Below are 115343 nucleotides of genomic sequence, written 5' to 3'. Positions count from 1 at the left end.
TCGACGAGACCCGGCCGATCCAGACGATCGCGCCCGAGCCCGAGGACTTCAGCGACGAGATCGCTGGCACGACGCCGATCCCGCTGCCGCCCGGCGAGCGCGGTCCGCGCGCGACCCCGCGCCCGCGCCACAGCGCCTGAGCCGGGGCCCGACCTCGATCGAACGGATGCCGCACCCCTCGGCATCCGCCTGGTCGTCGCACGTGCAAGCCCTTCCCTCGTCCGATATCGCTAGATAAGCTAGCGATATGAACGACACCATGGATCGGCGCCGCTGGGCGGGGCTCGTCTTCATCAGCATCGCCGTCTCGCTGATCATCGTGGACTCCACGATCGTCAACGTCGCCGTGCCCTCGATCGTCGAAGAGCTCACGATCTCCTCGACCGAGGTGCAGTGGGTACAAGAGGCCTACACCCTCGTGTTCGCCTCGTTCCTGCTCGTCTTCGGCTCGCTCGCCGACCGTTTCGGCAGACGCCGGCTCATGCTGATCGGCGTGGGCATCTTCGCCCTCGCCTCGATCGCAGCGGCCCTCGCGCCCACCGGCGGACTGCTCATCGCCTCGCGCCTGGTACAGGGAATCGGCGGAGCGATGATCCTGCCGACGACCCTCTCGATCATCAACGCCACCTTCCGCGGACGCGAGCGCGGCATCGCCTTCGCCGTCTGGGGATCCACCATCGGCGGCATGGCCGCGGTCGGCCCCCTGCTCGGCGGATGGCTGACCACGGCGTTCTCGTGGCGCTGGGCCTTCGGCATCAACATCCCCCTCGGGGTGATCATCGTGATCGGCGTCGCCCTGACCGTCGCCGAATCGCGCAGCGACCGCGTCGAGGCGATCGACGGCGTCGGCGCCCTGCTGTCGGTGCTGACGATGGCCCCGCTCGTGTTCGGCCTCATCGAGGGCCGCACCTACGGATGGTGGACCGTCGACACCGCGCCCGCGATCGGCGACTGGACGTGGCCGCTCTCGCTCTCCCCCGTGCCGATCGCCTTCGCCGTGGCGCTCGTCGCGCTCATCGCCTTCATCGCGTGGGGCCTGCGGCGCCAACGCGCGGGGCGTTCGACCCTGCTGGCCTTCGGCCTGTTCCGCATCACGTCGTTCCGCAACGGCAACATCGCCGCGGCCGTCGTCTCGCTCGGCGAGTTCGGCATCATCCTGGCCCTGCCCCTGTGGCTGCAGTTCGTCGTCGGCTTCGACGCCCTGCAGACCGGCCTGTTGCTGCTCTCGCTCGCGATCGGCTCGTTCGTCGCGAGCGGCATCGCCGGGGCGCTCAGCGGCAAGGTCGCCCCCGTCTGGATCGTGCGCGGCGGCCTGCTCGCCGAGATCATCGGCGTGGCCGGGGTCGCCTTCACCATCTCTCCGGATGCCACGTGGGGACCCCTCATCCCCTTCCTCTTCGTCTACGGCGTCGGCGTCGGCCTCGCCACGGCGCAGCTGACCGGCGTGGTGCTGGCCGACGTGCCCCCGGCCGCGAGCGGGCAGGCCTCGGGCACCCAGTCGACCTCGCGTCAGCTGGGCGCGGCTCTCGGGGTGGCGGTGCTGGGCACCGTGCTGTTCTCGACCACCGCGGGGGCGCTGACCGCGCGCCTCGACGATCGCGGCGTGCCCACGGCGCAGAGCGACCAGGTCGTCTCGCAGGTGGTCGACAGTGCCGGTGCGGCGATCGGCGGCCTCGCGGCCTCGCCGCAGACCCAGGACCTCGCGATCGACGCGCGCGCCGCCTTCAGCGACGGCACGCGCGCGGCGGCGTTCACCGCGGCGGCGTTCCTCACGCTGGGCCTGGCCTCGACCCTGACGCTCGGCGCGGGCGCACGGCGGCGCGAGCCCGAGAAGGAGACGGCTGCGTAGGGGTCCATTCGCTCGAATGGAAACCACGGCGGGTGGCGACTTGTCAAGCCTCCACCCGCTTCTCCTCCACGAGGAGGGGTTTTCCTACTGTGCAGGTGACCTATCCGCTCTTGATCTCGTGGGGAGATCCATCATGCCGAAGTTCACACGCCGTTCCTCTCGCATCGCCACCGCGATCGCCCTACCCGCGGCCGTCGTCGCGGCGGGCGTTCTGGTGTCGACGAGTTCGTACGCCGCCTTCTCCGACACCACCTCGAACGAGCAGAACAGCTGGCGCGCCGGCACCGTGCAGCTCGCCGACGACGCCGCGGGACGCACGCTCTTCACCGCGCCCAACGCCAAGCCCGGCGACGGGGGCACGACGTGCATCGCGGTCACCTCGACCGGCACCCTCGCCTCGCAGGTGCGCCTCTACGCCGACGAGGTGACCGGCACCGCCGGCCTCGCCGACCACCTCGCTCTCACCATCGAGCAGGGCACCGGTGGGGGCTACGGCACCTGCACGGGCTTCACCGCGCAGAGCACGGTGTTCGACGGCAGCCTCGCGGGCTTCACCGGAGCGCACTCCTCGTTCGCCACCGGGGCCGCGACCTGGAGCCCGACGGGAGCGGAGGCGGAGTCGCGCACCTTCCGCATCTCGTGGACGCTCGCCGACGACGCGCCGAACAGTGTCCAGGGGGGCACCGCCTCGACCGCGCTCGTCTGGGAAGCCCAGAACAGCTGAGTCGGTGCCCGCGAGTCGCGTGCTGCTCGTCGCGGCGGTGGCGGCGGCCCGAGCGGTGGTGACGCTCGCCCTGGCCCTGGGGTTCTGGGCCGCGGCGCCCGTCGCGCTCGGGTGGCTGCCCACCACCGTGATGACGGCGTCGATGACGCCGGCGATCGAGGTGGGCGACGTCGTGGTGTCGCGCCCGATGCCGCCCGACGCCCTGCTGCCGGGCCGGGTCGTGCTGGCCGACGATCCCGACTGGTCCGACCGGCTGCGGCTGCACCGCATCGCCGGGATCGACGTCGACGGGGCACTGATCACCAAGGGCGACGCCAACCCGTCGGCCGACTCGTCACCCCTGCACCCCGACGCCGTCCGCGGCGTCGGGGTGCTGAGGGTGCCGTGGGTCGGGCTGCCCGTGGTGTGGGTGAAGACCGCCGACGTCGTGCCGCTCGGTGCCGTGACGGTCGGGTTCGCCCTGTGCCTCCTGCTCGCCCTGCGTCGCAGCGATGACGACGACCCCCGGCCGCCTGCCGACCCCGACGAGCCGCACCGCAGCCTTCCGGTGACGCGTCGGAGCCTGCGCGCACAGCGACGACGGGCCCCCGCCCGCGTGCGGATCGGCCGAGCGTTCGGTCTGGCCTCTTCCCTCGCGGTGACCGCGGCTCTCGGCGCGACCCCCGCGTGGGCGGCGCTGGCCGACGTCACCGCGGCGCCCGGGAGCATCGTCGCCGCCACCGTCTCGCCGCCCACGCGACTGGGGTGCGTCAACGACGGCGGCGCCGTCGTCACCTGGGCGTACGACGGCTGGGAGCCGCGCGGCTTCGACCTGCTCGTGAACGGCCGCGTCGTCGCGTCGGGCATCCCGCCGTGGGCGCGGGCCGCCCGCGTCCCCAACGACGGCTCGTACTCGCTGTTCCGCACCGATCGAGTCACCGTGCGCACGACCGCCGGGCAAGCCTGGTCGGCCGAGTCGTCGGCATCCGTCCCCGTCGGCGGGGTGTTCCTCGGCTTCGGCCGCCCCTTCTGCCGCTGACCGCCGGGGCTCCGCCTCAGAGCGTGCGCGCGAACGGGTCGAAGTCGGCCGGCAGCACGGGCACCGGAGCGCCCAGCGTGCTCTCGACCGTCACGAAGCCCGCACCGGCGGCCGATTCCTCGGCCGACAGGAGCACGTCGAGCACGTGATGCCCGAGCTCGCCCGAGGCCACGTGCGGACGCCCTTCGGCGATCGCGCGCACCATGTCGAGCAGACCGAGTCCGCGGCCGACCTCCGCGCCCTGCAGCGGCACCTCGAGGCGCTCCTGCTCGGGACGGAAGTCGTCGAGGAGCACGCCGAGGGGCTCCACGCGCGAGATCTCGCCGACGAAGTGGTTCGGATCGGGAAGGAACATCGACCCCTCGGTTCCGTGCACCTCGAGCACGCCGGCTCGTTCGAGCGCGGAGTCGAAGCTGAACAGGCCCTGCGCCTGTTCTCCCCCCTCGAACGAGGCGATCAGCTGAACAGTGGTGGGAACATCGACGTCGAAGACCTCGCCCGCCGCCGGCCCCGTGCGGATGCTCCGCTGCACGCGCGGCCGCGTGCCGACGGCGGCGACCCGGTCGACCGGGCCGAAGAGGCTGACCAGCGCCGAGACGTAGTACGGCCCCATGTCCAGCAGCGGACCGGCGCCCCGGGCGAAGAGGAACTGCGGTCCCGGATGCCAGAGGTCGGGCCCCTGCGTCTGGAACGACGCCTGCGCGAACAGGGGCCGGCCGATCGCGCCGTCGAGGATCGCGCGCTTGGCCGACTGGAAGCCGGGGCCCAGCAGCGTGTCGGGCGCCGAGCCGATGCGCAGGCCCGCGGCATCCGCCTGCCGGAGGAGCTCCGCGGTGCCCTCGCGATCGAGGCCGAGGGGCTTCTCGGTCCATACGTGCTTGCCGGCGGCGATCGCCTTCGACGACACCTCGACGTGCACGGCGGGGATCGTGAGGTTGACGACGACCTGCACGTCGGGGTGGGCGAGAACGTCGTCGGCCGTGCCCCACGCGGGCACGCGGTACTGCGCGGCCTGGGCCCGCGCACGCTCGGCGATGAGGTCGCCGACGATGAGGACGTCGACGTCGGGGAACGAGGTGAGGTTCTCGAGGTAGGTGTCGCTGATGACACCCGCGCCGATGATGCCGACGCCGACGGGGGCGCTCACGCGGCGAGGCCGTTCTCGAGCAGGAAGGCGTAGCTGGCGGCGACATCGTCGAACACGTCGCCGGGGGCGCGGTCGTACTCGATGACGGCCCAGCGCACCGATTCGGCAACCCGCATGGCCTCGACGAGGGGCACCTGGCCGTCGCCGGGGTGGCGCTGGTCGAGGGTGCGCGTGACGCCGAGGTCGGCGCCGGGGGCGAAGGGGTTCTCGGCCGGCACGATGCCGTCCTTCACGTGCACGGCCAGCAGGCGCGAGCCCAGGCGGCTCACGAGAGCGGGCACGTCCTGGCCGCCGGTGAGCGCCCAGAACAGGTCGAGCTCGATGGCGACGCGCTCGTCGGTCTGGGCTATGAAGTGCTCGAACGCGCTGCGACCGTCGACGTCGGCGAGGAACTCCTGCGCGTGGTTGTGGTAGCCGACCTGCAGTCCGTAGGTGGCGGCGAGGTCTGCTGCGGCGTTCATGCGCTCGGCGATGTCGGCCACGCCGTCGGCGGTCAGCCAGCGATCGGCGGCGACGAAGGGATCGATCACCGTGCTGATGCCGATCTCGGCCGCGGCCGCGAAGACCGCCTCGGGGGCGGGGGTGGGGATCGACCCGTCGGGCGTCCACAGCTCATCGGACAGCAGGGGTGCGTGCCCGGTGGGCGAGGCCAGGCCGCTCGCGTCGAGCGCGGCGCGGATCTCGGCGGGGCGGCGCACGAAGTCGAACGCCTCGACGTTGCGCAGGCCGATGGCCGCGAGGCGGTCGAGCGACCCCTGCGGGTCGGCGCTGAACTGATCGGCCAGCGTGTACAGCTGAACGGAGGGGGTGGGGAGCAACATCGGACCTTCCTTGCTCGTCGTCGAGATCGCCGCGCGAGCGGCTCGGTGGGAACGCTACCAGAAAACCGACCAGTGGATGCTTTCTCTCTCACCCGGCGCTTAGACTGACCCGGTGACCCTCGGCGACGACTCCCCCGGCGACGACGCCCTCGACGACGATCGCCTCGGCCGCTCCGGGGCGTACTCGAAAGGCGTCGCACGCCGGCAGGAGATCCTCAACCGCGCGATCGACGTCTTCGCCGAGCGCGGCGCCGACGGCGCATCGCTGCGCAGCATCGCGCGGGCGCTGGGCGTCTCGCACGCGGCGCTCCTGCACTACTTCGACTCGCGCGAGCAGCTGCTCGTGGCCGTGTACGACCACGCCAACCGGCAACGCCCGCCCGCGCCCGACGCCACGGCGCTGTCGTCGTTGACGGATGCCGCGGAGCACAACACCGCGGTACCGGGGCTGGTCGAGCTCTACACGACCCTCGTCGCGACGTCGTTGAAAGAAGACAGCGCCACCGCGCGCGAGTACTTCACGGCCCGCTTCGCACGCCTGCGCGAAGACCTCGCCGCGCGACTGCGCCAGGAGCAGGCCGACGGCCTCGTGCGCGCCGACTGCGACCCCGACCAGGTCGCCGCCCTCCTCATCGCCGCCTCCGACGGCCTGCAGGTGCAGTGGCTGCTCGACCCGTCGCTGCCGCTCGCCCGATCGCTGGGCGCGCTCGGCGGGCTGCTGGCTCCGCCGCGCTGACCTGACTCGAGGTGGCGCGCCGCGCACGCTCCGCGATTCGCGCGGCGGCGCGCTCGGGGCGACGCGGGCTGACGGGCTCCGCGACAGTCGAACCCCGGCCATCCCCGCACACCTTCCGCGATCTGCACAACCTCACCCGCACGCGCCCCCACCGGGCGGAGGATGCGCGGATCGCTGAGGTTCTGCCGCCGCCGCCCGGCGCTTGCGCCGGCACGCCGGCTCCGCGATCCGCTCAACCTCAGCCGCACGCGCCCCCATCGAGCCGAGGATGCGCGGATCGCCGAGGTTCCGCACCCGCCGTCACACCCGCGCGTCGACCGCCTGGTCGGCCACGGGCACCAGTCGCGTCAGCTGCGTCACGTGGCGGGGCTCGAGCTCATCGAGCGACGAGACGCCCAGCAGGGTCATCGTGCGCTCGATCTCGCTGCGCAGGATCGCGATCGTGCGGTCGACGCCCTGACGCCCACCGGCCATGAGGCCGTACAGGTAGGCGCGGCCGATCAGGGTGAACTTCGCGCCGAGGGCGATGGATGCCACGATGTCGGCGCCGTTCATGATGCCGGTGTCGACCATGACCGTGGCGTCCTTGCCGACCTCGCGCACGACCTTCGGCAGCAGGTGGAAGGGGATGGGCGCGCGGTCGAGCTGGCGGCCGCCGTGGTTGGACAGCACGATGCCGTCGACGCCGAGGTCGACCAGGCGCGCGGCATCCGTCACGTTCTGTACGCCCTTGACGACGATCTTGCCGGGCCACATTCCGCGGATCACGTCGAGGTCGTCGTAGCTGATCGTGGGGTCCATCGCGGCGTTCAGCAGCTCGCCGACCGTGCCGCCGGTGGTGCTGAGCGAGGCGAACTCGAGCTTGGGGGTGGTGAGGAAGTCGATCCACCACCAGGGGCGCGGGATCGCGTTGACGATGGTGCCGACCGTCAGCTGCGGCGGGATCGAGAAGCCGTTGCGCTTGTCACGCAGGCGGGCGCCGGCGATGGGGGTGTCGACGGTGAACTGCAGGGTGTCGAAGCCCGCCTTCGCCGCGCGCTCGACGAGGCCGTACGAGATCGAGCGGTCTTTCATCACATAGAGCTGGAACCAGTTGCGACCGACGGGGTTGGCGGCCTTCACCCCCTCGATCGAGGTGGTGCCGAGGGTCGAGAGCGTGAAGGGGATGCCGGCGGCGGCGGCGGCGGAGGCTCCGGCCGTCTCGCCCTCGGTCTGCATGAGACGCGTGAAGCCGGTGGGCGCGATGCCGAAGGGGAGGGCGGAGGGACCGCCGAGGATCTGGCACGAGGTGTCGACGTCGGCGGCGGGGCGCAGGATGTCGGGGTGGAACTCGACGTCCTCGAAGGCGCGGCGGGCCCGGTCGAGCGACAGCTCGCCCTCGGCGGCGCCGTCGGTGTAATCGAACGCGGCCTTGGGCGTGCGGCGCTTGGCGATCGTGCGGAGGTCCGCGATCGTGAGCGCGGCGTCGAGGCGGCGCTTGCGCGCGTCGAGCTCGGGCTTCTTGAACTGCATGAGCTCGAGGAGCTCGCCGACCTTCGGCAGCTGACGCTGAACCATGGGGGATCTCTCTTTCATGTGGTCTGACCACATCGTACGCCCGCTCCGACAGGGCGGGAAGGGGTTTCAGAAACGCGGTTCGTAGCGCCGCGGAGGAAAGGCCGCGGCCACGCGCGCCCGCAGGTCGGCGAGCGAGGCATCCGCATCGAAAGCGCCGAGCGCCCGCGCCTGCACGAGCACGTTGCCCAGCGCCGTCGCCTCGACGGGACCCGCCAGCACGGGAACCCCCGAGCGGTCGGCCGTCGCCTGGCACAGCAGGGTGTTGAGCGCTCCGCCGCCGACAAGGTGAACGACGTCGATCTCGCGGTCCGCGAGGGCCGCCGCCGCGCGGAGGGTGGTGGCGAACGCCTGCGCGATGCTCTCGACGATGATGCGCGCGAACATCGGGCGTTCCGAGCGACCGGGGGCGTCGCGACCGAGCAGCGCCGCGATGCGCGTCGGCATGTCGCCGGGAGCCGCGAGCGAGGGGTCGTCGGCGTCGAACAGCCGCGCCGGCACCCAGACCGAGCCCGCCGCCGCCAGCAGCCGACCGAGGTCGACGGGGGCGCCGTCGGCCTCCGACCACGCCCGCACCGTCTCGCTCAGCAGCCAGAGACCGGTGACGTTGTGGAGGAAGCGGATGCGTCCGTCGACGCCGCCCTCGTTGGTGAAGTTGGCCGCGCGGGCGGCATCCGTCACGATCGGCGCCTCGAGCTCCAGACCCACCAGACCCCACGTCCCGCACGAGATGTAGGCCGCGTTGGCCGACGACATCGGCACCGCGACCACGGCCGAGGCGGTGTCGTGCGAGCCGACGGCGACGACAGGCACTCCGCCGAGGTCGGTGGCGCGGCCCACGGTCTCGCCGGGGTCGACGAGCGGGGGCAGCACGGATGCCGGGATGCCCAACGTCGCGGCGAGCTCGGTGTCCCACTCCCCCGTGTGCACGTCGAGCAGGCCCGTCGTCGAGGCGTTGGTGCGCTCGGCGACGCGGCGACCGGTGAGGCGCTCGGCGAAGAGGTCGGGGATCAGCAGGCTCGCCTCGGCCGCGGCGAGCTGCGCGTCGGCGGCGTACTGGTACACCGTGTTGAAGGGCAGGAACTGCAGGCCGTTGCGGCGGTACAGCTCCTCGAACGGAACAATCGCGTGCACGGCATCCACCCCGCGCGCGGTGCGCTCGTCGCGGTAGTGGAACGGCTCCGCCATGAGCTCGCCGTCGCGCAGCAGACCGTAGTCGACCGCCCACGAATCGATGCCGACACTCTCGATCGCCGGTTCGCGGCGCAGCGCCTCGGCCAGGCCCGCGCGCACGTGAGTCCACAGGGCCTCGACGTCCCAGTGCCAGCCGTCCGCGCGCTCGACGGGTCCGTTCGCGAAGCGCGCGACCTGCTCGAGCTCGAGCACTCCCTCGCCGACGCGGCCGATCATCACGCGGCCGCTGGTCGCGCCGAGGTCGACGGCCGCGACGGCGCGGACCGGCCGCGAAGCGCCGACCCCGGCCGCGGGCGACGGCTGCAACCCCGCAGCACCCGACCCGGCGTCGCTCATCGCAGGAACGCCGCAGCGACGCCCGAGTCGACGGGGATGTGCAGGCCCGTCGTGCGCGAGAGCTCGGGACCGGTGAGCACGTACACCGCATCGGCGACGTTCTCGGGCACGACCTCGCGCTTGAGGATCGTGCGGTTGGCGTAGAACTGCCCGAGGTCCTTCTCGTCGACGCCGTAGGTGGCGGCGCGGTTGGCACCCCAGCCCGCGGCGAAGATGCCCGAGCCGCGCACGACGCCGTCGGGGTTGATGCCGTTCACGCGCACGCCGTGCTCGCCCAGCTCGACCGCCAGTAGGCGCACCTGGTGGGCCTGGTCGGCCTTGGTCGCCGAGTAGGCGATGTTGTTGGGGCCGGCGAACACCGAGTTCTTCGACGAGATGTAGATGACGTCGCCACCCATCTTCTGCGCGATCAGAGCCTTCGCCGCCGCCTTCGCGACGAGGAACGAGCCCTTCGCCATGACGTCGTGCTGCAGGTCCCAGTCCTTCTCGGTGGTCTCCAGCAGCGGCTTCGACAGCGACAGCCCCGCGTTGTTCACGACGAGGTCGATGCCGCCGAACGCCAGCACTGTCGCATCGATCGCGGCCTGCACGGCCTCGGCATCCGCGACGTTCGCCGCCACCCCGATCGCGACGTCGGTGCCGCCCAGTTCGGCCGCGGCGGCCTGCGCCTTCTCGAGGTCGAGGTCGGCGACGACGACGCACGCGCCCTCCGCGGTGAGGCGGGTCGCGATGGCCTTGCCGATCCCGGATGCCGCGCCCGTGACGAACGCGATGCGGGCCTGGTGGGTCTTGGGCCGGGGCATCCGCTGCAGCTTGGCCTCTTCGAGCGCCCAGTACTCGATGCGGAACTTCTCGGCATCCGAGATCGGAGAGTATGTCGAGAGGGCCTCGGCTCCGCGCATCACATTGATGGCGTTGACGTAGAACTCGCCCGCCACGCGCGCCGTCTGCTTGTTGGCGCCGTACGAGAACATGCCCACGCCCGGGATCAACACGATGAGCGGGTCTGCGCCGCGGATCGCGGGGCTCGCTTCCTCGGTTGCTGAGCCTGTCGAAGCATGCGCGTCGTAGTACGCCTGGTAGTCCTCGCGATAGGCGAGGTGCAACTCCTGCAGGCGCGCGATCGCGTCGTCGATCGAGGCGTCGGCGGGCAGGTCGAGGATCAGCGGCTTGACCTTGGTGCGCAGGAAGTGGTCGGGGCAGCTGGTGCCGAGGGCGGCGAGGGCGGGGGCCTTCTCGGATGCCAAGAAGTCGAGCACCGCGGCGGAGTCGGTGTAGTGACCGACCATCGGCTTGTCGGTCGAGGCGAGCCCGCGGATGGTGGGGGCCAGCGCCGCCGCCTTCGCGTGACGCTCGGCCTCGGGCAGGGCCGCGAAGCCCGCGCGCACGCCGCCGAAGGGCTCGGCCGCGCCGTGCTCGTCGATGTAGGCCTGCGCGGTGTCGATGATCCAGAGGCTGTTGCGTTCCGCCTCCTCCGAGGTGTCGCCCCAGGCGGTGATGCCGTGACCGCCGAGGATCGTGCCGATCGCCTGCGGGTTCCGCTCTTTGATCGCGGCGATGTCGAGGCCCAGCTGGAAGCCGGGGCGGCGCCACGGCACCCACACCACCTTGTCACCGAAGATCTCTGTCGTGAGCTTCTCGCCGTCGGCGGCGGTGGCGATCGCGATGCCGGCGTCGGGGTGCAGGTGGTCGACGTGCGCGGCGTCGACGAGACCGTGCATCGCGGTGTCGATCGAGGGGGCGGCCCCGCCCTTGCCGTGCAGGCAGTAGTCGAAGGCCGCGACCATCTCGTCTTCGCGCTCGATGCCGGGGTACACGTCGACCAGCGCCCGCATACGGTCGAGGCGCAGCACCGCCAGGCCCTTCTCGGTGAGGGTGCCCAGGTCGCCACCCGAGCCCTTGACCCACAGCAACTCGACCGGCTGACCGGTGACGGGGTCGATGTCAGTGCCCTTGGCGGAGGTATTGCCGCCGGCGTAGTTGGTGACCTTCGGGTCGGAGCCGAGGCGGTTGCTGCGCGCGACGAGGTCGGCGGCGGTGGAGCTGGTCATGACGTTCCTCACGGGTGAGAGCGACGGTAAAGGGAACCGGGGCGACGGTGATTCAGGGTCCGCCGCCCCGGCGATCGGGTCGTCGCGCGCATCCGTGCGACGAAAGGGTGAGGGCTCAGGCGCCCCAGCCGGCCTGGGTGCCGCCGACGCGCTCGTCGGCGATGCGGGGCAGGTATCCGGATGCCGCGAACGCGGCCATCGGGTCGGCGGGAAGGCCCCGCGACTCGCGCCACTCCGCGAGGGCCGGACGCACGTCGGTGTAGAAGGCGTCCATCATCACGGCGTTCGCACCGAGCACGTCGTTCGCGTCCTGCGCCGCGGTGAGGGCGTCGCGATCGAGCAGCAGGGCACGCGCGGTCATCTCCTGCACGTTCAGCACCGAGCGGATCTGGCCCGGAATCTTGTCCTCGATGTTGTGGCACTGGTCGAGCATGAACGCCACGTCGGGGTTGTTCAGGCCCCCGCCGCGGATGACCTCGACGAGGATGCGGAACAGCTGGAACGGGTCGGCCGCGCCCACGATGAGGTCGTCGTCGGCGTAGAAGCGCGAGTTGAAGTCGAACGAGCCGAGCTTCCCGAGGCGCAGCAGCTGCATGACGATGAACTCGATGTTGGTGCCGGGCGCGTGGTGGCCGGTGTCGAGGCACACCATCGCCTTCTCTCCCAGCGAGGCCACCTGCGCGTACGAGGTCCCCCAGTCGGGAACATCGGTGTGGTAGAACGACGGCTCGAAGAACTTGTACTCCAGCACGAGGCGCTGGTCGTCGCCGAGGCGTGCGTAGATCTGCTGCAGCGAGTCCTGCAGGCGGTCCTGGCGGCCGCGCATGTCGTTCTGGCCGGGGTAGTTCGAGCCCTCGGCGAGCCAGATCTTCAGGTCGCGCGAGCCCGTGGCATCCATCACGTCGATGCACTCGAGGTGGTGGTCGATCGCCTTGCGCCGGATGCGCTCGTCGTGGTGGGTGAGGGCGCCGAACTTGTAGTCCTCGTCCTGGAAGGTGTTCGAGTTGACGGTGCCCAGCTTCACGCCCAGGTCTTCGGCGTGACGGCGCAGTGCCGAGTAGTCGTCGACGAGGTCCCACGGGATGTGCAGGGCGACGGTGGGGGCGAGCGCGGTCAGGCGGTTGACCTCCGCGGCATCCGCGATCTTCTCGAAGGGGTCGCGCGGGGTGCCCGCGGTGGGGAAGACGCGGAAGCGGGTGCCGGAGTTTCCGAACGCCCACGAGGGCAGTTCGATGGCCTGCGCCGCGAGGGCGTCGAGGATCTGGGGGCTCAGGGTGGTCATGACAGGGTCCTTCCCGCGTCTGCGAGCTGGTCGGCGAGGTGGAAGACCTCGGTGAGCGGTGTGGCTGCCTGGTCGGGACGACCGGCGAGGCCGACGAAGTAGGGGGCCATCTCCGCCTCCCACGCGGCGGCGATGGGCGAGGCGGCGAGATAGGCCTGGGCGGCGGCGTCGTCGTCGGTCTCGTAGTAGCCGATCAGGCGCCCCTCCTCGCCGAGGAACAGCGAGTAGTTGCGGCGACCGGCGGCGGCGATCTCGGCGAGCATCTCGGCGCGCACCGGGGTGTGGCGGGCGACGTAGTCGTCGACGAGCTCGGGCCGCACGCGCAGCTCGAAGCAGACGCGGGTGGGGTTGGCGGTCATCGGGTGGAGCTTCTCTTCCTCGACAAATGAATCGTTTCATCGCAGCATAGAACGACCGCGCCCGCGACGCAACACCGGGTCGCGCCGCGCCCCTCCCCGAAGGCCCGCCGGGCGCCTGCGATATCGTCGGTCAGAACTCCCGGGAAAGGCACGGTCGTCGATGGCGGTCAAGATCAAAGACGTCGCAGCCCACGCCGGCGTCTCGGTGGGCACCGTCTCGAACGTGCTCAACGGCCGCGAGACGGTCTCTCCCGCCGCCGCCGAACGAGTGCGCGCCGCGATCGACGCGCTCGGCTACGTGCGCAACGACGCCGCACGCCAGCTGCGCGCCGGACGCAGCCGCAGCATCGCCCTCATCGTGCTCGACGTCGGCAACCCGTTCTTCGCCGCCGTCGCCCGCGGCGCCGAGGCCCGCGCCGCCGAAGACGGCTACGTCGTGCTGCTCGGCTCCAGCGGTGCCGACGCCGACCACGAGCGCCTCTACCTCGACCAGTTCCGCGAGCAACGCGTCGCCGGCGTCCTGCTCACCCCGGCCGTTCCCGAGGGAGACGTCGTGCAGCACCTCGCGAGCGCTGGCGTTCCGCTCGTGCTGGTGGATGAGCAGACCGAGTCGGATGCCGCGTGCACGGTGTCGGTCGACGACGTCGAGGGCGGCCACCTGGCCGTCGCCCACCTGCTGGCGCAGGGGCGCAGCCGCATCGCCGTGGTCGCCGGTCCCTTGACCACCCGCCAGGTGGCCGATCGCCTCGAGGGTGCACGCCGCGCCGTCGCCGAGGTCGACGGGGCCAGCCTCGAGGTCATCGAGACCGATGCCATGACGGTGCTGGCCGGCCGCGCCGCCGGCGAAGCGCTGCGCGAGCGCGACGACCGCCCCGACGCGGTCTTCGCCGCCAACGACCTGCTCGCCGTCGGCCTGTTGCAGGCGCTGACGATGCTCGGCGGCATCCGCGTTCCCGACGACATCGCGCTCGTCGGCTACGACGACATCGACTTCGCCGCGGCCACGGTCGTGCCCCTGACCTCGGTCCGCCAGCCGGCCGAAGAGCTCGGCGCCACGGCCGTCGACCTGCTGCTGCGCCAGCTCGACGGCGAACTCGACCCGGCCGAGCGGCAGGTGCGCTTCCGCCCCGAGCTCGTGGTGCGGGCCTCGAGCGGCTGACGCGACCGTCGCGGGGTCGCCCTCCGGTACGCGCGACGCGACCGGGGCAGGATCGGCCTGCGTGCGGCGCAACCGGTGACGCGCAGAGGCCCCGACCGTCTCGATGACGGCCGGGGCCCCTGCGTGGCGATCGATCAGAAGTCGAAGTCGCCGATGTTCTCCTTGGTGAAGACGAACGGGTCGCCGAGCAGCACGGTGGCGTCCGCCCCGACCGTGAAGGTGCCGAGCTTGCCGGCCTCGAACGAGTCGCCTTCCTTGCCGGTGATGGTGCCGTCGATGAGGGCCTTGGTGGCGTAGGCGCTCAGGTAGCCGAGGTCGGCCGGGTTCCACAGCGCGAACGAGGTGATCGTGCCGTCCTGAACGTACTCCCGCAGCTGGTTCGGCGTGCCGAGGCCCGTGAGGGCGACCTTGCCCTTGAACTCCGAGGTCGACAGGTAGCGACCGGCGGCGGCGATGCCGACCGTGGTCGGCGACACGATGCCCTTGAGGTTCGGGTAGGTCTGCAGCAGCGCCGCGGTGCGGTCGAACGACGTCTGGTCGTCGTCATCGCCGTACACGACGTCGACGAGCTCGATGTTCGGGTGGTTCGCGGCGAGGTCGCTCTTCATGAGCTCGATCCAGGCGTTCTGGTTCGTGGCGTTGGCCGCGGCGGAGAGGATCGCGACCTGACCGGAGTCGCCGATCTGCTCCGAGATCAGGTCGACCTGCGCCTTGGCGATGCCCTCGGCGGTGGCCTGGTTGATGAAGAGGTCGCGGCACTTGGCGTCGGTGTCGGAGTCGAAGGTGACGACCTTGACGCCGGCGCTGCGCGCCTCGTCGAGCGCGTCGCAGATGGCCGACGGGTCGTTGGCCGAGATGACCAGGCCGCCCACGCCCTGCTGGGCCGCGGTCTGGATGTACTGCACCTGCGACGTCGGGGTCGCCTCGCTCGGGCCGACCTGCTCGAAGGTGCCGCCGAACTCGGTGATGGCCTCTTCGCCGCCCTTGTTCGAGGTCTCGAAGTAGGGGTTGCCCAGGTTCTTGGGCAGGAAGGTGATGGCGAGGTTGCCGCCGTCGCCACCGCCGTCACCGCCGGCGCTTCCTCCGGCGCTGCCGCCGGAGCAGCCGGTGGCGACGAGCGTGACCGCCAGGGCCAGGGCGGCGGCTGCGGTGCCGACGCGGGTCTTGCGTGTGAATGCGAACATCGTTGTTTCCTTTCAGGGGACAGATGGTGGTGCGAGTGGGGTGCGGGTCAGTCGGTCGACGTCGGGGTGGCGGAGCGCGCGCCCCTCCTGCGGCCGATCGCGGCGACCCGTCGGGCCTGCAACGCGGCGAGGAGGCTGGCGGACACCACCGAGAGCACGAGCAGCAGTCCGGTGATGACGTTGATGATGTCGCTCGTCACGCCGGCGAGGCGGAGCGCGCTGCCCAGGGTGCCGATGAGCAGCACACCGGCGATGACGCCGTGCAGGGCGCCGCGGCCACCGAAGATCGACACTCCGCCCAGCAGCACGGCGGCGATCACCTGCAGTTCCATGCCCATCGCGTTCTCACCGCGGGCGTTGCTGTAGAGCAGGGTGAAGTACACGCCGGCGAAGCCCGATACGGCTCCGCTCATCACGAAGAGCACGAACTTGGTGCGGCCGACGTCGATGCCCGAGAACTGCGCCGCCTCTTTGTTCAGGCCGATCGCGTACAGCGAGCGACCGAAGGGCGTGAGGTGCAGCAGCACCGCGAACACGATCGCCAGCCCCGCGAACGGGATCATGATGAGCGGCAGCGGCGTGCCGGGGATGTTGGCCTTGGCCAGGTCGGTCCACGTTTCGGGGAACTCCGTGACGGCCTCGGTCCCGAGCAGCCCCACCGCGATTCCGCGGAACAGTGCGAGCGTGCCGATGGTGACGGCGAGCGAGGGCAGGCCGACGACGGTGACGAGGAATCCGTTGACGGCCCCTGCGACGACGCCGACGACGATCGCCGCGAGGCCCGCGAGCTCGAACGGCCACCCCGCCTGGGTGAGAACGCCGACGGTGACGCTCGACAGGCCGACGATGCTCGCGACCGAGAGGTCGATCTCCTCGGTGATGATGATGAGGGTCATCGGCAGCGCGATCAACAGAATCGGTGCGATGTCGCGCAGCAGATAGGTGACCGTCAGGGGGCTGTCGAAGTTGCGGACGGTCGCCAGCGACACGACGATCACCAGCAGCAGGATGCCGATGATCGCGGCCTCGCGCGTGAGTACGGCACGGCGCCAGAACGGTCGGGCGTGCGCGCGGTAGGTCCGGGCGCGTTCGTCGACGGTGGTGGAGGTCATCGACCCGTCTCCCTCTCTGCGGTGAGCTTGCGCGACTGGCGGACGGCCAGCACGCGGTCGAGCACGATGGCGCCGAGGATCAGCGCGCCGACCACCGCCCGCTGCCAGAAGTCATCGATGCCGAGGATCGGCAGGGCGCGGTTGATGGTCAGCAGCAGGTAAGCGCCGATGGCCGCGCCCCAGACCGTGCCCACGCCGCCCGAGATGGCGACGCCGCCGATGACGGCCGCGCCGATCGCCTGCAGTTCCCAGCCGAACCCGGCGTTCGAGGCGACGGTGCCATAGCGCGCGGCGTAGAGCACACCGGCCAGGCCCGCCAGGGCCCCGCTGGTGACGAAGGCTCCGATGATGCGGCGGTTGACCTTGAGGCCGTAGAGGTGGGCGGCGGCCGGGTCGGAACCGATCGCATACAGCTCGCGTCCGCTGCGGAGGTTGCGCAGATACCAGGCGGCGGCGATGAGCACGACGACGGCGAGGATCGTCAGCAGCGGGATGCCGAGCACCTGGCCCGTGCCGAGGTCGCGGAAGCTGCCGGGCAGGTCGGAGGCGTTGACGCGGTTGCTGCCGGCCCACGCGACGTTGATCCCGCGGTAGATGTACATCGTGCCCAGCGTGATGACGAGGGCGGGCACCTTGGCGTAGGCGACGAGGGCACCGTTGACGAAGCCCAGGATGCCGCCGACCACGATGCCGGCGATGAAGACGACGACGAGGGGAATACCCGGCACGTCGATGAACAGCCGACCGGTCAGGTAGGCCGTCAGCCCGACGACCGAACCGACCGAGAGGTCGACGTTGCGCGTGATGATGACGATCGCCTGTCCCACGGCGACCAGCAGCAGCAGCGACGGGGTGAGCAGCAGGTCGCGGAAGCCGTCGGACGAGAACAGGAACGTCGGGTTGTTGAGCGTCGCGACGACGATGATCAGCACCAGAGCGAGCACGATGCCGCTCTCGCGCGCCGTGGCGACGTGCGAGACGAGCTTCGCGGCGGGACTGGTGCCCGGGCGGACAGGGGTGGCGGTGCTCATCGGAGGCCCTCCGCTTCAGGGGTGGACGGGGTGAGCAGCTGACGCGACGCGATCACAGGGAGGCCCCCGCTTCGGCGGTCGCGGCGTACATGACGGCCTCGGGAGTGGCATCCGCTCGCGCGAATTCACCGGTGAGGCGTCCTTCGCGCATGACGAGCACCCGGTCGGCCATGCCGAGCACCTCGGGCAGCTCGCTCGAGATCATGAGGATCGCGAGGCCCTGCTGCGCGAGTTCGGAGAGAAGGCGGTGCACCTCGGACTTGGTCCCCACGTCGATCCCGCGGGTGGGCTCGTCGACGATCAGCACCTTGGGCTCGGTGGCGAGCCACTTGCCGATGACGACCTTCTGCTGATTGCCGCCGCTGAGGGTGCCGGTCGTGGCGTCGAGCGCCGCGGTCTTGACCTCGAGGCGACTCGCCCATTCGCGGGCGGCGCGGTTCTCGTCGGCCGCGCGCAGAAGGCCCCAGCGCGACAGCTTGGCCCGGATGGCGAGGGTGATGTTGCGCGAGACGCCCTCGTCGAGCACGAGTCCCTGCTTGCGTCGGTCCTCCGGGACCAGAGCGAGGCCGCGCGCGGTGGCGCGACGCACGTCGCCCTTCGGCAGCACGGCCCCGTTCAGCCGGACGGTGCCCGTTTCGTACGAGTCGACGCCGAAGATCGCTCGGGCGACCTCGCTGCGTCCCGCCCCGACGAGGCCGGCGAGGCCGACAATCTCGCCCGCGCGGAGCGAGAACGACACGTCGCGGAACACGCCCTTGCGCGTGAGCCCGTCGACTTCGAGCACCGCGTCTCCGGGAGTGGAGGGGAGCTTGGGGAAGAGCTCGGTGACATCACGGCCGACCATCTGGCGCACGAGGTCGTCGACGGTCGTGTCCGCCAGCGGCGTGGTGTGGACGTACGCCCCGTCGCGCATGACGGTGACGGTGTCGCACAGGGCGAAGACCTCGTCGAAGCGGTGCGAGATGAACAGCAGCGCGCGGCCCTCGTCGCGCAGGCTGCGCGCCACCGCGAACAGCCGCTCGACCTCGACGCCACTGAGGGCCGCCGTCGGCTCGTCCATGATCAACACGCGCGCGTCGAGCGAGATGGCCTTGGCGATCTCGATGATCTGCTGGTCGGCGATCGACAGGCCCTCGGTCACCCGGTCGGGGTCGAGCGCGACGCCGAGACGCTGGAAGATCTGCGTCGCCTCTTCACGCATGGCCGCACGGTCGATGCGTCCGAGGCGACCGGTGGGCTGGCGCCCCATGAAGATGTTCTCGGTCACCGACAGGTCGGGGAAGAGCGTGGGCTCCTGGTAGATGACGGCGATGCCGGCGGCCTTGGACTGCGCCGTGCTGGCGAAGTCGACGCTCTCGCCGTCGAGAAAGAAGTCGCCGTCGTCGCGGCGGTACAGGCCCGCGATGATCTTGACGAGCGTGGACTTGCCCGCGCCGTTCTCGCCGATCAGGGCGTGGATCGAACCGCGATCGAGCACGAGGCTCCCCGACCGGAGGGCGACCACCGGGCCGAACGACTTCATCACGCGCCGGAGTTCGAGGGCGTGATCGGGCGTGGCGGGTGTCGCGGCCATCGCGTCAGCCATGCTGCCTCCTCGTTGAGGGTGGAGCCGGTTGCCCGGCGCAATCTGAATCGTTTCAGATCGGATGCCAGTCACTGTAGGGTGATGCCGACGACGCGGTCAAGTCAGGATCGTGTCGAGACCGGATCGTGACGGGAGGAGCCGCTGTGACGGTGAGCATCCGCGACGTCGCGACCCTCGCCGGAGTCTCGGTGGGCACGGTGTCGAACGTGCTGAACAGACCGGATGCCGTGTCGGCGGCATCCGTGGAGCGTGTGAACTCCGCCATCGAAACCCTCGGATACGTGCGCAACGACGCCGCCCGCCAGTTGCGCGCCGGCATCAGCACGACGGTCGGTTTCGTCGCCCTCGACGGACGCAATCCGTTCTTCGCCGACGTCGTCGCCGGGGCCGAGAACGAGGCCACCAGCCGTGGACTCGCGCTCCTGCACGGCAACAGCGATGAGGACGCCGCGCGTGAGTCGCTGTACATCGACCTGTTCGAGCAGCAGATGGTGCGCGGTCTGCTGATCGCCCCGTTCGGCGACGTCACCGCGAGATTGAAGCGCCTTCGGGCCCGCGGCATCCCCTCGGTGCTGATCGACAGGTTCTCGGGCGACGGGTCGGTCTCATCGGTGTCGGTCGACAGCGTCGCCGGCGGACGTCTCGCCGCCGAGCACCTGCTCGAGCGCGGGCGCCGGCGCATCGCCTTCGTCGGCGGAGGGTTCGACATCCGCCAGGTGACCGACCGCCTCGCCGGTGCGCGCAGCGCGGTCGACAACAGCGAGCACACCGCCACGCTCGAAGTGGTGCCCACCCACGCGATGACGGTGGAGGAGGGCGTGTCGGCGGGGCGTCGGCTGCTCGCCCGAGAGCGTCGCGATCGCCCCGACGCGGTGTTCGCCGCGAACGACCTTCTCGCCCTCGGCCTGCTGCAGAGCCTGGTCGTCGACGGCCGCATGCTCGTGCCGCACGAGATCGCGGTGGTGGGTTTCGACGACATCTCGTTCGCCGCGGCGGCCGCCGTGCCCCTGACGTCCGTCCGTCAGCCGAGCGCCCTCATCGGCGGTACCGCCATGAGGATCCTGCTCGACGAGGCTCTCGACCCCGACCGCCCGACGCGCCAGACGGTCTTCTCTCCGCAGCTCATCGCGCGGGCGTCGACGAGCGGCGGAATGCCGTGATCCGGGTCGATTCCTGAATCGATTCAAGCCCTTCTGCCCCACGACCACCCGGCGGGCACCGCATCGCGGCACCCACCGGCGGGCGTCAGTGCGCCGGCATCCCCTCGACGCCGTCGACCTGCTTCGGGGTCCGCACGAACGCCGCGAGCACGATCACCGCGAGCGAGAGGCACGCCGCGACGAAGAAGGCGGTGTGGATGCCGGAGGCCGTGGCATCCACCATCGACACTCCCTCGTTCGCCACCGCTCCCGCGGCACCGACCGTCATCAACGTCACGAACACCGCGGTGCCGATGGCCCCCGCGAGCTGCTGCACGGTCGACACGATCGCGGATCCGTGCGGGTACAGCGCCGGCGGCAACGAACCGAGGGCCGAGGTCATGAGGGGTGTGAACATGAACGCCAGACCCAGGCTCAACACGCAGTGTACGGCGATGACGAACCCGATCGGCGTGGTCGATGACAGCGTGGCGAAGCCCCACAGGGCGACGCTGGCGACGACGGCGCCCGGGAGCACCAACGGGCGCGCCCCGAAGCGGTCGAAGAGGTTGCCGACGAGGGGCGCCATGAGACCCATGAGCAGACCACCCGGCAGCAGCATGAGCCCGGTGGGCAGGGTGCCGAGACCGAGCACGTTCTGCAGGTAGAGCGGCAGCAGGATGAGCACGCCGAAGAGCGTCGTCATCGCCACGACCACGAGGATCACCGCGACGGTGAAGCTCGAGTGCCGGAACACCCCGAGGTTCAGCAGCACGCGATCGGTCGAGCCGAGGCGCAGCTGCCGCACGACGAAGGCGGCGAGGGCCACGGCTCCGACGACGAGGGGGATCCACACGGGGACGAGCGCGTGACCGCCGGCGGCCTCGCCGATGCTCGAGAGCCCGAAGATCAGGCCGCCGAAGGCGAGGGCCGACAGCACGACCGACACGACGTCGAGGGTCACGCGACGCGTCTCGGTGAGGTTCTGCACCCAGCGCGCGCCGAGGGCGATCGCGATCAGGGCGATCGGGATCATCACGATGAACATCGCGCGCCACGGGAAGACCGACAGGATCAAGCCCGACACGGTCGGGCCGACGGCAGGCGCCACCGAGATGACGATCGAGATGAGTCCCATCATGCGTCCGCGGCGGTTCGCCGGCACGACGTTGAGCACGGTGGTGAACAGCAGCGGGATCATGATCGCGGTGCCCGAGGCCTGCACGATGCGCCCGAGCAGCAGCACCCCGAAGCCCGGGGCGACCGCGGCGATGAGCGTGCCGAGGGTGAACAGCCCCATCGCGGCGAAGAACAATCCGCGCAGCGGGAAGCGCTGGATGAGGAAGCCCGTGGTGGGGATGACGACGGCCATCGTGAGCAGGAACGCGGTGGTGAGCCACTGAGCGGTGGCGGCGGCGATGTCGAGCTCGCGCATGAGCTCGGGCAGAGCGACGCCCATGATCGTCTCGTTGAGGATGACGACGAACGCGGCGACGACGAGCAGGGCGATGACCGCCCCGGGGCGCGCGGCGGGGCGCGACGACGGGGCGGCGGTGGGGAGTGTTCCGGTGGAGACCATGGGCGACCAATCTAAGCAGGCGGGGCCATATTGGCAGTCACTGCCAACACGACATCGACTACTGTAGCCGATATGACCGTCCCGGATGCACCCGTCGAGGCACTTCGCGACCGACGACGCCGAGAGACGTCGATCGAGATCTGCGCCGCGGCCCTCGACCTCTTCGAAGCCAAAGGGGTGCACGGCACCACGGTCGATGAGATCGCCGCGCGCGCCGGGGTCTCGCCGCGCACCTTCTTCCGCCTCGCGGGCACGAAGGAAGACGCGGTGTTCATCGACGACGGGCGCTTCGCCGACGCCCTGGCCGGAGTCGCCGACGTCGGCGACGACATCCGCGCGCTCCTCTCAGCGCTCCGCGAGGTCTTCGCCCGCGAGCTGGAGCTGCTCGACGCCGACGCACAGGCGCGCGAGCGCTACCTGCGGGTGCGCCGACTCATCGCCCACGAGCCGTCTCTCCTCGGCGCCGCGGTGCGTCGCGAGGTCACCTCGGCCGACCGCTTCGTTCCCGAGCTCGCCGAGCGGATCGGGCTCGTCGAGCTCGACGTGCGCACGGCGCTGGGCATCGCGGGGCTCGAGATGCGCACCACCCTCGACGAGTGGGCGCGCCTGCACGACCAGGGGCAGACGCGAACGCTCGTCGACCTGCACCGCGACGTGCAGAGCAGGCTCACCCGCGCCGCCGGGGCCTAGAGCTCTGGTCTCGGATCGAGCCTCGAGGGCACGGGCCGCGTCTTCCACGGCGGCAGCAACGACAGCCGCAGCCTCGTGCGGGGCGACCGTGACGACGCACTGATGCCCCAGCGACCGTTCCCACTCCGTGGGTGTCGGGAACTCGACGAAGCTGATGCTCGACGCACTGCATCGACACCGAAAACCGCTTGTACCGCGAGCCGCTCCGCTTCGTCCAGGATGCCCGGGGTCGACTCCATCCCCGCGGGCGCCGAGCGCCGCTCAGCCATGCACGTGCCGCAAGCGTTCCAGGGCGGCACGTGCGGCCGTACTCGGCCGCACGGCACGCGCCAACACGTCTGCGTAGTCCTCGACTTCCACCACGACCATGAGGTTCTCTATCGCCTGTCCGATCTCCTTCGCGAGCCCGTCGACGGGCCTGCGCGAGACGAGATCGAACAAGGTCTGCGCCTTCGTCGCCACCAGCCCTTGCCCGAGGCTCATGCGCTCGAGAACGAGATCGAGCAGATCGAGAGGACGCGGAACGAGTTGGACCGCTCCCCCCTGATCCAGCTCGACGACAGCGCGCTTCCCCCGGTCCACGGCGACCGTCGCCACGCCGATCGCTCGAGGCAGGACGCCCCAGTGGCGTGCCGCGCTGACGCCCATGAGAGCCGCGGATCGTTCACCGGCGCGGGCCGAGGCGATGGCGAGCGCGGTCGACTCGAGCGACGGCCGCCAGAGACGCCCGTCTTCACCGTCGGGCGGCGCCGTGTAGATGCCGTGTCCCAGGCGCAGCAATGCGCCACGATCGGTGAGACTTTCGACCGCCCGCCACATGTTCTGCACGAACGGGGGAACGTCCTTCAACCGGACCGTTCGCAGCGGAGAAGCGGCGACAGACCGGACGATGTCCACATCTGAGCCCATGAGCACCCCCAACACCCTCATGTATACGTCTGGCGTATATTTCAGGGGCCTGGAGCTCAGGTCTCGCGCGTGATCGTGACCCTCACCTTGAGGTTGCTCTTGCCGGGGCCGGCATAGACGCCGCGCAGCGGCGGCACGTCGTTGTAGTCGCGCCCGCGACCGACGAGCACGTGGCGGTCGCCGATCTCGATGTTGTTCGTGGGGTCGAAGCCCTGCCAGTCGCCCGCGAACCACTCCACCCAGGCGTGCGACTCACCCGTGACGGCTTCGCCCACCTCGGCGGAGGGCTTCGGGTGCAGGTAACCCGAGACGTAGCGCGCCGGGATGCCGACCTCGCGCAGAGCGCCGATCGCGATGTGCGCGATGTCCTGGCACACGCCCTTGCGGGCCTCCCACGCGTCGATGGCCGTGGAGGTCACGCCGGTGACGCCCTGCATGTAGTCGATCGCGTCGCCGATCGCCTCGGCGATCGCGTGGGCCGCGGGACCCGGGCGATCGTGCTGCGCCGCGATCGAGCGGGCGAGCTCGGCCACCTCGGGGTGGGGCGCCGTGCGCCTCGTCTGCGTCAACTGCTCGACGGTCGAGATCGACCGCCCCGCCTCGGCGGCCAGTTGCTCCCAGGTGATGTCGGCGTGCTCGATCGGCCGCGGGCGCACCTCGATGAGCGAGCGCGCGGTGATCGTCAGCGACGAATGCGGCGACAGCACGTCGAACGCCGCGACGCGCGTGCCGAAGTAGTCGACGTACTGGTTCACCGAGGTCGAGGGCTCGATGTCGAGCGACGAGCTCAGCACGAACTGACTGTCGGTGGAGTGCGGCAGCATGCGCGCCTCGTTGTACGACGCGACGACGTCGCCGGGGTAGACGAACCCGGTCTGGTGCTCGATGCGCAGGCGTTTCACGAGATTTCTCCGATCCACGACGGTTCAGCCTGCGTCGGGAAGAAGCGCGAACGGATCGCCTCCGACGCCTCGCGCGTGACCGTCTGCACGCGCTGCATGTGCTCGGGGAGCTCGGCGAGGATGTCGCTGATCGGGCGGTACTCCAGATCGTTGCGGATCTGCCCGAGGGCGCGCAGCACCGTGTTGGAGTGACCGACGCGGTCGGCGCGCGGGTCGATCGCGCTCATGCAGTCTTCGGCCCGCTGGATCGAGTAGATGATCGAGCGCGGGAAGAGGCGGTCGAGCAGCAGGAACTCCGCGGCGTTGCGGGCACTCGGCATGCCGCGGTAGGTGCGGAGGTACGCCTCGTACGCCCCGCACGAGCGGAGGATCGTGGTCCACGACGGCCCCGATACCTCGGTCAGCGAGCGTGTCGCGAGCAGACGCGCGGTCATGTCGGTGCGCTCGATGCTGCGACCGAGCGTGAAGAACTGCCAGGCCTCGTCGCGGTTGGTCGAGGAGTCGACGATGCCGATCGCGAGCGCCGCGCGCTCACGGGTCCACTGGAAGAACTCGTGCACCTTGTCGGTCTGCAGGCGTCGCGGCATCCGCGCGTTCGTGGTGTTGAGGATCTCCCACAACTCCGTCGACACGATCTCGCGCGCGCGGCGGGCGTTCTCACGCGCGGCGGTGAGCGAGTAGGCGATGCTCGAGGGGTTCATGCGGTCGACGGCGAGACGGGCGAGCACGTCGTCGCGGCGCACGGCTTCGACGTTCTCGGGCAGGGCAGAGCCCATCACGCTGAGAAGCGATCGGCACGCGGTGTCCTCGTCGATCCACGGGTCCTCCAGCAGAAGCTGCAGGTGCACGTCGAGGATGCGGGCGGTTCCGTCGCTGCGCTCGATGTAGCGCCCGATCCAGAACAGGCTCTCTGCGATACGGCTCAGCATCCCGGAACCTCCTCGCCCTGCTCGCGCGCCTGCTGCTGCTGCTCGGCCTGCGGACCGTGCTGCACGCCGGCATCCGCCTGCTGCTGCTGCTCCTGCTGGTCGCGGTCGGGGTGCAGGTCGCGCGGTGCCGTGGCGGGCGTCGGCTGCCCGTCGTAGATGATCGGGATCGCCTCGGTGACCGCGGCCTGGTCGGCGACGAGTCCCGAGACGCCGTTGCCCTGGCCGTACTCGACGTGCGAGGGGGCCGAGCCGCCGACGATCCACGTGTCCTTCGAGCCGCCGCCCTGGCTGGAGTTGACCACGAGCTGACCCTCCGGAAGCGCCACGCGGGTCAGACCGCCGGGCAGCACCCAGATGTCGTCGCCGTCGTTGACCGCGAAGGGACGCAGGTCGGCGTGACGCGGGCGCATCCCGTCTTCGACGAGCGTCGGGATGGTCGAGAGCATGACCACGGGCTGAGCGATCCAGCCGCGGGGGTCGGCCTTGAGCCGCTTGCGCAGGGCGTCGAGCTCGGCGGGAGAGGCGTCGGGACCCACCACGAGCCCCTTGCCGCCCGAGCCGTCGACCGGCTTCACGACGAGTTCGGGCAGGCGGTCGAGCACCTCTTCGAGGGCGCCCGGATCTTCGAGCCGCCAGGTGTCGACGTTCTTCAGGATCGGCTCCTCGGCGAGGTAGTACCGGATCAGATCGGGCACGTACGTGTAGAGCAGCTTGTCGTCGGCGACGCCGTTGCCCACCGCGTTGGCGATGGTGACGTTGCCCAGGCGCGCGGCGAGCATGAGGCCGGGAGCCCCCAGCATCGAGTCGGCGCGGAACTGCAGCGGGTCGAGGAAGTCGTCGTCGACGCGGCGGTAGATCACGTCGACGCGCTGCGGGCCGCGGGTGGTGCGCATGAACACCTTGCCGCCGACGCAGAGCAGGTCGCGTCCCTCGACGAGCTCGACGCCCATCAGGCGCGCGAGCAACGTGTGCTCGAAGTACGCGGAGTTGTAGACACCCGGCGTGAGCACGACGATGTTCGGGTCGTCGATCCCGGGCGGGGCCGAGGCGCGCAGGGCGGCGAGCAACTTGTTGGGGTAGTCGCCGACGGGGCGCACGCGCATCGAGACGAACAGCTCGGGCAGCGTCTGCGCCATGACGCGGCGGTTCGAGATGACGTACGAGACGCCCGAGGGCACGCGCACGTTGTCTTCGAGCACGCGCATCTCGCCGTGCTCGTCGCGGATGAGGTCGATGCCCGACACCTGGATGCGCACGCCGTTGGCGCTGCGGATGCCGGCGGCCTGGCGGTAGAAGTACTGCGACGACGAGATGAGGCCCGCGGGCAGGATGCCGTCGCGCACGCAGTGCTGGTTGCCGTAGGCGTCGTCGAGGAACGCCTCGAGCGCGCGCACGCGCTGCTTGACACCGGCCTCGATGCGCGACCACTCGTCGTACGCGATGACCCGGGGCACGGCATCCAACGGGAACGGTCGTTCCTCGCCCGCGAAGTCGAACGTCACGCCCTGCGCGAGGTACGAACTCGCGAGCGACTCGGTGCGCCCGCGCAGTTCTTCCTGCGTCATCTGTGCGAGCGCTTGGTACAGCTCCCGGTACGCCTCGCGCGAGGGGGCGGCTTCTCCGGGACTCGCCGGAACGCCGAACATCTCGTCGAACGCCGGGATGCCGGATGCGGTCTTGCGCGGCGCCAGCGTGGAGCCGTAACCGTCGAACAGGTCACCCATGCGTCGACCTTACCCAGCGACGTGTTGCGGATACGTTTCCCACCCGCGCTCTCGCGCGCCCGTCGCGCAAGCGGAGCCGGGAACTCGCGCCCCAGGCTCCGTCGTGCGGACGCCGCGGCCGACACACCGGAGCCGGCCGCCCGACCCCCGACGTGTCGCCGCTGGACTCCGCACGACGGCGCCGCCCGCCGGGGCGCGGCCGGACGGCCACGCGGCGGCGCGCGCCCGCCGGGGCGGCACCCGTCAGGCGCCGGGGCGCAGCACGACCTTGATGCAGCCGTCTTCCTTCTTCTGGAACGTCTCGTAGAGGCCGGGCGCATCTTCCAGCGGAGCGTGGTGCGTGACCAGGTCCATGACCCCGAGCGGATCGGCGGGGTCTTCGACGAGGGGCAGCAGGTCGTCGATCCAGCGCTTGACGTTGCACTGGCCCATGCGCAGGTTCAGCTGCTTGTCGAACATCGTCTTCATGGGCAGCACGTCGGCTTCACCCGCGTAGACGCCGCTCAGCGAGACGGTGCCGCCGCGGCGCACGAGGTCGATCGAGGCGTAGACGGCGGCGAGGCGGTCGAGTCCGGCCTTGTCCATGAGCTTCTGCGCGATCGGGTCGGGCAGCAGGCCCACGGCGCTCTGCGCCAACTTGATCCCGCCGTTTCCGTGCGCCTCCATGCCGACGGCGTCGACCACGGCATCCGCCCCACGACCCTCCGTGAGGTCGAGGAGCTCGTCGACCACCGTGTCGGTGAGGTCGTACGTGAGCACGCCGTGCCGCTCGGCCATGGCGCGACGCTCGGCTTCGGGCTCGATCGCGAGCACGCGGTAGCCGAGGTGCACGCCGATGCGCGCCGCGAACTGACCGACCGGGCCGAGGCCCATCACGGCGAGCGTTCCGCCCTCGGGCACGTTGGCGTACTGCACGCCCTGCCAGGCGGTGGGCACGATGTCGCTGAGGAAGAGGTAGCGGTCGTCGGGCAGGTCGTCGCCGACGCGGATGTGGTTGTAGTCGGCGAGCGGCACGCGCAGGTACTCGGCCTGACCGCCCGGCACCTGGCCGTAGAGCTTGGTGTAGCCGAACAGGGCGGCGCCGCTGCCGTACTCGCGCACCTGCGTCGTCTCGCACTGCGACTGCAGGCCGCGGCGGCACATGAAGCAGTGCCCGCACGAGATGTTGAAGGGCACGACGATGCGGTCGCCGACGGCGAGGTTCGTTACGGCCGAGCCGACCTCGACCACGACGCCCATCGGCTCGTGTCCGAGAACGTCGCCCTTATCGATGAAGGGCCCGAACAGTTCGTACAGGTGCAGGTCGGAGCCGCAGATCGCCGTCGAGGTGATCTTCACGATCGCGTCCGTCGGTTCGAGGATCTGCGGGTCGGGGACCTCCTCGACGCTCACGTTGCGCTTGCCCTGCCAGGTCAGTGCCTTCATGGTCGTGCCTCTCGTTGCGGGGGAACAGCCAGTCTGCGCGTGCGGCGCCGACGGGCGTGAGGTGGTTGACGAGCCCGGCGCGCAGCCCTAGGCGCCCTCGGCGGCGAGCGGGGGCGCGTCGATCCACGCGTGCACGCGGCGCAGGAACGCGGCATATCCGGCGGGCGTGCGTCCGGCGAAGCGCCCCGAGGTCTCGACCTCGTGCTCGTCGCTCGCCCGCACCCGCGCGCCGGTCGCCCGTGCGGCGTCGACGAGGGCGACGTCTTCGTGCAGGGCGAGATCCCGGATGCCGCCGACCTCGAGGTACGTGCGGGCCCGGATGCCGAGGTTCGCGCCGTGGACGTTCCCCGCCGGGCGACCGCGCGGGTGGGTGGCACGCCAGTACGCCGCGTGGCGATCGCTGAGGTCGGCGAAGTCGGGGCGCACCGTACCCAGCACGACGTCGATACCGGCGTCCATGAGGTCGAGCTGATGGGTGAGCCACTCGCGGGGCACCGTGGAGTCGGCATCCGTCATCGCGATCCACGTGCGTTCGGGATCCGCGTCGAGCGCGGCGAGACCGTGGGCCACTCCGACGCGGCGGGCCGTACCGACCACTCGCGACGAGATCTCGACCGCCTCGACCGGCCACCGGCGCACCTGCATCGCGGTGGTGTCGGTGCACGCGTCGAGCACGACGACGATCCGCGCGTCGAGATCGGGCTCACGCTCGCGGGCATGGGCGACGGCGCGGGTGACCGTCGCGAGACACCGCCCGATCAGCGCCTCCTCGTCGTGCGCGGGGATCGCGACCACCACGGCCCTCACGGCACGAGTCCCGCCTCGACGGCCACCGACCGGGCCCCGGAGCGGCCGTAGACCTCGAGCACGAAGTCGTCTTCCTCGTGTCGCACGAGGCGCACGAGGGTCGGCACCGCGGCGAGCGCGGCGTGCACGCTGTCACCGGAGCGCGGGTACTCGGCGACCGGATGCCGCCAGTGGCAGGCGACCAGATGGCCCTGGGGCTCGAGCGCCGACGCCGCCGCGGTCAGTCCGGCCGCGAGGTCGGCGTCGTTCCAGTAGTAGGCCACCTCCGACAGGACGACGAGGTCGAACACCCCGTCGGGCCAGTCGGCGGGGAGCGAGGCGACGCGCAGCTCGACGTTCGCCCGCCCCTCGAGTCGGCGCGCTGCCCGCTCCAGAGCCGCCGGCGACAGGTCGACGGCCAGCACCCGGTCACCGCGGTCGGCGAGCTCCCCCGTCAGCGCGCCGGTCGAGCACCCCGCCTCGAACACCGCGCGGTACCGCCGCCGGGGCAGGGCCGCGAGCAGCACCGCCCGCTTGCGCTGCTCGTACCAGCGCGAGTCGAAGCCCCAGGGGTCGTCGTGGCGGGCGTACATGCCGTCGAAGTACTCGGGGCCGACGCTCGCGGCGGCGGGTTCCGGGGCGAAGAAGACCTCTTCGTCGCGGGTGAAGTGGGCGTGCATGCGCGCGTGGATCATCGGTTCGTCGCCGGGCGCGGCCGACAGGGCCGACAGCTGGCTCTCGTGCGCGCGCAGGGCGCGGGCCTTGGCATCCCGGGCCGCGTCGTCGAGGGCCAGGCGCTCCGCGCGGGCCCAGAGCACGTCGTCGGGACTCCCCCAGTGCCACAGCCAGATCGGGAACGCGCGCGAACGCACGCCCCGCTGCGCGCAGACCTCTTCGACGATCTCGCCCACGACCCGGTGGTCGCGGTGGCCGTCTCCGCGCCAGGGCGACAGCACCAGCACGCGGTCGTCGCCGGCGCGGTCGAGCACCTCGTGCAGCGCCGCGGCGATGTCGTCGCGGTGCGCGTCGGTGCCCCCGTCGGGCAGGCCGAGGAACCGCGGCACGCCCGCGACCCCCACCGCCTCGACCGCCACGGCGACCTCGCGCCTGCGCACGAGAGCGAGGGTGGCGGGGCTGTGGGTCGGCGAGTCGGGGTGCGAGCCCTCGCCGTCGGTCACGATCACGATCTCGACGCGGATGCCGCGGGCCGTCGCGCTCGCGAGCAGACCGGCGGCTCCGAGGCTCTCGTCGTCGGGGTGCGCGGCCACGACGATCACCCGGTCGACGTCGAGGTCGAGCGTCACCAGGTCGCGGGCGGCGAGCGCGGCCGCCCAGATCGACTCGTCGGTGCCCGGGTCGCGGTGGTCGAAGCTCACCATGCGCCGTTTCCCGCCGCGACGTCGGCCCCGATGCGGGCGAGGTCGCGCTCCGCGTGATGCTGCCGCACGTACACCTGCAGGTCGGCCACGCGCCGCGCGTGGGACTCGTCGGCGGTCAGCGGCAGCGGGCCCAGGGCGTGCGCGGAGCTCGCGATGACCGTCTCGACCGCGTCGGCCACGACGGTGCGCGCGCGGGCTGCGCGCAGGCCCTGGCCGGCCGCGTCTCCCGCCGCGAAGACGTCCGCCGTCTCGACGAGGGCGGCCCGCGCCGCCCACAGCGCGACGTGGGCGCGGCCGAGGTGCATCGCCGCCACCTGATCCGCCCTCTCCGACCGCGCGGCGTCGCGCAGCGCCGTGCGCAGCGGAACGGCCCCGCCCCACCAGCACGCGGCGACGCCGACGCCGCCGTGCGCGAAGCCGGGGCGCCGCAGGTACCACCCGGGGTCGCCGACGGGCAGCGCGACGGCGCCGTCGACGTCGATCGGCGCACTGACGACCTGCGCGAGCCCGCGGGCATGCCAGGGCCCGGGCCGCGCGGTGACCGCGGGGTCGCGCAGGTCGACGGCGAAGAGCTGTCGGCGGTCGTCGTCGACCCAGGCCGTGACGAGGGCGTGCGAGAGGTGGGCGGCCAGCGAGCACCACGGCTTCGTGCCGTGGAACGTCCACGTGCCGCCGTCGTTCCGGGCCTCGAGGCGCATGCCCGCGCCTTCCGCGGCGAAGACCCCCCACGTGGCATCCGGATCCACGGCGATCTCGAGACCGGCGGATGCCGCTTCGTCGAGGATCGACAGCGCGTCGAGGTGCGGCTCGAGCACGCGGGCGGCCGCCACATCGCGCGCCGCGACCGAGGCGAGCAGCTCCCACCGGGCGGCGAGCGTCGACGGCAGGCGGACTCCGCTCGCCCATTCCATCGTCGCCGTGATGTCGCGGCCGAGCGCGTGCGTGGCATCCGCCGCGCGCAGCACCTCGCGGACGCCGTCGAGCGCGGCGTCGTCGAGAGAGTCGGAGGAGAAGAGCAGGGGGAACGGGAGGGGGGAACCGTCGGTCACCTCCCGAGCATCCGCCGAGCCACGGTGCGGCACCTAGATGCTTGACACGTGCCGCGTTCGTCCGGTGTGTTCGCGCCCGGCCCGCGGGGACGTGAAACGGCGAGGGCGCCGAGGCTGCATCTCGCTGACGAAACGGTGTCGAGCTGCAGCCGACTCGTCAGCGGGATGCCGTCTCAGCGCCCCACCGCGCCCGAGCCGCCCCTCACGCCGGCACCGACGGCCCGAGCACCGCCAGCAGCCGCAGCTTCTCGGCGCTCTCGGTGCCCGGGGCCGCGGTGTAGACGAGCAGCGAATGCGCCGTCTCGGGGTCGACGAGGGTCTGGCAGTGCACCTCGATCGTGCCCACGCTCGGGTGCACGAAACGCTTGGTCTCGGCGGGGCGCAGGCCCACCTCGTGCCGGCCCCAGAGGTCGCGGAACTCGGCACTGCGCCCGCGCAGGTCGTCGGCGAGGTCGGCCGCGTGCGACTGCGGCCCGCGGCGCCCGACGAGCTCGCGGAGCCCCGCGGCGAACAGCCGGCTGAGAAACGCGTGGTCGCGCGGGTCGTACACCGCGCGCGAGGCCGGGTCGGCGAACCATCGGTAGCCGAGGCTGCGGTGCGCGCCGCGGCGCAAAGAGGCGTCGCCGGTCAGCGCCACGCCCAGGCGGGACTGCCGGAGCGTCTCGCCGAGTTCGGTGACGACCTCTGCCGGGGTGTCGTCGAGGCGGTCGAGCACGCGCAGCAGCCCGGGACTGATGTGCTCACCTCCGGTGCCGCGATCGGCGGGCACGTGCCCCGCGAGGCGGAACAGGTGGTCGCGTTCGGCGCGCGAGAGGTGCAGGCCCTGAGCGATGGAGGCCAGCATCTGCTCCGACGGCTGTGGTCCGCGCTCGCGCTCGAGCCGGGCGTAGTAGTCGACCGACATGTGGCTGAGCGCGGCCGCCTCCTCGCGGCGAAGGCCCCGGGTGCGCCGACGCACTCCGCGCGGCAGCCCCACGTCTTCGGGCTGCAGCGCCTCACGGCGGGTGCGCAGGAAATGCGCCAGTGCGACTCGATCGATCACGGTGTCCCCCTCGGCCTCCTGTCTACCCGGCGCTCCCGGGCGGTGCCAGGACGCGTCGATCCCCCTTTGAGCGGATGCCGTGCCCCGGGCAGCCTCGGATCGCCAGGCCCTGTCTCTGCGGCGTCGATCGCGCGACGCTGGGACACACCGACCAAGGAGACCGACATGGCCCGCAGCGACATCGACATCACCCTCCCCGACCTCACCGGCCGTCGCGTCGTGCTCACCGGCGGAAGCGACGGCATGGGCGTGGTGATGGCGGAGCGCCTCGTCGACGCCGGCGCCGAGCTCGTGCTGCCCGTGCGCAACCGCGCCAAAGGCGAGGGCGTCGTCGCGCGGCTGCGCGAGAAGACCCCCTCCGCGCGGGTCGCGGTGCACGATCTCGACCTGTCGTCACTGGCATCCGTCTCCGCCTTCGGTGAGGCCCTTCGGGCAGAGGGGGCGCCGGTGCACCTGCTGATCAACAACGCCGGGGTGATGACCCCGCCCTCGCGCCAGGTCACGGCCGACGGCCACGAGCTGCAGTTCGGCACGAACCACCTCGCTCACGTCGCTCTCGTCGGGCACCTCTGGCCGTTGCTGCGGGCCGGGAACGCGCGCATCGTGTCGCAGGTGAGCGTCGCGGCGCGCACGGGTCGCCTCTCCTTCGACGACCTCGACAGCGAGCGCTCGTACGACGGTGCGCGCGCCTACGGCCGCTCGAAGATCGCGCTCGGACTGTTCGCCCGCGCGCTCGACGAGCGGTCGAGGCGCGAGGGATGGGGCGTGCGCAGCGTGGTCTCGCACCCCGGCGTCGCCCCGACCAACCTGCTCGCCGCCCGCCCTGAGCTCGGACGCGACGAAGACACCGTCGGGGTGCGCGTGGTGCGCTGGCTCTCGGCGCGTGGACTGCTGCTCGGCACGGTCGAGACCGCCGCGCTCCCCGCCCTGGCCGCGGCGACGACCGCCTCACCGCGCAGCGACGTGCTCTATGGCCCCACCGGCCTCGGCAACCTGGGCGGCGCCCCGGGGACCCACCCCCTGTACCGGCCGCTGCGCGATCTCGCCGAGGCCGATCGCGTCTGGGACGCCTCCCTCCCCCTCGCGGGCGTCGCCGACGCCTGGACCTGACGCGCGCGCAAGAGCCGACTCCGGATGCCGCGGCGCTCCGGAGTCGGCTCTGACGGTGACCCTCAGCCGAGGCGGCGCCGTCTGACGCGGTGCCCGGCGAAGACCCCGACCCCGAGCAGGGCCGCAGCGACGGCCAGGCCACCGAGCGGGCTCTCCGCCCCCGTCGAAGCGAGGGCCGCGGGCGCTGCCGTCCCCACCGCTGCCGCGGAGGTCGTGACGGTGCTCGCCCGGACGGCGGTCGGCGTGGTCGTTTCGGCGGCCGTCGTCGTGCCCGAGCCGCCCGTCGCCGAGAGGGCGTTCAACAGACGCACGCGGTCGATCGACACGGGACCGGTGGATGCCGTGCCCGCGACCTCGACCTGGTACCCCGTCACCGCCGTCAGACCGAGACCGTCGTCGGCCGCCCCCTCGGGTTGCTCGCCCGCACGGGAGAAGCCGGCGAAGGGCAGCTCGACCCAGCGCCACCCCGCCTGGTCGTCGACGAACGTCGTCTCGAAACGCTCAGCGGCATCGGGAGCCTGGTACACGCGGATGTAGTCCACCGCGAGCTCCTGCGGGAAGGTGAGGTCGCTCGACAGTGCCCCGCCGAAGTTGCCCCCGACCGCCATGTTCATGAGGAGGAAGAACGGGTGCTCGTACACCCACTCGTTCGGGGCGACGTCCTGGGGCGTCGCGGTGTGGAAGAGGATCCGCTCGCCGCCGTCGCGCTGCACGTACCAGCGGATCTGCCCTTGTTCCCACTCGACCGAGAACGTCAGCCACTGGTTGCTGAGGTCGGTGCCGAAGTCGTGGGTACCGCCGAACGACTGACCACCGGAGTAGCCCGGGCCGTGGATGGTGCCGAAGATCTCGGTGGGGAGCTTGCCGACGTACTCCATGATGTCGATCTCGCCGGTCTGGGGCCACCCGACCTCGCGGAAGTCGTCGCCGAGCGACCAGATCGCGGGCCAGATCCCCGCCTCGCCGTCGGGCATCTTGGCGCGCACCTCGACGCGGCCGTGCTGGAAGGTGTACTTGTCCTCGGTGATCAGTCGCGCCGACGTGTACTTGCACGGTCCGTACCAGCACGACAGGCCCGATGCGGCCGGGTCGTCGACGGCCCTGGTCGTGATGACCATGTTGCCGTTCCCGTCGTGGGCGGCGTTCTCGGTCGAGTCGGTGTAGTACTGCAGCTCGTCGTTGCCCCAGCCCCATCCGCCGGTCTCATAGGTCCAGTAACGGGGGTCGGCGGGAGTCCCGGCCGCGCCGTCGAACTCGTCCGACCACTGCAGCACCCAGTCCTCGGGGGAGCCCTGCGCGGCGGCGCCCGCTCCGGCACCGTCGTCGAGGCCCACCGTCACCCGGCTGCCGTCACCGCGACCGTCGTACCAGAAGCCCAGTCCGTTCTTCGCGCTCCAGTCCTGGGGCTGGGCGAACCGGTGGGCGTAGCCGCCCGCGCCGGTCACGTCGAGGACGTTCTCGAAGGAGTCCTGACCCGGGTAGGCGTCGGGGGCGGATGCCGCGATCTCGCGCGTCGCGAGTCCCGCTTCGCCGAGACCGTCCAGGCCGGTGGTGCCGTTCTCGAAGTCGTCGATCAACCCGTCGACGGGGGCGTCGTTGTCGGTGATGCTGACGCGGGCCACCGGAACCGTGCCGAGCTGCGCGTTCACGGCATCCGAGAAGCGCACGAGGAAGGTCTCGTCGACCTCGTCCTTGCCGTCGTCGATCGTGGGGACCGTGATCGTCGCCTCCCGCGAGCCCGCGGGGATGGTCACGGTGCCCGACCCCGACACGTAGTCGCGGTCGGGGGCGGCGGGCAGGTCCTCGGTCGAGGTGCGCTCGGTCGCGGCCTCGGTGCGCCAGCTCACCGTCACATCGGTGTCGCTCGTGCGCGAGAGTCGCACGCCGACCTGCGCGTCGGCGCCCTCCTCGACCGTGAAGACGGCGCGCGCCGGGTTCACCGCGATCGGTCGGTTCGGGTCGGCCGTGCCGAAGAGAGTGACGTCGTCGAAACGGAGGTCGGGGGCGACGACCGGCGACGACTGCTCGACGCCGATGCCGAAGCCGTGCACGTCGGTCAGGGTGAGCCCGTCGTCGGGGGCGCCGTTGCCGATGTTCTTGCGGGTGAAGTCAGCGAACGGCAGTTCGATGAACCGCCAGCCCGCCACGTCGTCGACGAACCGGGTCGAGAAACGCTCGGCGTCGTCGACGGTCGAGTCGGGGTTGCGGTTGTCGATCAGGTCGAAGAACAGGGGCGCCCCCGAACCGGTGCCTTTCATCCAGAACCCGACGCCGGTGAAGGCGCTCCAGTCCTGCGGCACCCACGTCTGTCCGTCGGGGGTGAAGGCGTCGACGAGAACCGCCCACGACCGGGTGTCGAAGCCCACGTCGAGCACGTCGTTGTCGGCGGCGGCGGAGGGGCGCTCGGCGTCCGCCACCCGGTCGAAGGTGGGGACGTTGCCCGCACCCTGCGCCGTGAACCATCCGAGGGCGGGCACGGCCGAGGGGTCGCCGCGGCGCAGGTCGGACTCGAAGTCCTCGATCACCCGTCCGGTCGGCGCGGTGCCGCCCTCGTCGGGGTCGGTCGGGTCGGTCGGGTCGGTCGGGTCGGAAGCGCCGGTGTAGAGACCGATCTCGTCGAGCTTGACCGTGGCCGCTCCGCTGTTCGCGGGGAACAGCAGACCGCGCACGAACGAGAGGTCGAGGGTGCCGTCGTTCGGCGCTCCGGCGTCCTGGTGGTCGGTCGCATACGAGAACTGCGAGAACGGGATGCGCACCAGGTGCCATCCCGCGCTGCCGAGCGGGACGACGGTGTCCCAACGGTCGCCGACGGTGGCTGTCGCCGAGGTCGCGTCGACGATCTCGACCTGGATCGACGAGCCGCTGCCGTCGCTGTGCAACCAGAACTGCATGCCGTCGGAGGCGCTCCAGTTCTGCGCGGGGCGGGAGCCGGTGTACTCGAAGCCGATCCCGCCGTAGTGCGGGTCGAGCCCGAGATCGAAGCCGTACGACAGCACAGCGGCGTTCGGTGCGCTCGAGAACGAGGCGAGGCCGGAGTCGGCCAGGCGCTCCACTCCCGCACCGGCGGCGCCCCACTGGACGTGGTCGGAGGTGCCGTCCTCGAAGGAGTACAGCGTGTCGACGGTGTCGTCGTCGGCCTGCGCCGCGGTGGGCGCGAGCCCTGTCGCGACGAAGCCCGTCAGGGCGGCCACGGCGAATCCGCGGCTCCATAGGGGTCTGGGTGTAACGGTCATCCTCGTCCTCATCGATCGGGGGTGGCGGTCCGCGAGTCGGGCTCGCGGGGCGCCCGTGAGAGCGCTCCCAAGACGGTAAGAACCCGCTGTGGGGCGAGTCAACGAACGGCAGGCCTATTCACCCGCGAGACCCAGCCCCCTCACCCGGGGTGATTCCGGTTGGCTGTGAATCCCGCGCGCCCGGAGCCATCGCGTCCGGCGCTCCATAGGCTCCGTGCGTGACCCCCGCATCTTCCCGCCGCCGCGACCTGCCCGCGATCGTCGCGTCGATCGCGGCCACCGTGCTCGGCGCCGGCCTCGGAGAGCTCGCCGCGGCGATCGTCGCGCCCACCGCGAGCCCGTTCGCCGTCATCGGCGGCGGCATGATCGACCTCGCCCCCGCGTGGGCGAAAGACCTGGCCATCGACCTCTTCGGCACGGGCGACAAGGCCGCCCTGCTGGTGGGCATCGCGGTGCTGCTGCTCGTCGTCGCCGGCGCCGCGGGCGTCCTCGAGCGGCGCAAGGCTCCGTGGGGTCGGGTCGCGCTCGTCGCCGTCGGCGTCGTCGGGGCGATCGTGTCGTTCACGCGGGCGGATGCCGGCACCCTCTCCCCCGTGCCGTCGCTGATCGCCGGGGCGGCCGCCGCCCTGGTGGCCGGTGTGCTGATCGCCCGGCTGCGTCGCGGGCGCGCGTCTGCGGCATCCGGTGACGACGACGGCGTCACCCGCCGCGGCGTTCTCGCCCTCTCCGGCGTAGCGGTGCTGGCCGGAGTGATGGCCACCGCCGGGTCGTTCGCGTTGAGCGGGGGCGCCCGGGCCGTCAGCGCGGTGCGGGCCGCGTTGCGCCTGCCGTCGCCCGCCACGACGACGACCGTCCCCGCCGCGGCCGACCTCGGGATCGACGGGCTCGCACCCGTCGTCACGCCCTCAGCCGACTTCTACCGCATCGACACCGCGCTGATCGTGCCCCAGGTCGACCCCGCCACCTGGACCCTGCGCGTGCACGGCCTCGTCGAACAGGAGGTCGTGCTGCGGTGGGACGACCTGATCGCCCTCCCGCAGAAGGAGACCGTCGCGACCCTCGTGTGCGTCTCCAACGAGGTGGGCGGGTCACTCATCGGCACCGCGCGCTGGCTCGGCGTTCCGATCCGCGACATCCTCGCGCGAGCGAAGCCGACGGCCGAGGCCGACATGGTGCTCTCGCGATCGGTCGACGGGTTCACGGCATCCAGCCCCCTCGAAGCCCTCACCGACGACCGCGACGCGTTGCTCGCGATCGGCATGAACGGCGAACCGCTGCCGATCGAGCACGGCTTCCCGGTGCGCCTCGTGGTGCCGGGCCTGTACGGCTACGTGTCGGCGACGAAATGGGTGAGCGAGCTCGAGGTCACCCGCTTCGACCGCGCCGAGGGGTATTGGACCTCGCGCGGCTGGTCGGAGCGGGGACCCGTGAAGCTGCAGTCGCGCATCGACGTGCCGCGCTCGGGCGCGCAGGTCGCGGCGGGCGAGACCGTCATCGCCGGTGTCGCCTGGCAGACCCACGTCGGCGTCTCGGGCGTCGAGGTGCAGGTCGACGACGGCCCCTGGCAGAAGGCGACGCTGGCGACCGCGATCTCGGCCGACACGTGGGTGCAGTGGAGCCTGCCGTGGAACGCCGCGAGCGGCTCGCACGTCATCCGGTGCCGCGCGGTGTCGGCCACCGGCGAAACCCAGACCTCCGACACGGCCGCGCCCGCTCCCGACGGCGCGACCGGCTGGGACCAGCGCACGGTGTCGGTGGCCTGACCCGGCCCCCGGTCGCGTGAGGGGTCATCTTCGGTCGCGTGCGGCGTCCGGAGGCGACAGGAAACGACCCCTCACGCGGGGAAAGCGCGCTCAGGCCGCGAGCACGTGCCGGATCTGCTCGACAGCCCAGTCGAGCTCGGTCGCACGGATCGTCAGCGGCGGAGCGATGCGGATCGTCTGACCGTGCGTGTCTTTCACGAGCACGCCGCGGGCCAGCAGCTTCTCGGCGACCTCGCGCCCGGTGCCGTACGACGGGTCGATGTCGACCCCGGCCCACAGGCCTGCGATGCGCACAGCGGTGACACCGTGGCCGATGAGCGTCTGCAGAGACGCCTCGAGATGGGCGCCCAGCGCCTTCGCGCGGGTCTGGAACTCTCCGGATGCCAGCATCTCGACGACCCGCAGACCCACGGCCGCTGCCAGCGGGTTTCCGCCGAAGGTCGAGCCGTGCTCGCCCGCGTGGATGACGCCGAGCACGTCGTCGTTCGCGACGACGGCCGACACGGGCAGGATGCCGCCGCCGAGCGCCTTGCCGAGCAGGTACACGTCGGGCACGACGCCCTCGCGGTCGCACGCGAAGGTCTCGCCCACGCGTCCGAGACCCGACTGGATCTCGTCGGCGATGAACAGCACGTTGTTCTCGGTGCAGATCTCACGCACGCGCTGCAGGAACCCCTCGGGCGGGATCACGACGCCCGCTTCGCCCTGGATGGGCTCGATCAGCACCGCGGCGGTGTTCTCGTCGATCGCCGCGGCGATGGCATCCGCGTCTCCGTATGGCACGTGCACGAAGCCCGGCGCGTACGGACCGAAGTCGTCGTGCGCCGTGGGGTCGTCGCTGAAGCCGACGATCGTGGTGGTGCGGCCGTGGAAGTTGCCGTTCGCGACGATGATCGTCGCGGCATCGGGGGTGATGCCCTTGGTGCGGTAGCCCCAGGCGCGCGCGACCTTGATGCCGGTCTCGACGGCCTCGGCACCGGTGTTCATCGGCAGCACGGTGTCTTTGCCGCAGAGCTGCGCGAGCGCCGTGGCGAAGGGACCGAGACGGTCGTTGTGGTACGCGCGGCTGGTGAGCGTGAGGCGTTCGAGCTGCTCGCGCGCGGCGGCCAGGATCGCGGGGTGACCGTGTCCGAAGTTCAGCGCGGAGTAGGCCGAGAGCAGGTCGAGGTAGCGCTTGCCCTCGACGTCGGTGACCCACACGCCCTCGGCGCGCGAGACGACGACCGGCAGCGGGTGGTAGTTGTGGGCGAGGTGCGCGCCCTCTTCGGCGATGAGACGTGCGCCGAGGTCGTCGACGGTGGTGCTCATCGCGATCCGCCTCGCAGTTCGAGCGTGCAGCACTTGATGCCGCCGCCGCCGAGCAGCAGCTCGGAGAGGTCGACCATGACGGGGGTGTAGCCGCGCTCGCGCAGCTGCGCCTCGAAGCCGACGGCGCGCGGCGAGATGATGACGTTCTTGCCGTCGCTGGCCGAGTTGAGGCCGAAGACCGCGCCATCGGCATCCGACACCCGGATGGCATCGGGGTAGCGCTCGCGCAAGATCGCCTGGCTCTTCTCGTCGAACGCGGTGGGGAGGTACGCGATGTTGGCCTTCTCCACTCCACCGGGGCCTTCGACGGGGTCGAGCACCGAGATCGCGGTGTCGAGGTGGTAGAACCGCGGGTCGGTCAGCGTCAGCGACACGACCTCGCGCGAGAACACCTCGCCGACCTCGCGGTGGCTGTCTCCGGTCGAGCGGAAGCCCGTGCCGGCGAGGATCGTGTCGCCCACGAGCAGGAAGTCGCCCTCGCCCTCGTTGACCTCGACGGGCTCGGCGACCTCGAAGCCGTTCGCCGCGAACCAGTCGATGAACGCGGGCGCCTCGGCGGCGCGCTCGCGGAAGCGGAACTTCGGGCCGTACGCGATGCCGTCGATCACGAAGCCGCCGTTGGCCGTGTAGACCATGTCGGGCAGGCCCTCGAGCGGGTCGATGAGCTCGATCTCGTGGCCGAGCGCGACGTAGGTGTCGTAGAGCGCCTGCCACTGCTTCACCGCGAGGTCGGTGTCGGTGGGCCGCGAGGGCTCCATCCACGGGTTGATGCTGTAGCTCACCGTGAAGTGCGAGGGGCGGCACATGAGGTACCGGCGGTGCTGCTGCACCCGCTCGGTCGCCGTCGCGGAGGCCACGTTCGATGTGGGCGTGGCGGTGGGGGTAGCGGACATCTCTGCTCCTCGGAGGAAAGGTGCGGCGGACGCTGTCCTGGGGCTCGGTGGCCCTTCGAACCCGGCGGCGCTCACCAGCTTCATGAGGCGCCGTGCGGGGAAAGGTCGGTCCGAGCACGCCGGTGTCATTCTCGCACGCGCGCGCGGAGGGGCGCGAGCGACGCGGCGGCTCGGCCCGGCGGCCGTCGCACGGCGTCATGCACCGCATGCGCCGCACCGCCCCGTGGGAGGATGGCGGCGATGTCTGCCACCCTCGAACATTCCGTCGTCCTCGACGAGGCCGCGGGGGTCGTCCGCATCCTCGATCGGCGCGTCTTCCCCTCCCGGGTGGAGTGGGTGGATGCCGCGACGCCCGACGAGGTCGCCACTGCGATCCGCGACATGGTGACCCAGAGCTCGGGTCCGCTGTACGCCGCGACCGCGGGCATGGCCCTGGCCGCCCTGCAGGCGCGCGAGCTGCCGGTGGGCGAGGCCCGCACCGCTCTCGGCCGCGCGGGTCGGGCGCTCGCGACGGCCCGACCGACCAACGCCCACCCGCGCGACGCCGTGGCCCGCATCCTCGCCGCGGGGCGCGATACCGACGACACCGCCGCCCTGGTCGCCGCCACCGTCGACACCGCCGCCGCCGTCGACCGCGACTACCGCGAGGCGAGCCTGCGCCTGGGCCGCGCGACGCTGTCGCTGCTGCCGGAGTCGCCGCGCATCCTCACCCACTGCTGGGCCGACGCCTACCTGTTCGGACTCGTCGCCGCCGCCCGTGAGGCGGGACGCGAGATCGAGTGGATCGCCACCGAGACCCGTCCCTACCTCCAGGGCGCCCGATTGACGGCGCACTCGCTGCGCGAGCTGGACCAGAAGGTGACGCTCATCACCGACGGCATGGCCGCGGCCGCCCTCGCCTCTCCGCGGGGTGTCGGCTCGGGTCCGATCGACGCGGTCGTCACCGCCGCCGACCGCGTCGCCCTCGACGGCTCGGTGGTCAACAAGGTCGGCACCCTCGCCCACGCCGCCGCGGCGGCGGCGTTCGGCGTCCCCTACTTCGCGATGGTCGAGGCACCCGATCCCGGTGCTCCGACCGGCGCCGACATCGTCATCGAAGACCGCGATCCGCGCGAGGTGCTCGAGGTGCTCGGTCAGCGCACGGCGAGCCCCCTCGTGACCGATGCCTGGTACCCCGCGTTCGACGTCACTCCCCCGCGCCTCGTGACCCGCATCGCCACCAGCCGCGGCACCTTCGAGCCGGCTCGCGTCGGCGACCACTTCAGCGTCGACGCCGACGCGCCCGCGCCGACTCCGGCGGTCGTGCGCCGCCGCGCCCTCGACGAGCCCGCACCCGTCGCCGCGACCGTGCAGCCCGACACGATCGCCTTCCACCCCGTTCCGATCACCCCCACCGAAGAGGCCCCCGAATGACCCGCATCTCCGCCGACGTCGTCGTGCTCGACATCGAGGGCACCACCAGTGCTGCCGGCTTCATCCTCGGCGACCTCTACGACTACGCGCGCCCCCGCCTCGACGAGGTGCTGGGCCGCGACGACGATACCGTGCGCGCGGCGCGGGCCGACGCGATCGTCGAGACGGGGCTGGATGCCGACGCCACCGACGCCGAGATCGCAGAAGCGCTGCGCGGATTCATGGCATCCGACGTCAAATCCACCCCGCTCAAGACGCTGCAGGGCATCATCTGGGCCGAGGGCTTCGCCGCCGGCGAGATCCACTCGCAGTTCTTCGACGACGTGCCCCCGCGCCTGCGCGCCTGGCACGAAGAAGGTGTGCGCCTGGCCGTGTACTCGTCGGGCTCGATCGCCTCGCAGGTGCCGTGGTTCCGCCACGCGCCCCAGGGCGATCTGACGGTGCTGGTCGAGGACTTCTTCGACACCGTCAGCGCCGGACCCAAGAAGGAAGCGGCCTCGTACGAGCGCATCTCCGCTGCCCTGGGCGTCGCCCCCGAGCGGGCGCTCTTCCTCACCGACCACCCCGACGAGGTCACCGCCGCGCGCGCCGCCGGGTGGCAGGTCGTCGCCCTCGACCGCGCCGGCGAGCCCTGGGCCGGATCCGCCTTCGGCACCGAGACGGTCGCCTCGTTCGACGAGCTCGAGGTCGCGCGATGACGCTCCCCCACCCCGACCGGGTGCGCGCGGCCGGAGCCGCCCTCGCGGCCGAGGCCTCGCGCTTCTCGGGGTACGGCTGGATGCGCGGCACCTCGGGCAACCTCTCGGTCGTCATCGAGCGCGACCCGCTCGTACTCGCCGTCACCGCCTCGGGGCTCGACAAGTCGGAGCTCACCGATCGCGACGTCGTGCTCATCGACGAGGCCGGCAACGCGCTCGACCCGGACGACACCCGGCCGCCGTCGGCGGAAGCGGGCCTGCACGCCCACATCGCCGCGCGCACGGGTGCGGGCGCGGTCTTCCACGTGCACGCGTTCGACGCCGTGGTCGCCGGTCACCGCTGGCCCGAGGGCGTCGAGATCCGCGACATGGAGATGCTCAAGGGCATCGGCCACCTCGCGCACGGCGAGGCCGTCACGGTCCCGGTGATCGCGAACGACCAGGACATGCGGGTCGAGGCCGCCCGCTTCGACGAGGTCTACGTGCCCGCGACGGCCGAGGTGCCCGAGGTGCCCGCGCTCATCGTCGCGAGCCACGGCATGTACGCCTGGGGCGTCGACGTCGCCGCGGCCCGCCGCCACCTCGAGATCGCGGAGTGGCTGCTGCGCTTCGCCGTCGCCACGCGCTGAGCCCGCCTCAGCCCAGCAGCTCGACCGTCAGCGCGGTGAGGGTGCGCGGGTCGCTGTCGTCCAACCGCGCGGTGCCGAGTCGGCGCGCGGCGCGCAGCGCGAGGCGGGCGGCCTCCGCCTGCTCGGGCGCGGGCAGGGTGAGGATGTCGGCGACCTTCGAGAATCCCACGATGCGGCGCACGGCCTTCGCGGCGCCGTACACCGCGGCATCCGACCGCACCTGCGCGAGCGTGTGCTCGAGCACCTCGTCGCCGTACACGCGCGGGTCCACCCGGTCGGGCCAGCGGCGGCGGAACTCCGCCTCGAACGCCTCGATCAGCGGCACGGGCAGACGCAGCAGGGTCTCGGCGTCGGCGGTGCGGCCGAGCACGTGCGCGCGGGCGGCGGCGATCACGAGGTTCGCCCACACCGCGCCCAGGTCGAAGCCGGTCGGGCCGTAGGTGCCGAACTCGGAGTCGAACGCGCGCACCGACTCTCCCCCGGCCCGCACGAACACCGACCCGGTGTGCAGGTCGCCGTGCATGAGGCTCTGCGTGCTCTCCTGGAAGCGCTGCTTGGCCAGGCCCATCTCGCGCACGAACGCGCGATCGGCGCGCAGCTCGCGCACGTCGTCGGCGTTCGCGTCGAGCCAGCCGTTGTGCTCGTGGTCGACGTAGGGCTCGGTGAAGACGAGGTCTTCGGTGATCTCGCTGAGCTCGGGGTTGGTCGCCTCGGCGATGCGACGACGTCGCTCGGGCCCCGGCGTGCCGAAGACGCTGGTGGCGAAGCCGACGGCGCCCACGTACTCGCCGAGGTGCGCCGCGGCATAGGGGTGCAGGCGACCGGCATTGAGCTCTCCGCGCCACACGGAGTGGTCGCTGAGGTCTTCGATCGAGAGGGCGAGGTTCTCGGCGTCGAAGCCGTAGAACCCGGGCACGTGCGCGGGGTCGATGCGCTCGTGCGCGCCGAGCACGACGGCTTCGCGGGCCGCGCGCTCGCGGGTGAGCGGCCAGGTCGGGTCGACGCGCACGTGCGGTAGCGACTGCTTGACGACCACGCCGTTGCCGGCGGCATCCTTCACGATGAAGACGAGGTTCAGGTTGCCGTCGCCGACCTCGTCGACCGAGACGATCGATGCCGGATCGACCGGCCCCGCGAGGTGCGGGCGGGCGGCGAGGTAGGCGGCGACGGTGCCGCTGGTCAGCTGATCGGTGACGAGGGTCATGATGCGGTGGTGCTCCCGGCGACGATGGTGGTCTTGCGACGGCGGAACGTGAAGCTGAACAGCAGGGCGACCAGCAGCACGACTCCCTTGCCGAAGTCTTGGATGTAGTACGGCAGCCCCATCATCGAGAACCCCGTGACCATCACGGCGATCAGCACCGCGCCGAGGGCCGTGCCCCACGCGTTCGGGCGACCGATGCCGAGCACCGAGACCCCCACAAGTGAGACGGCCACGGCGTCGAGCAGCAGGCTATTGCCGGCCGAGACGTCGCCCTGACCGATGCGGGCGGCCAGCACGAGACCGGCGATCGAGGCGAGGATGCCGCAGCCGATGTAGGCCGCGGCGCGATAGGCGCGGACCCGGATGCCGGCGAGCCGGGCGGCCTCGGGGTTCGAGCCCACCGCGGCGAGCGCGCGGCCCCACCGCGTGCGGTCGAGCACGAACCACAGCACGATCGTGAGGCCGAGGAACAGCAGCACGGGCACCGAGACCGGGCCGATCGCGCCGCGGTCGAACCACAGGAAATCGGGCGTGAATCTGCCCGGAGCGGTGGTGCCGTCGTCGAGGGTCATCTGCGACGAGATCGATTTGCCGTCGACAATGATGAGCTTGAGCCCCACGACGGTGAACATCGTGGCGAGGGTCGCGAGCAGGTCGGGGATGCGCGCGAACACGATGAGCGCGGCGTTGACCGCCCCGATGAGCGCACCCGAGACGAGCACGACGCCCACGGCGATCCCGCCGACCTGACCGGCGATGACGAGGGTCCACGCGGCGATCGACACGGCGAACCCGGCGTTGGCGCCGACCGAGAGGTCGAGGCCGCCCACGGTCATCGCGAGGGTCACCCCGAGACCGGCGATGCCGATCGGGGCGATGTACTTCAGCATCCCGAACACGTTCTCGGGGGTCGCGAACGCCGGCTCGGTCAGGGCGAAGAACACGATGAGAAGCACCGTGACGGCGACGAAGCCCCACTTCGCGACGGCGTCGATCGCGCGGGAGCCGAGGCCCGCGCGCACGGGGGCGGCGGTGGACACGCTGGTCATGCGATTTCCTTCCGGTGGCCGGGGTCGTCGAGCAGGGCGGCGACGATGCGCGCGCGGTCGAGGGTTCCGGCGGGGGTGTCGAGCACGATGCGTCCCGAGACGAGCACGACGATGCGGTCGGCGACGTCGAGCACTTCGTCGACGTCGCTCGAGAGCACGACGACGGCGGCGCCCTCGGCGGCCCGCGCGCGGGCGGCGTCGCCGATGCGGCGGCGGGCGCCGATGTCGACGCCGCGGAACGGCTCGTCGAGCACGGCGACCCGCGGACCGGTGCGCAGCCAGCGGCCGACGACGACCTTCTGCTGGTTGCCGCCCGAGAGGTCGTCGACCCGCGCGTCGGCCGAGGGCGCGACCACTCCGTAGGCGTCGATCACCTCGTCGGCGGCGGCGTGCTCGCGGCGCGTGGCCATGACGCCCGCGCGCGACAGGGCGCGCAGCACGGGCAGGCCGACCGTGTGCGCGATCGACCAGCCGGGCTGGATGCCCTGGCGCTGACGGTCCTCGGGCACGAGCACCACGCCGGCGGTGATCGCGGCCGCGGGCGAGGTCGGCCGGTAGGTCTCCCCGTCGAGCACGAGGCGCGCGCCGCTCGCGGGACGCACCCCCGCGATGACCTCGGCGAGTTCGGTCTTGCCGGCGCCGAGCAGGCCCAGGATGCCGGTGACCTGTCCTCCCGCGACCGACAGACTGAGCGGGTCGCTGCCGGGGAGCAGCGCGGCCCCCTCGACCGCGAGCACCTCGTCGGTCGCGGGGAGCGGCTCGGTGATGTGCTGCTGCAGTTCGGTGGGGACGCCGAGCATGGCCTCCAGCGCCGCGTGCCAGTCGAAGGGTCGCGCGGCGTCGAGTTCGAGCCGGCCGTCGCGCAGCACCACGATGCGGTCGGCGAGGCGCTCGATCTCGCCGAAGCGGTGACTGACGAACAGGATCGACAGGCCCTCGTCGCGCAGCGTGCGCAGCACCGCGAACAGGCGGTCGGCCTCGGCGGCGGTGAGCGCCGACGTGGGCTCGTCGAGGATGAGCAGTCGAGGAGTCGAACGCAGAGCCCGGGCCAGCACGAGCAGCTGGGCGTCGGAGGTGCCCAAGCGGGCGGCATCCGCCCTCAAGACCTCATCCGACCACGACAGCCCCAGGCGTTCGAGGGCCGCCCGCGCGATCCGCTCCGCCTCGGCCCGGCGCACGAGACGGTGACCGCCGGTGGCGAGGTCGGTCAGAGCGAGGTTGTCGGCGACGCTCAGCCCCGGCACGATGCCGTCGGCGATGCGCTGGTGCACCGTCTCGATCCCGGCGCGGCGGGCACGCGCGGGAGACGAGAGCCGCAGCACCTCTCCCCCGACGGCGATGTCGCCCGTGTACCCCGCGTTGGCTCCCGAGACGGCGCCGATGAGGGTGGATTTGCCCGCGCCGTTCGTGCCGAGCAGCGCGGTGATGCTGCCGGGCTCGAGGGCGAGCGAGACGCCGCGCAGCACCTGGTTGGTGCCGAAGCGCACGCCGACGCCGCTCAGGCGCACGACCGAGGTGTCGTGCGTCCGAGCGGCGTCGTGGAGGGGTTCGGTCATCCCGAGACCACGGGCAGCCAGTCGGCCACCACGGTGTCGCCCAGCAGCAGCGACGGCTCGGCCTCGCGCAGCTGCGCGACGTTGGTGATGCCCTTCTCGAGCAGGAAGTCGCGGGTGATCGTGACGGCGGGGAACTGCACGCTCGTCTCGTCGAGCTGACCGGCGAGCTTCAGCGCCAGGGCGCGCACGACGGCGGCACCCACGGCGGAGGGGTCGGTCGCGCTCGTGGCCACCCAGGGGCTGCCGTCGGCGGTCATGACCTCGATGTCGGCGTTCGAGATGTCGATGCCGTAGACCTTGACCTTGTCCTGCAGGTTGTTCTGCTGCACGGCCTGCACGACGCCCTTGGTGATCTCGTCGTAGGGGGCGAAGATCGCCTGCACGCCGGGGTTCGACTTCAGCGCCGCGTCGATGAGCGGGATGTTGTCGGTCGCGGTCGACTCGGTGACCTTGCCGGTGAAGAAGAGCTGGTCGAGACCGTGCTCCGAGACGACCTCGTCCCACACCTTCTTGCGGCGCTCGAGCGGGGCGAAGCCGTCGGTGCTGGCCAGGCCCACCTTCGCGCCGTCGCCCACGTCGGCGATCATCTGGTCGAGCACGCCCTGCGCCATCGACGCGTCGGACTGCGAGGTCACGATGACGCCGTCGGTGTCCTTGAGGGCGAGGTCGTAGATGATGACCGGGATGCCGGCATCCACCGCTTCGTGCACTCCCGGCTCGATCGTGTCGGTCTGACCGTGGTCGACGATGATCGCGTCGGGCTTCGAGGCGATCGCCTGCTCGAGGTCGGAGGCCTGCTTGGCGTTGTCGTTGCGCGCGTCGAAGACGGTCAGATCGATGTTGGCGGCGGTCGCCTGCGCCTTGACGCCGGCCGTCCACGCGGTGAAGTAGTCGCCGGCTCCCGACTGCTGCACGAGCGCGACCTTCAGCGGCGCCCCGTCGAAGGGCGCGGGCAGGTCGGCGAGCTTCTGCACGGGAGCAGCGGATGCCGCCGGGGTCGAAGTGTTCTGCTGCGCGCAGCCGGTCAGGGCGAGGGCGGCGATGCCGGCGGTCGCGACGAGCGTCGCCCAGCGGTGGGATCGAATGGACACGGGGTCCCCTTCGTCGAGGGAGCGGAGTGGGGGCGCGTCGCGGGCGGGTCCGGGCGGCCGTCGAGCAGTCAAGCAGCAGGCGCGATCGGCCGGTTAGTCGAGGTTGCACTTTGTTACACCCGCGAGGCGGATGAGGCCTCGGGAGTGGGCATTCGGTGCGGATCGGAGACACAATCGAGTCATTCCGCTCATATCGCGTCGAGAGGAGGAGCCGTGACGCTCCTGACCGTCTGGAAAGAGACCGACCCGAGCACGCCCGTGCTCGAGACCACCGACGAAGCCGAGATCCGCGAGGCGCTCGCCGGCCTCGGCGCGCGCTTCTCGCGCTGGGAGGTCAAAGACGTCGCCCCCGGCGCCTCGCAAGACGAGGTGCTCGCGCTGTACCAGGGCGAGATCGACGAGGTGAAGCAGCGAGAGGGCTACACCCTCGTCGACGTCGTCGCCCTCGACCCCGCGCAGGCGGACTACGACGAGGTGAAGACGCCGTTCCGCGAGAAGTTCCTGTCGGAGCACAAGCACGACGACGACGAAGACCGCTACTTCGCCAAGGGCGCGGGCGTGTTCTACCTGCACGCGAACGAGAAGGTGCACGCCGTGTACTGCGAGGCGGGCGACCTCATCTCGGTGCCGGCCAACACCACGCACTGGTTCGACATGGGCACCTCGCCCCACTACGTCAGCGTGCGCTTCTTCCACGACGACGACGGCTGGGTGGGCCATTTCACCGGCAGCCCCATCGCGGAGTCGTTCGCGAGCTTCGACCAGCTCTCCGCGCGTCGCGCGCAGCTGGTCTGACGCACGCACGAACGCCCGCTCCGCGCGGCTCCCCTCGGGGACTGCGCGGAGCGGGCGTTTCCACGTGCGGGATGTCGCGACCATCCTGGCCCTGCGGCCCCGGTTCGGGGCGGGATTCGCCGTTCGGGGCGTGAATTCTCCGCCCCGAACGACAGAATCCGCCCCGAACCGCTGATGGCGGCGTCGTCAGCCGACGCGGCGCAGCGCCAGTGCCGCCCACGAGATGGGCGGGAGCGTGACGTGCAGGATGCCGTCGGCGAGGCGCGTCTCGAGCGTCGACGGTCCCACCCGCTCGGGGTCGTCGAGCGTGTTGCGGGCGTAGGGGTCGTCGTCGTGCAGCACATGGGCCTCCGTGACCTCGACATCGCCCAGGCCGCTGACGTCGATCGCGAGCTCGACCGCCTCACCGCGACCGCGATGCACGAGGAAGATCGCGCTCGCGCCCGTCTCGGCGTCATGCGTGGCCACGGCATCCACCGCCGACACCGTGCCGTGCTTCGCCGTGTCGATCGTGGGCGCCTCGACCCGCAGACGCACCGCGTCGCCTTGCGCGAGGCGCGACGTGATCGCGAAGGGGAAGAACGTCGTCTGCCGCCACGCGGGCCCGCCCGGTTCGGTCATGATCGGCGCGATCACGTTGACCAGCTGGGCGAGAGAGGCGGATGCCACGCGGTCGGCGTGCGTGAGCAGCGAGATCATGAGGCTGCCGAACACGACGGCGTCCACCGCCGAGTACACGTCTTCGAGCAGACGCGGGGCGACCGGCCAGTTGTCGATCCCGGAGAGCTGATCGACGTCGTGGAATCGGGTCTGGTACCAGATGTTCCACTCGTCGAACGAGATGTCGATCTTCTTGTCGCTCCCGCGCACGGCTCCGACGTGGTCGGCCGTTGCGACCACCGCCTCGATGAAGCGGTCCATGTCGACGGCCGAGGCGAGGAACGAGTCGATGTCGCCGTCGTGCTCCTGGTAGTACGCGTGGCACGAGATCATGTCGACGTCGTCGTAGGTGTGGGTGAGCACCTCGCGCTCCCACTCGCCGAACGTGGGCATCGCGGCGCCCGACGACCCGCACACGACGAGTTCGATCGAGGGGTCCATCTGCCGCATGCCCTTGGCGGTCTGAGCCGCGAGCTTGCCGTAATCGTCCGCGGAGCGGTGGCCGAGCTGCCACGGTCCGTCCATCTCATTGCCGAGGCACCAGACACGCACGGCGAACGGCTCGGTGCGGCCGTTGTCGATGCGCTGCTGCGACAACGCGGTGCCGCCGGGAACGTTGCTGTACTCGAGCAGGTCGAGCGCCTCGAGAACGCCGCGGGTGCCGAGGTTGACGGCCAGCATGAGCTCACTGCCCGCCTTGTCGAGCCAGTCGGCGAACTCGTGCAGGCCCACCTCGTTCGTCTCCGTCGAGTGCCACGCGAGGTCGAGACGGCGGGGGCGCTGCTCGCGCGGACCGACGCTGTCCTCCCAGCGGAAGCCCGAGACGAAGTTGCCGCCGGGGTAGCGGATCATCGAGACGCCGAGCTCGCGCACCAGCTCGAGCACGTCGCGGCGGAAGCCCTGCTCGTCGGCCTCGGCATGACCGGGTTCGTAGATGCCGTCGTAGACGTGGCGGCCGAGGTGCTCGACGAACCCGCCGAACAGACGGCGGCGCACGGCCCCGATCGGGAAGCGGGGGTCGACGGTGAGTCGGGCGGTGGTCATCGTGCTCCTCGGGATGCGTGTGCGGCGAATCGGTCGGCGACGGGGTTACGGCGGCGCGCGAGCCCGTCAGGGGTCTCCACGAGGTCGTGCAGACCCATGGTGAGAAGGTGGGCGGATCGCGGCAGGTCGCTGTGCCGGTAGGTCCACTCGTACATGTCGAACAGGGGCCACCACGTATACCCGACGACGTCGACGCCGTCGGAGCGAAGGCCCTCCACGGCCGCGACCGAGGCATCGAGCCAGTCCAGCCGCGTCCCGACATCGTCAGTCACGCAGGTTTCGGCGAGCATCACCGGAGCCCCGTAGCGCGCGGCGTACGTGCGCAGCATCTCGGTGAGGCCGCCCACACCGTCGTCGCGCGTCGGTCGTGGATCGGCGAAGCCGCCCACGTGGTGCACGCCGGCCTCGAACAGCTCCGTGGAGTGCCGTGGGTAGTAGTTCACCCCCATGACGTCGGGCTGCACGGCGTTCTCGGCGAACCAGGCGAGGGTCTCATCGGCCATGCCGTTGTCGCGGAGGACGGGCAGCAGCGGGTGGTCCTGGCCGACGCGACCGGTGACCAGGTCTTCGACGAGGAAGGCCTGGTGCGCGTACCGGTGAGCGGTGTCGCGGTGCTCGGGCGCATCGATGTCTCCCGCGTACCGCATCGATGCATCGACGTGCACGAAGGTCGCAGCCTCGCCGAGCACCCCCGCGACGGCCTCCTGGGTGAGCACGAAGCCGCGTGCGATCGCCGTAGAGACCTCGACCAGACCCTCTATGCCGGCGCGGTACGGCGGCCAGTAGGCGTATTCGCCGCTGAACAGGGCGTGCAGCATCGGCTCGTTGACCGGGGTGTAGTCGGTGGCGAGATCGCGGTAACGCTCAGCCGCGCGGTGGGCGTACTCGGCGACGAACCGCGGGTAGTCGGGGTGGGTGAACTCTCCCTCGACCCAGGTCGGAGTCCCGTAGTGCAGCAGGTCGACGATGGGGCGGAGTCCCCGTTCGGCGAAGCCGTCGAGCACCCGATCGGTCCACGACCAGTCCCACCGGCCAGGCTCGGGGGAGACCACGTGCCAGGGGATCCCCCAGCGGAGGAACTCGGCGTCCACCGAGACCGCCAGATCGAGGTCGTCGCTCCACCGGTCGTAGTGCTCGGTGAGGGCGTACTCGTCGATCGCGCGCTCCCCGGGCCGCTCCTGCGGCACGAAGGTGTTCTCGATCCCCGCCCCGAAGTGCAGGCGTCCATCGCGGTACCAGGGGGTGCTCGGCATCCGTCGCTCTCTCATTTCAGTCCCGACGTTCCGACGCTCTCGACGAAACGCCTCTGGATCATCAGGAACAGGATGGCCAGTGGCAGCAGCGCGATGAGCGAGCCGGCCATCATCACGCCCTGGGGGATGATGCCGCCCGGGCCCGTCAGCAGTGTCAACCCCGAGGTGACCGTCCCCATCTCGGCGTCGGTGGTGAACACCAGCGGCCAGAGCAGGTCGTTCCAGTTGTTGACGAAGGTGAAGATGCCCAGGGTCAGCAACGCCGGAACGGCGTTGGGCAACACGATGCTGCCGAAGATGCGCAGTTCGCCGGCGCCGTCGATGCGTGCGGCGTTGTCGAGATCGCGCGGCAGCGACAGGAAGAACTGACGCAGGAAGAAGATGCCGAAGGCGTCGGCTGCGCGCGGCGCGATGAGTCCCGCGTAGGAGTTGACCCACCCGAGATCGGACACGAGCTGGTAGATCGGGATGAGCGTCGCCTGGAACGGGATCATGAGGCTCGCGATGATCGCGATGAGCAAGATCTTGTTGCCGCGGAAGTCGAGCCGCGCCAGCGCATAGGCGGCGAGCGAATCGAACACCAGCGCGAAGGCGGTGACCCCGCCGGCGAAGACGAAGCTGTTCGCGATGAGCCGCGCGAACGGCAGCTCGGTGAAGATGCGCGTGAAGTTGTCGAGCGTCCAGGCTCCCGGCACCAACGTCGGCGGGTAGGCGTTCACCTCCGCCACGGGCTTGAAGGCCGTGAACACGATGATCAGGATTGGCAGCATCAAGGCCAGCGTCGACGCGGCCACCACCACCAGCAGCAGCGCGGAGACCAGGCGGCGGCGACGTCGCTGCGGCGAGACGCGGGGGGAGGGGGCTTCGGATGCCGTGACGGCGGGCGAGGCGGCGAGGGCGGTCATGCGGCGTCCTTCTCTCGACGCGAGAAGAAGAGGAACTGGGTGAGGCTCAGCACCAGGGTGATGAGCAGGAGCACGTACGACAGTGCGGAGGCGAAACCGAGCTCGAGCTTGCGGAAGCCCGACTGGTAGATCTCCATGACGATCGTCTGCGTGCTGCCGTAGGGGCCGCCGCCGGTCATCACGTAGATCTGGTCGAAGGCCTGCAAAGCAGCGATGAGCGCGACGATGACGACGAAGCCCATGGTGTTGCCGAGCATCGGGAAGGTGATGCTGCGGAAGCGCTGCCCCGCGCTCGCTCCGTCGACGCGGGCGGCCTCGTAGAGGCTCGTCGGGATGTCTTGCAGACCGGCGAGGAAGATCACCATGTAGAAGCCGAAGCTCTTCCACACCGCCACCAGCACGACGGCCGGCATGGCGAGGGTCGAGTCTTGCAGCACATTGCCGAGTTGGATGCCGAGACCTCGGAGCCAGTAGTTCAGCAGTCCGATCTGGGGGTCGAGCAGGTACGACCACGCGAAGGCGGCCACCGCGAGAGAGACGATGAACGGGGTGAAGAGCGCAGTACGGAAGACGCCCCGCAGCGGCAGCAGAGGGTTGTTCAGCAGGAGCGCGAAGCCCAGGGCGAGGGCGATCGCGATCGGGGTGAACAGCAGCGCGTACAGCGCGGTGTTGCCCATCGCTCGCAGGATGTCCTCGTCGGTGAACACGCGAACGTAGTTCTCGAAACCGACGAACTTCTCGCGGCCGAAGCCGCTGGCATCCGTGAACGACAGTCGCAGCGCCGAGATCATGGGCCACGCGACGAAGACCGTGAGGATGACGATCGCGGGGGTCAGGAAGGCGACGACGGTGAGACGCCGGCGGGGGCTGTGCCGGAGGGGTCCGCGACCGCCGATCGGGGCTGGCGGCCGGTAGGCCCCGCGCCGACGGGGCGGCGCGCTCGGGGCGTGAGTGGTCATGGTCGTCCTGTTCGAGAAGCGGAGGTGAGGACACGGAAGGGGCGACGCGGGCACCCCTCCCGTGCGTTGATCACTCGATGGCCTGCTGGATCTTCGTCTGCGCCGTCGAGAGAAGCTCGTCCACGTTCCCGCCGGCGATGGCCTTCTGGGTGAGCTCGTCGATGTCGGAGATGACGTCGGTGCTGTTGACCACGCCCGGCAGCAGCGCGCGACCCGTCGGCGCGATCTCGCTGAGGGCGGCCACGACGGGGTTGGACGAGACGTCGCTGAGCGGGATGTCGGTGCGCAGCGGGGGCCACCCCGACGCCAGCGACCACTTCGTCGCCACGTCCTTCTGGAAGAAGTAGGAGAAGAACGCCTCGGCTCCCGCGCGTTGAGCGTCGTCGGCCGACTCGGTGACACCCATCGCGACACCGATCGCCGAGGCAGCCTGCTCGGCGGGACCGGCCGGGATCGCGGCGATGCCGTAGTCGATGTTGTTGTCCTTGGCGATCGAGGCCATCCAGGGACCGCCCACGTGCATGGCGGCCTTGCCCGAGCTGAACAACTGGTCGGCGGCGATTCCATCGAGGCCGGTGGGAGAGATTTTGTCCTTCGTGATCGCGTCGGTCCAGTACTGGATGGTCTTGGCGTTCTCGGGCGAGTCGATCACGGCCTTGTCACCGTCGACGATCTGCCCCCCACCGCTGAGCAGAAGGCTCGGCCACAGGCCGTTCGCCACGGTCGCGTGGTCGGGGATCGCGACGCCGTACTGCTCGGGCGTGCCGTCGCCGTTCTCGTCGACCGTGAGCTTCTTCGCGTCGGCGACCCAGGCGTCCCACGTCGTGGGGGCCTCCGTGATCCCGGCGGCGGAGAAGAGCGATTTGTTGTAGAACATGGCCAGCGGAACGAAACCGGTGGGAACGCCATACGGGGTCCCACCGACCTTCACCATGTCGACCGCCTGCGGAACGAGGTCGGCGGTGTTGCTATCGGACGAGGCGTAGAAGTCGCTCAGGTCGGCGAATGCGCCGCGGTCGGCGTAGACGGGCATGCGCTCGGCGGGCATGGCGACGATCTGCGGGCCTTCCTTGGAGCTCAGCGCGGGCAGCAGGGTGTCGTCGATGACCGCCCAGGTCTTGGTCTCGGTGGTGATCTTGTACTTCTGCTGCGAGGCGTTGAAGTCGGCGACGATCTGGTCGAGGACCTTGCCGTCGGCTTCGGTGTAGCCGTGCCAGAACGTGATTTCAGCGGGGCCGTCGGAGGCGGGGGCGGACGAGCCTGAGCAACCTGCCAGCAGGAGTGCGACGGCCCCCGCCGTCGCAAGGGCGGGGAGTGCGCGCTTCATCATCTTCGATGCCTTTCATGTGACTGCGTCGTCGTTTCGGCTCGGGTGCCGAGGCTGGTGCGAAACAAATTTACAACGATGGAGGTAAACGTTGTAAATGGATGATCGCCCGACCGTCGGGCGATGTCAAGCGCGAGTTCTCAGCGCGACGTCGATTCCCTCTCGATCAGCCGGAACTCAGCCCGGATCTCCCGCGGCGCATCACCGTCGTCGCCGACGATGCGGTCCACGAGCAGATCGACCGCGACCCGCGCGATCTCGGAACGGCCGGGATCGATCGTCGTCAGAGCCGGCAGCGAGTACCGCGTCTCGTCCAGATCGTCGAAGCCGATCAGGGCGACGTCGTCGGGGATCGTCACTCCGCGCTCGAGCATCACGCGCATCGCCCCCAAGGCGATCGAGTCGTTGAAAGCCACGACCCCGTCGAAGGCGAGCCCGGCGTCGAGCACGGCGCGCATGGCCTCGGCGCCGTCGATGCGGTGCCACCGGTCCACGGGTACGACGAGTGCGGGGTCGACGGTCAATCCCGCGGCCTCGATCGCCGCCTCGTATCCGCGCAGACGTAGGCCGGCCGAGCCGACGACCTCGCCCGGGTGCGAGCCCAGGGCCACGATGCGGCTCCGGCCGCCCCGCAGCAGGTGCGCGGTCGCCGCCTGCGCCGCCTCGGTGTTGCGCATCGTCACGTGATCGTGGGCGGAGTGGAAGATGCGCTCCCCCAGCAACACCATGGGCATGCCGACCTCATCGAGCAGCTCCGCGTCGTCTTCACCGAGCGACAGCACCGAGTACAGCACGCCATCGAGTCCCCGGCGGCGCGCGCCCCGCAGTGCGGCGAGCTCGCTCTCGCGATCGGCGTCGAATTGCTCGATGAGCACCGAGAAACCGCGCGCTCGCGCCGCCCGCATCACGTCGTCGGCCAGCTCGGCGAAGTAGGGATTGCGCAGGTCGGGGACGATGAGCCCGATCATGTCGGCACGACCCGAGCGCAGACTACGCGCCGCCTGATTGGGGCGGTATTGCAGCTGATCGATGGCCGCTTCCACCCGCTCGCGTGTGGTCACGCGCACGTGCGGATAGTTGTTGATCACGTTCGACACCGTCTTGATCGACACACCGGCCGCGCGGGCCACGTCGTGCAGCGTCGCAGTCATGGCATCCCCCTTGCTCTGGTCGAGACTCTACAACGTTGCACAAGCGAGCCTCGACGGCGAAGCTCTCCGCCATTTACGGTCGTGCCGTCTCTACAACGTTGTAGTAGCGCGGTCGAGACTCCATCCGCACCGAGCGGGTCGCTGCGCCGACGCGGGCGCGCACCGGCAGCCGCTTCCACCCAGAGGAGCACGAAACATGCCACATCCTTCTTCCCCCGCGCGACGACGATCGCGTCTTCTCGCCGCAGCGCTGACCGCCGCGGTCCTCGCCGTCGGCGGGATCGCCGCCGCAGGCCCGGCCGCGGCGGTGACGACCGGCAACGGCTCGGTCGTTTACTCACCCCCTGCGGGTTCGTCCTTCAACCCGGAGGGCGGCACCCCCGCCGGCACGACCTACGCGAAAATCGTCGTCCTGAAAAACAACGGGGCGAACAACGGCACGCAACTCGTCACCTTCGACAAGCTCGTCCTTCAGAACGGGCGACAGGTCTATCCGATCTATCGCAGCACCGACGACGGATCGTCGTGGACGAAGATCGCCGATGTCGACCCGAGCAGCACCTTTCCCGGATACACGCGCACCGCGCAACCGTTCCTCTACGAGCTCCCCCAGGCATCCGGCCCGCTCCCCGCGGGAACGCTCCTTCTGACCGGCATGATCATGCCAGAGGACCGCTCGAGCAGCCGACTGGTCGTCTACAAGAGCGCGGATCGAGGCGCCACCTGGTCGTTCCTGAGCACGATCGACTCCGGCGGCCCCGCCGTGTACGACCCCAGCCCTTCCTCGACGACGACCACCGTTTGGGAGCCCTCCTTCGCGATCGACGGCGGCGGTGGTCTCGTCGCGTACTACTCCGACGAGCGACAGAAGGCGTCCGGTGTCCTCCAGGCTGTGTCCTATCGTCGTTCCACTGACGGCGGCCAGACGTGGGGTGCACTGTCCAACGTGTCGGCACCGCCGAACCACAGCGACCGCCCCGGAATGATCACCGTCACCAAGCTCCCCGACGGGCGCTACCTCGCCACTTTCGAGGTCGTGAACCGCCCGAGCCAGTCGCAGAACACTGCACCGGTCTACTTCAAGACCTCCGCAGATGGGCTCAACTGGGGCGACACGACCAGCATCGGTGCGCCGATCCGGCTCGCCGACGGCCGCGGCATCGGCTCGTCGCCATATGTGAAGTGGGTGCCGGGCGGAGGCCCGAAGGGCATGGTCATCGTGGCCTCCAAGTGGTCGCTGACCTCGTCGGGCGCCATCGACGGCGGTCAGAACCTTTACGTCAATTACAACCTCGGCGCTGGAGCCTGGGAGCGCCTCCCCATGCCCGTCACGTACGACGCGAGCGACACGCAGGGGGGTAATTTCAGCGGCTTCGCCCAGGGCCTCGACGTCGGCACCGACGGACGCACGCTCTACCAGGCGACCAACGTCGAGAACACCGCAACCGGGCTCAATGACATCCGCGTCGGATCGATCCCGGTCGATGCCCAGCAGTACGAGGCCGAGAAGGCGACGATCACGGACGCGACGATCGTGACGCACGTGCAGGCGTCGAATGGTCGCAAGGTCGGCAACATCAACAACGCGGGGAGCTCGGTGCAGTTCACCGTCCGCGTCCCCGCTGCGGGTTCGTACACGCTGAACGTCCGGTACGACAACGGCAGCGGCAGCACGTCCACCCATGGCGTCAGCGTCAACGGCGGGACCAGTTCGTCGATCTCGTACCCTGCGACCGTCGACTGGGGCCGCTACGCGTGGGCGCAGAAGACCGTGACCCTCAATGCGGGGGTCAACACCGTCCGGTTCGCCAAGGGCACGGGCTTCGCCGAGATCGACACGCTGCACGTGTGGCGCTCGAGCGCGCTCGACCCGCAGTTCCAGGTCGTGAACCGCAACAGCGGGAAGCTCCTCGAGGTGGCGTCGGCTTCCCTCGCCGATGGCGCGGCCGTGGGCCAGTGGGGTCCGACCGAGAACGCTACGCAACGATGGACACTGCGTCCCACCGGAGTCGCCACGCAGCTCGTGAACGTGAACAGCGGCAAACTGCTCGAGATCCCGGGAGCGGCGACCGGCGACGGCGTCGACGCCGCGCAATGGGGCCCCACCGGCAACGCGACGCAGAACTGGAACGCCTCGACCAGCAACGGCTGGTGGACCTTCGCGAATGCGAACAGCGGAAAGATGCTCGAGATCGATGGCTGTTCCACGGCCGATGGTGCCATCGCCCAGCAATGGACGGCCAACGGTCTCACGTGCCAGCAGTGGCGTCTGGTGCGTGAGGGCATTCAGTAACGGCCCGGGCCCGCTCGGTCTGCGCTGTCGCGCGCCGGGCGGGCCCGAACCCGTCAGATCGAGTGCCCCGGACACCCGGGAAAGACTCGCGCGAAGCCCACGAGAACGAGCGCACCGCAGCACGGCGGGATGCGGGGGAGGAAGTCGTCGGCCGCTCGAACCGTCGGGTTCGGGAGACACCGCCTCAGATGGCCTCGGCGCTCCACGGGTCGGGCCGACCGAAGCGGAACGCCCCGATCGACACGGCCTGCTCGCGCAGGAAAGGCAGCAGCTCCAGGCGGCCCGCGGTGGTCACCTCGTCGGTGTACAGGGTCAGCGAGACGTCGGGACCCACCGCCTCGGCGACGGCGGAGCGCACGGCCGCCACCGTCGACGCCGGGCCGACCAGCCGCACGCGTGTCGGGCGCGGCGCGGCCTGGAAGGTCTCGAGAGCCTCGCCCTCCGCGGCATCCGGAACCACACCCGACAGCCGCTGCAGCCATTCCTCGTCGCTCTCGACCGACACGGGTACGCCGCTGTCGCCGAGCAGGTGCCGCACCGCGGCGGGCAGCCCCACCGGGGTGCTGAGGCTGTAGGTCGAGCCCGAGCGCACCGCGGCCACGAGCACGCGCAGCACGGCCTGCCACGCGGCGTCGGCCGTGGCGCGGATCGCGACGTCGGTCGGGCGGTAGCGGCGCAGGTTGCGCTCGACGCCGAGGCGCGAGACGTCGCGCACGCGTCCGTACTCGCGGTCCCAGGCGACGGCGTCGCTCAGCGCTCCGCGGCGCAGCCAGTCGAACGCCTCGTACGACAGCGAGGGCTGCGCGGCTTCGATCAGGCCCGTGATGCGGCTGTCGAGCCCGCGCAGGTGCAGGGTCGACGACGCCGCCCCGCCCGACGAGGGCCGCCACGAGCCGAGGGTCATGAGCCGGTTGGGTCCGCCCGACATCGCGCCGCCGCCGACGGTCGACGCGCCCCAGCCGCCGATCGGCTCGCGCTGCACGACGGCACCGGTCGACGGGCGGTTCACGCGCAGCACGGCCGCCTCGACGGTGCCGAGCCACAGTTCGAGGTCGGCGGTGTCGCGGGTGTGCAGTCCGGCGACGAAGCCCGACCCGATCGCGTTCTGCAGCTCGATCGCGCGGGTGACGGTGGGCGCGTGCAGCACGCCGAGCACCGGGGCGGCCACGGCGGCGCGGGTGAGGTGCGATCCGGCGGTCACGCCCGTGCGCACGCCGGGCGACCAGAAGCGTCCGGCGGTCTCGGGGCCGAGGTCGAGTTCGCGCGGCTCGACGAGCCAGTGCTCGCCGTCGCCGAGCACCGTGAGCGCGCGGCGCACCTCGCCACTCGGCTCCTCGACGAGCGGACCGACGTCCGACAGCGGGTCGTCGGCGGGCCCCACCCGCAGCGACAGCACGGCGTCGCGCAGCTGGTCGGCGAAACGCGTCGAGCGTGCGACGGCTCCGACGAGGATCACCAGCGAGGTCGCGGTCGCCGCCTGCCCCGCACGGGTGAAGGCGCCCGCGACGATGTCGGCGACGGCCTGGTCGATGTCGGCCGAGGGCGCGACGATCGTGGCGTTGCGGCCGGCGGTCAGCGCCTGCATCGGCAGGTCGGGCCGCCACGTCGCGAAGCGCTCGGCGGTCGTGCGGGCTCCCGCGAGCAGCACCCGGTCGATGCCCGGGTGCACGACGAGCGCCCGGCCCGAGGCGTCTTCGTTCAGGTCGACGAAGGCGAGCAGGTCGCGGGGAACCCCGGCGGCCCACAGGGCTTCGGCCACGACCGCGCCGGCGCGGCGGGCGCGGGGCGACGGCGTCAGCAGCACTCCGGAGCCTGCGACGAGGGCGGCGAGGGTCTCGGCGGCGCAGAGGCCGACCGAGGAGTTCCAGCGCGGAGCCACGACGGTGACGCGGTCGGGCACGAAGACGGCGCCGGGCACCCGGTCGAGTTCTTTCGCCGTCGCCGCGGCGTAGGCGGCGGCGTCGACCGCCTGGCTCACCTCGGCGTCGGCCTCGCCCACGAGGGCACCGCTCTCTGCGGCGAGCACCTCGATCAGTTCTGCTCGGCGCTGTGCCAGCGTGCGCGCGGCCCCGCCGATGACGACGGCGCGCTCCGCGGCGGCGAGCGCACCCCACTGTTCGGCGGCCTCGGCGACCCGGGCGATCACGGCGTCGAGTCCGGCTTCGTCGTCGATGCGGCCGGCGGCGGCGGTGGCGTCTCCGGCGGTGGAGCCGGCGACGCGATCGAGCACCGCGAGCGCCCAGTCGCGATCGGCGGCGACGCCCGGATCGGTGTCGGCGACGTTGCGGAACCCGGGGGCTCCCCCGGCGAGCTCCGCGCTCTCGCGCGCCGAGAACACCGCGGTGTCGACGAAGGCCTGCCCGCCGAAGAGCATCTGCTGCACGTCGGGGCCCAGGGCGGAGGTGTCCCCGGATGCCGCGGCCTCACGGGCGATGCCGAGCACCGCCTGCGTCAGCCCGGCCTCTTCCGCGTCGTCGGCAGCGCGTTCGCGCAGGATCGCCTGCTCCTCCGCGAGGTCGCGCTGCGGCGCTCGGGCGGGCGGGGCCGGATCGGCGGCCGCGGCGAGCGCGCGGAGGGCGCGCGCAGCGACACCCCGCGTCTCGGGCGGGTCGATCTCGTCGACGCCGTCCGCGGCGAGGGAGGCCGCGGGCACCGCCGAGGGAAGGGCGGGCGCGGCGGTGACGGCCTCGACGTGCGCGCGGGCCAGGCGAGCGGCGACGTCGTCGAGGTCGTCGGGGTGGGCCGCGGCGACGGCGACCACGTGCGGGGCGTCGGGAGCCCACGATGCCGCTGCGGGCAGTACCAGAAGGGCGTCCGCTCCGGCCTCGTCGACGTGGGCGAGCGCCAGCGCGGCGCGCTCGGGGTCGACGGTGGCGATCTCGAGCGAGAGCCCCTCGCGGCCTCGGTCGGTCAGGGCTTCCCGCAGGGCGCGCACCAGCTGGGCGTCGACGGCGTCGCGGGCGGTGACGGCCGGGGCGAGCCACCCGTGGCGGGCGGCGTCCACGGCATCCGTCGTCTCGATCACCGCGTCGCTCAGCCGCACGGTGAGCGGCGCTCCCCCGGCGCTGACGCGCACGCGCGCCCAGGCGGCGAGTTCGCCGACGGCCGCGAGGCTCTCGGGCACGGCGATCGGCAGGCGGATGCCCGCGCGCAGTCCGCTCAGGCGCGGCTCCTCGAGCACGCGGGTCAGCACGGCGACGGCGAGGTCGAGGTCGCTCCGCCCCTCGACCACGAGCGTGACGTGCGTGTCGGCGGCGGCGGCATCGAGGAACAAGGGCAGCAGTCGTTCGGCCGCGTGCTCGACGTCGGCGTCGAACGCCCACGGCGACGGGTTCGCCACGGCGTCGGCGACCGACAGCGACACCCGGCTCACGTCGTCGCGCTGCACGAGCGAACGGATGCCGTCGAGCCGGCGCCGCGCGGACTGTTCACCGAGCACGGCGGGCCCGACCAGGCGCACCTCGACCGAGGTTCCGTCGGCGGCGAGACCCGCCAGGCCGACACCCAGACGCTCGGGGCGCGCGTCGAGGGCGAGGCCGGCGAGCAGGTCGCGTAGCGCACGGCGCGCGAGGGGAACGGCCGGGGCGGGGAGCACGGGGGCCACGGCTCCGCCGAGGTGCACGGCTCCGCGCACGAACCACGGCAGCTCGGCGGGGATGTCGGCGGCGAGCCGGTGCAGAGCGGAGGCGGCGGCCGTCGTGCTCTCGGGACGCAGCACGCCGTCGACCGCAGAGGCGACGAAACGCGCCGTCGCGGGGTCGGTGGCCCCGGCGCGGGGCACGAGGGCGGCTGCGCGTGTCGCGGCCCGCGAGGCGAGGTCGGACGAGAGCGCGGGACCGGTGGCGGGCGGGTCGACGGGGCTCATGATCGACAGCCTAAGCACGCCGCGCGCGCTGGCCCGGCGGCCCGCCGAGCGGCGGCGGAACGACCGTGCAGACGGCATCCGCGTGACGCTCCGCGACCCCGGGCCGCCCGCGATCGGCACGGCTTCGCTACTGTCGTCCCGTCCCCGCACCGACGAAGGATCCGCCATGGCTCACACCCTCACCGACATGCCCCTCGAGCTCCTGCGCGCCTACCGCCCCGAGCTCACCGCGCCCGACGACCTCGACGCGTTCTGGGACGAGACCCTCGCCGAGGCCCGCGCCGCCGCCCGACCGAGCACGCTGGTCGACGTCGACGGCCCGCTGCGCGCGCTGCGGGTGCAGGACCTGACGTTCACGGGCTATGCGGGCAACGAGATCCGCGGCTGGGTCGTGCGCCCGCACGGCGACGAGGTTCTCCCCGCGGTCGTGGAGTTCATCGGCTACGGCGGGGGCCGCGGCCTGCCCGGCGAGAAGACCGCCTGGGCCGCCGCCGGCTACGTGCACGTGATCATGGACACCCGCGGGCAGGGCTCGACGTGGAGCGTGGGCGAGACCCCCGACCCGCACGGATCGGCCGCCGCCTTCCCGGGCGTCATGACCCGCGGCATCCGCGACCCGCACGACTACTACTACCGCCGGCTGTACACCGACGCGGTGCGCCTGGTCGACGAGGTGCGCACGTTCGCCGGGGTCGATCCCACGCGCATCGCCGTCACCGGCGGCAGCCAGGGCGGCGGGCTCGCGATCGCCGCCGCAGCGCTGGCCGGCGACGCGGTGGCGGCCGTCATGCCCGACGTGCCGTTCCTGTCGGACTTCCCGAGCGCCATCCAGCGCACGCCGTCGGCACCGTTCACCGAGATCACGCGCTACCTGTCCGTGCACCGCGACGCCGCGGCCGACGTGCTGCGCACGCTGTCGTACGTCGACGGCGCGATCCTCGCCCGGCGCATCACCGCGCCCGCGCTGTTCTCGGTCGCCCTCATGGACGACATCGTGCTGCCGTCGGGCGTCTTCGCGGCCTTCCACGCCCTGGCATCCGACGATGCCGCCCTCGAGGAGTACGCCTACAACGGGCACGAGGGTGGCGGCTACCGCCACTGGATGAAGCAGGTGGCCTGGCTCGACGCCCGCTTCGGGCGCTGAGCCGCGGGCTCACTCCCAGACGCTGGGCGCCGGACGCTTCGTCGACGGCAGGGCGGAGCCCGCGGCCCAGTCGTGCACCCACGACTCGATGTCAGGAAGACCCTCGGGCCGACCCACGGCGGCGAAGAGCTCGTCGTGCGGCACGGTGCCACCGGTTCGGCGCAGGATCCGCGCCCGGATGATCGCGCGGGCGTAGATCTCGCCGCGCACGAGGGCGCGGTGCTCGAGGTACACCGCGCGGTCGTCGTGGCCGATCATGCGCGTCTCGAGGTCGAAGCGCTGACCGAGCTCGAGCGAGCGACGGAAGGTGATCGTCTCAGCGGCGACCACGGCGTACCAGCCCTGCTTCGTCATCGCCTCGACGAGTCCCGACCGCGTCAGCAGGTCCCACCGCCCGAGGTCGAACAGCGACAGGTAGCGCCCGTTGTTCATGTGGCGCAGCAGGTCGACGTCGGTGGGCAGCACGCGGATGCGCATGCGCGTCACCGTGCTGGGGTCGATGGGGCCTTCGCGACGGAGGCGACGGCGAGCACGAGCGAGCACCAGCAGGGTGCGCCAGAGGACGTTCACGAGGGGCGAGCGTAGCGATCCGACCACGGATCGACGATTGCCTTGTGCTCAGTCGACAAGTGCCCGGTCCACGCCCCGTACAGATCTCTGCGGTTCCCGCGGCGGGTAGACCCAGGTCACGAGCACGACCGACACGATCATGAGCAGGAACCACGACGAGAGCTTCGACACGTCGACCGGATGCCACTCCCCGACCTGCGACGGGTACAGCCAGGCTCCGGCGTAAGTCGCGATGTTCTCGGCCAGCCAGATGAACACCGCCACCCCCGCGAAGGCCAGGAGGATCGGCATCCGGAACCGCCCGCGGAAGAAGCGGAGATGCATCATCGTGCGACCCCACAACACGACGACGGCGAGGATCAGCACCCAGCGCAGATCGACGATCCAGTGGTGGGTGAAGAAGTTGGCGTAGATCGCCACGGCGACGACCGCCGTGATCCACCTGCGCGGGTAACGCGTGAAGCGGAGGTCGAACAGGCGGTACACGCGCACCATATAGCTGCCGACCGCCGCATACATGAACCCGCTGTACAGCGGCACCCCGCCGAGGCGCAGCACGCCGTCGGCCGCGTACATCCACGACCCGACGTCGGTCTTGAAGAGTTCCATCAGCGTCCCGACGACGTGGAACGTGACGATCACGCGCAGCTCGCGCAGGGTCTCGAGACGTCCGAGCACCATGACGACCTGGATCAGGACGGCCGCGATCGTGAGGGCGTCGTTGCGCGCCAGCGGCGCGTCATCCGGGTACCAGAGCTTCGCCGCGAGCACCACGGCCAGGAACGCGGCGCCGAACACGCACGCCCACGCCTGCTTGAGCACGAAGACGGCGAACTCGACCAGACGCGCTCGGGCACCCAGGTCCGGAGCGGTCGCGAGCAGACGGTTCGCGAGGGCGTCGAGACGCGCCTCGACGGAGGTCAACCGGGGGCGTTCCGACACGGCGGTCATGCTGGCACGCACGTCTGACAAAGTGCCGCTTGTACCGCACGAGACGGGCTCCGGCGGTCGATTTCACCCTGGACGGATGCCGCGCGTAGAGTCGCGCCATGACTGCGGAAATCCGAGCCGACATCGTCGTCCGTCCGGTGCGCGACGTGGATGCCGAGGCCCTGGGCCGCGTGCACGCCACCTGCTGGCACGAGACCTACGACCACCTCATCAGCACCGCCGCCCTCGAGGCCGTGTCGCCTCGTCGCATGGCCGAGCTCTGGACCCACTGGGCCGCTCAGGGCGAGGACTACCGCATGTACGCCGCCCTCGTGAACGGCGAGATCGTCGGGTTCGTCGGCTCCGGCCCCGCGCGCGACGACGACGCCCCGCGCGAGCGCGAGCTGTACTTCATCTACCTGCTCGACGCCTACCACGGCACCGGGATCGGCCAGCGCCTGTTCGACGCCGCCGTCGGAGAGGGCGAAGGACTGTACCTCTGGGTCGCCGACGACAACCCGCGCGCGCACCGGTTCTACCAGCGCAACGGATTCACGCTCGACGGCGCCTCGCACACCGAGCCGTTCCTCGGTGAGGAGCTCACCGAGGTGCGCTTCGTCCGCTGACGTGCTGCAGATCTGGGCCCTCGACGGCATCCCCGAGATCACCCCGGGCGATGACCTCGTCCAGGCGATCCTCGATGCCGTGGGCGACCCCCTGCGCGACGGCGACATCGTCGTGGTCACCAGCAAGGTCGTGTCGAAGGCCGAGGGGCGCATCATCCGCGCCGACGACCGCGAAGACGCCATCACGCGCGAGACCGTGCGCCTCGTCGCATCCCGCACCTCCCCCACCGGGCACGTGACGCGCATCGTCGAGAATCCGCTCGGCATCGTCTCGGCCGCGGCCGGCGTCGATGCGAGCAACACCCCCGAGGGCACCGTGCTGCTGCTGCCGGTCGACCCCGACGCCTCGGCCCGCGCCCTTGCGACCGGACTGCGCGCCGCGACCGGGGCGCACGTGGGCGTGATCATCACCGACACGCTCGGGCGCGCGTGGCGCGAGGGCCAGACCGATCACGCGATCGGGGCCGGCGGCGTCCACGTGTTCGAAGACCTCCGTGGGACGACGGATGCCGAGGGCCGCCCCCTCGTGGTGACCCTGCCGTGCGTCGCCGACGAGATCGCCGCCGCCACCGACCTGGTCAAGGGCAAGGCCGCGCGGCGCCCCGTCGCGATCGTGCGCGGGCGCGCCGACCTCGTGGGCGACCTCGACCTGCCGGGTGCGCGCTCGATCGTGCGGGATCCGGTGCGCGACATGTTCCGCCAGGGCGCCGACGAAGCGTACGCCGAGGGGTTTGCCGCGGGGCGAGACGCCGCGGGCTGAGCACGACGGGCTGGCGTCGCGGGCTGACGTTTGCGCGTTGGGCTGACGTTTGCGCGTCGGGCTGGCGTCGCGCGTCGGGCTGCCGGACGCCTCGCCACCGCGGGCGGGGCGGACGGGACCATGTCCCGATATGCGCAGACCGTGTCCCCGTTATGGCTGGATGGAGCCCTCCGAAGCAGCCAGAAGTGGGACATGCTCCCGCGTCGGACGGCCAGGGCGCGGAAGCTCAGCGGATGCCGCGGGCGCCTCTCCACCGCGGGCGGGGCCGACGGGACCATGTCCCGATATGCGCAGACCGTGTCCCAGTTATGGCTGGCTGGAGCCCTCCGAAGCAGCCAGAAGTGGGACATGCTCCCGCGTCGGGCAGCCAGGGCGCGGAAGCTCAGCGGATGCCGCGAGCGGCGAGGCCCTCGCCGAGGTCATCGGCGTGACGCAGAGCCGACACCAGCAGCGGCAGCGCACCGCGCCGCGGTGAGGGACGCAGCCCCCGCGCCCGCTGGGCATCGCTCACCTCGGCGGCGAGCCGCGCGATCACGGGATCGTGGTGATCGTCAGGGTCAGCAGCAGCGCGGCGCGGCCGGGATCGACACCGCACCGCGCGAGAGGAGCGAGTCCCCGCTCGAGGGCGTCGAGCAGCGCCGGGACCGGCGTGCTCACCGGCACGAGATTCACGACCAGCAGCGCTGCCACGACGCGACCGGTGTTCGCAACCGCGGGTTCGAGGCCGAGGAAGATCAGCTGACCGGCGGCGGTGACGACGATGACCCACCGCAGCCCCGACAGCGACTCCGCCAAAGCGCGCAGGCCCCGCCCGACCCCCATGCCGCTCCCGGCATACAGGACGAGCGGCAGCAACAGCACCATCGCCGTGACCCACGTCGACGGCAGCGCCGCGACCGCCATGGCGACCAGCGCGAGCATCGCGAGCTTCGGACCCGCCGGCATCCGGTGCAGCCATCCCGTCGCGGGGACGTACAGGCTCAGCACGCGAGCGCTTCCTCGTAGGCGTCGACGACGTCGAAGGAGGCACCGGATGCCGCGACCCGGCCGTCCGCGATGAGCACCGCGCTCTCGCAGCGTCGGGCCAGGGCGAGGTCGTGCGTGACCAGTACGAGCGCGTGTCCGGCGTCGGCGAGCAGGTGATCGGCGACGCGGCGCGCGTTGCGCCCGTCGAGCACGGCCGTCGGCTCGTCGGCGATCACCAGCGCGGGCTCGCGCACGAAGGCACCGCAGAGGGCGAGCAACTGCTTCTGTCCACCCGACAGATCCTGAGCGGGGCGGTCGCCCAGTCCGTCGAGTCCGAACCGCGCGAGGGCCGCCTCGACGCGGGCGTCACGTTCGCGCCGCGGCAGACGTGCCGCGCGCAACGACAGCGCGACGTCTTCGGCGACGGTGGGCATCATGATCTGGGCGTCGGGATTGCTGAGCACCAGCGCGACCTTCGCGCGGAGCGCGGCGGGATCGCGGTCGGGGTCGCACCCGAGCACGCGCAGGTCTCCCTCCGTGCGCCGCACGAGACCCGCGAGCACCCGGGCGAGCGTCGACTTGCCCGAGCCGTTGTCGCCGATCAGGGCGATCGTGCGCGCCGACAGGTCGAGCGACACCTCGCGCAGCACCTCGCGCCCGCCGAGGCGGACGCCCAGCCCCGCGCAGCGGATCACGCTCACGCCGCGACGCCGACCCGACCCCGATCGGGCGCCGCGACCCGCCACGTGCGGCGGAATCCGCGCGGGTAGGCGCGCACGAGTGTCGTCACGACAAGGGTGGCGACGGCGGCCTTGAGCAGGTCGCCCGGCACGAACACGAGGCTCGACAGCGCCGTCTCACCGAGCGGCAGGCGCGTGACGAGACTCTGCACCGGGATGCCGATCGCGTAGATCGCCAGCACGCCCCCGACGATCATGGCCAGCGCCGTGCGCCAGACGACCGGGCGACGAGCGCCCGCGTGCACGACGAGACCGATGACCGCGGCACCCAGGATCCACCCCAGCGCGTAGCCGGCGGTCGGCCCGACGAAGACGCCGAACCCGCCGCGGCCGCCGGCGAGCAACGGCAACCCCACGGCGACGAGCGCCAGCAGCACGGTCACCGAGAGCGCGCCGAGCCACGGCCCGAGCACGGCCCCGGCGAGCATCACGCCCAGGGTCTGCGCCGTGATCGGCACGCCGCCGAACACCGGGAAGCTGCCGGGCAACCCCAGCACGGCGATGAGAGCGGAGAAGACGGCGACGCGGGCGAGGTCGGTGGCGTCGAGGGTGCGAGTCATGAGGAGCCTTCCTGAACAGTGTTCACCTGAACGGCGTTCACTATACTCACACCATGGCTCCCCGAGGACACTCCGCCGACGACGTCGCCCTCACCGCGCTGCGGATCCTCGACGAGCACGGGCTCCCCGACCTGACGATGCGGCGCCTCGCCGCCGCCCTCGAGGTGCAGCCGAGCGCGCTGTACTGGCACTTCCCGAACAAGCAGACACTGCTCGCCGGTCTCTCCGATCGGATCGTCGGGCGCATGGCATCCGGCCCCTCCGTCGACCTCGTGGCGGAAGCCCGCGCCCTGCGCGAGGCCCTCCTGGCGTACCGCGACGGCGCCGAAGTGGTCTCGAGCACCCTGGCGATGGGTCTCGGTTCGACGGTGGCGCACGACCGACTCGCGGCGGCCGTGGTCGCCGACGGGTTCGACGACGAGACCGCCCGCCGGGTCGCCACCACCGTGCTGCACTACGTGCTCGGTTTCGTGTGGCACGAGCAGCAGCGCCTGCAGTACGACAGCGCAGGAGCTCGCGAGGGCGCCGCGGGCGGACTGGCCGACGACGACTTCGCCTCGGGGCTCGAGCTCATCGCCGCGGGGTTGCGGGCGCGCGGACGCGTCTGACGTGCCTTCGCTGCGTCGGAGCGGCGGTCTCGACCCGCGCCGGCCTCAGCGCTGCTTGACGTCGCCGAACAACCGCGCGATGGGCACCAGCACCGCCGGCCGCGCCGCCACCCACGCCGCGGCCATCACCACGAGCGAGGCCGCGAAGATCAGCAGACCGGTCGGGTCGCTCGTGTACGCGGCGGGGTCTTCCGAGCCGCGTGCGGCGTACATGTGATTGAGGTTTCGCAGCGCCCCGGTGGCCAGCACGAGGGCGACGTGCACGACGATGAACGCGACGAAGAAGAGCATCGTGGGGAAGTGGACCTTGCGCGCCCACTCGGCCGGATACAGCCTGTCGAGCTTCTCGGCGTTCTTGGGCCACACCCCCGACAGACGCACGCCGCTGATGATCGCGAGGGGCGCGGCGACGAACGTGATGGCGAAGTACGACAGCTGCTGCAGGCTGTTGTAGTTCACCCACCCGTTCTCGGTCGGCCAGTCGAGTGAGGCGTATTGCAGGGCAGCCGACAGCGCGTTGGGGAAGACCTCCCACGAGGTCGGCACGATCCGCATCCACTGTCCGGTGACGAATAGCAGCACGACGAAGATCACGCCGTTGGCGATCCATAGGACGTCGAGCGCCTGATGGAACCACAGCGCCAGGCTGATGCGCCGCTTCTTGTTGTTGCGCGGCGACCAGAACGCGGCCGGGCGCTTCTCGCGGCGCACCTGCCAGCCGGTGCGGATGATCAGCAGCAGGAAGAAGCTGTTGAGGAAGTGCGACCAGTTCAGCCAGGCCGGGAGCCCGACCGGCGCCGACTCGGGCAGGTGGTACTCGCCGGGGAACGCCGCGAGGAACTCGCGGCCCGGCCCGATCGCGAGCACGAAGCGCGCGACGAGCACGACGATGCCGACGAGTGCCAGCGCGAAGACGCCGAGCACGGCGGTCGAGCCCAGCAGCTGCACGGGTGAGAAGTCGGCGAGGCGGGTACCTGCTGCTGCCGCACGTGGCGGGGCCCCCGGGGGGCGCTTCTGCGTGAGCGCCGGCGTCGTCGCGCGGTTCCGGGCCGCGGCTCCCGGCCAGACCGTTCGCGGAACGGTGAGGGGCGGGCGCGGGGATGGCGTCGATGGTCGGGCGTCTGCGGCCGGGGCCGGGGTCGCGAACGCCGCCGTCGCGCGAGCGGTCTCGTCGGAACTCGCCGCAGGCACGGCGTCCGGGTCCGCATCGGATCCGCTCACCGTCGCGGTCGCCGGGGTCTCGGCATCCGCACCGGAATCGGATCCGCCCACCGACATCGGACGCTCGGGCTCGACCTCTCCGAGCGCGCCGCGATTCTGCGCTTCTCGGGCGGTGTCGGGGTGCTGGATCGAGGGCGGAACGGCGGATGCCGGCGGCCAGGGCTCCCCGCCGGGCTCGCGCGGGAGTCCCCGACGCATGCCGGCCGCTTCCTCGCCCGCGGGGGTCGCGGCATCCGATCCTGGGCCGGAAACGCTCACCGTCGGGGCCTCGGCGCCGGAACCGCTCGCCGTCGAGGGCGCCGGGTTCCCGGCATCCGCACCCGGGTCGGATCCACCCACCGAGACCGGGCGCGCGGGCTCGGCCGATCCGGTCCCGGGGCGGTTCCCCGGTTCTGCTGCGGCACCAGGACGTACAGTGGAGGACGGAACGGCGGATGCCGACGGCCACGGCTCCCCGCCGGGCTCGCGCGGCATTCCGCGACGCACACCGCCCGCCGCGGCCGGCGCGGGAGCGGTCGGTACCTCGGCCTCAGGCGACACGGAAGCGGGCGACGTCTCGGCCTCGGGCGAGGCAGGAGGGGTCGGCGCGGACGCGGGCGCCACAGAGCCGGACGGGTGCACCGGACGCCGATCCCCGGGCGTCTCGGATCCGGATCCGTCGCGCGGGTCCGAATCCGTTGCGGCCAGAGCAGCGTCCGCGCCGTCGGCGTCACCCGCTCCGGGCACGCTCGAGGCCGCGGGCGGCCAGGGCTCCCCGCCGGGGGTGCGCGGCAGCCCGCGTCGCGGGGTGCGGGGTGTGGACGCCATCTACTCTCGGGATTACTTCTTGTGGGCGTTCAGCGCGCTGAGGAGCTGCGGGACGACGGTGAACAGATCTCCGACGATACCGAAGTCGGCGATCTCGAAGATGGGGGCTTCCGGGTTCTTGTCGATCGCGACGATCGTGCGCGCGGTCTGCATGCCCGCGCGGTGCTGAATCGCCCCCGAGATGCCGAGCGCCACGTACAGCCGCGGCGACACCGTCACCCCGGTCTGTCCGACCTGCGCGGCGGCCGGCACGTACCCCGCGTCGACCGCGGCCCGCGAGGCGCCGACGGCCGCACCGAGGGCATCGGCGAGCTGCTCGACGAGGGCGAAGTCTTCGCGCGAGCCCACTCCGCGACCGCCGGCGACGACCGCCGCGGCCCCGCGCAGTTCGGGACGCGACGAGGCGACAGCGGTCTCGGCGAACCCTTCGACGCGGGCGTGGGGGGTTCCGGATGCCGCGACCTCGAGGCTCTCGACGACGAGCGGTCGCGCATCGAGACGCTCTTCGACGGATCCGGGGCGGAGCGTCGCCGCGAGGGGGCCGAAGGTGGGTGCCCCGTCGACGGTGAAGGCGCCGCCGAACGCCGCGTGATGGGCGACCACGCCGAGGTCGTCGCGGCCGACGCCCACGACGTCTGTCGCGAGGGGCATGCGCAGGCGTGCGGCCAGTCGCGCGAGCGCGTCGCGCGACTCGACCGCGTGCGACGCGAGCACGAGGTCGGGGCTCTCCTTCGCGACCGCCGCGGCGAGCGCGTCGACGACCGGACCGGTCAGGGCATCGGCATCGGTGACGGCCGTGAGCACGCGCGTCGCGCCGAGCTCCGCCGCCTCGGCAGACGCCCGTTCGAGCACATCGGCCGTGGAGGCGATCAGAGCGACGGGGTCTCCGACGGTCGCGGCGGCGGCGAGCAGGCCGGGGGCGGAGGCGGCCAACGCCCCGCCGGGCAGCACCTCGAGCAGCACGAGGGCCGCGGTCATCACGCCACCCCCTCGGACATGAGGAAGGCTGCGAGCTTCTCGCCCGCATCGCCCTCGTCGACGATCTTCGTGCCGCCCGCGCGCGGTGGCCTCTCGTCGACGGACAGCATGATGTACCGCGCGACGGCGGGATCCTCGACCTCGACGCCGAGTTCGGCGGCATCCACGGTCTCGTACGGCTTCTTCTTGGCCGCCATGATCCCCTTGAAGGTCGTGAACCGCCCCTCGGGCATCGCCTCGGTGATCGACACCACGGCCGGCAGCGCCGCCGAGACCCGCATGGTGCCCGCGTCGCTCACGCGGTCGCCGGAGACGGCGTCGTCCGACACCTCGAGGCGCGACAGGGCCGTGAGCTGCGGTACTGCCAGCAGCTCGGCGACCATCGCCGGCAGCACGCCCCCTCCCCCGTCGGTCGACAGGTTGCCCGCGATCACCAGGTCGAAACCGGTGCGCCGGATCGCCGCGGCCAGCACCTCGGCGGTGAGCACGAGGTCGGCCCCGCGCAGGGAGTCGTCGACCACGTGCACGGCCGAGGTCGCCCCCATCGCGAGGGCCTTGCGCACGGTCGCCGTGGCCGAGGCGGGCGCCATGGCCACGACGACGACCTCGGTGCCCGCGTGCGCGTCGGCATATGCGAGGGCAGCCTCGACGGCCCGCTCGCCGATCTCGTCGAGCACGGCCGCCGCTCCCGCGCGGTCGGTGAGCCCGGTCTCGAGGTCGAGCCGACGCTCGCCCCAGGTGTCGGGCACTTCTTTGATCAGGACCACGATCTTCATCGACGGGGCTCCTTCGGAGAGAGGGCGGATGCCGCTGCATCGCGGCAGCGTGTGAGTGCGAGGCGCGAACCCCAGGTCCCTGAGCCTGTCGAAGGGACCGGGACCAGGCGCGAGAGTCCGGACAGGCCCCGCCGCGAAAGCAAGGTCCCTGAGCCTGTCGAAGGGACCGGGACCGGGCGCGAGAGTCCGGACAGGCCCCGCCGCGAAAGCAAGGTCCCTGAGCCTGTCGAAGGGACCGGGGGCTTCGAGAGGCTCAGCCACCGCTCACGTGAGGTCCCCGACCCGCCCGAGCGGTACCGTGAAACGCGAGGAGGACCGATGACGCGACGACTGCCTGTCGACCCGATCGCCGAGGCGAAGCGCCAGTGGCTCGCGCACGGGTGGGACGACGCCGCCGATGGCATGACCGTGGTGACCTCGGTGATCCGCGCGCACCAGCTGCTGATGGCGGCGATCGACCGCGCGCTCAAGCCCTTCGACCTGTCGTTCTCGCGCTTCGAGATGCTGCGGCTGCTCGCCTTCACGCGCGAGGGGCGGATGCCGATGGCCAGCGCCATCGCGCGCCTGCAGGTGCACCCGACGAGCGTGACCAACACGGTCGAGCGCCTCGCACGCGACGGGTACGTGACGCGCGAGCCGCATCCGACCGACGGCCGCGCGGCGTTGCTCGCGCTAACCGACGCCGGCCGACGCCGAGTCGACGAAGCCACCGACGCGCTCAACGCCGTGTTCGCCGACCTCGGCCTCGACGACGACGATGCGAGGGCGCTCGTGCGGATCATCGCGCGCTTCCGCAAGGGTGCGGGCGACTTCGCCGACCCCGCCCCGGTGCCCGACCCGCTCTGAGCACTCATCGGTGCGTGAACGACGGCGCGCGCTTCTCGCGGAACGCCGCCATCCCCTCTTTCTGATCGGCCGTGTCGAACAGGGCCGCGAAGGCCTGACGCTCGAACCGCACGCCCTCGGCGAGGGTCGACTCCAGCGCGACGTCGAGGGCCGCCTTCGCCGCGTACAGGGCGGGTAGCGGCTTCTCGGCGATCGTCTGCGCGACCTTCTCGGCCTCGTCGAGCAGCTCGGCCGCGGGCACGATGCGCGAGACGAGTCCCGCGCGCTCGGCCTCGGCGGCGTCGATCATGCGGCCGGTCAGCACGAGCTCGGCCGCCTTGTAATAGCCGAGCGCCCGCACGAGACGCTGCGTGCCGCCCATTCCCGGGATGACGCCCAGCTGCACCTCGGGCTGGCCGAACTTCGCGCGATCCGAGGCCAGGATGACGTCGCACATGAGGGCGAGCTCGCATCCTCCGCCCAGGGCGTAGCCCGACACCGCCGCGATCACGGGGGTGCGCACGGCCGCGAAGCGCGCCCACGCGCCGAAGTGGTCGGTGAGCATCATGTCGAGACCCGACTTCTGCTCCATCTCTTTGATGTCGGCGCCCGCGGCGAAGGCCTTCTCGCTCCCCGTCACCACGATCGCCCCGACACCCTCGTCGACGTCGAAGGCTTCGGCAGCCGCGACGACGTCGCGCATCGACTGCGTGTTCAGCGCGTTCAGCGCCTCGGGCCGGTCGAGGAAGATCCACCCCACGCGGCCTCGCTGCTCGACGCGGATCGTCTCGTATCCGGCATCCGGTTCGGTCATGGTGACTCCCGTCGTCTCGAGTGATGGTCGCAGCGGCTTCTCCCGCCCTCGAATGCTCGCACGCCCCACCGACATCGATCGAGGGTCTTGCCGCACGGCGTCGGCGGCAGCGCTCTTCGCGGCGGCGTCGGCCCGGTTCGGGGCGGATCCTGTCGTTCGGGGCGGGGAATTCACGCCCCAAGCGACGGAATCCGCCCCAAACGGAATAAGGGCCCCCTCACGCCGCGAGGACGCTGCGGCCCACGATGAGCCGCATGATCTCGTTGGTCCCCTCGAGGATCTGGTGCACGCGCAGATCGCGCACGACCTTCTCGATGCCGTAGTCCTGCAGATAGCCGTAGCCGCCGTGCAGCTGAAGCGATTCGTTGGCGACGCGGAAGCCCACGTCGGTCGCGAACCTCTTCGCCATGGCGCACCGGGTCGCGGCATCCGGAGTCTTCGCATCGAGCGCGGTCGCCGCATCGCGCACGAGCAGGCGCGCGACTTCGAGCTCGGTCGCCATGTCGGCCACCGCGAACACGACCGACTGCTTCTCGGCGAGGGCCTCGCCGAAGGTGAAGCGCTCGTGCACGTACGAGATCGCACGGTCGAGCGCCCAGCGCGCCCCGCCGATCGAGCACGTGGCGATGTTGAGGCGGCCGCCGTTGAGGGCGTTCATCGCGATCGAGAAGCCGCGACCCTCGCCGCCGAGCAGGTTCTCGGCGGGTACGCGCACCTCGTCGAGGATCACGGCGCGAGTGGGCTGAGCGTTCCAGCCCATCTTCTTCTCGTTCGGTCCGAACGACAGCCCTTCGGAGTCGGCGGGCACGATGAAGGCGCTGATGCCGCGCGCTCCGGGCTCCCCCGTGCGGGCCATGACGACGTAGACCGACGCCTCGCCGGCGCCCGAGATGAACTGCTTGACCCCCGTCAGCACGTAGGTGTCGCCGTGCCGGATGGCCGAGGTGGTGATGGCCGCGGCGTCCGATCCGGCGCCCGGTTCGGTGAGGCAATACGCGCCGAGATCGTCCATAGCCACGAGTGACGGCAGCCACCGCTCGCGCTGGGCGGAGGTGCCGTAGGTGTCGATCATCCACGCCACCATGTTGTGGATCGTGATGTAGGCCGTCACCGTCGGATCACCGTAGGCGAGCTCCTCGAAGATCGCCACCGCGTCGGCGCGCGACAACCCGGCGCCGCCCACGTCGTCATTGACGTAGACGCCGCCGAGACCCAGCTCCCCCGCGCGGCGCAGCACGTCGCGGGGGAAGTGCTTCTCGGCATCCCATTCGAGGGTGTGCGGGGCGAACTCGGTCGCGGCGAAGTCGCGCACGGCGTCGAGGATGGCGTCGCGCTCGTCGGAACTCAGGGTGCCGGTCGACGGGGCGTCGAGCGCGGGAGCAGGGGTGGTGTCCATGCGGCTCTCCTTCGGAAGGCGACGGCGTCGTCGCTCCCCTCAGATTAGCTGGACGTCCTACTAATTGATAGAGGTACCGACTACGAGGCGGAGACCCCGAACAACGCACCGACCGCGTAGGTCGCGGCGAGTGCGAGCGCCCCGCCGATCACGGTGCGCAGCACCGCGCGTCCGCGCCGCGCACCGCCGAGCACGGCGGCGACGTACCCCGTGATCGCGAGCGCGATGAGCACCGCGACGAAGGTGAGCGGCACGCGGATCTCGACCGGCGCGAGCAGGATCGTCGCGAGCGGCAGCAGGGCACCGATCGTGAAGGCGACCGCCGAGGCGAAGGCCGCGGCCCACGGGCTCACCACGTCTTCGGCGTCGATGTTGAGCTCGACCGAGAGGTGGGCCTTGAGGGCGTCGGATGCCGTGAGCTCGTCCGCGACGCGCGTCGCGGTGTCGCGCGACAGCCCCTGGGCCTCGTACATGCCCACGAGCTCGGCGAGTTCGGCCTCGGGATCTTCGGCGAGCTCGCGCTTCTCCTTCTGGATGAGGGCGCGCTCGCTGTCGCGCTGGCTCGAGACCGAGACGTACTCGCCGAGCGCCATCGAGATGGCGCCACCGACGAGGGCGGCGAGGCCCGCGATGAGCACCGGACCGGTGTCACTCGTGGCGCCCGCGACGCCGACCACGACCGCGGCGGTCGAGACGATGCCGTCGTTGGCGCCGAGCACCCCGGCGCGGAGCCAGTTGAGTCGTTGGGAGAGTCCCTGGCGGTGCGGCTCGTCGGCGTGAGCCCCGTTCGCTGTCGTCATGCGGTCAGGGTAGACCCGCCCACCGACGGCGGGACGGGCTTGCGCCGCACCGGAGGGGGAGGCGTTCGCCCCTCGTTCACCGATGGGTCACCGAGCCCCGCGAGGATCGCAGCGTCCGCGCCTTCCGCCGCGGATCGGTGCGCTCCCGCCACACCGCGCATCGCCCTCTCCCCGTACCCGAGGACACAGCATGCCTTCGCCTTTCCTCCGCCGTGCGGTCGCGTTCACCGCGACCACGGCGGCCGTGTGCGCACTCGCGCTATCGAGTGCCTCCGCGGCATCCGCCGCCATCGTCCCCGACCCGGTCCGCGACGCTCCCGCCGACAGCGCGGTGAGCCTGCGCCCGCTCGGCAGCTACGAGACCGGGGTGTTCGACCAGTCGGCCGCCGAGATCGTGCACGCCTACAAGAACCGTCTGTTCGTCGTCAACGCGCAGGCCGGCGCCGTCGACGTGCTCGACAACGGCAACCCCGCGGCCCCGACGAAGCTGTACTCGATCACCGGCACCGGCGTCGCCAACTCCCTCGCCGTCCGCGCCGACGGCCTCGGCGTCATCGCGCTCGAAGACGTCGACAAGACCGCGCCCGGTCGCCTGGTGTTCTTCGACGCGGATGCCGCGGAGCCGACGATCCTCGGAGAGGTCACCGTGGGCGCTCTGCCCGACATGGTGACGATCTCCGACGACGGCACCTCCGCGGTCGTCGCCAACGAGGCGGAGCCCGCCGACGACTTCTCGGTGGACCCCGAGGGTTCGGTCGGCGTGGTGTCGCTCCCCACCGCCAAGGCGGCCCCGACGCAGGACGCCGTGCGCACCGCCGGATTCGCCGCGTTCGAGCAGGGCGGATCGAAGACCCTCGACCCCGCCGTCCGCGTCTTCGGCCCCGACGTCGCCGCCCCCGACCAGGGCAGCACCCCGCTCGCCGCGAACCGCGTCAGCCGCAACCTCGAGCCCGAGTTCGTGACGATCGCCGGTTCCACCGCCTACGTCGCCCTGCAGGAAGCCAATGCCATCGCGGTCGTCGACCTCGCGTCGGCCGAGGTCACCGGCATCCGCCCCCTGGGGTTCAAGGACTACGGCGTGCAGACGCTCGACGCCAGCGACCGCGACCCCGAGGACGCCCCCACCTACACCGAGAAGAGCTATCCCGGGCTGTTCGGCATGTACATGCCCGACGGCATCCAGGCCTACGAGGCGAACGGCGAGACCTACCTCGTCACCGCCAACGAGGGCGACGGCCGCGAGTGGGGCGACTTCAACGACACCGCTCGCGTGAAAGACCTCGGCGACGACGGCCTCGCCCCCGTCTGCGCCGACAGCCCACTCGCGGGTTCGCTCGACGACGCCGACCTGGGTCGCCTCAACGTCGCCACCGACATGGGCCTGAACGCCGACGGCACCTGCTACTCCGAGCTGTACACGTTCGGCGGCCGCGGCTTCTCGGTGTGGACCACCGACGGCGAGCAGGTCTTCGACTCCGGCTCCGACTTCGAGCGCATCACGCACGACGCCAACCCCGAGTTCTTCAACTCGAACCACTCCGCCTCGAACTTCGAGGGCCGCAGCGACGACAAGGGCCCCGAGCCCGAGAACCTCGCCATCGGCCAGGTCGACGGACGCACCTACGCCTTCATCGGCCTCGAGCGCGTCGGCGGCGTGATGACCTACGACATCACCGACCCCTCCGATGCGACCTACGCGGGCTACGTGAACAACCGCGACTTCTCGATCTCGGTCGAAGACCAGCTGACGGGCGACGAGACCGCCGACCGCGAGCTGCTGGCCAAGGCCGGCGACCTCGGCCCCGAGGGCGTCGAGTTCATCGCCGCCGAGAACTCGCCCACCGGTCGCCCGCTCGTGGCCGTCGGCAACGAGGTCTCGGGCACCACGACGGTCTTCTCCGTCGAGAACCCGAACGTGAAGAACATCGACATCCTCACGATCAACGACTTCCACGGCCGCCTCGAGGCGGGATCACAGGGCGAGGCCGGCGCTGCCGTCATCGCCGGCGCCGTGAAGGCGAAGGAGGCCGCGAACCCGAACACGCTGTTCGTCTCGGCCGGTGACAACATCGGCGCGTCGACGTTCACCTCGCTCATCCAGGACGACTCCCCCACGATCGACACGCTGACGGCCTTGGGCCTCGACGTCTCGGCCGTCGGCAACCACGAGTTCGACCGCGGCTTCGCCGACCTGACCGATCGCGTGCTCCCCGAGTACGGCGGCGGCGAGTTCGGCCTCGGCGCGAACGTCTACAAGAAGGGCACGAAGGAGCCCGTCCTCGACGAGTACGCGATCAAAGACGTCGACGGCGTGCGTGTGGCCTTCATCGGCACCGTGACCCCCGACACCGCGACCATGGTCGACCCGGCAGGCATCGCCGACCTCGAGTTCGGCGACCAGCTCGAGGCCGCGAACCGCGTGGCCGACGAGATCACGGCCGGCGACCTCGCCGACGTCATCGTGCTGCTCACCCACTCGGGTGCCGCCTCGTCGAACGACTGCGCCGCGCTCGAGGCCGACCAGGCCGGATTCGGCAAGCTGGCCGTGAACGCCTCGCCCGAGATCGACGCGATCGTCTCGGCGCACACGCACCAGACCTACGCCTGCGACGTGCCGGTCGCCGGCACCGACCGCACCCGACCGGTGATCCAGGCCTCGGAGTACGGCAAGGCCATGGGCCAGCTGTCGCTGAGCTGGAACACCCGCACCGACTCCCTGGCATCCGTCTCGGGCACGACGTTCCCCCTCGCGGGAGCGTTCGCTCCGGATGCCGCGATCGAGGCCAAGGTCGCCGAGTACGTCGCACAGGCCGACGTGATCGGAGCGAAGCCGGTCGGCGAGATCAGCGGCGATATCCTGCGCGGTGGCACCCCCTCGGGCTCCGACCGCGGCGTCGAGTCGTCGATGGGCAACTGGGTCGCCGACGTCTACCTGTGGGCGACCTCGCAGAACCCCGCCTACGCCGGCACCACGGCGCAGATCGCGCTGATGAACCCGGGCGGCCTCCGCGCCGACCTGCTGAAGGGCGACGACGGGGTGGTGACCTACAAGGAGGCCGCTCTCGTGCAGCCCTTCGCCAACACCCTGGTGACGGTGACCCTCACGGGTGAGCAGATCCGCGAGATCCTGAACGAGCAGTGGAAGGCCGAGGGCGACCGCCCGAAGCTGCACCTCGGCGTCTCGGACGGCTTCACCTACGAGTACGTGCAGGACGCCGCGAACCCGCGCGTCGGCTCGGTCGTCTCGATGGCCTACCAGGGCCAGCCGATCGCCGACACCGACACGTTCACGGTCGTGACGAACTCGTTCCTCGCCAACGGCGGAGACGGCTTCCCGACCTTCGCCGCCGGCACCGACCGCACCGACACGGGTCAGATCGACCTCGACGCGACCCTGGCGTACTTCGAGGCGACCCCCGTGGTCGACCCCGCTCCGCTCGGCCGCGCGATGCTGTCGACGGGTGGGACGCCCGCGCCCGGTGAGCCGGGTCAGCCCGGCGAGCAGCCCGGCGACCCCGGCACGCAGCCCGGTCAGCCCGGCGCCCAGCCCGGTCAGCCCGGCGCCCAGCCCGGTCAGCCGGCGGGCACCCCCGGCGGCGGACTCGCCAACACCGGCGTCGAGGCCCCATGGGGCATCGCCCTCGCGGGTGGCTTCCTCGTGGTCGCGGGCGGTCTCGCCTTCGCCCTGCGCAAGCGTCGCACCGTCTGACGCCCGACACCGGAACGGCCCTCACCCTCGCGGGTGGGGGCCGTTCCCGTTCGCGTGAGGGGTCGGAAAGTGTCACCTGGATGCGCGCCAGGCGACACTTCTCGACCCCTCACGCGGGCGCGGCGCTCAGGCGCGGAGCACCTGGACGTGCACCCCGGATGCCGCGGACTCGACGCGCCAGACCTGCCCGCTGCCGCGAACGGTCGGGGCCGCCTGCGCCGAGACCACCAGGGCCGTGTCCTCGTCGATCGCCACGCCCTCGGCGACGAGGCCGGCATCGACCGCCGCGACCAGACGCGAGAGGGTGCCCCACTGGGCGGCGTGCACGTCGACGGCGAAGTCGAGGAGTCCGAGACCCGGGCGCACCTCGACCTCGTCGAGCTCTTCGCTCGCGTCCTGCGACACGACCTCGACCCCGCCCACGCGGTATCCGCCGACGAGCGCCGGGGCGGCGGCGATGACCGCACCGGCCGAGAACCCGGCGTAGGGGACCCCCTCCAGGACTCGGTGGATCACGGCATCCCCGATCCGTCCGAAGGCGTTCAGGTATGCCGGGGTGAGGCCACCGCCGACGAACAGCCCGTCGGCGTCCAGCGCCGAGGCTTCGTAGACCTCGCCCTCGACGATCGACTCCACGCGGATCTCCTCCGCCGCGGCGCCGGCCGCCTCGAGCATCGCGGTGAAGCGCGCGACCGACGAGTCGTCGTCGGCCTCGAGGACGAGCAGCAGGGCGATCACGGGGGCGCGATGCGCGGCCCGCTGCCGCGCCTCGGCGACGAACGGGCGCAGCAGGTCGCCGCAGCGCGCGAGGTCGCGACCGCCGCCCAGGAGGAAAACACTCATGCGCCCAGTATCCCGGGGCGCGCGGACCGCGGTTCCACGCTCGAGGGTTGGGGGTTCCGCCTGCGCCCTTCCCGACCCGACCGTCCTGCGGACCCCACACCCGACACGCCGCCCCACGGCCCCTCCCGGCCGGCGTGTCACCGCCGGCATCCGCACGACGGCACGATCCGGCGAGGTGGGCCGATCCCCTCCCGACCCGACCGTCCTGCGGACCCCGAGCCCGACACGCCGCCCCATGGCCCCTCCCGACCGGCGTGTCACCGCCGGCATCCGCACGACGGCACGATCCGGCGAGGCGGCGCGCGGGCGCGACCCCGGTCAGTACCGCCGCAACAGCGCGGCGAGGGCCTGGCCGCCGCCGATGCACATCGTCACGACCGCGTACTCGAGGTCGCGGCGCTGCAGGTCGAGGGCCGCGCGCACGGTGAGGATCGCGCCCGTCGCCCCGACGGGGTGGCCGAGGGCGATCGCGCCGCCGTAGGGATTCACCTTCTCGGGGTCGAGACCGCCGTCTCGGATGACCGCCACAGCCTGGGCCGCGAAGGCCTCGTTCAGCTCGATCACGTCGACGTCGGCGGGGCTGAGCCCCGTCTGCTCCCACAGTCGCTGCAAGGCCAGGACGGGGGCGTAGCCCATGATCTCGGGGTCGACGCCCGCGGTGGTCACGGCCTCAAGGGTCGCGAGCCCGGTCAGCCCGCGCTCGCGCACGTCGTCCTCGCGCATCAGCACCGTCGCTGCGGCACCGTCGTTGATGCCCGAGGAGTTTCCGGCGGTGACCGACCCGTCCTTCTCGAACGCGGGCCGAAGCCCCGCCAGGGCCTCCATGGTCGTCCCCGGCCGCGGGTGCTCGTCGACCGAGACCTCGACGGGCTTCCGGCCACCGGTGGTCACGGGCACGATCTCTTCCGCGAAGGCCGCGCGCGCGGCATCCGTCGCAGCTCTCCGCTGACTCTCGACGGCGAAGGCGTCCTGCTCCTCGCGCGAGACGGAGTATCGGGATGCCACGACCTCGGCCGTCGTTCCCATGTGCCGGCCACTGAAGGGGTCGGTGAGGATCGCGAGCGTGCCGTCGAGCAGCGTCCGGTCGCCGAGGCGGGAGTTGCCGCGGGCCCCGTACTCGAGGAACGGCGTTCGCGACATGCTCTCGTCGCCACCGGCCACGGCCACGTCGATGCCGCCCCAACGCAGCTCTTGAGCCGCCGACCAGATGGCCTGCAGGCCCGAGCCGCAGAGCCGGTTCACCGTGAAAGCGGGCACGCGCGTGGGCAGTCCCGCGGCGAGCGCGACGCGACGCGCGTTGTAGGCGTCGGGGCCGTTCTGGGCGATGCAGCCCATGACGACCTCGTCGACGTCGTCTTTCGCGACTCCGGCGCGACGCAGGGCCTCCGACACCGCGACCGCACCGAGCTCGTACGCGTCGACGCCCGACAGGGCACCGCCGAACGACCCGATGGGCGTGCGCGCTCCCGAGACGAGGACGATCCTGGGCGCCGACATCAGCCCGCGGCTTCCTCGGGGCGTTCCTGGGCCTCGAGGTCGTCGGCATCCGGAACGTAGCCCTCGATGTGCCGCTCGTCGGCGCCGACGTACTCCGACAGCGGGCGGATCAGCGCGTTCGAGGCCTGCTGCTCACGGATGTGCGCGGTCCAGCCCGTCACGCGCGCCGCGACGAACAGCGGGGTGAAGGTGAGCGTGTCGAAGCCCATCAGGTCGTAGGCGGGGCCCGAGGGGTAGTCGAGGTTCGGGTAGATGCCCTTGCGCTCGACGAACTGCGACTCGAGCGCGTCGTAGAGGGCGGCGACGTCGGGGCGGTCGTAGTGCGCGACCAGGGTGTCGAGCGCGGCCTTCATCGTGGGTACGCGCGAGTCGCCGCGTTTGTAGACGCGATGTCCGAAGCCCATGATCTTGCGCTTCTCGGCGAGGGCGGTGTCGAGCCACGGCCCGACGTTCTCGGCCGAGCCGATCTCGGTGAACACGTGCAGCACCGCCTCGTTCGCACCGCCGTGCAGCGGGCCCTTGAGGGCGCCGATCGCGCCGACGACGGCGGAGTACAGGTCACTGAGGGTCGACGCGATCACGCGGGCAGTGAAGGTCGAGGCGTTGAAGGAGTGCTCGGCGTACAGGATCATCGACCGGTTGAACGCGTCGACGACGACCTCGTCCGCCTCCTCGCCGAACGTCATCCACAGGAAGTTGGCCGCGTAGTCCAGGTCGTCGCGCGGCTCGATGAGCTTTTCGCCGCGGCGGCGGCGCTGGCCGTACGCGACCACGGCGGGCAGTTGCGCCCACAGACGGATGCTGCGCTCGAGGTTCTCTGCGGGGGTGCCCACGGCATCCATCACGTTCGAGATGCCGGCCGTCTCGCGCGCGCCGATGACGCTGACGGCGGTGCGCGCCTCGTCCATCGGGTGGGCGCTGGTCGGCAGCAGGTCGATCGCGGCGCGGACGTCGTGGCCCAATGCCCGGTGCTCACGCTCGGTGCGGCGCAGGTCGGCGAGCTGCGCGGCATCCGGAAGCTCTCCGTTCCACAGCAGGTACGCCACCGCCTCGAACGACTGCGTGGCCGCGAGCTCCTGCACGGGGTAACCCCGGTAGAGCAGGCTGTTCGTCTCGGGGTTCACCTTGCTGACGGCGGTCTCGTCGACCGTGACCCCGGCGAGGCCCTTCTTGATGTCGGTCATCGTCTCTCCCTTGAGTCGTGTGCGGTGTTCGTACGGGGGCTCATGTCCCGATTTCGGCTGTCTGAGCCTTGTCCAGACGACCATTTTCGGGACATGGTTTGCGCATTTCGGGACATGGTCACCTCACTGCCCGCGCGGGGCCTCAGCGCTCGACGGTGAAGTCGAACACGTCGGCGTCGAAGCGGGTGTAGCCCTCGTAGTCGATGAGGTCGTAGAGGTCGGCGCGGTGCTGCATCTGCCCGAGCTCGTCGCGGAGGTGTCCCTCGGATGCCAGCGCGTCGAGGCCCCGACCCGCTTCGCCCATCGCGAGGCGCAGCAGCGAGACCGGCCAGATGACGAGGTTCACGCCGGCATCGCGCAGCTGCTGCGTCGAGAACAGCTCGCTCTTGCCGAACTCGGTCATGTTCGCGAGGATCGGCACCTCGAGCGCCGAGCGCATCGCTTCGAACTCGCCGAGGTCGCGCATCGCCTCGGGGAAGATCGCGTCGGCGCCCGCGTCGACCAGGGCCTTCGCGCGGTCGATCGCGGCGTCCAACCCCTCGACGGCGCGCACGTCGGTGCGGGCCATGATGAGGAAGTCGGGGTCGCGTCGGGCGTCGACCGCCGCGCGGATGCGCTTGATCGCCGTGTCGGCATCGACCACGCTCTTGCCGTCGAGGTGACCGCAGCGCTTCGGGTTGACCTGGTCTTCGATGTGGGTGCCCGCAAGCCCCGCGTCCTCGAGCGTCTGGATCGTGCGCGCGACGTTCATCGGCTCGCCGAACCCGGTGTCGGCGTCGATGATCGCCGGCAGCTCCGTCATGCGGGCGATCTGCTGTCCGCGACCGGCGACCTCGGTGAGCGTCGTGAGTCCGATGTCGGGCAGGCCCAGGTCGGCCGAGATGACAGCGCCCGAGATGTAGACGCCCTCGAAGCCCTTGCGCTCGATGAGTCGAGCCGACAGCGGATTGAAGGCTCCCGGCATCCGCACGAGTTCTCCGGATGCCAACTTCTCGCGCAACGCGCGACGCTTCTGCTGCGCGGTGGTCTGGGCGTAGAGCATCAGCGACCTCGCTTCATCTTGTGGATCTCGCGCACCGGCGGCTCGGGCTTCTCGGGGGCGCACCCGCCGCCGCGCATTAGAACAGCCCCTTCGGCGCGGGCGCCAGAGCCAGCACGCCGGGCTTGGCGACGATCGAGAGCTGCATGACCTCGGCCGGGGTCAGCTCGGGCAGGCGCTGCACGAGCTCGAGGAAGCGCTCGATCTCTTCCGGCTGCAGCACGGGCTCGGCGAGCAGACGGAACTTGCGCACGTAGTCCTCGCGGGCGAACGGCCGCGCACCGAGCGGGTGCGCATCGGCGACGGCGATCTCGTCTTCGACGGTCGACCCGTCGGTCAGCGTGATGACGACACGGCCGCCGAACGCCTTCTCCTGAGGGTCTTCGGAGTGGTAGCGGCGCGTCCACTCGGCGTCTTCGGCGGTGGTGACCTTGTGCCACAGCTCGACGGTGTCGGCGCGGCCCGCGCGCTCGGGGGTGTACGAGTCGACGTGGTGCCACGCGCCGTCCTGCAGGGCCACGGCGAAGATGTACGGGATCGAATGGTCGAGCGTCTCGCGCGACGCGGTCGGATCGTACTTCTGCGGGTCGTTCGCCCCCGAACCGATCACGTAGTGCGTGTGGTGGCTGGTGTGCAGCACGACGGATGCCACGTGGGCGGGGTCGCGTAGCTCCGGGCGCTCGGTGCCGAGGCGGCGGGCGAGGTCGATCCAGGCCTGCGCCTGATACTCGGCGGAGTGCTCCTTCGTGTACGAGTCGAGGATGCCGCGCTTGCTCTCGCCCTCGCCGGGCAGGGGCACGTCGTACGAGGCGTCGGGGCCGTCGAGCATCCAGGCGATCACGCCGTCTTCGCCTTCGTAGATCGGCGAGGGGCTCGTCTCGCCGCGCATCGCCCGGTCGACGGCCTCGATCGCCATCTTCCCGGCGAAGGCGGGGGCGTGCGCCTTCCACGTCGAGATCTCGCCCTTGCGCGACTGGCGCGTGGCGGTGGTGACGTGGAGGGCCTGACCGATGGCCTGGTAGATCGTCTCCTGGTCGAGATCGAGCAGGGTGCCGATGCCGGCCGCGGCGGCGGGGCCGAGGTGGGCGACGTGGTCGATCTTGTGCTTATGCAGCGAGATGGCGCGTACGAGATCGATCTGGATCTCGTACGCGGTGGCGAGCGCCCGCACGAGGGCGGCGCCGTCGCGACCGGTGTGCTGGGCGACGGCCAGCACGGGCGGGATGTTGTCGCCGGGGTGCGAGTAGTCCGCTGCGAGGAAGGTGTCGTGGTAGTCGAGCTCGCGCACGGCCACGCCGTTGGCCCAGGCCGCCCACTCGGGGCTCGAGTGCCGTTCGAGGGCGCAGCCGAACACCGTCGAGCCCGCTCCGCCGATCGACACGGCGTGGTCGAGCGCCTGCTGGCGCGCGGCACTCACGGGCTGACGCGTGAGCGAGGCCGCGGCGACCGCGGCGTTGTCGATGAGGCGGTTGACGATCATCTCGGTCACGTCGTCGTCGACGGCGACGGGGTCGACGGCGACGCGGGCCAGGGCCCAGGCGAGCTGACCCTCTCGGGCGAGGTTCTCGTCGCTGCGGTGCACGCGCACGTGGTGGGTGATCGTCATGAGTGCTCCTCCGTGAGGGCTTCGAGGATGGTCGACACGGCGTTGTGCAGGTGCACGTGCGTGGCGTGGGCGGCCAGGTCGGGCTCGCCGGCGGCGATCGCTCGCGCGATCAGTTCATGCTCGCTCGCCGAGGCGGTGAGACGTTGGGGGTTGTCGCGGGCCATGCGGCGCACGCGGACGAGATGGGTGCGCACGCTGCGCAGGGCGCCCGCGAGGTAGGCGTTGTCGACGGCGGTGTCGATGGCCGCGTCGAAGCGCGCGATGAGGGAGTAATAGGTGTCGGCGTCGACGGTGTCGACGTCCGCGAACTCGCGCGCGAGGGCGGCGAAGATGCGACGTTCGGCGCGCACCGCGGCCAGGCGGGCCGCCTCGGTCTCGAGGGCGCGGCGCAACTCGAAGAGTGCGCGGATGTCGTCGACGTCGATGCCGGCGACCACCGTCACGCGCGGCGACGTCTGTACGACGAGACCGTCGGATGCCAGGCGGCGCAGGGCCTCGCGCAGCGGCGTGCGGCTGACGCCCAGACGGGTCGCCTGCTCCACCTCGCCGAGCACCATTCCGGGGCTGAGGGTGCCCGATTGGATCTCGTCGAGGAGGGTCGCGTACGCGCGCTCGCCTGCTCTCATCATGACCTCCGTCGTGTATACATTACGCACCGTTCCGTCGGGCCGCCACCCTCCGGAGGGGGTCCTGCGTATACAGAGACACCCCTTGAAGGGTGACTTCACCCGGCGTATCGTCCGCGACATGAGTACCGCGATCCGCACCGCGGGCCTGCGAAAGCGCTACGGCCGCACGGTGGCTCTGGACGACCTCGACCTCGAGGTCGCCCCCGGCGAGATCCACGGCTTCCTCGGCCCCAACGGAGCGGGCAAGTCGACGACGATCCGCATCCTGCTCGGCCTCGCGCGGGCCGACGACGGCACCGCCGAGGTGCTCAGGGCCGACCCCTGGCACGACGCCGCGTCGCTGCACGCGCGTCTCGCTTACGTGCCCGGCGACGTGACGCTGTGGCCCAACCTCTCGGGCGGAGAGACCATCGACCTGCTCGCACGGCTGCGCGGCTACGGCCGGTCGTCCGCCTACCGTCGCGAGCGCGACCGCCTGCTGCACGCCTTCGCCCTCGATCCCCGCACGAAGGGCCGCGCGTACTCGAAGGGCAACCGCCAGAAGGTCGCCCTCGTCGCCGCCTTCGCGTGCCCGGCCGATCTGCTGCTGCTCGACGAGCCCACGAGCGGCCTCGACCCTCTCATGGAGGTCGTCTTCCAGCAGGAACTCCGCCGCGTGCACGAGCACGGCACCACCGTGCTGCTGTCGAGCCACATCCTCTCCGAGGTCGAACAGCTGTGCGATCGCGTGAGCCTCGTGCGGGCGGGACGCGTCGCCGAGACCGGCACCCTCGATGACCTGCGTCAGCTCACGCGCACGCAGGTGTCGTTCGCCGACACCGGGGCGGCCCTGCCGCCGCTGCCCGGAGCGCACGACGTCGAGCGCTCGAACGGACGCGTGCGCTTCACGGTCGACAGCGACGACGTGGCATCCGTGCTCCCCACCCTCGGCGCGGCGCGCGTCACGGGCCTGCGGGTCGAGCCGCCGTCGCTCGAGGAGCTGTTCCTCCGCCGCTACGGCGAGCGGGTCGACGCAGGCGTGGGCGAATGAACGTCATCGGGCCGCTGCTGCGCGCCCGTCTGCGCCGCGACGCCGTGCAGTTGACGCTGTGGATCGCCTGCACGCTGGCCCTCGCCGCCGCGGCCGTGGTGGGGGTGCGGGGGCAGTTCCCCACGGTCGAGGACCGCCAGGGCCTGCTCGCCGCCGCGATCGCCAATCCCGTCATCCTGCTCTTCCGGGGGCTCCCCTCGGGGAGCGACGAGGCGGCGTTCACGACGTTCCTCATCGCGCCGTTCCTCATGCTGCTGGCCGCGCTCATGAGCACGTTCCTCGCCGTCCGGCACACCCGCGGCGACGAGGAGACGGGCCGAGCCGAGCTGATCGCGGCGACCCCGGCCGGGCGCTCCGCGGCCTTGATCGCGACGGTGGGGCACGGCATCCTGGCCGACGTCGTTCTCGGGGCGCTCGTCGCACTCGCCTTCCTCGGGTTCGGATACCCCGCGCGCGGCAGCCTCGTGCTGGGCCTGTCGGTCACGGCGACCGGACTCGTCTTCTTCGCCGTGGCGCTGGTCGCGGCGCAGGTGGTCCGCACCTCGCGCGTCGCGAACGCCATCGGGGTGTGGGCGGTGCTGATCGGGCTGCTGGTCTGCGGTCTCGGCAACGCCCTCGGCACCCCGAGCGCCGATCTGCAGCGGATGCGGAGCGCTCCCCTGGCGTGGATCTCGCCCTACGGCTGGGCCGAGAACGTGCGGGCGTTCGACGCCGACGACGCCCGGCCGTTGCTGCTGTCGCTCGCGCTCACGGTGGTCTGCGCTCTCGTCGCGTTCGCGCTGCACCGCTCGCGCGATCTGGGGGCTTCTCTCCTGCCCGCGCCGCGCGGCGCCGCCGCGGCCGGACGCCTGCTCTCCGGCCCCCTCGGTCTGGCGTGGCGCGAGGGTCGCGGCGCCGTCGTCGGCTGGGTTGCGGGCGGTCTGATCGTCGGGCTGATGGCCACGCGCCTGTCGTCGGTCATCGCGCAGATCGGCGACACGATCCCCTCGGTCCAGGCCGTACTGCAGGCCCTCGCCGCGCAGGGCTCGCTCGCCCAGGGCGCGGTGGAGGTGTTCTTCACCCTCGCCGGGATCCTCGCCGCCTGTGCGGGCGTGCAGATGATCGCGCGCCTGCGTCAGGACGAGGCGGCCGGCCTCGCCGAACCCCTCCTGGCCGCCGCCGTGAGTCGCTCGCGCTGGCTCGGCGCGGGGCTCGCCCTCAGCGCCGCGGCGATCATCGGCGTGCTCGGTGCGGCCGTCGTGGGCGCGGCCGTGGGCCTGGCCACGACCGACGGTGGCGACACCTCGCTGCTGCGCGACGCCGTCGTGAGCGCCGGCGGCCAAGCTCTCGCGGCAGCGGCGATCGCCGTGATCGCGGCCCTCGCGTTCGTCTTCGTGCCGCGTCTCGCGGTGGTCATCGGATGGGCGGTCGTCGGCGTCGCCGCGATCGTCGGGCTCTTCGGCCCGCTCCTCGGGTTGCCGGATGCCGTGGTGCGGGCCTCACCGCTGGCATCCGTCCCCGTCGTCAACGGCGACACGGTCGATCCGCGCGGCGCCGTCGTCTGGGCGATCGTCGTGATCGTGGCGGGCGGAGCGGCCGTGCTCGGCATCCGTCGCCGCGAGGTCGTCGCCGACCGGTGACGCGCGCCGGCACGCGATCAGACGCGACCCCACGACTCCAGGGTGGTGGGGACGGATGCCAGGGTCGCCAGGGCTCCGTCACGATCGGCGCGGGCGAGGGTGAGGCCCGCGACGACGAGGGAGGCGCAGACCGCGGCCAGGGCGTCCACGGCATCCGGAGTCAGATCGGGGCGACGGTCGGCCACGGCGGCGCGGATGGCTCCGCGCATCTCGGCGGCGTAGGACGAGATCGTGGTGCGCACCTCGGCGTCGTCGGTGGCGAGCGACGACGACCCGGCATTCAGCAACAGGCAGCCGAGACGGGCGCGGGGGGTGTCGTGCTCGATGCCCTCGCGCATCTCGGCGATGTACGCCTCGAGCGCGCCGGGGTCTCCCCCGCCCAGGGGCCGCAGGCGCGTGCGCACGACATCGTCGAGGTACGCCGCGAGCACCGCGTCGAAGAGTCCGCGCTTGCTGCCGAAGGCGTTGTAGATGCTCGACCGGGTGAGCCCGGTCGCCTGCTCGAGCTCGGCGATACCGGTCTCGGCGTAGCCGCGGCGCCAGAACACGTCACGCGCGGCGTCGACGACGGCGGAGCGCTCGAAGCTCGGCATCCGTCCCATGTTCTCTCCCTCATCAAGGCGGCTGAGCCTCCCACGGGTGGCTGAGCCTCCCACGGGTGGCTAAGCCTCCCACGGGTGGCTGAGCCTGTCGAAGCCACCGGACCCTTCGACGGGCTCAGGGTCCTCACGGTTTCTCTTTGGCTCTTCCGGGTCTATATTAGACCAGTCGTTACAAAATAACCACAGGAGGCATTCCATGCGCGCAGTCATCCACCACGAGTTCGGCGAGCCCGCCGACGTCCTCGGCGTCGAAGAGGTCGAGACCCCGACCCCCGGCCCCGGCGAGGTGCGCCTGCGCGTGCTGCTGTCGCCCATCCACAACCACGACCTGTGGACCATCCGCGGCACCTACGGCTTCAAGCCCGAGCTGCCCGCCCGCGCCGGCACCGAGGCCGTCGGCGTCATCGAAGAGCTCGGTGAAGGCGTCGAGAACCTGACCGTCGGCCAGCGCGTCGCCACCGGCGGCACCTTCGGCGTCTGGGCCGAGCAGGTCGTCACCAAGGCCGCGGGCCTCATCCCCGTCGCCGAGGGCCTGTCCGACGAGGTCGCCTCGCAGCTCGTTTCGATGCCGTTCAGCGCCATCAGCCTGCTGCACTCGCTCGACCTGAAGGCCGGCGACTGGATCGTGCAGAACACCGCCAACGGCGCGGTCGGCCGCATGGTCGCGCAGATCGCGAAGGCGCGCGGCGTCAACGTCATCGGCCTCGTGCGCCGCGAGAGCGCCGTCGCCGAGCTCGCCGAGCAGGGCATCGACAACGTCGTGTCGACCGATGCCGACGACTGGCGCGACAAGGCCCTCGCCCTCGCCGACGGTGCGCGCATCGTCGCGGGCGTCGACTCGGTCGGCGGACCCGCCGCCGGTCAGGTGCTGTCGCTCCTGAGCGAGAACGGCACGCTCGTGATCTTCGGGTCGATGGGCGCCGGCAAGCTCGAGCTGGGCGCCGGAGACATCATCTTCCGCCAGGCCAACGTGAAGGGCTTCTGGGGCAGCGTCGTCAGCAAGACGATGGATGCCGAGACCCGCGGCGCCCTCTTCGGCGAGCTGTCGCGCTACCTCGCCGACGGCACCCTGACGCTCCCGGTCGCGGCCACCTTCGGTCTCGAGGACGCCCGCGAGGCCGCCCGCGCGAGCGACTCGCCCCGCGTCGGCAAGGTGCTGCTGCGCCCGTAAGGCTGGTCGCGCCGCGCGCCTCGCGGCGCCGGGGCCCCGCCGCCACCCCTGAGTGTCTAGAACACCCGGACCGTTTTTCGAAACGTCCGGGTGTTCTGGACACTCGCGCGTTGAGCGGGTGCCGCGGCGGTCCCCCGCTGGCGCGAACCCCCGGTTCAGTGTCCGAAACACGCCGCCCCACGCGACGGAATGCGGCGTGTCGTGGACACTCGACGGGACCGCGGGCATCCGCGACGCGTCACGACCCGGGCAGCTCCGCCAGCGCGGCTTCGAGCGCGTCGATCGCGGGGCGTTGGCCCTTCACGAGTGCTTCGCGCGCGGCATCCGGAGCCATCCACTCCGCACGGTCGACCTCGGGGAACGAGGCCGTGCGTCCCGACCGAGGCGGCCAGGCCATCTCGAACTCCCCGAAGGTGAAATCGTCTCCGGATGCCGTGAACCCGGCGCCGTCGCCCACGAAGACGACCACCTTCTTGCCGCTCGAGTACGCGAAGGTGCCGAGCTCGGCCCACTCGACCTCGGGCGGCTCGACGCCGAGCTCCTCGCGGAACTCGCGGCGCGCGGCGTCCAGAGCACCCTCGGATTCGGGGTCGAACTCGCCCTTCGGGATCGACCAGGCGCCGGCGTCCTTCTTGGCCCAGAACGGGCCGCCCATGTGCGCGATGAACACCTGCGGCTCCGGCGTCAGCCGGTACAGCAGCAGTCCCGCACTCCACACGACCATCAGGTGACGGTGGCCGGCACCCGGTTCGCCTCGTCGGCGATGATGTCGGCGCGCTTGCGGAACGTGCGGGCCGAGACGCGGTCGAGGGCGATCTGTCCGCGCATCTTCTCGGCCTTCTCGTACAGCGACGGTCCGCCGAATCCGGTGAGCACCTTCACGAGCACCGGCAGCAGCTCGATCATGAAGAACAGCGCCGCGATCAGGTAGTGCGCCCAGCGGAGCACCGGCTCACGGTCCGAGAGGCGTTCGAGGGCGGTGATCTGGCTCAGCAGGCCGACGGCGCCGGCGTTTCCGTCGGCGATCGACGACGCGCGCTGGTTGTACGCGGCGAGCGCCGATTCGTACTGCGCGCGGGCCGCGGGCAGCTGGTCTTCGGCCTGCTGCTTGTTGGCGTCGGCCGACGAAGCCGCGGCCTCGGCACCGGCGGAGTTCGCCGAGGCGAGGGTCGACTGCGCCTGCTGCAGCTGCGTCGACAGCGCGTCGTACGCCGACTGCGCCTGCTGCAGCTGGGCCTGGGCGGCGTCGGAACTTGCGCCGTTGCCGGCGACGCCCGTGCAGCCGGGGACGGTGCCGGCGCCCTGGCCGGTCAGCTCGCACTGGTACACCGCGCGGGCCTGGTCGATCACCGTCTGCTGCGCCGCGAGCTGCTGGGTGAGCTGGTCGACGGTCTGCTGCGCGGCGGCGGATTCGGCCGAGGTCGACGAGGTTCCGGTGACGATGCCGGTCGCGGCCTGATTCTCGAGCGCCGACACCTGTGCGCTGGCGGCGTCGAGGGCCTGCTTCTCGGGGCCGCTGGTCACGGCGTCCTGGTCGCCCAGGGCCTGGGTGATGTTGGTGGCGTTGACCTCGCGCGCGATGTCGTTCTGGAACACCTGCAACACGAGCGGCTCGGCCACCACGATGCCGATGAGCGCGGCCATGATCACGCGGGGCATGGCAAGGCCCAGCAGCCGGAAGATGTTCTTGGTCGAGCGCATCGTCGAGGTGAGGAAGCGGTCGAGGTTGAAGATGATGAGGCCCCAGATGAGGGCCAGGGGTATCGCGAGAAGGATGCTGACGCGCACCCCGGTCAGCAGCGCGAACATCATCGACAGGGCCGACACCAGCGCGGTTCCGGCGAGCACGAGGAACATCTGCACGAAACGCGGCACCTCTTCGGGCACCTCGTCGAGCACGTCGTTGTCGGCACCGCCGAGCACTGCCATGCGACGGATGAGCGACAGGCGCGGCCGCCGCGGGTCGTGCCGACGCAGGCGCGGCTGGCGCGGCTCCGAAGAGACGGGGGCGGATGCCACGGGCTCGAGCTCTCGCTCGGGCTCCTCGTCGGAGATGACCGCGGTCTCGTCGTCGGCGCGGGCGCGCTCGGCGCGGTCGATCACCACGGTGTCGTGGTCGGCGGCGGGGGCGTCGTCGCGGGGGGTCTCGGCCGGCTCGGCGTCGCGTGCGTCGTAAACGAACGGGTCGACGGGCTCGTCGTCGGCGGGCGGCGCACCCCATGGCTCGGACGTGTGGTCCTGGGCCTCGGCGGGGCGGTGGGCCGCGTTCTGCGCGGCGAGGATGTCGTCGAGATACTGCTCGCGTTCCTCGTCCGTCGTGAACTCGATGCGGCCATCGGAGCCGAAGCGGCCCGGCCGGTGAGCGGAAAAGGACATTCGCACAGGGTACGACGCCCACCCTGCTCTCTCCTGAGCGCGGCCTCAGGCGCAGCCGAGCGCCCCTCTTCGCGCCACGAGAGACGGTGAGGCGGAGCCGAAGCCCCGCCCCACCGTCTTGCGCGGGTCAGGCCACGCGCTGCTTCGGCGACACCTCGTAGGTGTTCGCGGGGTCGGAGAACACCGCATCGCCGAGGGCCGAGTCGATCGCGGCGAGGGTGTCGGCATCCAGGGTCACGCCCGAGGCCTTCACGGTGTCGGCGAGCTGCTCGGGTCGCGACGCTCCGACGAGGGCTGCGGAGATGTTGGGATTCTGCAGCACCCACGCGATCGCGAGCTGGGGCATCGAGAGCCCCGCCTCGTCGGCGATGGGCTTGAGTCGCTGCACGGCCTCGAGGGTGTCGTCGGCGAGGAACCGCTTGATGAACGTGGCCCCGCTCTTCTCGTCGGTCGCGCGCGAGCCCTCGGGCACGGGCTGACCGGGCAGGTACTTGCCGCTCAGCACGCCCTGGGCCATCGGCGACCAGACGATCTGCGAGATGCCGAGCTCTTCGCTCGTGGGCACGACCTTGCCCTCGATCACGCGCCACAGCATCGAGTACTGCGGCTGGTTCGAGATGAGCTGGATGCCGAGCTGCTTCGCGAGCGCGTGTCCGTCGCGCAGCTGTTCGGCCGTCCACTCCGAGACGCCGATGTAGAGCGCCTTGCCCTGGCGCACGATGTCGGCGAACGCCTGGAAGGTCTCTTCGAGCGTCGTCTCGTAGTCGAAGCGGTGCGCCTGGTAGAGGTCGACGTAGTCGGTGCCGAGGCGCTTGAGCGACCCGTTGATCGAGTCCATGATGTGCTTGCGGCTGAGGCCGGTGTCGTTCGGTCCCTTCGGACCGGTCGGGAAGTAGACCTTCGTGAAGATCTCGAGCGACTCGCGCCGCTGCCCCTCGAGAGCCTTGCCGAGGACGGTCTCCGCGGCCGTGTTGGCGTAGGTGTCGGCGGTGTCGAACGTCGTGATGCCCGCGTCGAGGGCGGCGTGCACCGTGGCGATCGCCGCGTCGTCACCGACCTGCGAGCCGTGGGTCACCCAGTTGCCGAGGGTGATCTCCGAGATCTTGAATCCACTGTTGCCGAGATAGCGATAAGCGACCATTCCTCCACGCTAGACCCGGCCACCGACACCGGGGCCGCGGCATCCGGATGTCGGCGTGAGGGGTCGGAGGGTGTCGCCTGTCAGAGAGCGGAGCGACCGATTCCGACCTCTCACGAGGGCGATCGCAGGATGCCGAGCTCCATCGCCCTCGTGACCGCGCGTGTGCGATCCGCGACGTCGAGTTTCGCGTAGGCCTTGAGCAGATGGGTCTTGATCGTCGCCTCGCCGAGGTGGAGACGAGCGCCGATTTCGCGGTTGCTCAGCCCCTGCGCGACGTGCGAGAGCACTTCGACCTCTCGAGGGGTCAGCGTCGGCGCGTCGGGCGCCCGCCCCGCCTGCGCCACCAGCACCCGGGCGACACTCGGCGCGAGAGCGACCTCGCCGGTTGCGACCGCGCGGATACCGGCGAGCAGCTCCGCTTCGGGGGCGGCTTTCAACAGGTATCCGCTTGCACCCGCGGCGATCGCACGCATGATGACGTCGTCGCTCTCGTAGGTCGTCAAGACGATGACACGCGTCGCGGGTGCGCTCTCGCGCAGCATCGCGGTCGCCTCGTCGCCGTCGCGGCGCGGCATCCGCATGTCCATCAGCACCACATCGGGACGTTCCTTCTCGACGAGGGCCACGACCTCCACCCCGTCGGATGCCGCTCCGACGACGTCGATGCCGTCGGCGGCGTCCAACATGCCGACGAGCCCGGCGCGCACGATCGGGTGGTCGTCCGCGACGACGACACGGATCACGAGCGCCCCGCCATCACCGAAACCCCGGCCCGCACGGTCGCCGCCCCGGGGGTGCCGTCGACCTCGAGCGACCCGCCGAGGGCGCTCAGGCGTGCTCGCAACCCCTCGATGCCGAAGCCGTGCGCGCGTGCGGCGGTGTCGAAACCGACGCCGTCGTCGCGCACGGTGACCTCCACGACGCCGCGCCGCTCGGCGAGAGTCACTTCGACGCGACGGGCACCGGAGTGCCGTCTCGCGTTCGACAGGCACTCCTGCGCGCACCGCAGGAGCGCCACCTCCGCCTCGCGATCGAGGGGCGGCACGGCGGAGGTCACGAGCTCGACGTCGAGACCCGTCTCGCGGACGGCCCGCGCGACCACCGTGCGCAATGCTTCGGTCAGTCCGCCGACCCCGACCGAGGCGGGGGCTCCCCCGGCGACCAGCTCTCGGGTCTCGGCGAGCGCTGCCCGGGCGGCCTCCTCGACGAGCTCGAGGGTCGACGGCGACAAGGCTCCCTCGACCAGCTCGCGCCGGGCGCGCTGCGCGAGCATGACCGTCCCGGCGAGGCTCTGCGCGATCGTGTCGTGCATCTCGGCGGCGAGGCGCTCGCGCTCGGCCGTCGCGCCGGCGTCGCGATGCAGAGAGGCGAGTTCGCTCTGCGCTGCCGTCAATTCGGCGACGAGGACGTCGCGTTCGGAGCCGTACCGCGAGATGCCGCTGATCCAGAGACCCAGCACGACGGCGGAAACGAAAGACGCGCCCTGCACGAGGGCCATGACCGCCCACGATCCTCCGCCCGTCCAAGGCAGCAGCGCGGCGAAGATCGACGCGGCGGAGACGAAGCACGCGCCCACTGCTATCCGGGTCGACGCGGCCAGCGTCCACAGCAGCGGGAAGACCCAGAACTGCAGCATCGCCAGCCATGGCACGAGGAAGGTCAGCAGGGCGACCGCGAGCACCGTGACCACCATGGTGACCACCTCGAGCGCGCCCATCGTCCCCGCCTCGCGTCGGAGGAGACGGGGCAGCACGAGAAGGATCAACACGGTGTACGCCCCGAGAAGCGTCAGCGCCGCGATGGCAGACGCCCACGGGATGCCGGCGACGATCGCCGACGCGACGGCGATGCCGGCGCCCAGGATTCCCGCCGCGAGGAAGGCGACGATCCACCCTCGCGTCGTGGGGAGTCCGGCATCCGCCCCCTCCGAGGCGGCGACGGGGGCGGCGGTGAGTTGCGACATCACGCGTCCTTTCGAATCCACCGGAACGTCAGCCGCACGAGCGCGAGCCCGAGCACCAGCCACAGGCCCGTCACCAGCAGGATCAGCGGGTGATCCCACGAGCCCGACGGCTCGCCCGCCGCGAACCCCTCGGGCAGGAACACCGAGCGGAAGCCCTGCGCGAGCCACTTCAGCGGGAAGACGCTCGCGACGTTCTGCAGCCACTCGGGGAGGGCGGCGAAGTTGATGTAGACGCCCGAGATGAACTGCAGCAGCAGCACGATCGGAATGACGACGCCCGTGGCGCTGCGGCCGGTGCGGGGCAGCGCCGACAGGCCGATGCCGAGGATCGCGCAGGTGGTGACGCCCAGCAGGAACACCCACGCGAAGGTCAACCAGCGCTCCGGGTCGGTCGGCAGCGGCACGCCGAAGAACACCGCGGCCACCACGATCAGCAGCGCCGACTGCAGGAAGCCGGTGACCAGCACCTGCCCGAGCTTGCCGATGAAGTACGACACCGGGCTGAGCGGGGTTCCGCCGAGGCGTTTGAGGGTGCCGTCACTGCGCTCCATCGCGATGTCGATCGACATGTTCTGCAGGCCCGACAGCAGCACGCCCGCGGCGAGCATCGCGGGGAGGTAGAACTGCGCGGCATCCACCTCGTCTCCGGGCGGACCGAAGGTCTGCGCGTCGAAGGCGACGGCGAAGATCAGCAGGATCATCACGGGGAACAGGAAGGTGAAGAACACCGAGTCGCCCTGGCGGAAGTACGAGCGCACCTCGAAAGCGATGCGCGCGGCACCCAGCCGCAGCACGCGGCTCACGCGAGGCCTCCCGCCGCGGCCGTGCGGCGCGCTTCGTCGCCGAGGAACGAGAGGTAGACGTCTTCGAGACTCGGGCGCACGACCTCGAGCCGCTCGGGTTCGCCGAGGCGGGCGTAGAGCTGGGCGACCAGGGCTCCGGGGTCCTGCGTACGTTGCTCGCGGGTCTCGCCGCCCTCGCGCCACCGCACGAGCGGCACGCGCGCGTCGGGTCCCCCGAGTTCGTCGATTCGACCGACGGATGCCATCTGCCCGCCCACGATGATCGCCGCGCGTTCCGCGAGTTCGGCTGCCTCGTCGAGGTAGTGGGTGGTCAGCAGGATCGTGGTGCCCTCGCGCTGCAGGTCGCGGATGAGATCCCAGAACTGCCGCCTGACCTCGGGGTCGAAGCCGGTCGTGGGCTCGTCGAGGAACAGCAGCTCGGGTCGGCCGACGATGCCGAGGGCGACGTCGACGCGACGCCGCTGCCCGCCCGAGAGCTTGCGCACCGAGACCTTCGCCTTCTCGGTCAGACCGACCGACGCGATGACCTCGTCGACGTCGCGCGGCCGCGGGTAGAACGAGGCGAAGTGCGCCAGCAGCTCGCGCACGCTCGCGGTGGGTGCCTCGCCGGTGTTCTGCAGCACGATGCCGAGCCGCGCCTTCCAGTCGAGGCCACCGCGGTGCGGGTCGACGCCGAGCACGCGCACGTCTCCGCTCGTGCGGTCGCGGTAGCCCTCGAGGATCTCGATGACCGTGCTCTTGCCCGCGCCGTTCGGCCCGAGCAGCGCGAACGTCTCACCGCGGCAGATGTCGAACGACACCCCGCGCAGCGCTTCGAGACCGCCCTTGTAGGTCTTGCGGAGGTTCTCGACCTCGACGACGTTCTCGCTCATGCCCTCAGTCTGACGGGGCGGGACCGCCACGGGAACGACGAGCCGGTGGAGTCGGCATCCACCGATCGGTGGACGCTCGCGCCACCGCCTCAGCCCTGCTGCTCCCCCAGCCGGGTCAGCACCTGACGGGCGGCGTCCGACATCTCCGAATCGACCCCGAGTGCACCGAGGTACTCGACGACCGACTCCATCTCGTGCGAGCGGCGAACCGCGTGCTTGCGGCTGCCGGTCTCGTACCGGTCCATCTTCGCTTCGGCATCACCCGACAGTTGCGCGGCGATCTGCGCGCGGACCCACGGCTCGCATCCTGCTGCGCGGCCGGCCTCGAGCGCCTCGACCACGATGGCCGCGAGACTCTTCATGAGGACGCTGCGCAGGAGCTTGCGCGAGGTCGCGTCGCCCGCGGGGCCGTCGATGACCTCGACGTCGGCGCCGAAGCGGCGGAGCACCTCGGCCACGTCTTCGCTGGCGGTGCCACTGACGATCGTCTCGGTGGCGGCTCCCTTGGTCGGGACGGGCCCGAGGATCGCGACGTCGGCGAATCGGGCGCCCGTGCGCTCGACGAGCTCCGCGACCTCGGCCATCACACCGGGCGAGGCCGTGGTGAAGTCGGCGTAGACGCTGCCCGCGCGCAGGTGCGGCGCGGCGTCGGCGGCGATGCGTTCGCTGAGCGCGGCGCCCGTCAACACGATGACGAGGTCGGATGCCGCGACGAGGGCTTCGAGCGAGCCCGAGCGCTCGACACCCGAGGGGGTGGGGGTGGGGGCAGGATCGAAGCCGTGCACTTCGTAGCCCGCCTCGACCGCTCCGCGAGCGTAGAGCGAGCCCGCCTCGCCGAGTCCGATGATTCCGATCACGCGCATGTCGTTCCTCTCGAGAAGCGCGAGAGGATTCCCGCGCTAGCGGCCGACGGCGGCTGCCGCCCGTCGGAGTTCTGGTGCCCAGTCGGGCAGGTGGGTGGGGTCGGTCGCTTCGACCGGTCCCGATGCGGAGAGCGAGGCGATGACCTCTCCGGTCGAAGAGAACACCGGCACGCTGATGGAGGCGACGGCGGTGTCGCGCTCGGCGACCGAGATGTGGAACCCGTTGCGGCGGATCTCCGCCAGATCGGCGTCGAGTCCTTCCGTCGAGACGGTGAGCCCTCCCGCGGTCTGCGTCTCACCGAGGGCGTCGAGGATCCGAGCGATCTCGTCGGCCGGAAGGTGCGCGAGGATCGGCTTGCCCGCGCCGAGGTGCAGAGCCAGCCGCCGCCCGAGCGGGAGTTGGTACCGCAGGGGGTGCTCCCCGTCGACGCGGACGGCGAGGATGCGTTCGTCGCCGCTTCGCACGTACAGCGACGTCGTGAGCTGGGTGGTGTCGGCGAGCTGCTGCAGGTGCGGCCGCGCGCGGTTGCTGAGCGGGTCGCTCGAGATGTAGCCGTGGGCCATGCCGAGCGTCGCGACGCCGAGGCGGTACTCCCCGCCGACGCTGGAGACGAGGTCGCGCCGCTGCAGCACTCCGAGCAGTCGCAGGACCGTGGCGGTCGACAGACCCGTGCCGCGCCCGAGGTCGACGAGACGCAACGGCCGGTCGGCGCGTTCGAGCAGCTCCAGCAGGTCGAGGGCGCGTTCGACGCTGCGTACCGTGGGCTGACCTGACGTGTCTTCACGAGCCGAACTCATCCACCTAGTGTGTCGGATCGCTCAGGACGCCAGGATCCGTCGCCGCGTCTCGGTCTCGTCCGCGTTCTTGCGACGCGCTCGTTCGAGCACGGCCTCGGCCTGGACGGCGGGAACGACGGCCAGGCCGTCGGAGTCGCCGACGATCACGTCGCCCGGGCTCACGACGACTCCGCCGAGGGCGATCGGCACCCCGATGCGGAAGGGGCCGTTCTTGTAGGGACCCGCCGGGCTCTTCGCGCGGGCGAAGACGGCGAAGCCCATCTCCTCCAGGTCGTCGACGTCGCGCACGGCACCGTCGACGACGAAGCCGGCGCAGCCGACCCTGCGCAGGCGCTCCGCGATGAGTTCGCCGATGAGCGCGCGATCGGTGACCCCGTGGCCGTTGACCACGAGGATCGCGCCCGCGGGAACCTGCGCGATCGCCTCGTGGATGCCGGCGTTGTCGCCGCCCGCCACCTCGACGGTGAAGGCGGGACCGGCGAGCGTCGCACCCGGCCACACGGCCTGGATGCCGGCATCCACGACGCCGAGGCGGTCCATGGAGTCGCCGATGTTGGCGACCGGGAGAGCGGCGAGGCCGTCGATGACGTCGCCGGGGACGGGGGAAATGGTCATGAGTATCCGTTCTCTCTCAGGGCCGACGTCAGTCGGCGGGCTTCCAGCCGTGGGCGTACGACAGCAGCAGGGTCCAGATGCCGAGGGCGCCGCCGATCCCGAACGCCCAGGGATTGAGCGCGTCGGCGACTCCGACGACGAACGCGCCGTTCGCCGTGACGAGCCCGACGACCTGCAGCAGCACGAGCACCGTTCCGACCAGGAGCATGGCGGCCAGAAGCACGACGAACACGGGGGTCATGAGGGCGATCGCCCGGCGACGGACGGGGCCGTGCGGGTTCTCGGCGGGGGTCTTCTCTTCAGACATGGTCTTCTCCGTTGAGGACGCGGGCTAGAACGACACCGGCAACCAGCCGGGTCCGATGAGGGCGGCGATCGCGAGGATGGGGAGGACGTACCAGACGATCAACGGCACGAAGGTCTTCACCGGGTTCACCTGTGCGATACCGGTGGCGATGTAGATCGCCGACGCTCCGGGAGGAGAGGCCCCCTCGGTCGAGGCGGCGACGAGGACGACGCAGGCGGCGAGGATCGGGTCGACGCCCGAGACCATCAGGACGCTGAACCCGATGCCGCCGATCGTGGCGATCGTGGCGGTCGAGCTGAGCGGCCCCGCCACCAGCACGACCATCACCGCGACGATGATCGACATGACCACGGGTGAGGCATTCAGGCCGTTGAGGACGGACGAGAGCTGGTCGGCGAGACCGAGCTCGGTGAGCACGGCGCCTCCCGCGAAGGCGAAGACGAGCGTCGCACCGATGTCGCGATAGCGGGGCGCCGTCTTCGCGAAGAAGTCGTACCAGGCACGCCCCCCACGGGGCAGGCCCTTCCAGCCCAGGAAGACCGCGAAGATCATCAGCAGCACCGGGATCCAGACGATGACGCTCACGGCATCCGTCGTCTCTTCGCCGAGTGCCGCGGTGAGGGCGTCGCCGGTGGGGCCGAGCGTGACGGCCACCGGGATCACGATGCCGAGGAAGACCAGCAGCGAGGTCCAGCCCTGACGGAACGAGCGGCCGAAGGGAAGGATGTCGGCGGCGGCGACCCGGTCGATCTTGTGACGGCGCACGAAGATGAAGATCACGATGAGGCGCCACAGCACGCACCAACCGGCGGCGGCGAACATCGCCAGGAGGAGCTTGTCGATGGTCACGTAGGGGGCGACCGTCGCGGTGCCGATGAGGATGAAGAACGACGCGCTCGGCGGGATGACCGTGCCGTTGCCGGCGTTTCCGGCGATGACGGTGGCGGCGACGTGCGGGGGCCAGTTCGAGCGCTTCATCCACGGGATCGCGACCGAACCCATGGTGGCGGCGTTGGCCGAGCCGGAGTGGGCGACCGATCCGAACAGGGCCGAGCCGACCGTGGCGACGTATCCGGCGCCACCGCGCAGGCGTCCCAGCATCGAGTTGAGGATGTCGACCTGCCGGTCGATCACGCCGGTCGATGCCAGCAGGAAGCCGATGAAGGTGAACGCGAGGGCCGCGAAGACGATCTCCTGCGTGAAGGCCGCCTCGAAGCCCACGGCGGCGAGCCGGAGGAAGTCCGCTCCACCGAACGCGCAGACGGTCACGAAGCCGACGACCATCGCTTCGCCGATGCCGCGTTTGACGACGACGCTCCACACGACGATCACGCCGATGTAGGCGATAAGCGCCCAAACTGCCAAGCCCATAGTGCTCTCCATTGAGGTGGGGGGTTCATCTAGTGAACTAAACGTTCACGTGTTGAACATATCCTGACGGCGCGGCGATCGTCAACCACACCCCAACGACGAACGCCCCCGGACCATGAGGTCCGAGGGCGTTCGAAAAGGGGGCTCAGCCGACCGGCGTGACGGCCGCGGCTGCCTCGTCTTCTTCGGTCGCCACGAGCTGGCCGCACGCTCCGTCGATCTCCTTGCCGCGGGTGTCGCGGAGGGTCGTCGGGATGCCGGCGTCGTTCAGGCGTCGCACGAACTCGTTCTGCACGGGCACCTCCGATGCCGTCCAGATCGAGCCCGGCGTCGGGTTCAGCGGGATCGGGTTGACGTGCACCCAGCCTCGGCCGCGGGCGTTGAGCTTCTCGGCCAGCAGATCGGCACGCCAGGCGTGGTCGTTCATGTCTTTGATCAGGGCGTATTCGATCGAGACGCGGCGCCCGGTCTTGTCGAAGTAGGCGCGCGCGGCATCCAGTGCCTCGTCGACCTTCCAGCGGGAGTTCACCGGGATGAGCTCGTCGCGCAGGTGGTCGTCGGGGGCGTGCAGCGAGAGGGCGAAGGTGACCGGGATGTCCTCGTCGGCGAGCTTCTTGATCGCGGGCACGAGTCCGACGGTCGACACGGTGATGCCGCGGGCGCTCATGCCGAGACCGTGGTCTTTGTCGACCATCACGCGCACGGCCTGCATCACGCGCGCGTAGTTGGCGAGAGGCTCGCCCATGCCCATGAACACGATGTTCGACACGCGATCGAGCGAGTGGTCGTCGCGCTTCTTTCCGCCCAGGCCGCCGGCGGCGATGAGGGCGTTGGCGCGCACGATCTGCTCGATGATCTCGCCCGCCGACATGTTGCGGGTCAGGCCCGCCTGACCGGTGGCGCAGAACGGGCAGTTCATGCCGCAGCCGGCCTGGCTCGACACGCACAGCGTGATGCGGCCGGGGTAGCGCATGAGCACCGACTCGACGAGGGCGCCGTCGTGCAGCTTCCAGAGGAACTTGATCGTGTCGCCGCGATCGGTCTCGAGTCGCCGCACCTCGGTGAGCAGCGGCGGCAGCATTCCGGCGACGAGTTCTTCGCGACCGGATGCCGGGAGGTCGGTCATGTCGGCGGCATCCGACGTGTAGTGCGTGAAGTAGTGCTTCTCGAGCTGCTTCGCGCGGAAGCCCGGGAGGCCGAGCTCTTTCAGCTTGGCGACGCGCTCGTCGTGCGTGAGGTCGGCGAGGTGCACGGGCGGCTTGCCGCGCTTGGGGCTGGCGAACTGCAGCAGCGGACGACCGGTCTCGTCCTTGGCCTGCTGCCAGCCTTCGGTTTTGGGGCGCACCTGGCGGATGCCGGTGTCGGCCGGGGCACCCGCGGGGCGCACCTGCCGAGGCGTCGTGGTGCGCACGGGGGGCTGTTCGGTCATGGTTTCCAGGGTACCGGGCGCATCTGCGCCGCGGCTGGGCGCGTGTTCCGCTCTCGGGGGCACGTGAGGGGCCGGGATGCCGGGCGGCGTGGGGTACACCCGGTCCGGCCCCTCACGCGATCGGGTCAGGCGGCGTCGAGGTCCTGCTCGAGCAACGCCTGGAGCTCGTCGGCGACACGGTCGGCCTCGGGCCCGTCGACCTCGAGGGCCACCTCGTCGCCCGTCTTCACGCCCAGCTGCAGCAGCGCGAGGATACTGCGGGCGTCGACGGAGGCGTCGCCGGCGGCGAGGGTGACGGTGTGCTTCGAGGCCGCGGCCGCGCGGGCGAGGGTCGCGGCGGGACGGGAGTGCAGGCCGGAGGACGAGCCGAAGACGGCGGTGCGCTGTGCCATGGGAGACCTTTCGGGGAGTTCAGCTCGACTGGGCGCGAGCGATGTGGAGGGCGAGGTAGCCCACCTCCTCGTCGGAGATGGCGACCTCGTGCTCCTTCAGGACGAACGCGCGGATGCGTTCGGCCGTCGCAACGGCCCGCGGGTGCTTGGCCGTCATGGTCGCGAAGAGCAGGTCTTCGTCGTGACCGGCGAGGCGGTCGCTGAACAACCGCTCCGCGAAGAACTGCAGGTGCGTGAGGAACCGACGGGTGTGGAGGTCGTCGGCATCCAGGGTCACTCCCCCGGCGTGCGTGACGATCGTGGTGATGTCGGACACGAGCCCGACCACCCGCATCGAGTCGACGGCAGGGCGTCCCACCTCCGAGTTGACGAGGTGGAAGGCGATGTTGGCGGCCTCTTCATCGGGAAGCGACACCCCCGTGCGCTCGCGGAGCAGCCCGAGCGCGCGCAGGCCCACCTCGTGTTCACGGGGGTAGACTGTGCGCACCTCCCACGCGAGGCGGTTGGTGACCTGCAGGCCCCGCCGCTGGCGCTCCACCGCGAAGTGCAGGTGATCGGTGAGCGTGAGGTAGATGTGGGCGTCGAGTTCGATACCCGCTTTCTCGGCATCCATCACGATCGCCCTCGTGAGTTCGACGAAGCCGCCGGGGATCTGGGCGAGCAACTCGACCAGGTTCCGCTGATCGGCGTCGTCGAGCGCGACGAACACCCGGTCCGTCGACCCGGGGGCGACGGTGTCGCCCGGACGCGCGGCGAAACCGATGCCCTTGCCCAACAGCACGCGCTCCACGCCGCGCTCGTCTTCGACGAGCACGACGCTGGAGTTCAGCACCTTCTTGATGATCTGCATGGGTGTCTCCGTCGACCCCGGCGGACGCGCAGCGAGTGCGGTCGTCACGCCAGGTCGGCCCCGTTCGAGGCGATGACCTTCTGGTACCAGAAGAACGAGTCCTTGCGACGTCGTTCGCCCGTGCCGTTGCCGAGGTCGTCCTGGTCGACGTGGATGAAACCGTACCTCTTCGAGATCTGCGACGACGAGGCGCTGATGATGTCGATCGGCGCCCAGCTCGTGTAGCCGCGCAGCTCTACGCCCTCGTCGACGGCGCGGATCATCTCCGCGAAGTGCGACCGGAAGTAGTCGATGCGGTACGGGTCGTGGATGCGGCCGTCTTCCGTGAGCTCATCGCGCATGCCGAGACCGTTCTCGACGATGAACAGCGGCTTGCCGTACCGGTCGTAGAGGTCGATGAGAGAGATGCGCAGGCCCACCGGGTCGATCTGCCACCCCCACTCGCTCGACGGCAGGAACGGGTTCTTCACGCCGAGCACCGTGTTGCCGGGGGTGCGCTCGGCATCCGGACGCACCGACTCCGTGAGCGTCATGTAGTACGAGAACGAGATGTAGTCGACCGGGTGATCGCGCAGCAGCTCGACATCGCCTTCGGCGAAGGGGATCGTGATGCCCTTGGACTCGAGGGCCTTCAGCGCCAGCCGCGGGTACGCCCCTCCGGCCTGCACGTCGGTGCACAGGTAGAGGAGACGCTCCTTGGCCTGGGTCGCCGCGACGTCGTCGGGGTGGCAGGTGTTCGGGTAGGTGGTGAGCATCGTGAGCATGCACCCCATCTCCGACGCGGGCCACATCTCGTGGAGCATCTTCGTCACCGACGCGGATGCCACGAACTGGTGGTGCAGTGCCGTGTAACAGGCCTGCTCGAGCGAGCCCTCGACGGTCTCGTCGATGATGCCGCCCGAGGTGAAGGGGTGACGGATGATCCCGTCGATCTCGTTGAACGACAGCCAGAGGTCGACGAGGTGTCCGAAGCGCTCGAAGCACGTGCGCGAGAACCGCTCGAACAGCGCGATCGTGCCACGGTCGACCCACGCGTTGCTCTTCAGCGCCAGAGCGAGCGGCGGGTCGTAGTGCGACAGGGTCACCAGCGGGCGGATGCCGAGACGGCGCATCTCGGTGAAGAGGTCGAGGTAGAACGCGATGCCCTCCTCGTTCGGCTCGAGCTCCTCGCCGGTCGGGTACAGCCGCGACCAGGCGATCGACAACCGCAGCACCGAGAAGCCCATCTCGGCGAACAGCGCCAGGTCTTCGCGGTAGCGGTGGTAGAAGTCGATCCCGCGACGCTTCGGGTAGAAGGCGATGTCGTCGTCGGCCATCGCGGCGGCGATGCTCTCCAGCGTGTGCTGGTGGTGCACCGCGTACTCACGCGGGTCGACGTTCGGGCGGTACTTCGCGACGTCCGAGACCGCGGGACCGCGGCCCCCTTCGTTCCACGCGCCCTCGGCCTGGTTGGCGGCGAGCGCGCCGCCCCAGAGGAATCCGTCAGGCAATCCCATTCGCGGTCTCCTTCGCGTCGGTCGACAGCAGAGCGGCGCCCGCGGCGACGCGTCCGGTGACGAGGGGGGCGACGTCGTACGCGTCGCCGTTGAGCACGACGACGGGCGTCGTGATGTCGAGTCCTGCGGCTTCGATGGCCGCCAGGTCGGCGGTCAGCACGTGCTGTCCGGCTTCGACGCGGTCGCCCTGGGCGACGTGCGCGGTGAAGGGTGCACCCTCGAGGCGGACGGTGTCGAGGCCCACGTGCACGAGCACTTCGAGTCCGTCGTCACCCAGGATGCCGAGCGCATGGCGCGAGGGCAGCAGGCTCGACACCGTGCCGCTGATGGGCGCGCGCACCTCGCCGTCGGTGGGGCGGATCGCGACGCCGGGCCCGAGGATGCCCCCCGAGAACACGGGGTCGTCGACCTCGGCGAGGGCGATGACCTCGCCCGTCATGGGGGCGACGATACCGCCCGCGACGGGCTCCCCGACAGGGGTCGACGTGCCCGCCTGCTGTTCGAGCAGACGCACGGTGGCCGAGTCGGAGTCCTTCCAGATGACCAGCGAGACGATGAACGAGGTGACCATGGCGACGAGCGCGCCGATCACCGCGTGCAGCAGGTTCCAGGGGTTGGCCATGTCGATGAACATCGAGATGGATGCCGCACCCGGGCTGACCAGCGCGAAGGCCGAGATGGCCGCGATGCCGAGGTACGACCCACCCACGAACGCGCCGATGACGACCGAGATGACCGCGCGACGGTTCTGCAGCGTCACGCCGTACAGGGCCGGTTCGGTGATGCCGAAGAAGACCGAGATGCCCGAGGAGATCGCGGTGCCGCGGAGGGTCTTGTTCTTCGTACGCACGGCGATCGCGAGGCTGGAGCCGGCCTCGGCGAGGTTGTGGGCGAGAGAGGCGACGAGGTAGAAGCTCTCCTTGCCCGCGGAGGCCATGGTGGCCACCGTCGGCGGGATGAACGCCTTGTGCATGCCGACCGAGACGATGAACGGAAGGGCGGCGGCCATCAGCGCGACGGCGATCCATCCGAGGGTGCCGTACAGCCACAGCATCGCGCCCGTCAGGAGGGTCCCGAGGAAGAAGCCGAGCGGGCCGAGCAGGAAGATCGTGGCGGGCGCCACCACGACGAAGCAGATCAGCGGCACGAGGAACGTGCTGATCACGCTGGGGCTGATGCGGCGAGCGCCGCGTTCGACGACCGCGAGCAGCAGCACCGCGAGGATCGGGGGGAAGACCTGCGCGCTGTAGGCGATCGCGGGCACCGTCAGGCCGAACAGCGCGACGCCGCCCTCCTGGGTGAGAAGGCCGGCGAAGGTCGGGAACACCAGCAGGCCGACGATGCCGAGCGCGAGCGGGATGTTCGTGTCGAGCTTCTTCGCCGCGGTGTAGGTCACCAGCAACGGCAGGAAGAAGAACACCGCGTCGGGGATCGCGGTGAGCACCTGATAGGTCTGATCAGTCGTCTGCAGCCATCCGAGCGCGACGGCGAGGATGAGGAACGACTTGAAGATTCCCGCACCGGCGACGGCGGGGATGATCGGGGTGAAGACGCCGACGACGAAGTCCATGAACACCGACCCGGCGCGCTTGAGCGTCAACTTCGGCTTCGCGGCATCGACTCGCGCTTCGGCGCGGGTGCCGCCACCGGTGCGCAGCTTCTCGATCTCGCGGAAGTAGTTCGCCACTCCCGATCCGACGATCACCTGGGTCTGCGTCCCCAGCACCACGCCGATGACGCCGGGCGTGGCCTTGAGGGCGGCCTCATCGGCCTGCGTGTCGTCGGCGAGCGTGAAGCGGAGGCGGGTCGAGCAGTGGTGGAGCGAGGCCACGTTGGCCGCTCCGCCGACGTGCTCGAGGATCGCGCGGGCGCTGTCCTGAGTGGTCATCGAAGTCCTTCCTTGGATCGAAGGACACGCGTCGCGACGTCGACTCCGAAGTCGCCCGGGCAACAAAAAAGGACCCGAAGGCGGCGCTCTCGCACTGCGTTCGGATCCTGCCTGCATGACCAGTCACATGTCCGTCGGCGACTCTACACGACGATTCACGGATGCCGAATCGCACGACTGCACGCTCGCGATGGGCCCCTGCATCCCGGGTGCTCTCCCGGCGCGACGGGAGGTCGCGCTCTAGGATTCATGCCATGCCCGGTGCCGGTGACGTCTCCCTCCCGCCCGGCGGCGTGCAGAAGCTGCTGAACAACAACGTCGTCGTGGCGATCGACGGCGACGGCCGCGAGCGCGTGCTGATGGGCCGCGGGATCGGGTTTCAGCTCAAGCATGAGGGGCGGGTCGATCCGACCAAGGTCGAGAAGACCTTCGTGCTCGAGCAGGGCAGCGACACCGCGCACGCGCAGAAGCTGCTCACCGACGCGCCCTACGCGCTGGTCGAGGCGGTCCTGCACGCGGTCGACCAAGCCGAGCGCGACTTGGGCCGGGATCTCGGCCGACGCCTCCCGCTCGCCGTGATCGACCACATCACCTACGTGATCGAGCGCCTCGACCAGGGCATCCGCATCCCCGGCACCTCGATGCCCGAGCTGCGGATCCTGCACCCCGACGAGTCGCGCGCGGCGGAGCGCATGGCGACCTCGATCGCGGCATCCCTCGACCGCGAGCTTCCGCCGGAGGAGGGCGTCTTCCTCACGATGCACCTGCTCAACGCCACGCGCGACGAGCCCAACGGCACCGCGGCCCTGCTGTTCCGCCGCGTGCAGCACGTCGTGCGCACCGTCGAGACCGGCCTCGGTGTCGCCCTCGACACCGAGAGCCCCGATTACGCGCGGTTCATCCTGCACGTGCGCTTCCTGCTGCAGCGGCTCGTGAATCGCGCGATGCTCTCGAGCGGCGACTCGTCGTTCTTCGAGTTCGCCAAGCACCGCTATCCCCGGGCCTTCGGCATCGCCGAGGCTGTGAAGGACTACGTCCACGCGGCCACCGGGTCGACCCTGACCGACGAAGAGGTGCTGTACCTCACCGTCCACGTCGAGCGCCTGGCGACGAGCCTGGGCCGCGCTGACGACAGTGGCGGCCCCGACGCCCCGGTGCTATAGTCACCGACGCAGGGGTCACACCCTGCCGACGATTTCCGGATTGTTACCGCGCGAGCGGGCAAGACCTGAATCCACATCGCTGACGAGCGATGAACGGATTCGGGTCTTTTTTATTGCCCGAAACACCCGGCAGCGTCGCCACAGAACATCTCGAACAGGCCGCATCGATGCGGCGAAAGGCAGGCGGTTCCGATGACGGATCACGCGAAGACGGCGGCGGGGGTCCTCGCCGGTGTCGGTGGAGAGAGCAACGTCCAATCCCTCGTGCACTGCGCGACGAGGCTCAGGTTCGTGCTGAAAGACGAGGGCAAGGCGGATGCCGCGGCGATCCGCGCGACGCCCGGTGTCATCACCACGGCCCAGGCGGGCGGTCAGTACCAGGTCGTGATCGGCAACGACGTGCCCGACGTGTACGCCGCGATCCAGTCGCAGACCAAGCTGGGCGGCGCCGGCTCCGAGGCCGCCGAGAGCGGGCCGAAGGGCAACCTCTTCAACCGCTTCATCAAGATGATCTCGGCGATCTTCACGCCCATCCTCTGGGCCCTCGCGGGTACGGGTCTGCTGAAGGCGTTCGTCGCCGCGGCCGTCACCTTCGGATGGCTGGATGCCACGAGCACGACCTACACGATCCTCAACGCGCTCTCCGATGCGCTGATCAACTTCCTGCCGCTGGCGCTGGCCATCACCGCGGCGCGCTACTTCAAGGCCTCGGAGTTCACCTCCTTCGCGATCGCCGGCGCCTTGGTCTACCCGACCATCACGGCGCTGAACGGTCAGCCCGACATCACCTTCTTCGGCATCCCGGTCACGATGGTGAGCTACGTCTCGAGCGTCATCCCCGTGATCATCATCGTGTGGCTGCAGAGCTACGCCGAGCGCTTCCTGCTCAAGGTCCTGCCCGGTGCCGTGCGCCGCTTCCTGACCCCGATGGTCGTCGTGCTCGTCGCCGTGCCGCTGGTCTTCCTCGTGATCGGCCCGCTCTCCAGCCTCGTCGGCGGCGGCCTCGCGGCCGGCATCGGCTGGGTCTTCCAGACCCTTCCGTGGCTGGGTGGCGCGATCATGGGCGGTCTGTGGCAGGTCTTCGTGATCTTCGGTCTGCACTGGGGCCTCGTGCCGCTGTTCCAGCTCGAGTATCAGACCACCGGTCAGATCCTGCTCATCGGCCCGGTGTTCGCCGCGGTCCTGGCCCAGGCGGCCGCCGTCGCCGGTGTGCTCGTGCGCACCCGCAACAAGAACCTGCGCTCGCTGGCCGCCCCGGCCACGCTCTCGGGCTTCCTCGCCGGCATCACCGAGCCCGCGATCTACGGCATCAACCTCCCCCTCAAGCGTCCCTTCGCCTTCGGCATCGTCGGTGGCGCCCTCGGCGGGGCGCTCATCGCGATGGGCGGGGTCTTCTCCAAGGCGTTCGTCGTGCCCTCCGGCCTGGCTCTTCCGGCCCTGCTCGGCAACGGCAACATGGTGATGCTCGCGATCGGTCTCGGCGTCGCGATCCTGGTGCCGTTCCTGCTGGTGGTGCTGCTCGGCTTCAAAGACCCGGTCGACGCCACCGCTCCGGCGACGCCCGCCGTCGCCACCGACACCGTGGTGCGAAACCCCGTCGACGGCACCGTCGTCGCGCTCAGCGAGGTTCCGGATGCCGCCTTCGCCGACGGCTCGCTCGGCAAGGGCGTCGCGATCCGGCCGACCTCGGGTGCGGTCTACGCCCCGTTCGACGGCACCGTCGTCGCCGCCTTCCCGACAGGTCACGCGGTGGGCCTGCGCGGAGTCGACGGAGTGGAGCTGCTCATCCACGTCGGCCTCGACACCGTCAAGCTCGGTGGCGCGCACTTCACGCTGAAGGTGCAGTCCGGCATCGAGGTCAAGGCGGGCGACCTGCTCGTCGAGTTCGACGGCGACGCGATCGAGAAGGCCGGCTACGACCTGATCACCCCCGTCATCGTCACGAACGGCGATCTCTACCCCGACATCGCCGACGCGGCATCCGGACCTCTCTCGCACGGCGAGAGCCTGTTCCGCGCCGTGTCGGTCGACTCCCTCACTTCCGCCCGCTGACCCCCTGGAGGCACAGAACATGACCACCACCCCCTTCCCCGACGGGTTCCTCTGGGGCGGCGCCACCGCCGCCAACCAGATCGAGGGCGCGTACGACGCCGACGGCAAGGGTCTGTCGGTGCAGGACGTGATGCCCCGCGGCATCTCGGGCCCGCGCTCCGAGACCCCCACGCCCGACAATCTCAAGCTCGTCGGCATCGACCACTACCACCGCTATGCGGAGGACATCGCGCTGTTCGCCGAGATGGGCTTCGGTGTCTACCGCTTCTCGATCGCGTGGAGCCGCATCTTCCCGAAGGGCGATGAGACCGAGCCCAACGAGGCCGGCCTGGCGTTCTACGAGCGCATCCTCGACGAGCTCGAGAAGCACGGCATCGAGCCACTCGTGACGATCTCGCACTACGAGACGCCGCTTCACCTGGCCGAACAGTACGGCGGCTGGACGAACCGCGAGCTCATCGGGTTCTACGAGCGCTACGCCCGCACCCTCTTCGAGCGCTTCGGCAGCCGCGTGAAGTACTGGCTGACGTTCAACGAGATCAACTCGCTCCTGCACGCTCCGTTCATGAGCGGCGGCATCCCGATCCCCGAGGGCGGCGTCCCCGAGCAGCAGCTGTACCAGGCGATGCACCACGAGCTCGTGGCATCCGCCCGCGCCACGCGCATCGCCCGCGAAGTCGCCCCCGAGGCGAAGGTCGGCTGCATGGTGCTGTCGATGCCGATCTACCCGCTGACGCCGTCTCCCGACGACGCCGTCGCGGTGATGGAGGCCGACCACGGCAACCTCGTCTACGGCGACGTGCACACCCGCGGCGCCTACCCGGGGTACTTCCTGCGGACGCTCCGCGAGAAGGGCATCGAGCTCGACATCACCGATCAGGACCGCGACGACCTGACCCACACGGTCGACTTCGTCTCGTTCAGCTACTACATGTCGATCGCCGAGACCGCCGACCCCGCGAAGAAGGTCGCCGGCGAGGGCAACATCATGGGCGGCGTTTCGAACCCGACGCTCGAGGCGAGCGAGTGGGGGTGGCAGATCGACCCCGTCGGCCTGCGCCTGGTGCTGAACCAGTTCTGGGACCGCTGGCAGCAGCCCCTGTTCATCGTCGAGAACGGCCTGGGCGCGCGCGACCAGCTCGTCGAGGTCGACGGGGAGAAGACGGTCGTCGACGACTACCGCATCGCCTACCTCAACGACCACCTCGTGCAGGTCGGCGAGGCCATCGAAGACGGCGTCGAGGTGCTCGGCTACACCTCGTGGGGCTGCATCGACATCGTCAGCGCCAGCACCGCCCAGTTGAGCAAGCGATACGGTTTCATCTACGTCGACCGCAACGACGACGGCACCGGCTCGCTCGATCGCTACCGGAAGAAGTCGTTCGGCTGGTACGCCGACGTCATCCGATCCAACGGCGCGTCCCTCACGCGCTGATCCCCCCTCACCGGATCGGCCCCGGGTCCTCGTGGCCCGGGGCCGATCCTCTTGGAGTGCACATGACCCGCATCGCCTTCCTCGACGTCGACGGCACGATCCTCGAGCACGGCTCGCTCATCGCCCCCTCGACGGTGACCGCCGTGCGCACGGCGCGCGAGAACGGACATCTCGTGTGGCTCTGCACGGGACGCTCCGCCGGTGACATCCACCCCGACGTGCTGGCCATCGGCTTCGACGGCGCGATCACGAACGGCGGTGCCTACGCGACGCGCGGCGAGGAGCCCGGCGACGACGCGCTCATCGTGGAGCACCCGATGCCCCGAGCCGATGTCGAGGCGGTCGAGCGGTACTTCGAGGCCCACGGCATCCACTACTTCCTGCAGACGCACGGGGGCGTGTACGCGAGCGCCGGCATGGGCCCCGTGATGACCGCGTACCGCCGAGAACGCCACGCGCAGCGTGCCGCCGAGCTCGAAGCGCAGGGCCTGCCCGCCGAAGAACCGCTCTGGCGCGAACCGCGACCGGTGACGGAGGTCGACCGCGACGCCGTCGCCAAGGCCGTATTCGTCAGCCCCTCGATCGACACCGTGACCCACGCGGCGGAAGAGCTCGGCGACGCATTCCACGTCATCCCGGGCTCAATCCCACTCCCCGGCGGCTCGAACGGCGAGATCGGTCAGGCCGGCGTCACCAAGGGCTCCGCGATCACCGAGGTTCTCGCCCTGCTCGGCATCGATGCGGCGGATGCCATCGGCATCGGCGACAGCTGGAACGACGTCGAGATGTTCGAGGTCGTCGGCACGCCCGTCGCGATGGGCAACGCCGTGCCCGAGCTGCAGCAGCTCGCGGGCCGCGTCACCACCGCGGTGCTGGATGACGGCGTGCACAACGCCTTCGCGGAGCTGGGCCTGCTCTGAGGCCGGTCCGCGCCCAGGTCCCTGAGCCTGTCGAAGGGACGACTCAGCCCCTCTGCACCCAGGCCCCTGAGCCTGTCGAAGGGACCGGAACCCGCGTCACGCCCCGAGGCTTCGACAAGCCCAGCCACCTGCCCCACCCAGGTCCCTGAGCCTGTCGAAGGGACCGGAACCAGCGTCACGCCCGGGAGCTTCGACAAGCCCAGCCACCTGCCCCACCCAGGTCCCTGAGCCTGTCGAAGGGACCGGAACCAGCGTCACGCCCGGG

99 protein-coding genes (1 of these 99 only partly in view) are annotated in these 115343 nt (G+C 71.1%); 28 read left to right on the top strand and 71 right to left on the bottom strand.

Annotation, left to right across the window (positions count from 1 at the left end; all coding sequences use genetic code 11):
• The 4 genes from FS769_RS14250 to FS769_RS14235 all read left to right on the top strand — a co-directional run.
• On the top strand, positions 1-140 hold the final stretch of the coding sequence (locus tag FS769_RS14250) for an MFS transporter (RefSeq protein ID WP_144834541.1). The gene continues 1234 nt to the left of window position 1, outside the view; 140 of the gene's 1374 nt are visible here — the last part of the coding sequence; the start codon falls outside the window, past its left edge; it ends in the stop codon at positions 138-140.
• A gap of 107 nt (positions 141-247) precedes the next feature.
• A complete protein-coding gene (locus tag FS769_RS14245; RefSeq protein WP_144834539.1) occupies positions 248-1849 on the top strand; it encodes a DHA2 family efflux MFS transporter permease subunit in 1602 nt (533 codons plus the stop codon).
• Positions 1850-1982: 133 nt separating this feature from the next.
• The gene (locus FS769_RS14240) at positions 1983-2573 is read left to right on the top strand and encodes a TasA family protein (RefSeq protein ID WP_144834537.1); all 591 of its coding nucleotides are present in this window, start codon (positions 1983-1985) and stop codon (positions 2571-2573) included.
• Between the two features lie 4 nt (positions 2574-2577).
• On the top strand, positions 2578-3591 hold the full coding sequence (locus FS769_RS14235; protein ID WP_144834535.1) for a S24/S26 family peptidase: 1014 nt from the start codon (positions 2578-2580) through the stop codon (positions 3589-3591).
• Positions 3592-3607: 16 nt separating this feature from the next.
• On the opposite strand, the gene FS769_RS14230 is transcribed toward FS769_RS14235, so the two are convergent.
• Both FS769_RS14230 and FS769_RS14225 read right to left on the bottom strand, forming a co-directional pair.
• Complete coding sequence (locus FS769_RS14230; RefSeq protein WP_144834533.1) at positions 3608-4738, bottom strand: Gfo/Idh/MocA family protein; 1131 nt, start codon at positions 4736-4738, stop codon at positions 3608-3610.
• On the bottom strand, positions 4735-5559 hold the full coding sequence (locus tag FS769_RS14225; RefSeq protein ID WP_144834531.1) for a sugar phosphate isomerase/epimerase: 825 nt from the start codon (positions 5557-5559) through the stop codon (positions 4735-4737). Before FS769_RS14225 ends, FS769_RS14230 begins: the two co-directional genes overlap by 4 nt.
• Positions 5560-5671: 112 nt before the next feature.
• Here FS769_RS14225 and FS769_RS14220 point away from each other — a divergent pair, with 112 nt between their 5' ends.
• On the top strand, positions 5672-6295 hold the full coding sequence (locus tag FS769_RS14220; RefSeq protein WP_144834529.1) for a TetR/AcrR family transcriptional regulator: 624 nt from the start codon (positions 5672-5674) through the stop codon (positions 6293-6295).
• Positions 6296-6595: 300 nt separating this feature from the next.
• On the opposite strand, the gene FS769_RS14215 is transcribed toward FS769_RS14220, so the two are convergent.
• From FS769_RS14215 to FS769_RS14195, 5 genes are all read right to left on the bottom strand, one after another.
• Entirely contained in the window at positions 6596-7852 is a 1257-nt protein-coding gene (locus FS769_RS14215) for an alpha-hydroxy acid oxidase (protein WP_144834527.1), read from the bottom strand.
• A 66-nt stretch (positions 7853-7918) separates the two neighbouring features.
• On the bottom strand, positions 7919-9379 hold the full coding sequence (locus FS769_RS14210; protein ID WP_144834526.1) for a rhamnulokinase family protein: 1461 nt from the start codon (positions 9377-9379) through the stop codon (positions 7919-7921).
• Positions 9376-11430 (bottom strand): bifunctional aldolase/short-chain dehydrogenase, encoded by a 2055-nt coding sequence (locus FS769_RS14205; RefSeq protein ID WP_144834524.1) that lies wholly within the window; start codon positions 11428-11430, stop codon positions 9376-9378. The genes FS769_RS14210 and FS769_RS14205 overlap by 4 nt, the downstream gene beginning before the upstream one ends.
• 115 nt (positions 11431-11545) lie before the next feature.
• Positions 11546-12712, bottom strand: a complete 1167-nt coding sequence (gene rhaI, locus FS769_RS14200; RefSeq protein WP_144834522.1) for an L-rhamnose isomerase — start codon at positions 12710-12712, stop codon at positions 11546-11548.
• Positions 12709-13071 carry an L-rhamnose mutarotase gene (locus FS769_RS14195; protein ID WP_144834520.1) on the bottom strand — a complete coding sequence of 121 codons (363 nt, stop codon included), beginning with the start codon at positions 13069-13071 and terminating at the stop codon, positions 12709-12711. The genes rhaI and FS769_RS14195 overlap by 4 nt, the downstream gene beginning before the upstream one ends.
• Before the next feature lie 160 nt (positions 13072-13231).
• Here FS769_RS14195 and FS769_RS14190 point away from each other — a divergent pair, with 160 nt between their 5' ends.
• On the top strand, positions 13232-14230 hold the full coding sequence (locus FS769_RS14190) for a LacI family DNA-binding transcriptional regulator (protein ID WP_144834519.1): 999 nt from the start codon (positions 13232-13234) through the stop codon (positions 14228-14230).
• Positions 14231-14364: 134 nt separating this feature from the next.
• Here the strand turns inward: FS769_RS14190 and rhaS are convergent, their stop codons facing one another.
• Genes rhaS through FS769_RS14170 form a run of 4 tightly spaced genes read right to left on the bottom strand, consistent with a single transcriptional unit; the run spans position 14365 to position 19142 of the window.
• Positions 14365-15414, bottom strand: a complete 1050-nt coding sequence (gene rhaS, locus FS769_RS14185; protein WP_144834518.1) for a rhamnose ABC transporter substrate-binding protein — start codon at positions 15412-15414, stop codon at positions 14365-14367.
• Between the two features lie 47 nt (positions 15415-15461).
• On the bottom strand, positions 15462-16526 hold the full coding sequence (locus FS769_RS14180; protein ID WP_144834516.1) for an ABC transporter permease: 1065 nt from the start codon (positions 16524-16526) through the stop codon (positions 15462-15464).
• Positions 16523-17557, bottom strand: a complete 1035-nt coding sequence (locus tag FS769_RS14175; protein ID WP_144834514.1) for an ABC transporter permease — start codon at positions 17555-17557, stop codon at positions 16523-16525. The genes FS769_RS14180 and FS769_RS14175 overlap by 4 nt, the downstream gene beginning before the upstream one ends.
• Positions 17558-17609: 52 nt before the next feature.
• Positions 17610-19142: a sugar ABC transporter ATP-binding protein gene (locus FS769_RS14170; RefSeq protein ID WP_144834512.1), complete on the bottom strand. Its 1533-nt coding sequence runs from the start codon at positions 19140-19142 to the stop codon at positions 17610-17612.
• A 143-nt stretch (positions 19143-19285) separates the two neighbouring features.
• On the opposite strand from FS769_RS14170, the gene FS769_RS14165 reads away from it, so the two are divergent.
• The gene (locus tag FS769_RS14165; protein WP_144834511.1) at positions 19286-20302 is read left to right on the top strand and encodes a LacI family DNA-binding transcriptional regulator; all 1017 of its coding nucleotides are present in this window, start codon (positions 19286-19288) and stop codon (positions 20300-20302) included.
• A gap of 85 nt (positions 20303-20387) precedes the next feature.
• On the opposite strand, the gene FS769_RS14160 is transcribed toward FS769_RS14165, so the two are convergent.
• Positions 20388-21860, bottom strand: coding sequence for an MDR family MFS transporter (locus FS769_RS14160; protein WP_144834510.1), 1473 nt, complete (start codon positions 21858-21860; stop codon positions 20388-20390).
• A 72-nt stretch (positions 21861-21932) separates the two neighbouring features.
• Between FS769_RS14160 and FS769_RS14155 the strand changes: the two genes are divergently transcribed.
• Positions 21933-22550 carry a TetR/AcrR family transcriptional regulator gene (locus FS769_RS14155; protein ID WP_144834509.1) on the top strand — a complete coding sequence of 206 codons (618 nt, stop codon included), beginning with the start codon at positions 21933-21935 and terminating at the stop codon, positions 22548-22550.
• Between the two features lie 261 nt (positions 22551-22811).
• Here the strand turns inward: FS769_RS14155 and FS769_RS14150 are convergent, their stop codons facing one another.
• From FS769_RS14150 to FS769_RS14110, 9 genes are all read right to left on the bottom strand, one after another.
• Entirely contained in the window at positions 22812-23447 is a 636-nt protein-coding gene (locus tag FS769_RS14150) for a hypothetical protein (RefSeq protein ID WP_144834508.1), read from the bottom strand.
• 68 nt (positions 23448-23515) lie between these two features.
• Positions 23516-24361, bottom strand: coding sequence for a transglutaminase family protein (locus FS769_RS14145; protein ID WP_144834507.1), 846 nt, complete (start codon positions 24359-24361; stop codon positions 23516-23518).
• A complete protein-coding gene (locus tag FS769_RS14140) occupies positions 24358-25290 on the bottom strand; it encodes an alpha-E domain-containing protein (RefSeq protein WP_144834506.1) in 933 nt (310 codons plus the stop codon). The genes FS769_RS14145 and FS769_RS14140 overlap by 4 nt, the downstream gene beginning before the upstream one ends.
• Complete coding sequence (locus FS769_RS14135; protein ID WP_144834505.1) at positions 25284-27014, bottom strand: circularly permuted type 2 ATP-grasp protein; 1731 nt, start codon at positions 27012-27014, stop codon at positions 25284-25286. The genes FS769_RS14140 and FS769_RS14135 overlap by 7 nt, the downstream gene beginning before the upstream one ends.
• Positions 27015-27257: 243 nt before the next feature.
• Positions 27258-28439: a zinc-dependent alcohol dehydrogenase gene (locus FS769_RS14130; protein WP_144834504.1), complete on the bottom strand. Its 1182-nt coding sequence runs from the start codon at positions 28437-28439 to the stop codon at positions 27258-27260.
• An 87-nt stretch (positions 28440-28526) separates the two neighbouring features.
• Positions 28527-29246, bottom strand: coding sequence for a glycosyltransferase family 2 protein (locus FS769_RS14125; RefSeq protein ID WP_144834503.1), 720 nt, complete (start codon positions 29244-29246; stop codon positions 28527-28529).
• On the bottom strand, positions 29243-30604 hold the full coding sequence (locus FS769_RS14120) for a PIG-L family deacetylase (RefSeq protein ID WP_144834502.1): 1362 nt from the start codon (positions 30602-30604) through the stop codon (positions 29243-29245). Before FS769_RS14120 ends, FS769_RS14125 begins: the two co-directional genes overlap by 4 nt.
• Positions 30598-31653: an acyl-CoA dehydrogenase family protein gene (locus tag FS769_RS14115; protein WP_260979770.1), complete on the bottom strand. Its 1056-nt coding sequence runs from the start codon at positions 31651-31653 to the stop codon at positions 30598-30600. The genes FS769_RS14120 and FS769_RS14115 overlap by 7 nt, the downstream gene beginning before the upstream one ends.
• 202 nt (positions 31654-31855) lie before the next feature.
• Positions 31856-32695 (bottom strand): helix-turn-helix transcriptional regulator, encoded by an 840-nt coding sequence (locus FS769_RS14110; RefSeq protein ID WP_144834501.1) that lies wholly within the window; start codon positions 32693-32695, stop codon positions 31856-31858.
• Between the two features lie 165 nt (positions 32696-32860).
• Here FS769_RS14110 and FS769_RS14105 point away from each other — a divergent pair, with 165 nt between their 5' ends.
• Positions 32861-33805, top strand: coding sequence for an SDR family oxidoreductase (locus FS769_RS14105; RefSeq protein WP_144834499.1), 945 nt, complete (start codon positions 32861-32863; stop codon positions 33803-33805).
• Between the two features lie 62 nt (positions 33806-33867).
• Here FS769_RS14105 and FS769_RS14100 read toward each other — a convergent pair whose 3' ends face one another.
• Entirely contained in the window at positions 33868-36996 is a 3129-nt protein-coding gene (locus FS769_RS14100; protein ID WP_186325558.1) for a carbohydrate binding domain-containing protein, read from the bottom strand.
• A 260-nt stretch (positions 36997-37256) separates the two neighbouring features.
• On the opposite strand from FS769_RS14100, the gene FS769_RS14095 reads away from it, so the two are divergent.
• Positions 37257-38801: a molybdopterin-dependent oxidoreductase gene (locus tag FS769_RS14095; RefSeq protein ID WP_144834496.1), complete on the top strand. Its 1545-nt coding sequence runs from the start codon at positions 37257-37259 to the stop codon at positions 38799-38801.
• A 90-nt stretch (positions 38802-38891) separates the two neighbouring features.
• On the opposite strand, the gene rocD is transcribed toward FS769_RS14095, so the two are convergent.
• Positions 38892-40109 carry an ornithine--oxo-acid transaminase gene (rocD, locus tag FS769_RS14090; protein ID WP_144834494.1) on the bottom strand — a complete coding sequence of 406 codons (1218 nt, stop codon included), beginning with the start codon at positions 40107-40109 and terminating at the stop codon, positions 38892-38894.
• Entirely contained in the window at positions 40106-41002 is an 897-nt protein-coding gene (gene ddaH, locus FS769_RS14085) for a dimethylargininase (RefSeq protein ID WP_144834493.1), read from the bottom strand. The genes rocD and ddaH overlap by 4 nt, the downstream gene beginning before the upstream one ends.
• 240 nt (positions 41003-41242) lie before the next feature.
• Between ddaH and FS769_RS14080 the strand changes: the two genes are divergently transcribed.
• Genes FS769_RS14080 through mtnB form a run of 3 tightly spaced genes read left to right on the top strand, consistent with a single transcriptional unit; the run spans position 41243 to position 43742 of the window.
• Entirely contained in the window at positions 41243-42415 is a 1173-nt protein-coding gene (locus tag FS769_RS14080) for a methylthioribose-1-phosphate isomerase (RefSeq protein ID WP_144834491.1), read from the top strand.
• Positions 42412-43113, top strand: coding sequence for an acireductone synthase (mtnC, locus tag FS769_RS14075; protein WP_144834489.1), 702 nt, complete (start codon positions 42412-42414; stop codon positions 43111-43113). Before FS769_RS14080 ends, mtnC begins: the two co-directional genes overlap by 4 nt.
• A complete protein-coding gene (gene mtnB, locus FS769_RS14070; RefSeq protein ID WP_144834487.1) occupies positions 43110-43742 on the top strand; it encodes a methylthioribulose 1-phosphate dehydratase in 633 nt (210 codons plus the stop codon). The genes mtnC and mtnB overlap by 4 nt, the downstream gene beginning before the upstream one ends.
• 7 nt (positions 43743-43749) lie before the next feature.
• Here the strand turns inward: mtnB and mtnK are convergent, their stop codons facing one another.
• From mtnK to FS769_RS14050, 4 genes are read right to left on the bottom strand one after another with little or no spacing between them, the layout of a single operon-like run.
• The gene (mtnK, locus tag FS769_RS14065) at positions 43750-44946 is read right to left on the bottom strand and encodes an S-methyl-5-thioribose kinase (protein WP_144834485.1); all 1197 of its coding nucleotides are present in this window, start codon (positions 44944-44946) and stop codon (positions 43750-43752) included.
• The gene (locus FS769_RS14060) at positions 44943-45995 is read right to left on the bottom strand and encodes an ABC transporter permease (protein ID WP_230705298.1); all 1053 of its coding nucleotides are present in this window, start codon (positions 45993-45995) and stop codon (positions 44943-44945) included. Before FS769_RS14060 ends, mtnK begins: the two co-directional genes overlap by 4 nt.
• On the bottom strand, positions 45992-47551 hold the full coding sequence (locus FS769_RS14055) for a sugar ABC transporter ATP-binding protein (protein WP_144834484.1): 1560 nt from the start codon (positions 47549-47551) through the stop codon (positions 45992-45994). Before FS769_RS14055 ends, FS769_RS14060 begins: the two co-directional genes overlap by 4 nt.
• The gene (locus tag FS769_RS14050) at positions 47548-48642 is read right to left on the bottom strand and encodes a substrate-binding domain-containing protein (RefSeq protein ID WP_144834482.1); all 1095 of its coding nucleotides are present in this window, start codon (positions 48640-48642) and stop codon (positions 47548-47550) included. Before FS769_RS14050 ends, FS769_RS14055 begins: the two co-directional genes overlap by 4 nt.
• Positions 48643-48855: 213 nt before the next feature.
• On the opposite strand from FS769_RS14050, the gene FS769_RS14045 reads away from it, so the two are divergent.
• Positions 48856-49437 carry an acireductone dioxygenase gene (locus FS769_RS14045; protein WP_144834480.1) on the top strand — a complete coding sequence of 194 codons (582 nt, stop codon included), beginning with the start codon at positions 48856-48858 and terminating at the stop codon, positions 49435-49437.
• 186 nt (positions 49438-49623) lie between these two features.
• Here FS769_RS14045 and FS769_RS14040 read toward each other — a convergent pair whose 3' ends face one another.
• The 6 genes from FS769_RS14040 to FS769_RS14015 form a co-directional block, all read right to left on the bottom strand.
• Complete coding sequence (locus FS769_RS14040; protein WP_144834478.1) at positions 49624-51141, bottom strand: alpha-N-arabinofuranosidase; 1518 nt, start codon at positions 51139-51141, stop codon at positions 49624-49626.
• Entirely contained in the window at positions 51138-52394 is a 1257-nt protein-coding gene (locus FS769_RS14035) for a family 1 glycosylhydrolase (protein ID WP_144834476.1), read from the bottom strand. Before FS769_RS14035 ends, FS769_RS14040 begins: the two co-directional genes overlap by 4 nt.
• A gap of 11 nt (positions 52395-52405) precedes the next feature.
• Positions 52406-53299: a carbohydrate ABC transporter permease gene (locus FS769_RS14030; protein WP_144834474.1), complete on the bottom strand. Its 894-nt coding sequence runs from the start codon at positions 53297-53299 to the stop codon at positions 52406-52408.
• Positions 53296-54258, bottom strand: a complete 963-nt coding sequence (locus FS769_RS14025; RefSeq protein ID WP_144834472.1) for a carbohydrate ABC transporter permease — start codon at positions 54256-54258, stop codon at positions 53296-53298. The genes FS769_RS14030 and FS769_RS14025 overlap by 4 nt, the downstream gene beginning before the upstream one ends.
• A gap of 70 nt (positions 54259-54328) precedes the next feature.
• Entirely contained in the window at positions 54329-55588 is a 1260-nt protein-coding gene (locus FS769_RS14020) for an ABC transporter substrate-binding protein (protein ID WP_260979769.1), read from the bottom strand.
• Between the two features lie 137 nt (positions 55589-55725).
• Positions 55726-56736 (bottom strand): LacI family DNA-binding transcriptional regulator, encoded by a 1011-nt coding sequence (locus FS769_RS14015; RefSeq protein ID WP_144834470.1) that lies wholly within the window; start codon positions 56734-56736, stop codon positions 55726-55728.
• Positions 56737-56932: 196 nt separating this feature from the next.
• Between FS769_RS14015 and FS769_RS14010 the strand changes: the two genes are divergently transcribed.
• Positions 56933-59029 carry an RICIN domain-containing protein gene (locus FS769_RS14010; protein ID WP_186325557.1) on the top strand — a complete coding sequence of 699 codons (2097 nt, stop codon included), beginning with the start codon at positions 56933-56935 and terminating at the stop codon, positions 59027-59029.
• Positions 59030-59213: 184 nt separating this feature from the next.
• Here FS769_RS14010 and FS769_RS14005 read toward each other — a convergent pair whose 3' ends face one another.
• Positions 59214-62894, bottom strand: coding sequence for a proline dehydrogenase family protein (locus FS769_RS14005; RefSeq protein WP_144834468.1), 3681 nt, complete (start codon positions 62892-62894; stop codon positions 59214-59216).
• 166 nt (positions 62895-63060) lie between these two features.
• Between FS769_RS14005 and FS769_RS14000 the strand changes: the two genes are divergently transcribed.
• The gene (locus tag FS769_RS14000; RefSeq protein WP_144834467.1) at positions 63061-64038 is read left to right on the top strand and encodes an acetylxylan esterase; all 978 of its coding nucleotides are present in this window, start codon (positions 63061-63063) and stop codon (positions 64036-64038) included.
• A 9-nt stretch (positions 64039-64047) separates the two neighbouring features.
• Here FS769_RS14000 and FS769_RS13995 read toward each other — a convergent pair whose 3' ends face one another.
• Positions 64048-64608: an acyl-CoA thioesterase gene (locus FS769_RS13995; RefSeq protein ID WP_144834465.1), complete on the bottom strand. Its 561-nt coding sequence runs from the start codon at positions 64606-64608 to the stop codon at positions 64048-64050.
• A gap of 48 nt (positions 64609-64656) precedes the next feature.
• The gene (locus tag FS769_RS13990; RefSeq protein ID WP_144834463.1) at positions 64657-65559 is read right to left on the bottom strand and encodes a DUF817 domain-containing protein; all 903 of its coding nucleotides are present in this window, start codon (positions 65557-65559) and stop codon (positions 64657-64659) included.
• Between the two features lie 98 nt (positions 65560-65657).
• On the opposite strand from FS769_RS13990, the gene FS769_RS13985 reads away from it, so the two are divergent.
• Together FS769_RS13985 and cofE are read left to right on the top strand one after the other, a co-directional pair.
• The gene (locus tag FS769_RS13985) at positions 65658-66164 is read left to right on the top strand and encodes a GNAT family N-acetyltransferase (RefSeq protein WP_144834461.1); all 507 of its coding nucleotides are present in this window, start codon (positions 65658-65660) and stop codon (positions 66162-66164) included.
• A 1-nt stretch (position 66165) separates the two neighbouring features.
• Positions 66166-66924, top strand: coding sequence for a coenzyme F420-0:L-glutamate ligase (gene cofE, locus FS769_RS13980; protein WP_144834459.1), 759 nt, complete (start codon positions 66166-66168; stop codon positions 66922-66924).
• A gap of 382 nt (positions 66925-67306) precedes the next feature.
• On the opposite strand, the gene FS769_RS17200 is transcribed toward cofE, so the two are convergent.
• From FS769_RS17200 to FS769_RS13965, 4 genes are read right to left on the bottom strand one after another with little or no spacing between them, the layout of a single operon-like run.
• Positions 67307-67459: a hypothetical protein gene (locus FS769_RS17200; RefSeq protein ID WP_313959275.1), complete on the bottom strand. Its 153-nt coding sequence runs from the start codon at positions 67457-67459 to the stop codon at positions 67307-67309.
• Complete coding sequence (locus FS769_RS13975; protein WP_313959274.1) at positions 67456-67911, bottom strand: CbiQ family ECF transporter T component; 456 nt, start codon at positions 67909-67911, stop codon at positions 67456-67458. Before FS769_RS13975 ends, FS769_RS17200 begins: the two co-directional genes overlap by 4 nt.
• Positions 67905-68591, bottom strand: a complete 687-nt coding sequence (locus tag FS769_RS13970) for an energy-coupling factor ABC transporter ATP-binding protein (protein ID WP_144834457.1) — start codon at positions 68589-68591, stop codon at positions 67905-67907. The genes FS769_RS13975 and FS769_RS13970 overlap by 7 nt, the downstream gene beginning before the upstream one ends.
• Entirely contained in the window at positions 68588-69190 is a 603-nt protein-coding gene (locus FS769_RS13965; protein ID WP_144834455.1) for a biotin transporter BioY, read from the bottom strand. The genes FS769_RS13970 and FS769_RS13965 overlap by 4 nt, the downstream gene beginning before the upstream one ends.
• A 53-nt stretch (positions 69191-69243) precedes the next feature.
• Here FS769_RS13965 and FS769_RS13960 point away from each other — a divergent pair, with 53 nt between their 5' ends.
• On the top strand, positions 69244-69798 hold the full coding sequence (locus FS769_RS13960; RefSeq protein WP_144834452.1) for a TetR/AcrR family transcriptional regulator C-terminal domain-containing protein: 555 nt from the start codon (positions 69244-69246) through the stop codon (positions 69796-69798).
• Positions 69799-69843: 45 nt separating this feature from the next.
• Here the strand turns inward: FS769_RS13960 and FS769_RS13955 are convergent, their stop codons facing one another.
• The 3 genes from FS769_RS13955 to FS769_RS13945 form a co-directional block, all read right to left on the bottom strand.
• Positions 69844-71277 carry a cytochrome b/b6 domain-containing protein gene (locus FS769_RS13955; RefSeq protein WP_260979768.1) on the bottom strand — a complete coding sequence of 478 codons (1434 nt, stop codon included), beginning with the start codon at positions 71275-71277 and terminating at the stop codon, positions 69844-69846.
• A gap of 561 nt (positions 71278-71838) precedes the next feature.
• Entirely contained in the window at positions 71839-72804 is a 966-nt protein-coding gene (locus tag FS769_RS13950; RefSeq protein WP_144834448.1) for an electron transfer flavoprotein subunit alpha/FixB family protein, read from the bottom strand.
• A complete protein-coding gene (locus tag FS769_RS13945; RefSeq protein ID WP_144834446.1) occupies positions 72804-73580 on the bottom strand; it encodes an electron transfer flavoprotein subunit beta/FixA family protein in 777 nt (258 codons plus the stop codon). Before FS769_RS13945 ends, FS769_RS13950 begins: the two co-directional genes overlap by 1 nt.
• A 318-nt stretch (positions 73581-73898) precedes the next feature.
• Here FS769_RS13945 and FS769_RS13940 point away from each other — a divergent pair, with 318 nt between their 5' ends.
• Positions 73899-74426 carry a MarR family winged helix-turn-helix transcriptional regulator gene (locus tag FS769_RS13940; RefSeq protein WP_144834444.1) on the top strand — a complete coding sequence of 176 codons (528 nt, stop codon included), beginning with the start codon at positions 73899-73901 and terminating at the stop codon, positions 74424-74426.
• Positions 74427-74430: 4 nt separating this feature from the next.
• On the opposite strand, the gene FS769_RS13935 is transcribed toward FS769_RS13940, so the two are convergent.
• The 3 genes from FS769_RS13935 to FS769_RS13925 form a co-directional block, all read right to left on the bottom strand.
• A complete protein-coding gene (locus FS769_RS13935; protein ID WP_144834442.1) occupies positions 74431-75219 on the bottom strand; it encodes an enoyl-CoA hydratase-related protein in 789 nt (262 codons plus the stop codon).
• A 217-nt stretch (positions 75220-75436) separates the two neighbouring features.
• Positions 75437-76615, bottom strand: a complete 1179-nt coding sequence (locus FS769_RS13930; protein WP_144834440.1) for an acyl-CoA dehydrogenase family protein — start codon at positions 76613-76615, stop codon at positions 75437-75439.
• An 80-nt stretch (positions 76616-76695) separates the two neighbouring features.
• Complete coding sequence (locus FS769_RS13925; protein WP_144834438.1) at positions 76696-77415, bottom strand: VIT family protein; 720 nt, start codon at positions 77413-77415, stop codon at positions 76696-76698.
• A gap of 190 nt (positions 77416-77605) precedes the next feature.
• On the opposite strand from FS769_RS13925, the gene FS769_RS13920 reads away from it, so the two are divergent.
• The gene (locus FS769_RS13920) at positions 77606-81124 is read left to right on the top strand and encodes a choice-of-anchor I family protein (RefSeq protein WP_144834436.1); all 3519 of its coding nucleotides are present in this window, start codon (positions 77606-77608) and stop codon (positions 81122-81124) included.
• Positions 81125-81250: 126 nt separating this feature from the next.
• Here the strand turns inward: FS769_RS13920 and FS769_RS13915 are convergent, their stop codons facing one another.
• The 6 genes from FS769_RS13915 to FS769_RS13890 form a co-directional block, all read right to left on the bottom strand.
• The gene (locus FS769_RS13915; RefSeq protein ID WP_186325556.1) at positions 81251-81967 is read right to left on the bottom strand and encodes a Type 1 glutamine amidotransferase-like domain-containing protein; all 717 of its coding nucleotides are present in this window, start codon (positions 81965-81967) and stop codon (positions 81251-81253) included.
• A gap of 318 nt (positions 81968-82285) precedes the next feature.
• Entirely contained in the window at positions 82286-83464 is a 1179-nt protein-coding gene (locus FS769_RS13910) for a thiolase family protein (protein ID WP_144834433.1), read from the bottom strand.
• Positions 83464-84648, bottom strand: coding sequence for a bifunctional 2-methylcitrate synthase/citrate synthase (locus FS769_RS13905; protein ID WP_144834431.1), 1185 nt, complete (start codon positions 84646-84648; stop codon positions 83464-83466). The genes FS769_RS13910 and FS769_RS13905 overlap by 1 nt, the downstream gene beginning before the upstream one ends.
• 142 nt (positions 84649-84790) lie before the next feature.
• Positions 84791-85690 carry a methylisocitrate lyase gene (gene prpB / locus FS769_RS13900; protein WP_144834429.1) on the bottom strand — a complete coding sequence of 300 codons (900 nt, stop codon included), beginning with the start codon at positions 85688-85690 and terminating at the stop codon, positions 84791-84793.
• A gap of 76 nt (positions 85691-85766) precedes the next feature.
• On the bottom strand, positions 85767-87293 hold the full coding sequence (locus tag FS769_RS13895; RefSeq protein WP_144834428.1) for an MmgE/PrpD family protein: 1527 nt from the start codon (positions 87291-87293) through the stop codon (positions 85767-85769).
• Complete coding sequence (locus FS769_RS13890) at positions 87290-87919, bottom strand: GntR family transcriptional regulator (RefSeq protein ID WP_144834426.1); 630 nt, start codon at positions 87917-87919, stop codon at positions 87290-87292. Before FS769_RS13890 ends, FS769_RS13895 begins: the two co-directional genes overlap by 4 nt.
• Positions 87920-88040: 121 nt before the next feature.
• Between FS769_RS13890 and FS769_RS13885 the strand changes: the two genes are divergently transcribed.
• Both FS769_RS13885 and FS769_RS13880 read left to right on the top strand, forming a co-directional pair.
• Positions 88041-88952, top strand: a complete 912-nt coding sequence (locus FS769_RS13885; protein ID WP_144834424.1) for an ABC transporter ATP-binding protein — start codon at positions 88041-88043, stop codon at positions 88950-88952.
• The gene (locus tag FS769_RS13880) at positions 88949-90571 is read left to right on the top strand and encodes a polyketide antibiotic transporter (RefSeq protein ID WP_144834422.1); all 1623 of its coding nucleotides are present in this window, start codon (positions 88949-88951) and stop codon (positions 90569-90571) included. Before FS769_RS13885 ends, FS769_RS13880 begins: the two co-directional genes overlap by 4 nt.
• Before the next feature lie 17 nt (positions 90572-90588).
• On the opposite strand, the gene FS769_RS13875 is transcribed toward FS769_RS13880, so the two are convergent.
• Positions 90589-91173 carry a TetR/AcrR family transcriptional regulator gene (locus FS769_RS13875; RefSeq protein WP_144834420.1) on the bottom strand — a complete coding sequence of 195 codons (585 nt, stop codon included), beginning with the start codon at positions 91171-91173 and terminating at the stop codon, positions 90589-90591.
• A gap of 196 nt (positions 91174-91369) precedes the next feature.
• Between FS769_RS13875 and FS769_RS13870 the strand changes: the two genes are divergently transcribed.
• On the top strand, positions 91370-92344 hold the full coding sequence (locus FS769_RS13870; RefSeq protein WP_144834418.1) for a zinc-binding dehydrogenase: 975 nt from the start codon (positions 91370-91372) through the stop codon (positions 92342-92344).
• A gap of 238 nt (positions 92345-92582) precedes the next feature.
• Here FS769_RS13870 and FS769_RS13865 read toward each other — a convergent pair whose 3' ends face one another.
• The 17 genes from FS769_RS13865 to FS769_RS13785 form a co-directional block, all read right to left on the bottom strand.
• Positions 92583-93068, bottom strand: coding sequence for an NUDIX domain-containing protein (locus tag FS769_RS13865; protein ID WP_144834416.1), 486 nt, complete (start codon positions 93066-93068; stop codon positions 92583-92585).
• A complete protein-coding gene (locus FS769_RS13860) occupies positions 93068-94720 on the bottom strand; it encodes a DUF4407 domain-containing protein (protein WP_144834414.1) in 1653 nt (550 codons plus the stop codon). Before FS769_RS13860 ends, FS769_RS13865 begins: the two co-directional genes overlap by 1 nt.
• A 127-nt stretch (positions 94721-94847) precedes the next feature.
• Positions 94848-95861: an aldo/keto reductase family protein gene (locus FS769_RS13855; RefSeq protein ID WP_144834412.1), complete on the bottom strand. Its 1014-nt coding sequence runs from the start codon at positions 95859-95861 to the stop codon at positions 94848-94850.
• Between the two features lie 110 nt (positions 95862-95971).
• Entirely contained in the window at positions 95972-96604 is a 633-nt protein-coding gene (locus FS769_RS13850) for a response regulator transcription factor (protein WP_144834410.1), read from the bottom strand.
• Positions 96601-97824, bottom strand: a complete 1224-nt coding sequence (locus FS769_RS13845; RefSeq protein ID WP_144834409.1) for a sensor histidine kinase — start codon at positions 97822-97824, stop codon at positions 96601-96603. The genes FS769_RS13850 and FS769_RS13845 overlap by 4 nt, the downstream gene beginning before the upstream one ends.
• Positions 97824-98627 carry an ABC transporter permease gene (locus FS769_RS13840; RefSeq protein WP_230705326.1) on the bottom strand — a complete coding sequence of 268 codons (804 nt, stop codon included), beginning with the start codon at positions 98625-98627 and terminating at the stop codon, positions 97824-97826. Before FS769_RS13840 ends, FS769_RS13845 begins: the two co-directional genes overlap by 1 nt.
• The gene (locus tag FS769_RS13835) at positions 98624-99499 is read right to left on the bottom strand and encodes an ABC transporter ATP-binding protein (protein WP_144834407.1); all 876 of its coding nucleotides are present in this window, start codon (positions 99497-99499) and stop codon (positions 98624-98626) included. Before FS769_RS13835 ends, FS769_RS13840 begins: the two co-directional genes overlap by 4 nt.
• An 89-nt stretch (positions 99500-99588) precedes the next feature.
• A complete protein-coding gene (locus FS769_RS13830; RefSeq protein WP_144834405.1) occupies positions 99589-100362 on the bottom strand; it encodes a DUF1932 domain-containing protein in 774 nt (257 codons plus the stop codon).
• 36 nt (positions 100363-100398) lie between these two features.
• Positions 100399-101160: an IclR family transcriptional regulator gene (locus FS769_RS13825; RefSeq protein WP_144834403.1), complete on the bottom strand. Its 762-nt coding sequence runs from the start codon at positions 101158-101160 to the stop codon at positions 100399-100401.
• Between the two features lie 21 nt (positions 101161-101181).
• Positions 101182-101775, bottom strand: coding sequence for a methyltransferase (locus tag FS769_RS13820; protein ID WP_144834401.1), 594 nt, complete (start codon positions 101773-101775; stop codon positions 101182-101184).
• 28 nt (positions 101776-101803) lie between these two features.
• Positions 101804-102082: a hypothetical protein gene (locus tag FS769_RS13815; RefSeq protein ID WP_144834399.1), complete on the bottom strand. Its 279-nt coding sequence runs from the start codon at positions 102080-102082 to the stop codon at positions 101804-101806.
• A 24-nt stretch (positions 102083-102106) separates the two neighbouring features.
• Positions 102107-103453, bottom strand: coding sequence for a TRAP transporter large permease subunit (locus tag FS769_RS13810; RefSeq protein ID WP_144834397.1), 1347 nt, complete (start codon positions 103451-103453; stop codon positions 102107-102109).
• Positions 103454-103598: 145 nt separating this feature from the next.
• Entirely contained in the window at positions 103599-104882 is a 1284-nt protein-coding gene (gene rlmN / locus FS769_RS13805) for a 23S rRNA (adenine(2503)-C(2))-methyltransferase RlmN (RefSeq protein ID WP_144834396.1), read from the bottom strand.
• 125 nt (positions 104883-105007) lie between these two features.
• The gene (locus FS769_RS13800) at positions 105008-105274 is read right to left on the bottom strand and encodes an HPr family phosphocarrier protein (RefSeq protein WP_144834394.1); all 267 of its coding nucleotides are present in this window, start codon (positions 105272-105274) and stop codon (positions 105008-105010) included.
• Positions 105275-105293: 19 nt separating this feature from the next.
• On the bottom strand, positions 105294-106124 hold the full coding sequence (locus FS769_RS13795; protein ID WP_144834393.1) for a PRD domain-containing protein: 831 nt from the start codon (positions 106122-106124) through the stop codon (positions 105294-105296).
• A 44-nt stretch (positions 106125-106168) separates the two neighbouring features.
• The gene (locus tag FS769_RS13790) at positions 106169-107620 is read right to left on the bottom strand and encodes a glycoside hydrolase family 1 protein (RefSeq protein WP_144834391.1); all 1452 of its coding nucleotides are present in this window, start codon (positions 107618-107620) and stop codon (positions 106169-106171) included.
• Entirely contained in the window at positions 107607-109508 is a 1902-nt protein-coding gene (locus FS769_RS13785; RefSeq protein ID WP_144834389.1) for a beta-glucoside-specific PTS transporter subunit IIABC, read from the bottom strand. Before FS769_RS13785 ends, FS769_RS13790 begins: the two co-directional genes overlap by 14 nt.
• 254 nt (positions 109509-109762) lie before the next feature.
• Here FS769_RS13785 and FS769_RS13780 point away from each other — a divergent pair, with 254 nt between their 5' ends.
• The 4 genes from FS769_RS13780 to FS769_RS13765 all read left to right on the top strand — a co-directional run bounded on the left by FS769_RS13780 (position 109763) and on the right by FS769_RS13765 (position 115078).
• The gene (locus FS769_RS13780; protein ID WP_144834387.1) at positions 109763-110671 is read left to right on the top strand and encodes a PRD domain-containing protein; all 909 of its coding nucleotides are present in this window, start codon (positions 109763-109765) and stop codon (positions 110669-110671) included.
• A gap of 192 nt (positions 110672-110863) precedes the next feature.
• Entirely contained in the window at positions 110864-112723 is a 1860-nt protein-coding gene (locus FS769_RS13775; protein WP_144784168.1) for a beta-glucoside-specific PTS transporter subunit IIABC, read from the top strand.
• Positions 112724-112742: 19 nt separating this feature from the next.
• Positions 112743-114158: a glycoside hydrolase family 1 protein gene (locus FS769_RS13770; protein WP_144834386.1), complete on the top strand. Its 1416-nt coding sequence runs from the start codon at positions 112743-112745 to the stop codon at positions 114156-114158.
• A gap of 62 nt (positions 114159-114220) precedes the next feature.
• On the top strand, positions 114221-115078 hold the full coding sequence (locus FS769_RS13765; RefSeq protein ID WP_144834384.1) for a Cof-type HAD-IIB family hydrolase: 858 nt from the start codon (positions 114221-114223) through the stop codon (positions 115076-115078).
• The last annotated feature ends 265 nt before the right edge of the window (positions 115079-115343 follow it).

The organism is Microbacterium sp. BH-3-3-3 (assembly GCF_007679045.1).
Classification (GTDB): Bacteria; Actinomycetota; Actinomycetes; order Actinomycetales; family Microbacteriaceae; genus Microbacterium; species Microbacterium algihabitans.
The sequence above is the reverse complement of the archived record's forward strand: the minus strand, read 5'-3'. Positions and strand labels throughout refer to the sequence as shown.

Bases quoted from the DNA above. Each gene is read 5' to 3' on its own strand.
- FS769_RS14140 (WP_144834506.1), bottom strand. From the start codon at position 25,290: ATGCTGAGCCGTATCGCAGAGAGCCTGTTCTGGATCGGGCGCTACATC.
- FS769_RS14175 (WP_144834514.1), bottom strand. From the start codon at position 17,557: ATGAGCACCGCCACCCCTGTCCGCCCGGGCACCAGTCCCGCCGCGAAG.
- FS769_RS13825 (WP_144834403.1), bottom strand. From the start codon at position 101,160: ATGAGTTCGGCTCGTGAAGACACGTCAGGTCAGCCCACGGTACGCAGC.
- FS769_RS14015 (WP_144834470.1), bottom strand. From the start codon at position 56,736: ATGACTGCGACGCTGCACGACGTGGCCCGCGCGGCCGGTGTGTCGATC.
- FS769_RS13915 (WP_186325556.1), bottom strand. From the start codon at position 81,967: ATGAGTGTTTTCCTCCTGGGCGGCGGTCGCGACCTCGCGCGCTGCGGC.
- FS769_RS14195 (WP_144834520.1), bottom strand. From the start codon at position 13,071: ATGACCGCCAACCCCACCCGCGTCTGCTTCGAGCTGCGCGTGCGGCCC.
- FS769_RS14020 (WP_260979769.1), bottom strand. From the start codon at position 55,588: ATGATGAAGCGCGCACTCCCCGCCCTTGCGACGGCGGGGGCCGTCGCA.
- FS769_RS14240 (WP_144834537.1), top strand. From the start codon at position 1,983: ATGCCGAAGTTCACACGCCGTTCCTCTCGCATCGCCACCGCGATCGCC.
- FS769_RS14120 (WP_144834502.1), bottom strand. From the start codon at position 30,604: ATGGTGAGCTTCGACCACCGCGACCCGGGCACCGACGAGTCGATCTGG.
- FS769_RS14135 (WP_144834505.1), bottom strand. From the start codon at position 27,014: ATGGGTGACCTGTTCGACGGTTACGGCTCCACGCTGGCGCCGCGCAAG.
- FS769_RS13785 (WP_144834389.1), bottom strand. From the start codon at position 109,508: ATGACCACTCAGGACAGCGCCCGCGCGATCCTCGAGCACGTCGGCGGA.
- FS769_RS13910 (WP_144834433.1), bottom strand. From the start codon at position 83,464: ATGTCGGCGCCCAGGATCGTCCTCGTCTCGGGAGCGCGCACGCCCATC.
- FS769_RS13890 (WP_144834426.1), bottom strand. From the start codon at position 87,919: ATGAGAGCAGGCGAGCGCGCGTACGCGACCCTCCTCGACGAGATCCAA.
- FS769_RS13800 (WP_144834394.1), bottom strand. From the start codon at position 105,274: ATGGCACAGCGCACCGCCGTCTTCGGCTCGTCCTCCGGCCTGCACTCC.
- FS769_RS14210 (WP_144834526.1), bottom strand. From the start codon at position 9,379: ATGAGCGACGCCGGGTCGGGTGCTGCGGGGTTGCAGCCGTCGCCCGCG.
- FS769_RS13770 (WP_144834386.1), top strand. From the start codon at position 112,743: ATGACCACCACCCCCTTCCCCGACGGGTTCCTCTGGGGCGGCGCCACC.
- mtnC (WP_144834489.1), top strand. From the start codon at position 42,412: ATGACCCGCATCTCCGCCGACGTCGTCGTGCTCGACATCGAGGGCACC.
- rocD (WP_144834494.1), bottom strand. From the start codon at position 40,109: ATGAGCACCACCGTCGACGACCTCGGCGCACGTCTCATCGCCGAAGAG.
- rhaI (WP_144834522.1), bottom strand. From the start codon at position 12,712: ATGACCACCCTGAGCCCCCAGATCCTCGACGCCCTCGCGGCGCAGGCC.
- FS769_RS13920 (WP_144834436.1), top strand. From the start codon at position 77,606: ATGCCTTCGCCTTTCCTCCGCCGTGCGGTCGCGTTCACCGCGACCACG.
- FS769_RS14160 (WP_144834510.1), bottom strand. From the start codon at position 21,860: ATGGTCTCCACCGGAACACTCCCCACCGCCGCCCCGTCGTCGCGCCCC.
- FS769_RS13965 (WP_144834455.1), bottom strand. From the start codon at position 69,190: ATGACTCGCACCCTCGACGCCACCGACCTCGCCCGCGTCGCCGTCTTC.
- FS769_RS13865 (WP_144834416.1), bottom strand. From the start codon at position 93,068: ATGGTCGTGTGGAGTGCGGGACTGCTGCTGTACCGGCTGACGCCGGAG.
- FS769_RS14005 (WP_144834468.1), bottom strand. From the start codon at position 62,894: ATGAGCCCCGTCGACCCGCCCGCCACCGGTCCCGCGCTCTCGTCCGAC.
- FS769_RS13815 (WP_144834399.1), bottom strand. From the start codon at position 102,082: ATGTCTGAAGAGAAGACCCCCGCCGAGAACCCGCACGGCCCCGTCCGT.
- FS769_RS13985 (WP_144834461.1), top strand. From the start codon at position 65,658: ATGACTGCGGAAATCCGAGCCGACATCGTCGTCCGTCCGGTGCGCGAC.
- FS769_RS14215 (WP_144834527.1), bottom strand. From the start codon at position 7,852: ATGGTTCAGCGTCAGCTGCCGAAGGTCGGCGAGCTCCTCGAGCTCATG.
- FS769_RS14035 (WP_144834476.1), bottom strand. From the start codon at position 52,394: ATGCCGAGCACCCCCTGGTACCGCGATGGACGCCTGCACTTCGGGGCG.
- FS769_RS13925 (WP_144834438.1), bottom strand. From the start codon at position 77,415: ATGACGACAGCGAACGGGGCTCACGCCGACGAGCCGCACCGCCAGGGA.
- FS769_RS14010 (WP_186325557.1), top strand. From the start codon at position 56,933: ATGCCACATCCTTCTTCCCCCGCGCGACGACGATCGCGTCTTCTCGCC.
- FS769_RS13795 (WP_144834393.1), bottom strand. From the start codon at position 106,124: ATGCAGATCATCAAGAAGGTGCTGAACTCCAGCGTCGTGCTCGTCGAA.
- mtnB (WP_144834487.1), top strand. From the start codon at position 43,110: ATGACGCTCCCCCACCCCGACCGGGTGCGCGCGGCCGGAGCCGCCCTC.
- FS769_RS14205 (WP_144834524.1), bottom strand. From the start codon at position 11,430: ATGACCAGCTCCACCGCCGCCGACCTCGTCGCGCGCAGCAACCGCCTC.
- FS769_RS13765 (WP_144834384.1), top strand. From the start codon at position 114,221: ATGACCCGCATCGCCTTCCTCGACGTCGACGGCACGATCCTCGAGCAC.
- FS769_RS14130 (WP_144834504.1), bottom strand. From the start codon at position 28,439: ATGAAGGCACTGACCTGGCAGGGCAAGCGCAACGTGAGCGTCGAGGAG.
- rhaS (WP_144834518.1), bottom strand. From the start codon at position 15,414: ATGTTCGCATTCACACGCAAGACCCGCGTCGGCACCGCAGCCGCCGCC.
- FS769_RS13870 (WP_144834418.1), top strand. From the start codon at position 91,370: ATGCGCGCAGTCATCCACCACGAGTTCGGCGAGCCCGCCGACGTCCTC.
- FS769_RS13775 (WP_144784168.1), top strand. From the start codon at position 110,864: ATGACGGATCACGCGAAGACGGCGGCGGGGGTCCTCGCCGGTGTCGGT.
- FS769_RS13855 (WP_144834412.1), bottom strand. From the start codon at position 95,861: ATGGTCGCTTATCGCTATCTCGGCAACAGTGGATTCAAGATCTCGGAG.
- FS769_RS13860 (WP_144834414.1), bottom strand. From the start codon at position 94,720: ATGTCCTTTTCCGCTCACCGGCCGGGCCGCTTCGGCTCCGATGGCCGC.
- FS769_RS13905 (WP_144834431.1), bottom strand. From the start codon at position 84,648: ATGACCGACATCAAGAAGGGCCTCGCCGGGGTCACGGTCGACGAGACC.
- FS769_RS13790 (WP_144834391.1), bottom strand. From the start codon at position 107,620: ATGGGATTGCCTGACGGATTCCTCTGGGGCGGCGCGCTCGCCGCCAAC.
- FS769_RS13835 (WP_144834407.1), bottom strand. From the start codon at position 99,499: ATGAGCGAGAACGTCGTCGAGGTCGAGAACCTCCGCAAGACCTACAAG.
- FS769_RS13845 (WP_144834409.1), bottom strand. From the start codon at position 97,824: ATGTCGCAACTCACCGCCGCCCCCGTCGCCGCCTCGGAGGGGGCGGAT.
- FS769_RS14190 (WP_144834519.1), top strand. From the start codon at position 13,232: ATGGCGGTCAAGATCAAAGACGTCGCAGCCCACGCCGGCGTCTCGGTG.
- FS769_RS13885 (WP_144834424.1), top strand. From the start codon at position 88,041: ATGAGTACCGCGATCCGCACCGCGGGCCTGCGAAAGCGCTACGGCCGC.
- FS769_RS14170 (WP_144834512.1), bottom strand. From the start codon at position 19,142: ATGGCTGACGCGATGGCCGCGACACCCGCCACGCCCGATCACGCCCTC.
- rlmN (WP_144834396.1), bottom strand. From the start codon at position 104,882: ATGACCGAACAGCCCCCCGTGCGCACCACGACGCCTCGGCAGGTGCGC.
- FS769_RS14180 (WP_144834516.1), bottom strand. From the start codon at position 16,526: ATGACCTCCACCACCGTCGACGAACGCGCCCGGACCTACCGCGCGCAC.
- ddaH (WP_144834493.1), bottom strand. From the start codon at position 41,002: ATGTCCGCTACCCCCACCGCCACGCCCACATCGAACGTGGCCTCCGCG.
- FS769_RS14055 (WP_144834484.1), bottom strand. From the start codon at position 47,551: ATGACCGAACCCCTCCACGACGCCGCTCGGACGCACGACACCTCGGTC.
- FS769_RS14245 (WP_144834539.1), top strand. From the start codon at position 248: ATGAACGACACCATGGATCGGCGCCGCTGGGCGGGGCTCGTCTTCATC.
- FS769_RS13960 (WP_144834452.1), top strand. From the start codon at position 69,244: ATGGCTCCCCGAGGACACTCCGCCGACGACGTCGCCCTCACCGCGCTG.
- FS769_RS14080 (WP_144834491.1), top strand. From the start codon at position 41,243: ATGTCTGCCACCCTCGAACATTCCGTCGTCCTCGACGAGGCCGCGGGG.
- FS769_RS14000 (WP_144834467.1), top strand. From the start codon at position 63,061: ATGGCTCACACCCTCACCGACATGCCCCTCGAGCTCCTGCGCGCCTAC.
- FS769_RS13990 (WP_144834463.1), bottom strand. From the start codon at position 65,559: ATGACCGCCGTGTCGGAACGCCCCCGGTTGACCTCCGTCGAGGCGCGT.
- FS769_RS13810 (WP_144834397.1), bottom strand. From the start codon at position 103,453: ATGGGCTTGGCAGTTTGGGCGCTTATCGCCTACATCGGCGTGATCGTC.
- FS769_RS13875 (WP_144834420.1), bottom strand. From the start codon at position 91,173: ATGGGACGGATGCCGAGCTTCGAGCGCTCCGCCGTCGTCGACGCCGCG.
- FS769_RS14040 (WP_144834478.1), bottom strand. From the start codon at position 51,141: ATGACCACCGCCCGACTCACCGTCGACCCCCGCTTCCCGATCGGGGCC.
- FS769_RS13935 (WP_144834442.1), bottom strand. From the start codon at position 75,219: ATGACCGAACCGGATGCCGGATACGAGACGATCCGCGTCGAGCAGCGA.
- FS769_RS14030 (WP_144834474.1), bottom strand. From the start codon at position 53,299: ATGACCGCCCTCGCCGCCTCGCCCGCCGTCACGGCATCCGAAGCCCCC.
- FS769_RS14225 (WP_144834531.1), bottom strand. From the start codon at position 5,559: ATGTTGCTCCCCACCCCCTCCGTTCAGCTGTACACGCTGGCCGATCAG.
- FS769_RS13930 (WP_144834440.1), bottom strand. From the start codon at position 76,615: ATGGACACCACCCCTGCTCCCGCGCTCGACGCCCCGTCGACCGGCACC.
- FS769_RS13830 (WP_144834405.1), bottom strand. From the start codon at position 100,362: ATGCGCGTGATCGGAATCATCGGACTCGGCGAGGCGGGCTCGCTCTAC.
- FS769_RS13880 (WP_144834422.1), top strand. From the start codon at position 88,949: ATGAACGTCATCGGGCCGCTGCTGCGCGCCCGTCTGCGCCGCGACGCC.
- FS769_RS14105 (WP_144834499.1), top strand. From the start codon at position 32,861: ATGGCCCGCAGCGACATCGACATCACCCTCCCCGACCTCACCGGCCGT.
- prpB (WP_144834429.1), bottom strand. From the start codon at position 85,690: ATGCTCTACGCCCAGACCACCGCGCAGCAGAAGCGTCGCGCGTTGCGC.
- mtnK (WP_144834485.1), bottom strand. From the start codon at position 44,946: ATGACCCTCGTCACCGATCAGCTGACCAGCGGCACCGTCGCCGCCTAC.
- FS769_RS14155 (WP_144834509.1), top strand. From the start codon at position 21,933: ATGACCGTCCCGGATGCACCCGTCGAGGCACTTCGCGACCGACGACGC.
- FS769_RS13780 (WP_144834387.1), top strand. From the start codon at position 109,763: ATGCCCGGTGCCGGTGACGTCTCCCTCCCGCCCGGCGGCGTGCAGAAG.
- FS769_RS14060 (WP_230705298.1), bottom strand. From the start codon at position 45,995: ATGACCAGCGTGTCCACCGCCGCCCCCGTGCGCGCGGGCCTCGGCTCC.
- FS769_RS13895 (WP_144834428.1), bottom strand. From the start codon at position 87,293: ATGACGATCACCCACCACGTGCGCGTGCACCGCAGCGACGAGAACCTC.
- FS769_RS13820 (WP_144834401.1), bottom strand. From the start codon at position 101,775: ATGACCATTTCCCCCGTCCCCGGCGACGTCATCGACGGCCTCGCCGCT.
- FS769_RS14025 (WP_144834472.1), bottom strand. From the start codon at position 54,258: ATGACCACTCACGCCCCGAGCGCGCCGCCCCGTCGGCGCGGGGCCTAC.
- FS769_RS13950 (WP_144834448.1), bottom strand. From the start codon at position 72,804: ATGACCGCGGCCCTCGTGCTGCTCGAGGTGCTGCCCGGCGGGGCGTTG.
- FS769_RS13940 (WP_144834444.1), top strand. From the start codon at position 73,899: ATGACGCGACGACTGCCTGTCGACCCGATCGCCGAGGCGAAGCGCCAG.
- FS769_RS13945 (WP_144834446.1), bottom strand. From the start codon at position 73,580: ATGAAGATCGTGGTCCTGATCAAAGAAGTGCCCGACACCTGGGGCGAG.